104 protein-coding genes (1 of these 104 only partly in view) are annotated in these 113,468 nt (G+C 67.9%); 41 read left to right on the forward strand and 63 right to left on the reverse strand.

Annotated features, from left to right (window positions below; all coding sequences use genetic code 11):
* Nucleotides 1–190: 190 nt before the first annotated feature.
* Entirely contained in the window at nt 191–742 is a 552-nt protein-coding gene (gene ssb / locus MEU52_RS00545; RefSeq protein ID WP_238121909.1) for a single-stranded DNA-binding protein, read from the reverse strand.
* Between the two features lie 493 nt (nt 743–1,235).
* Between ssb and uvrA the strand changes: the two genes are divergently transcribed.
* From uvrA to MEU52_RS00565, 4 genes are all read left to right on the forward strand, one after another.
* A complete protein-coding gene (gene uvrA, locus MEU52_RS00550; protein WP_238121908.1) occupies nt 1,236–4,385 on the forward strand; it encodes an excinuclease ABC subunit UvrA in 3,150 nt (1,049 codons plus the stop codon).
* 1,055 nt (nt 4,386–5,440) lie between these two features.
* Nucleotides 5,441–5,605, forward strand: coding sequence for a DUF1127 domain-containing protein (locus tag MEU52_RS00555; RefSeq protein WP_238121907.1), 165 nt, complete (start codon nt 5,441–5,443; stop codon nt 5,603–5,605).
* A gap of 298 nt (nt 5,606–5,903) precedes the next feature.
* Complete coding sequence (gene trmFO, locus MEU52_RS00560; protein ID WP_238122035.1) at nt 5,904–7,334, forward strand: methylenetetrahydrofolate--tRNA-(uracil(54)-C(5))-methyltransferase (FADH(2)-oxidizing) TrmFO; 1,431 nt, start codon at nt 5,904–5,906, stop codon at nt 7,332–7,334.
* Between the two features lie 9 nt (nt 7,335–7,343).
* Nucleotides 7,344–8,447 carry a serine/threonine protein kinase gene (locus tag MEU52_RS00565; RefSeq protein ID WP_238121906.1) on the forward strand — a complete coding sequence of 368 codons (1,104 nt, stop codon included), beginning with the start codon at nt 7,344–7,346 and terminating at the stop codon, nt 8,445–8,447.
* An 89-nt stretch (nt 8,448–8,536) separates the two neighbouring features.
* On the opposite strand, the gene MEU52_RS00570 is transcribed toward MEU52_RS00565, so the two are convergent.
* From MEU52_RS00570 to MEU52_RS00600, 7 genes are all read right to left on the reverse strand, one after another.
* Nucleotides 8,537–9,451 (reverse strand): phytoene/squalene synthase family protein, encoded by a 915-nt coding sequence (locus MEU52_RS00570; RefSeq protein WP_238121905.1) that lies wholly within the window; start codon nt 9,449–9,451, stop codon nt 8,537–8,539.
* A 72-nt stretch (nt 9,452–9,523) separates the two neighbouring features.
* Nucleotides 9,524–9,904 (reverse strand): Mth938-like domain-containing protein, encoded by a 381-nt coding sequence (locus tag MEU52_RS00575; RefSeq protein ID WP_238121904.1) that lies wholly within the window; start codon nt 9,902–9,904, stop codon nt 9,524–9,526.
* Nucleotides 9,905–9,908: 4 nt separating this feature from the next.
* A complete protein-coding gene (secF, locus tag MEU52_RS00580; protein WP_238121903.1) occupies nt 9,909–11,006 on the reverse strand; it encodes a protein translocase subunit SecF in 1,098 nt (365 codons plus the stop codon).
* A gap of 13 nt (nt 11,007–11,019) precedes the next feature.
* Nucleotides 11,020–12,627, reverse strand: coding sequence for a protein translocase subunit SecD (secD, locus tag MEU52_RS00585; protein ID WP_238121902.1), 1,608 nt, complete (start codon nt 12,625–12,627; stop codon nt 11,020–11,022).
* A gap of 20 nt (nt 12,628–12,647) precedes the next feature.
* Nucleotides 12,648–12,995 carry a preprotein translocase subunit YajC gene (gene yajC / locus MEU52_RS00590; protein WP_238121901.1) on the reverse strand — a complete coding sequence of 116 codons (348 nt, stop codon included), beginning with the start codon at nt 12,993–12,995 and terminating at the stop codon, nt 12,648–12,650.
* Nucleotides 12,996–13,249: 254 nt separating this feature from the next.
* Nucleotides 13,250–14,521, reverse strand: coding sequence for an alpha/beta hydrolase (locus MEU52_RS00595; RefSeq protein WP_238121900.1), 1,272 nt, complete (start codon nt 14,519–14,521; stop codon nt 13,250–13,252).
* Between the two features lie 105 nt (nt 14,522–14,626).
* Nucleotides 14,627–15,286, reverse strand: coding sequence for a protein-L-isoaspartate(D-aspartate) O-methyltransferase (locus tag MEU52_RS00600; protein WP_238121899.1), 660 nt, complete (start codon nt 15,284–15,286; stop codon nt 14,627–14,629).
* Between the two features lie 121 nt (nt 15,287–15,407).
* Here MEU52_RS00600 and recG point away from each other — a divergent pair, with 121 nt between their 5' ends.
* Nucleotides 15,408–17,501 carry an ATP-dependent DNA helicase RecG gene (gene recG, locus MEU52_RS00605; protein WP_238121898.1) on the forward strand — a complete coding sequence of 698 codons (2,094 nt, stop codon included), beginning with the start codon at nt 15,408–15,410 and terminating at the stop codon, nt 17,499–17,501.
* Between the two features lie 17 nt (nt 17,502–17,518).
* The gene (locus MEU52_RS00610) at nt 17,519–17,980 is read left to right on the forward strand and encodes a YbaN family protein (protein ID WP_238121897.1); all 462 of its coding nucleotides are present in this window, start codon (nt 17,519–17,521) and stop codon (nt 17,978–17,980) included.
* Between the two features lie 170 nt (nt 17,981–18,150).
* Here the strand turns inward: MEU52_RS00610 and MEU52_RS00615 are convergent, their stop codons facing one another.
* Nucleotides 18,151–20,124: a protein meaA gene (locus tag MEU52_RS00615; RefSeq protein WP_238121896.1), complete on the reverse strand. Its 1,974-nt coding sequence runs from the start codon at nt 20,122–20,124 to the stop codon at nt 18,151–18,153.
* A 114-nt stretch (nt 20,125–20,238) separates the two neighbouring features.
* Nucleotides 20,239–20,475 carry a GlsB/YeaQ/YmgE family stress response membrane protein gene (locus MEU52_RS00620; protein WP_238121895.1) on the reverse strand — a complete coding sequence of 79 codons (237 nt, stop codon included), beginning with the start codon at nt 20,473–20,475 and terminating at the stop codon, nt 20,239–20,241.
* 387 nt (nt 20,476–20,862) lie between these two features.
* Here MEU52_RS00620 and ccrA point away from each other — a divergent pair, with 387 nt between their 5' ends.
* Both ccrA and MEU52_RS00630 read left to right on the forward strand, forming a co-directional pair.
* On the forward strand, nt 20,863–22,137 hold the full coding sequence (gene ccrA, locus MEU52_RS00625) for a crotonyl-CoA carboxylase/reductase (RefSeq protein WP_238121894.1): 1,275 nt from the start codon (nt 20,863–20,865) through the stop codon (nt 22,135–22,137).
* Between the two features lie 438 nt (nt 22,138–22,575).
* On the forward strand, nt 22,576–23,535 hold the full coding sequence (locus MEU52_RS00630; protein WP_238121893.1) for a DMT family transporter: 960 nt from the start codon (nt 22,576–22,578) through the stop codon (nt 23,533–23,535).
* 42 nt (nt 23,536–23,577) lie between these two features.
* On the opposite strand, the gene serA is transcribed toward MEU52_RS00630, so the two are convergent.
* From serA to MEU52_RS00645, 3 genes are all read right to left on the reverse strand, one after another.
* On the reverse strand, nt 23,578–25,164 hold the full coding sequence (gene serA, locus MEU52_RS00635; RefSeq protein ID WP_238121892.1) for a phosphoglycerate dehydrogenase: 1,587 nt from the start codon (nt 25,162–25,164) through the stop codon (nt 23,578–23,580).
* A gap of 210 nt (nt 25,165–25,374) precedes the next feature.
* Entirely contained in the window at nt 25,375–26,550 is a 1,176-nt protein-coding gene (locus tag MEU52_RS00640) for a phosphoserine transaminase (protein ID WP_238121891.1), read from the reverse strand.
* Nucleotides 26,551–26,694: 144 nt separating this feature from the next.
* A complete protein-coding gene (locus tag MEU52_RS00645; RefSeq protein WP_238121890.1) occupies nt 26,695–27,261 on the reverse strand; it encodes a MarR family winged helix-turn-helix transcriptional regulator in 567 nt (188 codons plus the stop codon).
* A 341-nt stretch (nt 27,262–27,602) separates the two neighbouring features.
* On the opposite strand from MEU52_RS00645, the gene MEU52_RS00650 reads away from it, so the two are divergent.
* From MEU52_RS00650 to MEU52_RS00660, 3 genes are all read left to right on the forward strand, one after another.
* Nucleotides 27,603–28,541: an ABC transporter substrate-binding protein gene (locus tag MEU52_RS00650; RefSeq protein WP_238121889.1), complete on the forward strand. Its 939-nt coding sequence runs from the start codon at nt 27,603–27,605 to the stop codon at nt 28,539–28,541.
* Nucleotides 28,542–28,549: 8 nt separating this feature from the next.
* Nucleotides 28,550–29,341: an ABC transporter ATP-binding protein gene (locus tag MEU52_RS00655; protein WP_238121888.1), complete on the forward strand. Its 792-nt coding sequence runs from the start codon at nt 28,550–28,552 to the stop codon at nt 29,339–29,341.
* 98 nt (nt 29,342–29,439) lie between these two features.
* Complete coding sequence (locus MEU52_RS00660; RefSeq protein ID WP_238121887.1) at nt 29,440–30,216, forward strand: ABC transporter permease; 777 nt, start codon at nt 29,440–29,442, stop codon at nt 30,214–30,216.
* A gap of 49 nt (nt 30,217–30,265) precedes the next feature.
* On the opposite strand, the gene MEU52_RS00665 is transcribed toward MEU52_RS00660, so the two are convergent.
* The 11 genes from MEU52_RS00665 to MEU52_RS00715 all read right to left on the reverse strand — a co-directional run bounded on the left by MEU52_RS00665 (nt 30,266) and on the right by MEU52_RS00715 (nt 44,635).
* Entirely contained in the window at nt 30,266–31,699 is a 1,434-nt protein-coding gene (locus MEU52_RS00665) for an amidase (protein WP_238121886.1), read from the reverse strand.
* Nucleotides 31,700–31,702: 3 nt separating this feature from the next.
* The gene (locus MEU52_RS00670) at nt 31,703–32,221 is read right to left on the reverse strand and encodes an aromatic-ring-hydroxylating dioxygenase subunit beta (RefSeq protein WP_238121885.1); all 519 of its coding nucleotides are present in this window, start codon (nt 32,219–32,221) and stop codon (nt 31,703–31,705) included.
* Nucleotides 32,222–32,231: 10 nt separating this feature from the next.
* Nucleotides 32,232–35,123 (reverse strand): FAD-dependent oxidoreductase, encoded by a 2,892-nt coding sequence (locus tag MEU52_RS00675; RefSeq protein WP_238121883.1) that lies wholly within the window; start codon nt 35,121–35,123, stop codon nt 32,232–32,234.
* 79 nt (nt 35,124–35,202) lie between these two features.
* Entirely contained in the window at nt 35,203–36,339 is a 1,137-nt protein-coding gene (locus MEU52_RS00680; protein ID WP_238121881.1) for a xanthine dehydrogenase family Fe-S subunit, read from the reverse strand.
* Nucleotides 36,336–37,151 carry an FAD binding domain-containing protein gene (locus MEU52_RS00685; protein WP_238121880.1) on the reverse strand — a complete coding sequence of 272 codons (816 nt, stop codon included), beginning with the start codon at nt 37,149–37,151 and terminating at the stop codon, nt 36,336–36,338. The genes MEU52_RS00680 and MEU52_RS00685 overlap by 4 nt, the downstream gene beginning before the upstream one ends.
* Nucleotides 37,148–39,535: a xanthine dehydrogenase family protein molybdopterin-binding subunit gene (locus MEU52_RS00690; protein WP_443266042.1), complete on the reverse strand. Its 2,388-nt coding sequence runs from the start codon at nt 39,533–39,535 to the stop codon at nt 37,148–37,150. The genes MEU52_RS00685 and MEU52_RS00690 overlap by 4 nt, the downstream gene beginning before the upstream one ends.
* 156 nt (nt 39,536–39,691) lie before the next feature.
* A complete protein-coding gene (locus MEU52_RS00695; RefSeq protein ID WP_238121879.1) occupies nt 39,692–40,780 on the reverse strand; it encodes a TRAP transporter substrate-binding protein in 1,089 nt (362 codons plus the stop codon).
* A 148-nt stretch (nt 40,781–40,928) separates the two neighbouring features.
* Nucleotides 40,929–42,833, reverse strand: a complete 1,905-nt coding sequence (locus MEU52_RS00700; protein WP_238121877.1) for a TRAP transporter large permease — start codon at nt 42,831–42,833, stop codon at nt 40,929–40,931.
* Between the two features lie 49 nt (nt 42,834–42,882).
* Nucleotides 42,883–43,491, reverse strand: a complete 609-nt coding sequence (locus MEU52_RS00705; protein WP_238124991.1) for a TRAP transporter small permease subunit — start codon at nt 43,489–43,491, stop codon at nt 42,883–42,885.
* A gap of 52 nt (nt 43,492–43,543) precedes the next feature.
* Nucleotides 43,544–44,182 (reverse strand): maleylacetoacetate isomerase, encoded by a 639-nt coding sequence (gene maiA / locus MEU52_RS00710; RefSeq protein ID WP_238121875.1) that lies wholly within the window; start codon nt 44,180–44,182, stop codon nt 43,544–43,546.
* An 81-nt stretch (nt 44,183–44,263) separates the two neighbouring features.
* Entirely contained in the window at nt 44,264–44,635 is a 372-nt protein-coding gene (locus MEU52_RS00715; RefSeq protein ID WP_238121874.1) for a hypothetical protein, read from the reverse strand.
* A gap of 249 nt (nt 44,636–44,884) precedes the next feature.
* Between MEU52_RS00715 and MEU52_RS00720 the strand changes: the two genes are divergently transcribed.
* A complete protein-coding gene (locus tag MEU52_RS00720; protein ID WP_238121873.1) occupies nt 44,885–46,261 on the forward strand; it encodes an amidase family protein in 1,377 nt (458 codons plus the stop codon).
* A 227-nt stretch (nt 46,262–46,488) separates the two neighbouring features.
* Here the strand turns inward: MEU52_RS00720 and ybaL are convergent, their stop codons facing one another.
* The 6 genes from ybaL to MEU52_RS00750 form a co-directional block, all read right to left on the reverse strand.
* Nucleotides 46,489–48,321 carry a YbaL family putative K(+) efflux transporter gene (gene ybaL, locus MEU52_RS00725; protein ID WP_238121872.1) on the reverse strand — a complete coding sequence of 611 codons (1,833 nt, stop codon included), beginning with the start codon at nt 48,319–48,321 and terminating at the stop codon, nt 46,489–46,491.
* 249 nt (nt 48,322–48,570) lie between these two features.
* Nucleotides 48,571–49,176: a 3-isopropylmalate dehydratase small subunit gene (leuD, locus tag MEU52_RS00730; RefSeq protein ID WP_238121871.1), complete on the reverse strand. Its 606-nt coding sequence runs from the start codon at nt 49,174–49,176 to the stop codon at nt 48,571–48,573.
* An 80-nt stretch (nt 49,177–49,256) separates the two neighbouring features.
* Nucleotides 49,257–49,811: a cytochrome b gene (locus tag MEU52_RS00735; protein WP_238121870.1), complete on the reverse strand. Its 555-nt coding sequence runs from the start codon at nt 49,809–49,811 to the stop codon at nt 49,257–49,259.
* A gap of 68 nt (nt 49,812–49,879) precedes the next feature.
* A complete protein-coding gene (locus tag MEU52_RS00740; protein ID WP_238121869.1) occupies nt 49,880–50,332 on the reverse strand; it encodes a metallopeptidase family protein in 453 nt (150 codons plus the stop codon).
* A gap of 488 nt (nt 50,333–50,820) precedes the next feature.
* Entirely contained in the window at nt 50,821–52,248 is a 1,428-nt protein-coding gene (leuC, locus tag MEU52_RS00745; protein WP_238121867.1) for a 3-isopropylmalate dehydratase large subunit, read from the reverse strand.
* 89 nt (nt 52,249–52,337) lie between these two features.
* Nucleotides 52,338–52,559 (reverse strand): hypothetical protein, encoded by a 222-nt coding sequence (locus MEU52_RS00750; RefSeq protein WP_238121866.1) that lies wholly within the window; start codon nt 52,557–52,559, stop codon nt 52,338–52,340.
* 95 nt (nt 52,560–52,654) lie between these two features.
* Between MEU52_RS00750 and MEU52_RS00755 the strand changes: the two genes are divergently transcribed.
* A complete protein-coding gene (locus MEU52_RS00755; protein ID WP_238121865.1) occupies nt 52,655–53,371 on the forward strand; it encodes an MgtC/SapB family protein in 717 nt (238 codons plus the stop codon).
* 44 nt (nt 53,372–53,415) lie between these two features.
* Here MEU52_RS00755 and MEU52_RS00760 read toward each other — a convergent pair whose 3' ends face one another.
* Nucleotides 53,416–54,237, reverse strand: a complete 822-nt coding sequence (locus tag MEU52_RS00760) for a TrmH family RNA methyltransferase (RefSeq protein WP_443265753.1) — start codon at nt 54,235–54,237, stop codon at nt 53,416–53,418.
* Nucleotides 54,238–54,567: 330 nt separating this feature from the next.
* Between MEU52_RS00760 and MEU52_RS00765 the strand changes: the two genes are divergently transcribed.
* The 3 genes from MEU52_RS00765 to MEU52_RS00775 all read left to right on the forward strand — a co-directional run bounded on the left by MEU52_RS00765 (nt 54,568) and on the right by MEU52_RS00775 (nt 57,680).
* Nucleotides 54,568–55,695 carry an OpgC family protein gene (locus MEU52_RS00765; RefSeq protein ID WP_238121864.1) on the forward strand — a complete coding sequence of 376 codons (1,128 nt, stop codon included), beginning with the start codon at nt 54,568–54,570 and terminating at the stop codon, nt 55,693–55,695.
* Entirely contained in the window at nt 55,695–56,390 is a 696-nt protein-coding gene (locus MEU52_RS00770) for an SGNH/GDSL hydrolase family protein (RefSeq protein WP_238121863.1), read from the forward strand. The genes MEU52_RS00765 and MEU52_RS00770 overlap by 1 nt, the downstream gene beginning before the upstream one ends.
* Nucleotides 56,391–56,468: 78 nt before the next feature.
* The gene (locus MEU52_RS00775) at nt 56,469–57,680 is read left to right on the forward strand and encodes a site-specific DNA-methyltransferase (RefSeq protein ID WP_443265754.1); all 1,212 of its coding nucleotides are present in this window, start codon (nt 56,469–56,471) and stop codon (nt 57,678–57,680) included.
* Nucleotides 57,681–57,695: 15 nt separating this feature from the next.
* Here MEU52_RS00775 and mutY read toward each other — a convergent pair whose 3' ends face one another.
* Nucleotides 57,696–58,808, reverse strand: coding sequence for an A/G-specific adenine glycosylase (gene mutY / locus MEU52_RS00780; protein WP_238121861.1), 1,113 nt, complete (start codon nt 58,806–58,808; stop codon nt 57,696–57,698).
* A 109-nt stretch (nt 58,809–58,917) separates the two neighbouring features.
* On the opposite strand from mutY, the gene MEU52_RS00785 reads away from it, so the two are divergent.
* The 4 genes from MEU52_RS00785 to MEU52_RS00800 all read left to right on the forward strand — a co-directional run bounded on the left by MEU52_RS00785 (nt 58,918) and on the right by MEU52_RS00800 (nt 62,354).
* On the forward strand, nt 58,918–59,424 hold the full coding sequence (locus tag MEU52_RS00785) for a DUF721 domain-containing protein (protein WP_238121860.1): 507 nt from the start codon (nt 58,918–58,920) through the stop codon (nt 59,422–59,424).
* A 214-nt stretch (nt 59,425–59,638) separates the two neighbouring features.
* The gene (locus MEU52_RS00790) at nt 59,639–60,298 is read left to right on the forward strand and encodes a DsbA family protein (RefSeq protein WP_238121859.1); all 660 of its coding nucleotides are present in this window, start codon (nt 59,639–59,641) and stop codon (nt 60,296–60,298) included.
* A 124-nt stretch (nt 60,299–60,422) separates the two neighbouring features.
* Nucleotides 60,423–60,917, forward strand: a complete 495-nt coding sequence (locus MEU52_RS00795; RefSeq protein ID WP_238121858.1) for a DUF6790 family protein — start codon at nt 60,423–60,425, stop codon at nt 60,915–60,917.
* 84 nt (nt 60,918–61,001) lie between these two features.
* Nucleotides 61,002–62,354 carry an ABC1 kinase family protein gene (locus MEU52_RS00800; RefSeq protein WP_238121856.1) on the forward strand — a complete coding sequence of 451 codons (1,353 nt, stop codon included), beginning with the start codon at nt 61,002–61,004 and terminating at the stop codon, nt 62,352–62,354.
* Nucleotides 62,355–62,366: 12 nt separating this feature from the next.
* Here MEU52_RS00800 and MEU52_RS00805 read toward each other — a convergent pair whose 3' ends face one another.
* On the reverse strand, nt 62,367–63,080 hold the full coding sequence (locus MEU52_RS00805) for a sulfate transporter family protein (RefSeq protein WP_238121855.1): 714 nt from the start codon (nt 63,078–63,080) through the stop codon (nt 62,367–62,369).
* A 204-nt stretch (nt 63,081–63,284) separates the two neighbouring features.
* On the opposite strand from MEU52_RS00805, the gene MEU52_RS00810 reads away from it, so the two are divergent.
* The 5 genes from MEU52_RS00810 (at nt 63,285) to MEU52_RS00830 (ending at nt 69,511) form a co-directional block, all read left to right on the forward strand.
* Entirely contained in the window at nt 63,285–63,962 is a 678-nt protein-coding gene (locus MEU52_RS00810; RefSeq protein ID WP_238121854.1) for a TetR/AcrR family transcriptional regulator, read from the forward strand.
* 110 nt (nt 63,963–64,072) lie between these two features.
* Nucleotides 64,073–65,281, forward strand: coding sequence for an efflux RND transporter periplasmic adaptor subunit (locus MEU52_RS00815; protein ID WP_238121853.1), 1,209 nt, complete (start codon nt 64,073–64,075; stop codon nt 65,279–65,281).
* Nucleotides 65,281–68,397 (forward strand): efflux RND transporter permease subunit, encoded by a 3,117-nt coding sequence (locus MEU52_RS00820; protein ID WP_238121852.1) that lies wholly within the window; start codon nt 65,281–65,283, stop codon nt 68,395–68,397. The genes MEU52_RS00815 and MEU52_RS00820 overlap by 1 nt, the downstream gene beginning before the upstream one ends.
* Nucleotides 68,398–68,486: 89 nt before the next feature.
* Nucleotides 68,487–68,954 (forward strand): nuclear transport factor 2 family protein, encoded by a 468-nt coding sequence (locus tag MEU52_RS00825; RefSeq protein WP_238121851.1) that lies wholly within the window; start codon nt 68,487–68,489, stop codon nt 68,952–68,954.
* Nucleotides 68,954–69,511 carry a TetR/AcrR family transcriptional regulator gene (locus MEU52_RS00830; protein WP_238121850.1) on the forward strand — a complete coding sequence of 186 codons (558 nt, stop codon included), beginning with the start codon at nt 68,954–68,956 and terminating at the stop codon, nt 69,509–69,511. The genes MEU52_RS00825 and MEU52_RS00830 overlap by 1 nt, the downstream gene beginning before the upstream one ends.
* A gap of 37 nt (nt 69,512–69,548) precedes the next feature.
* Here MEU52_RS00830 and panB read toward each other — a convergent pair whose 3' ends face one another.
* Both panB and MEU52_RS00840 read right to left on the reverse strand, forming a co-directional pair.
* Entirely contained in the window at nt 69,549–70,388 is an 840-nt protein-coding gene (gene panB, locus MEU52_RS00835) for a 3-methyl-2-oxobutanoate hydroxymethyltransferase (protein WP_238121849.1), read from the reverse strand.
* Nucleotides 70,389–70,462: 74 nt separating this feature from the next.
* Nucleotides 70,463–71,029: an NnrU family protein gene (locus MEU52_RS00840; RefSeq protein ID WP_238121848.1), complete on the reverse strand. Its 567-nt coding sequence runs from the start codon at nt 71,027–71,029 to the stop codon at nt 70,463–70,465.
* A 181-nt stretch (nt 71,030–71,210) separates the two neighbouring features.
* Here MEU52_RS00840 and MEU52_RS00845 point away from each other — a divergent pair, with 181 nt between their 5' ends.
* Together MEU52_RS00845 and guaB are read left to right on the forward strand one after the other, a co-directional pair.
* Complete coding sequence (locus tag MEU52_RS00845) at nt 71,211–71,720, forward strand: L,D-transpeptidase (protein WP_273546211.1); 510 nt, start codon at nt 71,211–71,213, stop codon at nt 71,718–71,720.
* Between the two features lie 251 nt (nt 71,721–71,971).
* Nucleotides 71,972–73,492: an IMP dehydrogenase gene (guaB, locus tag MEU52_RS00850; protein ID WP_238121847.1), complete on the forward strand. Its 1,521-nt coding sequence runs from the start codon at nt 71,972–71,974 to the stop codon at nt 73,490–73,492.
* Nucleotides 73,493–73,612: 120 nt separating this feature from the next.
* On the opposite strand, the gene MEU52_RS00855 is transcribed toward guaB, so the two are convergent.
* The 10 genes from MEU52_RS00855 to MEU52_RS00900 all read right to left on the reverse strand — a co-directional run bounded on the left by MEU52_RS00855 (nt 73,613) and on the right by MEU52_RS00900 (nt 82,342).
* Nucleotides 73,613–74,068, reverse strand: a complete 456-nt coding sequence (locus MEU52_RS00855) for a hypothetical protein (RefSeq protein WP_238124992.1) — start codon at nt 74,066–74,068, stop codon at nt 73,613–73,615.
* Between the two features lie 199 nt (nt 74,069–74,267).
* Nucleotides 74,268–74,567: a hypothetical protein gene (locus tag MEU52_RS00860; protein WP_238121845.1), complete on the reverse strand. Its 300-nt coding sequence runs from the start codon at nt 74,565–74,567 to the stop codon at nt 74,268–74,270.
* Nucleotides 74,568–74,640: 73 nt separating this feature from the next.
* Entirely contained in the window at nt 74,641–75,246 is a 606-nt protein-coding gene (gene gmk / locus MEU52_RS00865; RefSeq protein ID WP_238122031.1) for a guanylate kinase, read from the reverse strand.
* A 92-nt stretch (nt 75,247–75,338) separates the two neighbouring features.
* Entirely contained in the window at nt 75,339–76,214 is an 876-nt protein-coding gene (locus MEU52_RS00870; RefSeq protein WP_238122030.1) for a YicC/YloC family endoribonuclease, read from the reverse strand.
* A 121-nt stretch (nt 76,215–76,335) separates the two neighbouring features.
* Nucleotides 76,336–77,490 carry an endolytic transglycosylase MltG gene (gene mltG, locus MEU52_RS00875; protein ID WP_238121844.1) on the reverse strand — a complete coding sequence of 385 codons (1,155 nt, stop codon included), beginning with the start codon at nt 77,488–77,490 and terminating at the stop codon, nt 76,336–76,338.
* Nucleotides 77,491–77,575: 85 nt separating this feature from the next.
* On the reverse strand, nt 77,576–78,838 hold the full coding sequence (gene fabF, locus MEU52_RS00880) for a beta-ketoacyl-ACP synthase II (RefSeq protein ID WP_238121843.1): 1,263 nt from the start codon (nt 78,836–78,838) through the stop codon (nt 77,576–77,578).
* 178 nt (nt 78,839–79,016) lie between these two features.
* On the reverse strand, nt 79,017–79,253 hold the full coding sequence (locus MEU52_RS00885) for an acyl carrier protein (protein ID WP_238121842.1): 237 nt from the start codon (nt 79,251–79,253) through the stop codon (nt 79,017–79,019).
* Nucleotides 79,254–79,537: 284 nt separating this feature from the next.
* Nucleotides 79,538–80,281: a 3-oxoacyl-[acyl-carrier-protein] reductase gene (fabG, locus tag MEU52_RS00890; RefSeq protein ID WP_238121841.1), complete on the reverse strand. Its 744-nt coding sequence runs from the start codon at nt 80,279–80,281 to the stop codon at nt 79,538–79,540.
* Between the two features lie 281 nt (nt 80,282–80,562).
* The gene (gene fabD, locus MEU52_RS00895) at nt 80,563–81,546 is read right to left on the reverse strand and encodes an ACP S-malonyltransferase (protein WP_238121840.1); all 984 of its coding nucleotides are present in this window, start codon (nt 81,544–81,546) and stop codon (nt 80,563–80,565) included.
* Between the two features lie 85 nt (nt 81,547–81,631).
* Nucleotides 81,632–82,342 (reverse strand): HisA/HisF-related TIM barrel protein, encoded by a 711-nt coding sequence (locus tag MEU52_RS00900; protein ID WP_238121838.1) that lies wholly within the window; start codon nt 82,340–82,342, stop codon nt 81,632–81,634.
* A gap of 53 nt (nt 82,343–82,395) precedes the next feature.
* Between MEU52_RS00900 and MEU52_RS00905 the strand changes: the two genes are divergently transcribed.
* From MEU52_RS00905 to MEU52_RS00925, 5 genes are all read left to right on the forward strand, one after another.
* A complete protein-coding gene (locus MEU52_RS00905; RefSeq protein ID WP_238121837.1) occupies nt 82,396–83,361 on the forward strand; it encodes an ATP-grasp domain-containing protein in 966 nt (321 codons plus the stop codon).
* Nucleotides 83,362–83,524: 163 nt separating this feature from the next.
* Nucleotides 83,525–83,941: a dihydroneopterin aldolase gene (folB, locus tag MEU52_RS00910; protein ID WP_238121836.1), complete on the forward strand. Its 417-nt coding sequence runs from the start codon at nt 83,525–83,527 to the stop codon at nt 83,939–83,941.
* A 109-nt stretch (nt 83,942–84,050) separates the two neighbouring features.
* Nucleotides 84,051–85,040: a class 1 fructose-bisphosphatase gene (locus MEU52_RS00915; protein ID WP_238121835.1), complete on the forward strand. Its 990-nt coding sequence runs from the start codon at nt 84,051–84,053 to the stop codon at nt 85,038–85,040.
* 83 nt (nt 85,041–85,123) lie between these two features.
* The gene (rpe, locus tag MEU52_RS00920) at nt 85,124–85,804 is read left to right on the forward strand and encodes a ribulose-phosphate 3-epimerase (RefSeq protein ID WP_337927128.1); all 681 of its coding nucleotides are present in this window, start codon (nt 85,124–85,126) and stop codon (nt 85,802–85,804) included.
* A 179-nt stretch (nt 85,805–85,983) separates the two neighbouring features.
* The gene (locus tag MEU52_RS00925; protein ID WP_238121834.1) at nt 85,984–87,594 is read left to right on the forward strand and encodes an acyl-CoA synthetase; all 1,611 of its coding nucleotides are present in this window, start codon (nt 85,984–85,986) and stop codon (nt 87,592–87,594) included.
* A 54-nt stretch (nt 87,595–87,648) separates the two neighbouring features.
* Here the strand turns inward: MEU52_RS00925 and MEU52_RS00930 are convergent, their stop codons facing one another.
* From MEU52_RS00930 to MEU52_RS00960, 7 genes are all read right to left on the reverse strand, one after another.
* A complete protein-coding gene (locus tag MEU52_RS00930; protein ID WP_238121833.1) occupies nt 87,649–88,212 on the reverse strand; it encodes an invasion associated locus B family protein in 564 nt (187 codons plus the stop codon).
* 170 nt (nt 88,213–88,382) lie between these two features.
* Nucleotides 88,383–89,474: a polysaccharide biosynthesis/export family protein gene (locus MEU52_RS00935; RefSeq protein WP_238121832.1), complete on the reverse strand. Its 1,092-nt coding sequence runs from the start codon at nt 89,472–89,474 to the stop codon at nt 88,383–88,385.
* Nucleotides 89,475–90,245: 771 nt separating this feature from the next.
* Nucleotides 90,246–91,604 (reverse strand): acetyl-CoA carboxylase biotin carboxylase subunit, encoded by a 1,359-nt coding sequence (gene accC / locus MEU52_RS00940; protein ID WP_238121831.1) that lies wholly within the window; start codon nt 91,602–91,604, stop codon nt 90,246–90,248.
* Nucleotides 91,605–91,629: 25 nt separating this feature from the next.
* Nucleotides 91,630–92,094 (reverse strand): acetyl-CoA carboxylase biotin carboxyl carrier protein, encoded by a 465-nt coding sequence (gene accB / locus MEU52_RS00945; protein ID WP_443266044.1) that lies wholly within the window; start codon nt 92,092–92,094, stop codon nt 91,630–91,632.
* 63 nt (nt 92,095–92,157) lie between these two features.
* Nucleotides 92,158–92,595 (reverse strand): type II 3-dehydroquinate dehydratase, encoded by a 438-nt coding sequence (aroQ, locus tag MEU52_RS00950; protein WP_238121828.1) that lies wholly within the window; start codon nt 92,593–92,595, stop codon nt 92,158–92,160.
* A 176-nt stretch (nt 92,596–92,771) separates the two neighbouring features.
* Nucleotides 92,772–93,542: a DsbA family protein gene (locus tag MEU52_RS00955; protein ID WP_238121827.1), complete on the reverse strand. Its 771-nt coding sequence runs from the start codon at nt 93,540–93,542 to the stop codon at nt 92,772–92,774.
* A 25-nt stretch (nt 93,543–93,567) separates the two neighbouring features.
* Nucleotides 93,568–95,022: a M48 family metalloprotease gene (locus MEU52_RS00960; RefSeq protein ID WP_238121826.1), complete on the reverse strand. Its 1,455-nt coding sequence runs from the start codon at nt 95,020–95,022 to the stop codon at nt 93,568–93,570.
* Between the two features lie 355 nt (nt 95,023–95,377).
* Here MEU52_RS00960 and MEU52_RS00965 point away from each other — a divergent pair, with 355 nt between their 5' ends.
* Entirely contained in the window at nt 95,378–96,553 is a 1,176-nt protein-coding gene (locus tag MEU52_RS00965) for a pyridoxal phosphate-dependent aminotransferase (RefSeq protein WP_238121825.1), read from the forward strand.
* Between the two features lie 68 nt (nt 96,554–96,621).
* Nucleotides 96,622–97,299, forward strand: coding sequence for a leucyl/phenylalanyl-tRNA--protein transferase (gene aat, locus MEU52_RS00970; protein WP_238121824.1), 678 nt, complete (start codon nt 96,622–96,624; stop codon nt 97,297–97,299).
* Here aat and MEU52_RS21895 read toward each other — a convergent pair.
* From MEU52_RS21895 to speB, 4 genes are all read right to left on the reverse strand, one after another.
* The gene (locus MEU52_RS21895; RefSeq protein ID WP_337927127.1) at nt 97,230–97,865 is read right to left on the reverse strand and encodes a DUF2155 domain-containing protein; all 636 of its coding nucleotides are present in this window, start codon (nt 97,863–97,865) and stop codon (nt 97,230–97,232) included. The genes aat and MEU52_RS21895 overlap by 70 nt on opposite strands.
* A gap of 167 nt (nt 97,866–98,032) precedes the next feature.
* Nucleotides 98,033–98,443 carry an NADH:ubiquinone oxidoreductase subunit NDUFA12 gene (locus MEU52_RS00980; protein ID WP_238121823.1) on the reverse strand — a complete coding sequence of 137 codons (411 nt, stop codon included), beginning with the start codon at nt 98,441–98,443 and terminating at the stop codon, nt 98,033–98,035.
* 90 nt (nt 98,444–98,533) lie between these two features.
* Nucleotides 98,534–99,649, reverse strand: coding sequence for a calcium:proton antiporter (locus MEU52_RS00985; RefSeq protein ID WP_238121822.1), 1,116 nt, complete (start codon nt 99,647–99,649; stop codon nt 98,534–98,536).
* Between the two features lie 66 nt (nt 99,650–99,715).
* Nucleotides 99,716–100,696: an agmatinase gene (gene speB, locus MEU52_RS00990; RefSeq protein ID WP_238121821.1), complete on the reverse strand. Its 981-nt coding sequence runs from the start codon at nt 100,694–100,696 to the stop codon at nt 99,716–99,718.
* Nucleotides 100,697–100,908: 212 nt separating this feature from the next.
* Between speB and MEU52_RS00995 the strand changes: the two genes are divergently transcribed.
* Nucleotides 100,909–102,120: a GGDEF domain-containing protein gene (locus MEU52_RS00995; RefSeq protein ID WP_238121820.1), complete on the forward strand. Its 1,212-nt coding sequence runs from the start codon at nt 100,909–100,911 to the stop codon at nt 102,118–102,120.
* A gap of 140 nt (nt 102,121–102,260) precedes the next feature.
* Here the strand turns inward: MEU52_RS00995 and MEU52_RS01000 are convergent, their stop codons facing one another.
* The 3 genes from MEU52_RS01000 to MEU52_RS01010 all read right to left on the reverse strand — a co-directional run bounded on the left by MEU52_RS01000 (nt 102,261) and on the right by MEU52_RS01010 (nt 105,423).
* Nucleotides 102,261–104,336 carry a hypothetical protein gene (locus tag MEU52_RS01000; protein WP_238121819.1) on the reverse strand — a complete coding sequence of 692 codons (2,076 nt, stop codon included), beginning with the start codon at nt 104,334–104,336 and terminating at the stop codon, nt 102,261–102,263.
* The gene (locus MEU52_RS21900) at nt 104,333–104,872 is read right to left on the reverse strand and encodes a sigma factor-like helix-turn-helix DNA-binding protein (protein ID WP_238121818.1); all 540 of its coding nucleotides are present in this window, start codon (nt 104,870–104,872) and stop codon (nt 104,333–104,335) included. Before MEU52_RS21900 ends, MEU52_RS01000 begins: the two co-directional genes overlap by 4 nt.
* Before the next feature lie 155 nt (nt 104,873–105,027).
* Nucleotides 105,028–105,423, reverse strand: coding sequence for a flagellar export protein FliJ (locus MEU52_RS01010; protein WP_238121816.1), 396 nt, complete (start codon nt 105,421–105,423; stop codon nt 105,028–105,030).
* Nucleotides 105,424–105,875: 452 nt separating this feature from the next.
* Here MEU52_RS01010 and ctrA point away from each other — a divergent pair, with 452 nt between their 5' ends.
* Nucleotides 105,876–106,577, forward strand: a complete 702-nt coding sequence (ctrA, locus tag MEU52_RS01015; protein WP_238121815.1) for a response regulator transcription factor CtrA — start codon at nt 105,876–105,878, stop codon at nt 106,575–106,577.
* A gap of 119 nt (nt 106,578–106,696) precedes the next feature.
* Here ctrA and chpT read toward each other — a convergent pair whose 3' ends face one another.
* Nucleotides 106,697–107,389 (reverse strand): histidine phosphotransferase ChpT, encoded by a 693-nt coding sequence (gene chpT / locus MEU52_RS01020; RefSeq protein ID WP_238121813.1) that lies wholly within the window; start codon nt 107,387–107,389, stop codon nt 106,697–106,699.
* A 182-nt stretch (nt 107,390–107,571) separates the two neighbouring features.
* On the opposite strand from chpT, the gene cysQ reads away from it, so the two are divergent.
* From cysQ to MEU52_RS01035, 3 genes are all read left to right on the forward strand, one after another.
* Nucleotides 107,572–108,411 (forward strand): 3'(2'),5'-bisphosphate nucleotidase CysQ, encoded by an 840-nt coding sequence (gene cysQ, locus MEU52_RS01025; protein ID WP_238121812.1) that lies wholly within the window; start codon nt 107,572–107,574, stop codon nt 108,409–108,411.
* Nucleotides 108,412–108,591: 180 nt separating this feature from the next.
* Nucleotides 108,592–109,206 carry a DUF1134 domain-containing protein gene (locus MEU52_RS01030; protein WP_238121810.1) on the forward strand — a complete coding sequence of 205 codons (615 nt, stop codon included), beginning with the start codon at nt 108,592–108,594 and terminating at the stop codon, nt 109,204–109,206.
* A 128-nt stretch (nt 109,207–109,334) separates the two neighbouring features.
* Nucleotides 109,335–110,090: a hypothetical protein gene (locus MEU52_RS01035; protein WP_238121809.1), complete on the forward strand. Its 756-nt coding sequence runs from the start codon at nt 109,335–109,337 to the stop codon at nt 110,088–110,090.
* An 81-nt stretch (nt 110,091–110,171) separates the two neighbouring features.
* Here MEU52_RS01035 and MEU52_RS01040 read toward each other — a convergent pair whose 3' ends face one another.
* The 3 genes from MEU52_RS01040 to MEU52_RS01050 all read right to left on the reverse strand — a co-directional run bounded on the left by MEU52_RS01040 (nt 110,172) and on the right by MEU52_RS01050 (nt 112,017).
* Nucleotides 110,172–111,083, reverse strand: coding sequence for a DUF2865 domain-containing protein (locus MEU52_RS01040; protein ID WP_238121808.1), 912 nt, complete (start codon nt 111,081–111,083; stop codon nt 110,172–110,174).
* A gap of 249 nt (nt 111,084–111,332) precedes the next feature.
* Nucleotides 111,333–111,497, reverse strand: a complete 165-nt coding sequence (locus MEU52_RS01045; protein WP_238121807.1) for a hypothetical protein — start codon at nt 111,495–111,497, stop codon at nt 111,333–111,335.
* Nucleotides 111,498–111,711: 214 nt separating this feature from the next.
* Nucleotides 111,712–112,017 (reverse strand): hypothetical protein, encoded by a 306-nt coding sequence (locus MEU52_RS01050; protein ID WP_238121806.1) that lies wholly within the window; start codon nt 112,015–112,017, stop codon nt 111,712–111,714.
* 211 nt (nt 112,018–112,228) lie between these two features.
* On the opposite strand from MEU52_RS01050, the gene MEU52_RS01055 reads away from it, so the two are divergent.
* Nucleotides 112,229–113,158, forward strand: coding sequence for a LysR family transcriptional regulator (locus MEU52_RS01055; RefSeq protein ID WP_238121805.1), 930 nt, complete (start codon nt 112,229–112,231; stop codon nt 113,156–113,158).
* A gap of 263 nt (nt 113,159–113,421) precedes the next feature.
* Nucleotides 113,422–113,468, forward strand: partial view of a formate dehydrogenase subunit gamma gene (locus MEU52_RS01060; RefSeq protein ID WP_238121804.1) — the 5' portion only. The gene runs 448 nt beyond the window's last position; the window shows 47 of its 495 coding nt (coding positions 1–47); its start codon is at nt 113,422–113,424; its stop codon lies beyond the right edge, outside the window.

A 113,468-nucleotide genomic window follows, 5' to 3' on the forward strand; every position in this document is an offset into this window, starting at 1 on the left:
GCACCTGCCGCGCCAGTCGCTGCACCCGCGACCTCAACACTCGGAGCCCCGGCGTACCACCCTCGAAGGCACCCGCAGCCACCGTCGTTGCCCGCCAGCAGACGCACCCGCCGACCCGCGACACCCCCGCCCGGCGGACACGAATGTCCGCCGTCACTCAAACGGCCAGCGCGACGCGCCGGAGCCGTTCTCAGAAGGGGATTTCGTCGTCGAGATCATTGGAAGGACGCCCACCGCCGGACGAGCCCGCCGCGCCACCGCCGGACGGACCCGAACGCCGGCCACCACCCCCGCCGTAGCCGCCGCCACCGAACCCGCCACTGCCCCCACCCATGGGGCTCTGCGCGCCGAAATCGGAGCCGCCACTGTAGTCCTCGGAGCTCTCGCCGCCGGAGCGGCCATCGAGCAGGGTAAGCTCACCGCGGAACGGCCGCAGCACCACCTCGGTGGTGTAGACGTCCCGCCCATCCTTCTCATATTTGCGGGTCTCGAGCTGCCCCTCGATATAGACCTTGGAGCCCTTCTTCAGGAACCGCTCGGCCACATTGACCAGGTTCTCGCTGTAGATGGTCACCGCATGCCATTCGGTGCGATCCTTGCGCTCGCCGGTGGCCTTGTCGCGCCAGCTCTCGGAGGTGGCGATGCGCAGGTTGCAGACACGCCCACCGCTTTGGAACGTGCGCACTTCCGGATCACGGCCGAGATTGCCGATCAGGATCACCTTGTTGACGCTGCCGGCCATCGCCCGCCTCCTTCTCCATGCGCCCACCGGAGCGGCGCCCATTCGCCGCGCACCCTAGCCGGCCCGACGCCACATGCGAGCGCCCCGCCGCGTTGTCCACTGCAAAGAGGCACTCCACAGCTGCCGGACACCACCAAGCCCCGCCAGATGTTCTACATCCGTTCTATCTCCTCCCCATGACCGCGACAAGCGTGTTTTTCCCGGCGCGCCCGAATTTTTGACTCGCACGGCACCAAAGTTCTTATTATGTTCTCTACCGCATCGCACGCACGTCGCTACATTTGGAGCATGACCATGAGCGACCACGCAGTTTGGCCGTTTGCTGCCATCGTCACGCCGGGCGATGGGGTGAGCGGCGGCAGGAATGCCGGTGGTTCTGTTCGTCTTTTCGCTGTTCTCGTCACCGCTGCAGGCGCGTGCCCGGCACGTGCGGCGGCCTTCCCCCTGCCCTGATCATCTCGCGCTGGCTCCTGGCCGCGCGTGGCTGGAATTCATGTCGGATCGCGCCTCCTCCTCGCGGACCTTGCCCGCGCTCGCAACGCCCACCCCCGATGCACCGCGGCGGGACGCCCGGACCCTCTCCATTCGCGGCGCCCGCGAACACAATCTGAAGAATGTGGATCTCGAGGTGCCACGGGACGCGCTGGTGGTGTTCACCGGCCTGTCGGGCTCCGGCAAAAGCTCGCTCGCCTTCGACACCATCTATGCGGAAGGCCAGCGCCGCTACGTGGAGAGCCTCTCGGCCTATGCACGCCAGTTCCTGGAGATGATGCAGAAGCCGGACGTGGACCAGATCGACGGCCTCTCGCCGGCCATCTCCATCGAGCAGAAGACCACCTCCAAGAACCCGCGCTCCACCGTGGGCACGGTGACCGAGATCTACGATTACATGCGCCTGTTGTGGGCGCGCACGGGCGTGCCCTACTCACCGGCCACGGGCCTGCCCATCGAGAGCCAGACCGTCTCGCAGATGGTGGACCGCACCCTCGCGCTGCCCGAGGGCGCGCGGCTGTTCATCCTCGCCCCAGTGGTGCGCGGGCGGAAGGGCGAGTATCGCAAGGAACTCGCCGAGTGGATGAAGAAGGGCTTCCAGCGGGTAAAGGTCGACGGCACCTTCTACGAGATCGCCGACGCCCCCGCCCTCGACAAGAAATTCAAGCACGACATCGACGTGGTGGTGGACCGCATCGTCGTGCGGCCCGATCTCGCCCAGCGCCTGGCCGACAGCTTCGAGACCGCCTTGGGCCTGGCCGACGGCATCGCCATTGCTGAGTTCGCCGACGAGAAGGACGAGACCGGCGCGCCGCGCCGCATCCTGTTCTCGGAGAAATTCGCCTGCCCGGTCTCCGGCTTCACCATTCCCGAGATCGAGCCGCGGCTGTTCTCCTTCAACAATCCCGTGGGCGCCTGCCCGGCGTGTGACGGCCTGGGCGTCGAGCAGACCATCGACCCCGACCTGGTGGTGCCGGACAAGATGCGCTCCTTGAAGCAGGGCGCCATCGCCCCCTGGGCCAAGTCCACCTCGCCCTATTATGGTCAGACCCTCGATGCGCTGGCCAAGCACTATCACTTCGCTCTCTCGGTGCCGTGGTGCGACCTGCCTGAAAAGGCGCAGCAGGTGCTGCTCTATGGTTCGGAGGGTGAAAAGATCACCTTCGCCTACAATGACGGCATGCGCGCCTACGAGACCGAGAAGTCCTTTGAAGGGGTGGTGCGTAACCTCGACCGACGGTGGAAGGAGACCGACAGCGACTGGGCGCGGGAAGAGATCTCCAAATATTTCTCCACCGTGCCGTGCCAGGCCTGCGGCGGCTACCGCCTGAAGCCGGAGGCGCTGGCGGTGAAGGTGGCCGGCCGGCACATCGGCGAAGCCGCCGCATTGTCGGTGAAGGCGGCGGCGCAGTGGTTCGAGGCGCTGCCCGCCGAACTCACCGCCAAGCAGAATGAGATTGCCGGCCGTATCCTCAAGGAAATCCGCGAGCGCCTGCGGTTCCTGCTGGACGTGGGACTGGAATACCTCACCCTCGCCCGCTCCTCCGGCACCCTGTCCGGCGGCGAGAGCCAGCGCATCCGCCTCGCCTCGCAGATCGGCTCCGGCCTCACCGGCGTGCTCTACGTGCTGGACGAGCCTTCCATCGGCCTGCACCAGCGCGACAACACCCGCCTGCTGGAGACGCTGAAGCACCTGCGCGATCTCGGCAACACGGTGATCGTGGTGGAGCATGACGAGGATGCCATCCTCGCCGCCGATTACGTGGTGGACGTGGGCCCCGGCGCCGGCATCCACGGCGGGCGCATCGTCGCCCAGGGCACGCCGGCGGAAATTCTCGCCAACCCCGCTTCCCTCACTGGCAAATATCTCACCGGCGCGCTCTCGGTGGGCGTGCCGGCCCGGCGTGCACCCAACCCCAAGCGCATGCTGAAGCTGGTGGGCGCGCGCGGCAACAATCTGAAGAATGTCACCGCTGAGATCCCCCTCGGCCTGTTCACCGCCATCACCGGCGTGTCGGGCGGCGGCAAGTCGACCCTGCTGCTGGATACGCTCTACAAGGCGGTGGCGCGGCGCCTCAACGGCGCCACCGAGGCGCCCGCCCCCTATGACCGGCTGGAGGGGCTGGAGCACCTCGACAAGGTGATCGACATCGATCAGTCGCCCATCGGCCGCACCCCGCGGTCGAACCCGGCCACCTACACCGGTGCCTTCACCCCCATTCGCGAGTGGTTCGCCGGCCTGCCGGAGGCCAAGGCCCGCGGCTATGGCGCCGGGCGCTTCTCCTTCAACGTGAAGGGGGGACGCTGCGAGGCGTGCCAGGGCGACGGCGTCATCAAGATCGAGATGCACTTCCTGCCGGACGTGTATGTCACCTGCGACGTCTGCAAGGGCAAGCGCTACAATCGCGAGACCCTGGAAGTCACCTTCAAGAACAAGTCCATCGCCGATGTGCTCGACATGACGGTGGAGGAAGGGGCCCAGTTCTTCAAGGCCGTGCCCTCGGTGCGGGAGAAGCTGGAGACGCTGAAGCGGGTCGGCCTCGATTATATCAAGGTGGGCCAGCAGGCCACGACCCTCTCCGGCGGTGAGGCGCAGCGGGTGAAGCTCTCCAAGGAGCTCTCCAAGCGCGCCACCGGCCGCACCCTCTACATTCTCGACGAGCCCACCACCGGCCTGCACTTCCATGATGTGAAGAAGCTGCTGGAAGTGCTGCACGAATTGGTGGAGCAGGGCAATTCGGTGGTGGTCATCGAGCACAATCTCGATGTCATCAAGACCGCCGACTGGGTGATCGACCTCGGCCCCGAAGGGGGCGATGGCGGGGGAGAGATCGTCGCCACCGGCACCCCGGAAGAGGTGGCGCGGAACCCGCGCTCCCATACCGGTCATTATCTGGCGGAGGTGCTGGCGCGCCGCCCCAATCCCGCCCCGGCGCGGAACGCCCCGGCCAGCGGACAAGGCACCAAGGCGCGCGCCGCATCCAAGCCCACATCTACCCTTGCCTCGCCCCTTGCCTCGCCCCTTGCCTCCTCCCCTGCCCCCGGCGGCGGCGCCAACGCGGGCCGGGCCCCTGATGGACCCAAGGACGCGGAAGCGGAGACACCGCCGCAGAAGAACCGCACCGCCAGGCGCCGCATCCGCGGCACCTAAGCAGTCCCGGCAACAGCAACTCGAGATTACCTCGCCTGAACACGCATCACGTGACGGGACGTCGTGCATTGCCCGGCGCCTCAACCGGTGAGAGCGCCGTCAGAGCCCGCACCGGCCCGGCGATCGTCCCGCCAGCGCGGCACCGCTGGCGTCAGTGGGCGTGGCGCCCGACATAGCAGATGAAGGACAGGCGCCAGGCGCCGTCTCTTCCGCGACGGTCAGCGAAGGACAGCCCCATCCCCGGGGAGCGCTGAGCCTGGCCGGTCCGCGTCTGCGCCCTGCGTCGATCCCGCTGTTGTGGCGCCGGCGCGCGGCTCGCGAGCTGCGGCGATGCTCCGCTTGTGCCGGTACTGCGAACATTATGCAGTGGACAGCTCCAGACCTCACCGGCACTCAAGACCAACGGAGTGTGACACAGCGCACGCCATCCCGCGAGCGGGTGACAGCGGGCGCGGGACCATCCCGATACCGTAGCGGTTCGAGATTGAAGAGCTTCTGTTTTTTTTAGAGGCCCGGCCCTTCGCCACTCGGCCCGCGTCCCGGCGTTTGCCCGTCTCCTTCGCGCGCCCGACGGCAGACGTGGGGGGGCGGCATCCAGACCAACCCATGGGTCGTAGGGCGAGAGCCGGGCTCCATTCACGGCCAGTCGATCGCACCGAAGCGGCCACCCTCGCAGCGGATGGCCGCGCAGCAAGCCGACACCTGCAATATCCACTGCGACATCCAGGGCAAAACCCGCTGCAAAACCCGCTCAGACAGGTTCGCCGCCCCCTGCGCCCGCGAACCTCTCAGCCATGCAGGGCGCAGGGTACAGCGTGCCTCATATCCGGCCATCTTCCCGAAGCTGTATGACTAAATTTTAGGCCTGCATCGCCACAAACATTTGCAAATGAAAGATTCATAAAGAGGGTCAGTTTGCTCATTCTGTATGCGGATTACGCATTGCTGCGATGCGATACCCCCCATTGGCGGCGCAGCGGGAAAGCATATGTTGCAGCTCACGAACAGGGAGGCGCCGCAAGGTCAGCCTCTCGGACATCCGAAGGAGAAGACAGATGTTCCTTTTGGGCCTTCTGGGTCGCCAGCTTCGTCGCTGGCAGGTTTATAATCGCACCGTTTCCGAGCTCTCCGAGCTGGACGACCGCAGCCTCGCCGACATCAATGTGCGTCGCAGCGAGATCCGCAGCGTGGCGCGTGAGGCCTCTCTCCACGTGGCGTGAGCCACAACAAGATCCATGGCGTGAGCCAGCTGAGAGATATGCGGATAAAGGGCGCCGCGTCCCTTGCGGAAAGCCCCTTGCGAAAAATGGCCCCGATGGGGCCATTTTTATTTTCGGCCGTGGAGCGCCGGCCCTGCGGCATCCCTGCAGCAGGGCCTCTTGCGGCGGCATCGCACTTGAAGCGGCCTTCCCGCCTGTGGCACACAGCCCATCCTGCCACATGCGGCCGATGCGCACTGCGCGCGCCGCGGCGTCGGCCATCGCCCGGCCGCGCGTGGCACCAGGAGGAGAGATGCCGATGGACCCCACCCCCACGCTCCGCGCCTCCGGCGCGCCGGTTCATGTGGTGGGCGCCGGCCTCGCCGGCTCGGAAGCCGCATGGCAGCTGGCCCAGCGCGGTGTTCCCGTCATCCTGCACGAGATGCGCCCCTCGCGCTCCACCGAGGCCCACCAGACCGACGGCTGCGCCGAGCTCGTGTGCTCGAACTCCTTCCGCTCCGATGATGCCAATGGCAACGCGGTCGGCGTGCTGCACGCGGAACTGCGCCGCGCCGGCTCACTCATCCTTGCCTCCGCCGATGCCCACCAGGTGCCGGCCGGCGGGGCGCTGGCGGTGGATCGGGAAGGCTTTTCCCGCGCCGTCACCGCGGCCCTGGAGGGCCACCCGCTGATTACGCTGGTGCGCGAGGAGCTCACCGCGCTGCCGCCGGCGGACTGGGACCAGGTGATCCTGGCCACCGGCCCTCTCACCTCGCCAGCGCTGGCGGCGGCGGTGCTGGAGAAGACCGGCGAAAGCGCCCTCGCCTTCTTCGATGCCATCGCCCCCATCATCCATTTCGATTCGATCGACATGGAGAAGGCCTGGTTCCAGTCGCGCTACGACAAGGAGGGGCCGGGCGGCACCGGCGCCGATTACATCAACTGCCCGCTGAGCGAAGAGCAATACAACGCCTTTGTGGATGCCCTCATCGCCGGCGAAAAGGTACCGCTGCGCGAGTTCGAGCAGAAGACGCCTTATTTCGACGGCTGCCTGCCCATCGAGGTAATGGCGGAGCGCGGCCGGGAGACCCTGCGCTTCGGCCCCATGAAGCCGGTGGGACTCACCAATCCGCACACCCCGGGCGTGAAGCCCTATGCCGTGGTGCAGCTGCGGCAGGACAACAAGCTCGGCACCCTCTACAACATGGTGGGCTTCCAGACGAAGCTGCGCCATGCGGAGCAGGTACGCGTCTTCCGCACCATTCCCGGCCTTGAGGGGGCGGAATTCGCCCGGCTCGGCGGCCTGCATCGCAACACCTATCTCAACTCCCCGCGCCTGCTGGATTCCACCCTGCGGCTGAAGGCCGATCCCCGGCTGCGCTTCGCCGGGCAGATCACCGGTTGCGAAGGTTATGTGGAAAGTGCCGCCGTGGGCCTTCTGGCGGGCCGCTTTGCCGCGGCAGAGCGGGCCGGCACGCCCTTCATGCCGCCGCCGGGCACCACGGCGCTGGGCGCGCTGCTCGGACATATCACCGGTGGACATATCGAGGCCGAGGGCGAAGGCCCGCGCTCGTTCCAGCCCATGAACATCAATTTCGGCCTGTTCCCGCCCCTCACCGAGGCCCCCAAGGGAGAAGGCGGAAAGCGCCTGCGCGGAGCCGAGAAGACTGCCGCAAAAAAGCGCGCCCTGGCGGCGCGGGCCCTGGCCGATGTGGCGGCGTGGCTCGACTCCACGGCCCCAGCGGCTTAAGAGGCGCAGATGGCTCGCACCGTCAGCATCGTTCCGCCCATCGAATATGGCGCCGATCCGGCCCGCTTCACCGTGGATACGGTGCTGAAGCGCGACGTGTTCTCCACTGTCGAGCGCGGCACCTGGACCGACCGTGAGGGTCGCGCATGGCCCGCCGTGCGCCGGCGCTGGAACGAGGTCTCGCCTTGGCTCGCGCCGCTCGCGCGCCAGCTCGCCACCCATGAGGTGAAGGCGCTGGAGAAGGTGACCGATACCGGCGTCACCACGCCGCTGCTCGCCGTCGGCCACCGCTTTTTGGTGCGCGGCTGGGTGGAAGGGGTGCCGCTGCAGATCGCGCGGCCCAGCGGCGACAGCCATTTCTTCCACTCGGCCCGGCAGGCGCTGCACATTCTCCATCGCGCCGGCTATGTGCACAATGACCTCGCCAAGCAGCAGAACTGGCTGCGCGGGGCCGATGGCGAAGCCTGGCTGATGGATTTCCAGCTGGCGCTGCCCATCTCCCGCCGGTGGAAGCTCGGCCGGGTGCTCGCCTATGAGGACCTGCGCCACCTGCTCAAGCACAAGCGCACCTATTGTCCCGATGAGCTGACGCCCCGCGAGAAGGCCATGCTGGCCAAGAAGAGCGTGCCCACGCGCATCTGGATGGCCACCGGCAAGAAGGTCTATCGCTTCGTCACCCGTCGCCTGCTGTCCTATTCGGATACGGAGGGGCGCGGCCCCCGGGTCACGCAGGTGGGCCCGCTCATCATCGCCGCGCTGAAGACCCACCCGGCGGTGGCCGACGCCCATATGTCCGATTTCCAGACCCTCGGCGGCAAGGTGGGGCTTTACGCCTTCGTCGAGCCCCGCGCGGCGGTGACGGTGGACGATCTCCGTGCGCACCTCGCCCAGACCCTGCCGGACCGCCCCCATCTCGACCACCTGCAGCTGGTGCCGGCTCTGCCGCGCGCTGCGGATGGAACGGTGCGCGATGATCTGCTGCTGTTGATCGCCCGCAACCAGATCGAGATGCTGGATGCCCTCGCCGGTTCCGATGCCCTGCGGGCGCAGGTGGCCGACATCGCCCGGGCGCGGCTCAATCTCACCGATCGCATCACCCGCTCCGCCGCCTGAGGACAGCACCGGCCGGCGCCCTAACCGTCCGCATTCAGACGCGGCCCCTGACCGCGCGCCGAGAGCGTGCTTGCCGAGAAGGTGCTTGCCTAGAGGGTGCTTGCCTGGAGCCAGCTGCGTCCGGTCGCGGCCCGCCGTCCGGCGCGCCACACCCCGAGCGCCCGACGCCAGCCGGCCAGCCCGGCCACCTCGCGGAACGGATCGCGGATTTTCGCCAGGGCCCTTAGGTCGCCGGTCACCAGGGACAAGGTCAGATAGGGCGGCGCCATTGCGATCCGCTCGGCGGGCGCCAAGCCATGCAGGACCGCGGCCGCCTCTCTGAAATGGTCGGCGGCGATGTCGCGCAGATCGCCCAGCGCCGCCTGCAGCTGCGGCGTCACCACGCCGCTCACCGCCCCCTCCCGATCGAGCCCATGGCGAGCCAGAAGATCAAGGGGCAGATAGCACTGCCCACGCCCCGCATGGATGGGAAACGCCCGCATCAACCCCGTGAGCGCAATGGCGACGCCGCCATGGCCCGAGGCATCCGTTGCGCGCGCCGCCTCCGCCCCGCCCAGCACCAGGGCCGAGAGCTGCAGCAGCGCCCCCGCCGTCTCCCCCGCATAGCCTTCCAGATCGCCAAGAGTCGGCATGGGATCGTCGTAGAGATCGAAGATGCGGGCATCCACCAGATTGATCAGGCTCTGCGCCGGCAGCGCAAAGCGCGTCTTCGTGTCCATCAGGGCCAGGGCCACCGGGTGGGCCTCCACAGCGCCCCGGCCCTCACCCTCGATCACCTCGCGCCACCAGGCCAGGCGCACCTCGCCGGGCAGCGGCTCGCGCACCACCTCGCGCACACGGGCGACATCGTAATTGAAGGCGTAGAGCGCCATCAGGTGCTGGCGCAGCGCGGCGGGTGCGAACAGCGCCGCGAGAAAGCGATCGCGATCCTGGCGGCGCACCAGATCCATGCAATGGGCGTAGGCCGCATCAAGCAGGGCGGTGGAGCTGGGGGAGGCTGACATTTGCGATGGATACGCCGGAAATGGCACTGCCGCCAGCTGCGGCGGCGTGGGGGGAACGACCGGGGCGCGGTCTCAGAAGCTGATCAGCGCCGCGCCCACCGGCCGGCCTTCGCCCAGCAGCACATTGTAGGTGGAGGCGGCCGAGCCGGTCGGCATCAGCTCGAACCGCAGGCCCGCATCACGCAGAAGCTGCTGCAGCGGCGCCTTGAGATGGGCCGGATCCTGCCCGGTGCCGATCAGCAGCAGCTCAAAGCGGCCCGCCTCCGCGATGATGGGGGCAAAGGCCGCCGCATCGAGATCCGCCATGCGCAGTGGCGCCCAGGGGCGAATGCCGGACGGCAGCGCCAGAAGCGAGCCGCCATGGGACATGCCGGCGAAGTGAAAGAACTTCGCCGCATAGCCATCGAAGGGCACCTGCCGTGGCAGGAACGGAACGTCCGGCCGCGACACCATGAGGTCAGCCCTTCCGCTTGCCGCCTCGTCCGCCCTTGGGCGCGGACTTGCGGCCGCTCTTGGAGGAGGCGCCGGCCGGGGCACTCACGGGAGCCGGGGCAGAGCGCCCCTCAACCACTTCTTCCGCCTCGATGAACTCGGCGGCCTCGGCCACGTTCAGCACATCCTCCGGCCCTTCCGCCACCGGCTCCGCCTTGGGCTCCGCCACGCGCGCGCGCAGGCCCAGGTGGATGAGGATGGGCGCCGCCACGAAGATGGTCGAATAGGTACCGATGACCACGCCCACCGTCATAGCCAGCGAGAAGCCGCGCAGCACCTCGCCGCCGAAGAAATAGAGGGCGAGGGTGGCGAAGAAGGTGGTGGTGGAAACGATGATGGTTCGTGAGAAGGTGGCGTTCACCGCCACATCCAGCAGCTCCGGAAGCGGCATCTTCTTGTAGCGCCGCAGCATCTCCCGGATGCGGTCATACACCACCACCGTATCATTGAGCGAATAGCCCATGATGGTGAGGATGGCGGCGATGGACGTGAGGTCGAAGTCGATGCCGAACAGGGAGTAGATCATCAAGGTGACGAAGATGTCGTGCATCGTCGTCACGATGGCGCCCACGGCGAACTGCCACTCGAAACGGAACCACAGATAGGCCAGCACCGCGACGGCGCCCAGCACCATGGCCAGAATGGACTGGCGCACCAGTTCGCCGGACACGCTCGGCCCCACCGATTCCACCCGGCGGATGGAGTAGTCCGAACCCAGCGCGCCGCGCACCTTGGCGACGATGGCCTGCTGGGCCTCGTCGGAGGTGCCGACCTCGCCGAGGCGGATCAGCACATCGCGCGGTGAACCGAACTCCTGGATCTGCACGTCGCCGACATCGAGATCGGTGAGATGCTCACGCAGAGAGGCGAGATCCGCCGCCTGCTGGCTGGACTGCGCCTCGATCAGCGTACCGCCTCGGAAATCGATACCGAGGTTGAAGCCGACGGTGGCGAACAGCAGCACCGCCACCAGCGACATGATCGCCGAGAACGGGAAGCTGTAACGGCGCAGCTTCATGAACCCGATATGGGTGTGCGCCGGAATGTAGTCGATCAAAGGCATGAGCGGCGCACCTTCAGATGGGCAGCTTGGCCGGACGCTGCCACTTCACCCACCAGGCAATCATCAGGCGGGTGAGGGTGTAGGCCGTGAACATGGTGGTCAGAAGGCCGAGGATGTAGGTGACGGCAAAGCCGCGCACCGGTCCCGAGCCTCCCATGAGGAAGAGGATGAGCGCCGTCGCAAGCGACGTGACGTTGGCATCCACGATGGTGCCGAGCGCATTCACGAAACCCTTGTCGATGGCCGAAATGGCCGCCCGACCCTCGCGGGCCTCGTCGCGGATGCGCTCGAAGATCACCACGTTGGAGTCGACCGCCATGCCGATGGTGAGCACCACGCCGGCGATGCCCGGCAGGGTCAGCGTCGCGCCCAGAACCGACTGCAGCGCGAACATGAAGGTGACATGCACCGCCAGGGCGATGAGGGCGAACAGCCCGAACAGGCCGTAGACGGCGATCATGAACACCGCCACCAGGCCGGTGGCCACATAACCCGCCACCTTCCCTGCCTCGATGGAATCGGCGCCAAGGCTCGGGCCCACGGTGCGCTCTTCCACCACCTTCAGGGGGGCCGGCAGCGCGCCGGCCCGCAGAAGGATGGCCAGGTCGTTGGCCTGCTGCACGGTGAACGCACCGGAGATCTGCCCCGAGCCGCCGAGGATGGGCTCGCGGATTACCGGCGCCGAGATCACCTGATTGTCGAGCACGATGGCGAACGGCCGGCCCACCGCATCCTGGGTGGTGGCGGCGAACCGTCGGGCGCCATTGGAATTGAAGCGGAAGCTGACGATGGGCTCACGCGAGTTCTGATCGAAGCCCGGCTGGGCATCCACCAGATCCTCGCCAGAGACGCGAACCTGCTTCTCCACCAGATAGGGCTGGCCGTCCTGCCCCTGCAGCACTTCCGAATCGGGCGGCGGGCGCCCTTCCATCGCCTGCTGCGGCGACATGGACTGGTCCACCATGCGGAAGCTGAGCTTGGCGGTCTGGCCCAGCAGCGCCTTGAGACGCTGGGGATCCTGCAGGCCGGGGACCTGGACCAGGATACGGTCCACGCCCTGGCGCTGAATGTTGGGCTCCACCGTGCCCAACTGGTCGATACGGCGGCGGATGATCTCGATGGACTGATCCACCGCGGCACGCATGCGTGCGTTGAGCCCGGCCTCGGTCAGCTGCAGGGTGATGGCCCCTTCGCTGCCCGACGACACGGTGAGATCCATCTCGCCGGTGCCACCCCCGAACAGGGTATTGGTGACCGGCGCGGCGAGCTTGCGCAGCTCCGCCAGGGCCTTGTCCGTATCGGCTGCATCGCGCAGACGCAGCGTCACCGCCGTGTCGCGGATGGCGAGGTTGCTGTAGCCGATCTTCTGATCGCGCAGCACACGCCGCACTTCATCGCGCAGCTGCTCGGCGCGCTCCTTACGGAGCGCGGCCCCATCCACCTCGAGCAGGATGTGGGAACCGCCCTGCAGATCGAGGCCGAGGGTCACACGGCTCGATGCCAGCCACGAAGGCAGGTGCTGCAGCACGCTCTGCGGCAGCACATTGGGCAGCGCGAACAGAATGCCAAGGGCGACCGTGAACAGGATCGCCACTGTCTTAAGTCGGGAGAAATGCAGCATGTCGCGCGCAATCTATAGAATCAGGACGCCGCAGCCTCGTCCTTGGCAGGCTCGCCCTTGGAGCGGACGGTGGCGATCTGCGAGCGCATCTGGCGCACGCGCACGTTGTCAGCCACCTGCAGCTCGATCTCGTTCTCGTCCACCACGCGGGCCACCTTGCCCACGAGGCCGCCGGCGGTCACCACCACGTCGCCGCGACGCAGGGCGGTCACCATCTCCTGGTGGGCCTTCGCCCGCTTCTGCTGCGGCCGCAGGATGAGGAAGTACATCACCACGAAGATCAGCAGGAACGGGGCAAGCTGAATGAGCATGTCGGCCCCGCCGCCGGCAGCCGGAGCGCCCTGGGCGAAAGCAGGCGTGATGAACATTTGCGTCCTCGTTCGTCTGTTGAAGTGAGCTGTCGAGATTGCAGCAGCGGCCCGGAACGGCCGTTTCCGCAGCGATGCCGGAAAGGCGAAGCGGCCGGACTATACCCACCGGCCTGTCGAATGCAAACGCGACCTGACGGCAATGCCCGCGATCGGCCCGCGCTGGCGGCGGTGAGCACCTCGGCCGGACCCGAAACACCCCCGCCCGATACCTTACGTTACGTCAAATCCCAAACATCCCGCCCGAAGCGGCCTTAATGGCCGGCCTGCGGCGTCACCACGTCGCGGGTGGAATCGGCGGTGTCGGAGATGTTGTTGCCCAGTTCCCGCACATGCGCCGAATAATGCTCGCGGGTGTTGGGATCCACCACCGCGACGGGCGCGGCGATGACCAGGCCGGCCGCGGTGCCCACGGTGGAGGCCGCGTCCGTGGTCATCTGCACCAGATGCTCGCCAATGCCCACGCGGGAATCCGTCATGGTCTGGCCCTGGGCAAGGCGCGCGCCGATGGACTGCACCACTTCGGGACTGGCGGCGAACTTGCCATGGTTCAGCGGATCGTCGGTGCGCAGCTTGGTCAGGTCGATAACGGTGATGTTGTTCTTCTCGAACTCGGTCCGGTAGGGCTCCTGGGTCGGGTCCACCTGGCCGATGCGCGGCACGCCGCCCCACACCCGCTTTGAGACCGCCAGGGCCTTGTCGTCCTGCGAGACGAACACCGTGAAATTGGGCCGGGGGGTGCCGAGCTCGGTGAAGATGACGCGGAACACATCGCTATCCACGTCGGGGGCCGCCAGCATCACATTCTTGATCTTGGGCAGGATACGGCCGTTGCGAATGGCCATCTGCCGCAGCGCTTCGAGGGTGACGACATTGCCCATGGAGTGGGCGAGAATGGAAATCTCCCCCACATTCGGATCCTTGGCCATGAAGGTCAGCAGGCGCTCCAGGGCATCACGGGAATAAGAGGTACTCTCCCGGTCATAACCATAGGCGAGCAGGCTGCCGCGGGAGGGCCACGTGAACAGCACCGGCGTCACGTCCGCCCCGGAATCGTGGATGATCTGGGCGAAGCGGAACACCGCATCGTCGAACCGCTGATTGTAGCCATGCACAAACACCAGCGCCTGCCGGCCCGGCGTGCGCTTGATGCGGGCGTTGAACCACTTGACCGCCTGCTCCTGGGTCAGGTCCTCAAGCCGAGTGGTCACGAAATCGGTGGCGGGATTGCCGGGAATGGACTTCGGCCATTGCACATCGCCTGCCGCACGGGTGCTATCGGGCGGAATGGAGACGTCGATCTCCATGAAGCTGGGCTTGGCCCCCCGCTCACCGGTGAACACGTCGGGTCCATCGGTGCGCTGGCGCACCGTCGCCACCGCCATGTTCACGCGCGAGGTGCCCGGCACCGCATCGGGAACCGGAATCAGCGCCCCATCCGGGCGCCCGGCGCATCCGGCCACCAGGGCCAGCACCATCATGGACGCGAACACACCACGCAGCCGAAGCGCCGAAAGCAACCGCACTGTCCCCACCTTCCGCCACCGCAGAACCTGATTGTGGATATGGCACCCACGCCGGCGCGACAATGCGCCGGAAGCGGCATTTCCTGGCCGGATTGACGATTCTTATTAAAGTGTTGCCGCCGTGCCCGCCACCAAAGGTGGAAAGCGCACCGGCATCAGCTCGCGCCGCGGCGTGCCCGACTGCTCCTTCACAACCCGCACCAGGGTCTGCACCTCATCGGCCGGCCCCAGCGGCATGATCAGCACCCCGCCAAACCGCAGCTGCTCCATCAGCGCCGGCGGCACGTCCAGCGCTGAGGCCGTGACCATGATGCGATCGTAAGGCGCGCGGGTCGACAGGCCCAACCGGCCGTCACCCACATAAGCGGCGAGATTGCGCAGTCCCAGCACCTGGAAGCGCGCCTGCGCCTCGCCCACCAGCGTACGGTATCGATCCACCGTCACCACGCGTCCAGCCAGATGGGCGAGCACCGCGGCCTGGTAGCCGGAACCGGTGCCTACCTCCAGCACCGCATGCTCGGCGGTGACATTCAGCGCCTCCGTCATGGCCGCCACCAGGCTGGGCTGCGACATGGTCTGACCGCAGCCGATGGGCAGGGCCACGTCGTCATAGGCGTGGCGGCGCAATTGCGGATCGACGAACAGCGGCCGCGGCACCAGCTCCATGGCCCGCAGCACGGACACATCCCGGATCCCGCGCTGACGCAGCCCCAAGATGAAGGCCATCCGCTCGGCCTTCTCGCCCTCGCCGTCATCAACACTCATGCAGCGCATCCGCATTCTGGCCGGAGGCATTGAAATAACAGAAAATTAAGCCATACCTCAAGTTCACTCTTAACTTTAAGTTCTTGCGCCACTTTAAGAGATCCCCCTACCCTCCCCCGCCATGCGCCCGGTTTCGCTCCACCCGCTTTTCGCGTCGCTCGACACGCTCTCCGGCATCGGCCCCAAGCTCCTGCGGCCGTTTGCGCGCCTGTTCGCGCGCGAAAACCCGCGGGTGATCGATCTTCTGCTGCACATGCCGACGCAATTCGTGGACCGACGCGCCCGTCCGACCATTGCCGAGGCCATTCCCGACACCGAAGTCACCCTCGAAGTGCATGTGGATGGGCACCAGAGTCCGCCATCTGGTAGCCGAGCACCGCATCGCACCTATGTGTCCGATGCCACGGGCGATCTGGTGGTCGTGCATTTCAAGATGGAGCGCGCCCGGCTGGAGCACATGCTGCCAGAGGGTTCGACCCGCTGGCTGTGCGGCAAGATCAGCCTTTATGACGGCATGCGGCAGATGACCCATCCGGATCGGGTGCTGGATGCCGCCGGCCTCGCCCGCCTGCCGCCGGTGGAGCAGGTCTACCCCCTGGTCGAAGGCCTGCCGGCGGGCACGCTGCGCCGCGCGATGGCCGGCGCCCTGGAGCGGGTGCCTGAGCTGCCCGAGTGGATCCCCGACACGGTCGCTGCCGCCCCGGATTGGCCCGCCTTCCGCGATGCCCTCACCCGCCTGCACCGGCCGGCGACCCCAGCCGAGGCGGTGCCCACCGGTGCGCCCTGGCGCCGGCTCGCCTTCGACGAGCTGTTCGCCCATCAGCTCACCCTTGCTCTGGTGCGGGCGCGGGAGGAGAAGGCGGGCGGGCGCGCCACCATCGGCGACGGACGGATCGCCCAGCGCATCCTCGCCGCTTTGCCCTTCGCCTTGACCGGCGCCCAGCAGCAGGCCCTCGCCGCCATCCGCGCCGACCTTGCCGCCGAGACCCGCATGCTGCGCCTGCTGCAGGGCGATGTCGGTTCGGGCAAGACGGTTGTGGCCCTGCTCGCCGCCGCCACCGCCATGGAGGCGGGCCGGCAGGCGGCGCTCATGGCACCCACGGAGATCCTCGCCCGCCAGCATGTGGAGACCATCGCGCCGCTGGCGGAAGCGGCGGGCATCACGGTGGCGGTGCTCACCGGCCGGGAGAAGGGCAAGACCCGCGCCGCCCTTCTGGCCGACATCGCCGCCGGCAGGATCGACCTGGTGGTGGGCACCCATGCGCTGATCCAGGACGATGTGGCCTTCCACGATCTTGCTTTGGCGGTGGTGGACGAGCAGCACCGATTCGGGGTGGAGCAGCGCCTGGCCCTCGCCCGCAAGGGACCGGGGGTGGACATGCTGGTGATGACCGCCACCCCCATTCCCCGCACCCTGGTGCTGACCTTGTTCGGCGACATGGATTCGTCCGAGCTGCGGGAGAAGCCTCCCGGCCGGCAGGAGGTGGACACCCGCGCCCTGCCCATGGAGCGGCTCGACGACGTGGTGGCCGCGGTGGGCCGGGCCCTGGCCAAGGGCGCCCAAGCTTATTGGATCTGCCCCCTGGTGGAGGAAAGCGAGACCTCCGACCTCACCTCGGTCACTGAGCGCTTCGACAGCCTCAAGGCCCATTTCGGAACCAAGGTGGATGTGGTGCACGGGCGCATGTCCGGCAGCGCCAAGGATGCGGCCATGGCCCGCTTTGCCGCCGGCGAGACACGCCTGCTCGTCTCCACCACGGTGATCGAGGTGGGAGTGAACGTGCCCAACGCCACCTTGATGGTGATTGAGCATGCGGAGCGGTTCGGCCTCGCCCAGCTACACCAGTTGCGCGGCCGGGTGGGCCGCGGCGAGAAGGCTTCCACCTGCCTCCTGCTCTATCGCGGCCCGTTGAGCGAAACCGCCAAGTCGCGCCTCGCCATCCTGCGCGAGAGCCAGGACGGCTTCCGGCTGGCGGAGGAGGATCTGCGTCTGCGCGGCGAAGGCGATGTGCTCGGCACACGGCAGAGCGGCATGCCCGGCTTTCGCGTCGCCCGCATGGAGTTCCATGGCGCCGAGGCCGAGGCGGCGCGCACCGCGGCCGCCGCCATCATCCGCACCGATCCCGATCTCTCGGGTCCCGCGGCGGAGGCGCTCCATACCCTTTTGCACCTTTACGAGAAGGATGCTGCGGTGCGCTTGCTCTCCGCGGGCTGAGGCGGCATGGTCCCGCCATGAGCGCCGCGCCGGGCGAACGCCCCTCCCCATCCGCCGCCGAGGGTCGCCCCGAAGCGCCCTCCAGCCGCCGGCGCATGGATCCGCGCGCGCTGCGCGCCGCCTTCTATCGCCAGGCACTGTTCGCCGCTGGCGTGGTGTTCCTGGTGATCGGCGCCATCGGCATGGTGGTGCCCATGCTGCCGGGCACGGTGTTCCTGATCCTGGCCGCCTGGTGCTTCACCCGCTCCTCGCCCCGGTTCGAAGCCTGGCTATTGAACCACCGTTATCTGGGCCCCAGCGTCGCCCGCTGGCGCGAGACCGGCGCCATTCCGCCGGTGGCCAAGCTGTTCGCTCTGTCCAGCTTCGTGGGCACCTTCGGCGGCTCCTGGTATTTCGGCGCGCCGCAGGGGGTGCTGATCTTCCTCGGCCTGCTGTTCGCCGCCCTCGCCGCCTTCATCATCACCCGCCCCAACGGGTGAGATGCAAGACCGACTCGATGCTTGAGAAATAAGCGATAATTTACTGATTTTTAACCATAATTTTCCCGCACTTCATGTGCGGGGAAAACTGAGCGCATCACCATCTGGAGCCTCACCCGACCACTGGCGTCAGACGCGGCGCCGGGGCGCGGACGCCCCGGCGCGAAAGGTCAGGCCGCCTTCTGGCTCTCCCGATCCACGATGGAGACGACGTCGGCCATGATGCGGTTGAGCTCGAAATTCTTCGGCGTATAGACCGCCGCCACGCCGAAGCCCTTGAGCTGCGCCTCGTCTTCCGGCGGGATGATGCCGCCCACCACCACCGGCACGTCGGACAGCCCTTCCGCCCGCATGCGCTCCATCACGTCCCGCACCAGCGGCACGTGGGAACCGGAGAGGATGGAGAGGCCCACCACGTGCACGCCTTCTTCGAGCGCGGCGTTCACGATTTCGGCGGGGGTCAGGCGGATGCCCTCATAGACCACCTCCATGCCGCAATCGCGGGCGCGCACGGCGATCTGTTCGGCGCCGTTGGAATGGCCATCGAGCCCCGGCTTGCCCACCAGGAATTTCAGCCGGCGGCCGAGCTTCTCGGAAACGGCGTCCACCGCGGCGCGCACCTCCTCCAGGCCCTGGGTATCGGCGCGGGCGGCGCGGCCGACGCCGGTGGGTGCGCGATATTCGCCGAACACCTCGCGCAGGCAGGTGCCCCACTCACCGGTGGTCACCCCCGCCTTGGCGCAGGCGATAGACGGATCCATGATGTTGCGGCCTTCCTGGGCCGCGCTCTTGAGGTCGGCAAGGGCGGCGGCCACCGCCTTGGCATCGCGCGCCGCGCGCCAGGCCTGCAGGCGGGCGACCTGCTCGGCCTCCACGCCTTCCGGCACGGTGAGGATGGCGCCTTCGCCGGTGGTGAGGGGCGAGGGCTCGCTCTCGGTCCAGCGGTTGACGCCGACCACCACCTGGTCGCCGCTCTCGATGGCTTCGAGCCGGCGGGTGTTGGATTCCACCAGCGCCTGCTTCATGTAGGAATTCTCGATGGCCGCGACGGCACCGCCCATGGCCTCGATGCGGGCGAGCTCGGCGCGCGCCTCCTCTTTCAGCGCTTCCACCTTGCGGGCGATCTCCGTGGAGCCGTCGAAGATGTCGCCATATTCCAGGAGGTCGGTCTCATAGGCCACCACCTGCTGCATGCGCAGCGACCATTGCTGGTCGAACGAGCGCGGCAGGCCCAGCGCCTCGTTCCAGGCCGGCAGTTGCACGGCGCGGGCACGGGCCTTCTTGGACAAGGTCACCGCCAGCATTTCCAAGAGGATGCGGTAGACGTTGTTTTCCGGCTGCTGCTCGGTGAGGCCGAGGGAGTTCACCTGCACGCCGTAGCGGAACAGCTTCTGCTTGGCGTCGGTGATGCCGTAGCGATTGACGCAGATCTCGTCCCACAGATCCACGAATGCGCGCATCTTGCACATCTCGGTGATGAAGCGCATGCCCGCATTCACGAAGAAGGAGATGCGGCCCACCACCTCGCCGAAAACGGGGCCTTCCGCCTCACCGGACTTTTTCACGGTGTCGAGGATGGCGATGGCATTGGCCAGCGCGAACGCCAGCTCCTGCACCGGCGTCGCTCCCGCCTCCTGCAGGTGATAGGAACACACGTTCATCGGGTTCCACTTGGGCAGGTTGCCGGTGGTGAAGATGATGGTGTCCTTGGTGAGACGCATGGAGGGCGCCGGCGGGAACACATAGGTGCCGCGCGAGAGATATTCCTTGATGATGTCGTTCTGGGTGGTGCCTTGCAGCTTGGTGCGGTCCGCCCCCTGCTCGTCGGCGGTGGCGATATAGAGGGAGAGCAGCCACGCCGCACAGGCATTGATGGTCATGGACGTGTTCATGTTCGCGAGCGGAATGCCCTCGAACAAGGTGCGCATGTCGCCGAGGTGGGAGATGGGCACGCCCACCTTACCCACCTCACCACGGGCGAGTGGATGGTCGCTGTCGTAGCCGGTCTGGGTGGGCAGGTCGAAGGCAACGGACAGACCCGTCTGCCCCTTGGCCAGGTTCGAGCGGTAGAGCTTGTTGGACTCCGACGCCGTCGAATGCCCCGCATAGGTGCGGAAGAGCCAAGGCTTGTCGCGGACCACCATCCCAAATCCCCGTTGTTGGCTTCGCTCTGGAAGCGCGATTGTGCGTCGCAATGTGCGGCGCGTCGATGGGAAATTTTCCCCGTTTCTACCCTGGCCTGTATTTTCGCCGCGCCCTCACCGCTTCACCAGCGAGATAACGAACAGCAGAATCACCGCGCCAATGGTGGCGCTGATGATCTGGCCGACGAGCCCACCCACCACGAACACGTTGCCGAACAGGAAGCCGCCGATCACGGCGCCCAGGATGCCGACCGCCACATTGCCGACGAAGCCGAAGCCGTAGCCACGGAACAACTGCCCCGCCAGGAAGCCGGCGATAGCGCCGATGAGGATCATCCACAAGATGGCCATTCCATTCTCCTGCTGCCATTTGCATCAAGGCATTGATGCATTTTACACAAACAAACTTCGCCAATGAAGCCACATCGCCACGCCCTCTTCACCCTGGTCCTCGCGCTGAAAAGCGCCGGCAGAGGGCACCGATGGGATGTCGATCACCGAACGAAACCCTTGCACCACAAGGGATGAAACGCGCGCGCCGTCATCTTGTTCTCTTCCCGCCCCTCGCGGTTCCCGCGACGTTTTCGCGACGGACGCCGAAAACAGCGGGCCGCACCCAAAGGCGGGCTATCGACTTGGAATTCTTCTCTGCTACGTTGCATTGCGAGAACGACCTGGGCAATGCCCAATGGGCGGAGACCAACAGAGTCAGCGGAACACAAGAGAGGACGGGACGCTATGGGCCAGACGGCAGCTGCGGACGGTGCTGCGGTGAAGGATCTGTACGAGCTGGGTGAGATCCCCCCGCTCGGCCATGTGCCGGCGAAGATGTACGCCTGGGCCATCCGGCGGGATCGCCATGGGCCGCCAGAACAGTCCTTCCAGCTGGAGGTGGTGCCCACCTGGCAGCTCGGCGAGAACGACGTGCTGGTGTTCGTGATGGCCGCCGGCGTCAACTACAACGGCATCTGGGCGGGCCTTGGCGAACCCATCTCCGTGTTCGACGTGCACAAGGAGCCCTACCACATCGCCGGTTCCGATGCCTCGGGCATCGTCTGGGCGGTGGGCTCCAAGGTGAAGCGCTGGAAGGTGGGCGACGAAGTGGTCGTGCACTGTAACCAGGACGATGGCGACGACGAGGAGTGCAACGGCGGCGACCCGATGTTCTCCCCCTCGCAGCGCATCTGGGGCTATGAGACGCCGGACGGCTCCTTCGCCCAGTTCTGCCGGGTGCAGGCGCGCCAGCTCATGCGCCGCCCCAAGCACCTCACCTGGGAAGAGAGCGCCTGCTACACCCTCACCCTCGCCACCGCCTATCGCATGCTGTTCGGCCACCCGCCGCACACCGTGAAGCCCGGTGACTATGTGCTGGTGTGGGGCGCCTCGGGCGGCCTCGGCGTGTTCGGCGTCCAGCTCGCCGCCGCCTCCGGTGCCCATGTCATCGGCGTCATTTCCGATGAATCCAAGCGGGACTACGTGCTCGGCCTCGGCGCCAAGGGCGTGATCAACCGCAAGGAGTTCAAGTGCTGGGGCCAGCTGCCCAAGGTGAACTCGCCGGAATATAACGACTGGCTGAAGGAAGCCCGCAAGTTCGGCAAGGCCATCTGGGACATCACCGGCAAGCGCGACGTGGACATCGTGTTCGAGCACCCGGGGGAGACCACCTTCCCGGTCTCCACCCTGGTGGGCAAGCGCGGCGGCATGATCGTGTTCTGCGCCGGCACCACCGGCTTCAACATCACCTTCGACGCGCGCTATGTGTGGATGCGCCAGAAGCGCATCCAGGGCTCGCACTTCGCCCATCTCAAGCAGGCCTCCGCCGCCAATGAGTTCATCTGCGACCGGCGGGTCGATCCCTGCATGTCGGAAGTGTTCCCCTGGGATCGCATTCCCGAGGCGCACACCAAGATGTGGCAGAACAAGCATGCGCCGGGCAACATGGCCGTGCTGGTGAACTCGCCGCGGGTGGGCCTGCGCACTTTCGACGACGTCTTGGAAGCCTGCGGCAGCTGAGCCTTCCCCCAACGCACTTCAATCAAGACTGCCGCGCCTGGAGCGCGGCAGTCTTTTTTGTCCGGCCGCCGGCGTCCATGCCCGCCACCCGGTCATCACCACCGCTGATGAATTGTGTGTAAGAAACAATTTCACAGCAAGACCCGCAGCCGCTAAAGCAGAGGGGCATGGGGCATTCAGCCCTGCTCCGGGCCGGATCGGCACGGACCCCATTTGCGCCAATTCCATCGGCTGCACCGTGCCCTTGCGAAGGGCATGCGGGTCCGTGTCCCGGCACTCAACCGGCGCCGCACCTTCCGCTTTGGTCGCTCGACGCTCGCGCGCCGCGCACCCCTCGCGCGCATGGCCCTGCCCCAGCCTGTGCAGGACAGGCGCGAACATCTCGCGACATTGATCCGCGGCCCAGGCCACGGACCAAGGCCATGCCCAGGAGGACTCATGCTGGCCCGGCCGCCCCGATCGTTCCTTGCCCGGGTGACTGATGCACCCTATCTGCTGCTGGCGCTCGCCGCGCTGCTATGGGCCGGCAACATCGTGCTCGGGCGTTATGTGGCCGGGCACATTCCTCCGATAACGCTCTCCACCGTGCGCTGGATCGGCGCCACCCTCATCATCTTCCCCTTCGCGCTGCCGCAGATCCGGCGCGACCTGCCGCTGATCCGGCGCAGCCTGCCGGCGCTGACCCTGCTGGCGGGCACCGGCATCTCCACCTACAACGCCATGAGCTATTACGGCCTGCAATACACGCAGGCGGTCAATGGCCTGCTCATGCAGTCCACCGCCCCGCTGCTGGTGGGGGTGTGGAGCTTCGTGCTCTACCGCGACCGCCTCTCCATGGGCCAGGTGGCGGGCATCCTCATCTCCCTGTGCGGCGTGGTTCTCATCATCAGCCGCGGCGATATGGACACGCTGCTGCACTTCACGCCCAACATGGGCGACATCTGGATCATCGTCGCGCTGTTCGTCTACGCCTTCTACACCACCATGCTGCGCAACCGGCCGCAGCTGGGCCCGCTGTCGTTCCTCACCGTCATCATGGGCATCGGCTCCGTCCTGCTGATCCCCGCCACCCTCATCGAGCTCTCCCTCGGCAAGACGCTGGTGTTCAACCGCGAGACTCTGTCGGTGCTCGCCTATGTGATGATCGGCCCGTCCATTATCGCTTATCTCGCGTTCAACCGCGGCGTCGAACTGGTGGGCGCCAACCGCGCCGCCCCCTTCCTGCATCTGATGCCGGTGTTCGGCACCGCGCTGGCCATTCTGTTCCTGGGCGAGCAGGTGGCGTGGTTCCATTTCGGCGGCTACGCGCTGGTGATCGGCGGCATCACCCTCGCCACCCTTTCCGCCCGCAGCGGTCGCAAGAGCCCACCCACCGCAGACGAAAACGGCCCGCACTGAGGCGGGCCGTCCTGGATGGGGTGCGCGCTGAAGGCGCGCGCTTCAGAAGGTGAGCGCGCGCACCTGCACCACATGGGGCAGTTGCTGCAATTGCGGCAGCAATGCCGTCGGCACCGGCCCATCCACCGCCACCAGCGCGATGGCGTCGCCGCCCTCGCGGTCGCGGCCGAGGGCGAATGTGGCGATGTTCAGGCCCGCCGCCCCCAGCGCTCCGGCGAAACTGCCGATGAAGCCGGGCCGGTCGGAATTGGTCACATAGAGCATGGAGGGAGCGAATTCCGCTTCCATCTTGATGCCCTTGATGTCGACGATGCGCGGATGCCCGTCAGAAAAGACGGTGCCGGAAACGCCGCGTTCGTGGCGCTCGCTTGCCACCGCCAACGTGACCAGGCTTTCGTAATCGCCGCTGGCCGCCCGGGTGGTCTCCTCGATGACGATGCCCCGCTCCTTGGCCACCGCCAGCGCCGACACCGCATTCACCTCCGCCAGCACCGGCCGCAGCAGGCCGGCGACGGCGGCCGCGGTGAGCGCCTTCACCTTCTGCTCAGCGACCGCACCTTCATAGGTGATGCGCACGGTCTTGATGTCGGTATCGGTGAGCTGGCCGGCGAATGAGCCGAGCTTTTCCGCCAGGGCGATGAAGGGCTTGAGCTTGGGCGCCTCATCGGCGGTGATGGCCGGAAAGTTCACCGCGTTGGAGATGGCGCCGGTGTTGAGATAATCGCTCATCTGCTCGGCCACCTGGAGCGCCACATTCTCCTGCGCCTCGGTGGTGGCGGCGCCGAGGTGCGGCGTGCACACCACATTGTCGCGACCGAACAGCGGGCTTTCCAGCGCCGGCTCCTCCACGAACACATCGAGCGCCGCCCCCGCCACATGGCCGCTGTCGAGGGCGGCAGCGAGCGCCGCCTCATCAATGAGCCCACCACGGGCGCAATTGATGATGCGCACCCCCGGCCGGGTCCTGGCGAGGGCCTCGGCGGAGAGGATGTTGCGGGTCTTCTCCGTCAAAGGCGTGTGCAGGGTGATGAAATCGGCGCGGGCGAGCAACTCGTCCAGTTCCACCTTCTCCACCCCGAGGTCGAGGGCTCGTTCCACCGACAGGAACGGATCGAAGGCGATGGGCTTCATCTTCAGCCCCAACGCGCGATCGGCGACGATGGAGCCGATGTTGCCGCAGCCGACAATGCCTAGCGTCTTGCCGGTCAGCTCCACCCCCATGAAGCGGTTCTTTTCCCACTTTCCGGCCTGGGTGGAGGCATCCGCCGCCGGGATCTGGCGGGCGAGGGCGAACATCAGCGCCAGCGCGTGCTCGGCGGTGGTGATGGAATTGCCGAACGGCGTATTCATCACGATCACGCCTTTGGCGGTGGCCGCCGGCAGATCCACATTGTCGATGCCGATGCCGGCCCGGCCGATCACCTTCAGGCGCTGCGCCCTCGCGAGGATTTTCGGGGTGACCCGGGTGCCGGAGCGGATGGCAAGACCATCGTATTCCCCGATGATCTCGGCGAGCTTGTCTTTGTCCTTGCCGATCTCTGGCAGGTAATCGACGTCGATGCCGCGTGCCTTGAAGATCTCGATGGCGGCGGGCGACAGTTTATCGGAAATGAGAACACGGGGTGCCATGGACGGACTCCGGAAATTGCGCGGGGATATGCCGGTCCGCCCGCGCCGGCGCCGCAGGCCATGGCAGGTCCCGGCCGCTCGCAAGGAGCGGCCGTTCCCGCCTCAGGCACGGGGCCGAGCGGCGTGGCGCAGGTGCCCGGTGATCCGGACACGACCAGCATGGGACAGGAGAGGCGGCGCAGGGCCGCCTGCCCGGCAATGGGCCGGGGCTCACGCCGCCTGGGGCAGCGCAGCCTTGGCCTCGTTGAAGGCCCAGTCCAGCCAATGGGTCAGCGCTTCCACATCGGAACGCTCGACCGTGGCCCCGCACCAGATGCGCAGCCCGGGAGGGGCGTCGCGATAGGAGCCGATGTCATAGGCGATGCCGCCCTTGTCGAGACCCGAGGAGATGGCCTTGGCGAACGCCGCCTGGGCTTCCGCCGGCAGCGCCGTCACGTCGGGATCCACCACCTTGAGGCACACCGAGGTGTTGGAGCGCGTCACCGGATCGATGGCCAGGAAATCCACCCACGGGGTCACCGCAACCCATTGGGCAATGGCCTCGAAATTGCGGTTGGAGCGCTCCTGGATGGCGGGAAGGCCACCGATGTTGCGGGCCCATTTCAGGGCGTCGATATAGTCTTCCACGCACAGCATGGACGGCGTGTTGATGGTCTCGCCCACGAAGATGCCTTCGATGAGCTTGCCGCCCTTGGTGAGGCGGAAAATCTTCGGCAGCGGCCAGGCCGGCGTGTAGCTCTCGAGCCGCGCCACGGCGCGGGGCGAGAGGATGATCATGCCGTGGCCGCCTTCACCGCCCAGCACCTTCTGCCAGGAATAGGTGACCACATCGAGCTTGGCGAAGTCGAGCTTCTGGGCGAACGCAGCGGACGTGGCATCGCAGAAGGTGAGCCCTTCGCGATCGGCGGGGATCCATTCCCCGTCCGGCACCATCACGCCGGAGGTGGTGCCGTTCCACGTGAACACCACGTCGTGGCTGAAGTCCACCTGCGACAGGTCCGGCAGCGCGCCGTAATCGGCTTTGAGCACCCGCGCATTGTCGAGCTTGAGCTGCTTCACCACATCGGTGACCCAGCCTTCGCCGAAGCTCTCCCAGGCCAGCATGTCCACCGGGCGGGCGCCCAGCATGGACCACAGCGCCATCTCCACCGCGCCGGTGTCGGATGCCGGCACGATGCCGATGCGGTAGTCCGCCGGCACGTCCAGCACGTCGCGGGTGAGGTCGATGGCTTCCTTGAGCTTGACCTTGCCCACCTTGGCGCGGTGCGACCGGCCGAGGGGCGCGTCAGCAAGCGCTTCGAGCGTCCAGCCGGGACGCTTGGCGCAGGGGCCCGAGGAAAAGTTGGGGTTTTCCGGCCGCGTGACCGGAGCGGGGTTCGCCGTCATGTGATCCATCCTTACAGATGGGCGCCTCCCGTTGGGGGGAGGTGTCCCGCGGACGGCGATACGCCCGCGCACCGGAGCGCGTCAAGGGGCTGTCTCAGCGGCAGGCCTCAGGACGGCCCGCGGCACGCCGCGGCTGCGCGGCGGTCAATCGTCCTCGGCGGACTTGCGCCGCGCGCCCTTGCGCCCTTTGAAGTCGATCCTGAGCTCAGCGCGGCTGTATTTGTTGTTGCCCTCCACCAGCTGGGTGAGCATGGCCAGGAAGGCGGGGCGGAATTCCGGCGCCAGCGGCTCCAGCAGACGCTGCTGTGCGCGCGTCATGCTGGCGTACATCTGCTCCACCAGCTCGCGCCCCTCATCGGTGAGATAGGCGTTCATGGATCGGCGATCGGTCTCCGAGCGCTCGCGGCGCACCAGCCCGCGTTCCGCCAGGCGCTCCAGCACATCGGCCACGTTGGTGCGATCGATGCCGATCTCCACCCCAAGGGAGCGCTGGTCTGATCCGGAATGCTGCAGCAGGGTGCTCATCAGCCCGTATTGCACCGGGGTGATGTTGAACGCCTTGCACTCTTCCAGGAACAGCGCCGAGTGGATCTGGTGCAGTCGCCGCACCAGAAAGCCGGGCCGCCCCCAGAGGGGAACCCGCGCCTCCGCCTCGGCCGCCGCGATCTCCGCGGCATCATCACTCCCGGAGCCAGGTTCGATCGCCTTCAACGCTGTGCCTTCCTTATGCTCCGTCCGCGCGTGGCGGGCCCGCCGGCCGCATCCCACGCGACTGCCGGGCGGCAGCATAGCCCAAACCGGGTGGCCGCCGCGCTCTCGTTTCGCACCGCCTGGCTCCATCCCGGCGGAGAGCACGGGAAACGGGCCGAGAGAGGCACGATTCATGCAGTATACCGCACGATCCGCCTTCGGAAAGAAGTGGCGGCATTCAGCCTCACAGAAGTCTCTCTTTAAAACTGGAGATAAACGAGATGCGCGAAAAGTCTGCCCTTGCGCTCCTTGCCTTCGCAATAAGCTGTATGCTGACTATATTTCCGGCATCCGCCGCGGATTTGATCCGCCTTCGGCTGGATTGGACGCCGTGGGGCAATCAGGCGCCCTTCCATCTTGCCGCCCAGAAAGGCCTATTCGCCGCCAACGGCCTCGATGTGGAGATCGTGGACGGCAACGGCTCGGTGGCCACCGTGCAGATCGTCGGCAATGGTGAATATGACGTCGGCCACGCCTCTCTCGCCCCCATGGCCATCGCCCGCGCCAAGGGCCTGCCGGTGAAGGCCATCGCCGGCTTCGTGCGGCAGAATGACATCGGCCTCCTGGTGCCGAAGGACAGCGGCATCACCAAGCCCGCCGATCTCAAGGGCAAGAAGCTGGCGTTCACCGCCGGCTCGCTGGAAGCCCCCTTCCTCGACCGCTTCCTGGCCGCCGGCGGTCTCACCCGCGCCGACGTGGACCTGGTGGCGGTGGACGCCGCCGCCAAGGCCGGCACCTATATGATGGGCCGTGCCGATGGCGCCTTCTCCTCCATCCCCTTCCTGCTGGCGGTGGTGAACACGCAGCGCCCCTCCACCGCCATCCGGTTTGCCGATTACGGGCTGGAATTCCCCTCCTTCGGCCTGTTCGCCACCGAGAAGACCATCGCCGAGAAGGGCGATGCTCTGCGCCGCTTCGCCAGCGTGGTGGCCGGCACCTGGACCTATATCTTCAATGGCCATGAAGATGAGGCCATCGCGGCGATCATCGCCGCCCGCCCGCAGGCCAAGCTCAACCCCGCTGCGCTGCGCCTGCAGATCGACACGCTGAAGACCTTCGTGAGCACCCCGGCCACCGAGGGCAAGCCCATGGGCGTGATGGCGGAGAGCGATTGGGCGCAGGCGCTGAAGGTGCTGGCCGAAGGCGGCCTGGTGCCCGCCGGCCAGTCCGCCCCCGCCTATTTCACCAACGCCTTCATCGACCCCGCCCTGGTGGCCAAGGTCGCGGCTGGCGGCCAATGAGGCCGGCTGTGACCGCCGGCACGCCCGTGGCCGAACCCATCATCGTCGCGGCGGATGTGAGCAAGAGGTTCGGGGGCGCCAATGGCGTCCTCGCCCTCGACCGCATCGGCCTCAAGATCGGCGCGGGGGAATTCGTCAGCCTGCTGGGGCCCTCCGGCTGCGGCAAGAGCACCTTTCTGCGCTGCCTCGCCGGCCTCGAAACGCCCAGCACCGGCCGCCTGGAGTTCGAGGGCGAGGCCATCGCCGGCCCGCCCGCAGGGCTCGGCATCGCCTTCCAGCGCGATGCCCTTCTGGAATGGCGCACCATTCTGGAGAACGTGCTGCTGCCGGCGGATTTCGCCGGCCTGCGCAAGACCGACTTCAAGCCGAAAGCGCAGGAGCTGCTGCGCATGGTGGGGCTGGCGGATTTTGCCCAGGCCTACCCGAGCGCCCTTTCGGGCGGCATGCGCCAGCGGGCGGCCATCTGCCGCTCGCTGCTGCTCGACCCCGATCTCCTGCTCATGGACGAGCCCTTCGGCGCCCTCGATGCCCTCACCCGCGACCAGCTCAATGTGGATCTGCACCACATCTGGCAGGCCCGGCGCATGACCACCGTGTTCGTCACCCATTCCATTTCGGAGGCGGTGTTTCTCTCCACCCGCATCGTGGTGTTCTCTCCCCGCCCCGGCCGCATCGTCGAGGACGTGGTGCTGGATTTGCCGGCAGAACGGCGGCTCGCGGTGAAGGAGACACCGGAATTCCTCAGCTACACCCGGCATTTCCGGCACCTGTTCGAGACCATGGGCCTGATCCATGACTGAGCAGCCACACGCGAAGACGGGCCCGTGATTTCAATCGCTAACGGCATGGGCCGCGTTCTTTTTCGCGACGCATGCGTCTGCCTGGCAGAGGAGCTGTGATGCCCCCATCAGATCTTTTGAAAAGCGCGCTCACACCGCTCATCGGCGCCATTTCGGCGCTGGTGTTGTGGGAAGTGGTGGTGCGCGGCACCGGCGTTTCACCGATCATGGTGCCGCCCCCCTCATTGGTGCTGGCGGACATTGCCGCCGCGCCCCTGTGGTTCGCCCAGCAGACCGCCTTCACCGCCCTCATCACCCTTGCCGGCTTTGCCAGCGCGGCGGTGTTCGGCGTGCTGTTCGCGGTGCTGATCGTGGAATGGAAGCTGCTGGACCGACTGTTGTTTCCGCTGTTCGTGGCGTTCAATTCGGTGCCCAAGGTGGCGGTGGCGCCGCTGTTCATCATCTGGTTCGGCACCGGGGCACAGCCCAAGATCGCCATCTCGTTCCTGGTGGCGGTGTTTGCCATTGTCGTGGATACGGCGCTCGGCCTGCGCTCGGTGCCCCAGGACACGCTGGATCTCGCCCGGGCGCTGCGCGGATCGCGGCTCAAGGTGCTGTGGCGCATCAAGCTGCAATGCGCCCTGCCCCACATCTTCGCCGGGCTCAAGGTCACCATGTCGCTGGCGCTGGTGGGCGCCATCGTGGGCGAGTTCGTCTCCTCTCAGCAGGGGCTGGGCTATGTCATCCTCACCGCCCAGGGCATGTTCGACACCCCGCGCGTGTTCGCCGCCCTGCTGATCCTGGCGGTGTTGGGCGTCGCTTTGATCGCCGCCATCGACGTGGCCGAGCGCTTCGCTTTGCCCTGGCGCCACCGCCGGGCGGCCGACGGCCATTGAGAGGCCTCAGTGACAAAAAGGCCCGGCAATGCCGGGCCTTTTCTTTTGCCTATACGCCTGGGCAAGGGGGCGGGGGCAACGCCGTCTCGAAGGCGGCGGCTGCCGCCAGCAGCGTTGCATCGGCATTCCAGCGGCCGACCAGCTGGACCCCCAGCGGCCCGCCGTTGGCCGCCAGCCCCACCGGCAGCGCGATGGCGGGATGGCCGGTGAGATCGAACAAAGAGAGGGCCGCCGTCCACTCCGCGCGCAGTGGGCCGGCCTCCACCCCATCCACCACCAGTGGGGCGGAAAGATCGAAATCCGCGGCCACCAGCGGCGCCGAGACACAGGGCGTCAGAATGAAATCGAACCGCGTTTCCAGCAGCCCCTGCACGGCGCGAAACAGCTGTGCCCGGCCGATCTGGGCGCGGGCGAGATCGAGGGCGCTATAGGCCCGGGCCTCCCTGATGCCGGCGGCCAGGGCCGGCGAGAGCTGCGCCAGCTCGGCGTCGCCGGCGCTGGCGAAGCGAGAGGCCCAATTGGTCTGCTGCAGAGTCTTCCAGATGGGATCGGGATGGGCGAGGCCATAGGCCTCCTCCTCCACGCGTGCGCCCAGCGCCTCCAGCACCTCCGCCGCGCGCCGGGTGGTGGCCTCCACCTCGCCGGCCACCCGGCTGTTGCCGGTGCGCAGCCACAGCAGCACCCGCGCGCCCTCCAACGGGTTGTCGCCCATGGCGAAATTCGCCGGCTCAGGTGCGCCCCGCAGACTCCAGGGATCATTGGCCACCGGCCCGGACGCCACATCCAGCCCCAGTGCCAGATCCGCCACATGCCGGGCCATCAGGCCCAGGTGGATGAAGCTGCCGAAGGCATCGGGCACCCGCTCGTGCGGCACCCGGCTCAAGGTGGGCTTGAAGCCATAGACGCCGGTGGCCGCCGCCGGCAGGCGCGCCGAGCAGCCCGCATCGGTGGCAAGGGTCAGCGGCGTCACGCCGAGAGCGACACTCGCCCCCGCGCCGGCCGATGAGCCCCCACAGGTGAGCCCAGCCGCGAACGGATTGAGGGTGAGGCCCGTCAACGGCGAGAAGCCGAGCGGGGAATGGGCAAATTCCGTAGTGGTGGTCTTGCCGATGACCACCGCGCCCGCCGCCTTCAGCCGCGCCACGGCGGCGATATCGGCCTTGGCGGGGGCCGCATCGCGGAACGATGGCGCGCCCCAGCGGGTGGGCAGGCCGGCGCTGTCGAGAATGTCCTTCACCGCCACCGGCACGCCCAGCAGCGGCCCCTGCGGTGCACCGGCGGCGATGGCGGCGTCGAGCGCATCGGCGGCGGCCAGGGCGCCTTCGTCGTCGATGACCACGAAGCAGTTGCAGGCCGCCTGGGCGGCGTGGGCGCGGGCCAGGGCTTCGCTCACACTGTCGTGCACGCTGCGGGCACCGCGCGCATGGTCCTCGGCGAGGCGGGCGGCGGCTCCGGGCGTCACCGCGATATCAACGGGACGCATGGCTCACACCGGAATGCACAAAGCGTTGTCCACCAGCAGGCTGTCATAGATGCAGGTGCGCGACTTCAGCCGCAGCCCGCTCGGCGTGCGCACGAACACGTCGTCATAGCGCCCCACCTGGTGGATGGTGGCGGCAGGGCGATCGAACAGCACCTGGAACACCACATAGTCGGCGTTTGCGGTGAAGCTGCCATCGGCCGCCTCGCGCACCGAGAGATTGCTCACCATGTGCCGCAGATAGCGCGGCGCGAACATGGCCGTCTTCTCCAGAGCGAAGGCGCGATCGCGGATCATGCCGCCGTTTTCGCAATAGATGAGCCCCACCGGCAGCCCGCGATCATGGTTCTCGCGGGAAATGATGGTGTAGAACGCATCCTCGGTGAATAGCGCCGCCCAATCGGCGAGACGCTGGCTGTCCAGTGCCGCGCAATAGCGGGCGTTGAATGCGTCCACCTCGGCCTTCAGCAGCAGCGCATCGATCAGATCGTCGCGGGTTTGCGCCGGCTTTTCCATGGTCAACATCTGGCGCTCCTCACGCAATGCCCATCACATCGCGCCAATGCTTGTACATGGCGCGAATGGCGGCTTCGGAGATCAGGGTATCGGCGGTGCCCGCCTCGGTCTCGGGATCGAGCTTCACCAGGTGCTCGCCGTCCGTCACCCGCAGCATGCCATCCTGCACGAACTTGATGGCCTCGTTGTCCTCGAGGCCGAGGAAGCCGGCGGGACCCATGAGGTTGCCCTGGCGCAGGCGATGGCGGGTCATCTCCTCATCATCGCCCTCGAAGCCGAACATGGTCCACTTCATCACGAACTCATTGGGCCCGTTGGGGATAATGTGGCGGATGCCCAGCGTGTTCATCTCCCGCTGCACGATCAGGTTCGGCCAGATGGTGGCCATGGTGACCGACCAGGGGCTGTCGAACTCGTCAATGAAGTTCATGAAGCGCGGCTCTTCGAGGCTCATGCCTTCCTTGTAGGCGCGCATCTCCTTCTTCTTGTCCTCATCCACGTTGCCGGCCTCGGACTTGGCGGAGGCCATGACCCCGTGGCGGCCGCTGGGATCGGCCAGCATCAGCGACTTGTTGCCGGCCACCAGCAGGCCGAACGTCACCAGGAAGGTGTGCAGCAAGGTGGCGTGGTAGGGGTCCTTGAGGTTCTCGTGGTAGAGCTTCCAATTGCCCGGCAGCGAATGGCGGTAATGGCCGAGCAGCTTGGGCTTGCGGCCATCGAATGTGGTCTCGAATTCGTGCATCACCTCGGGGCCGAGGTAATCGGCCAGGGGCTCCATGTCTTCGGCATAGGAGGCGAAGACGACACCGCGATGGGTCTCCACCTTCAGCTGCCGCAGGCCGTGCTCCGCCGGCTTGAAGTCCTTCGGCATGCCGCCCTTGCCATCCACCCCCCGGCGGAACGGCACGCCCACCAGATTGCCCTTCAGATCATAGGACCACTGGTGATAGGGGCACACGAACTCCTTGGCGGTGCCGGACAATTCGCGGCAGAACTCGGCTGCGCGATGGGCGCAGCGGTTCTCGAACACGTGGATCGTGCCATCCTCGGCCCGCGACACCACCACCGGGGTGGGGCCGACGTTGGAGCGGATAAAATCGCCGGGATTCTCCACCTCGCATTCCAGCGCCACGAAATTCCAGGTGCGGCCATGGAAGATCCGTTCCACCTCGCGCTGGTAAATGGTCTCATCCGTGTAAACCCAATCGGGAATGATGGAGAGACCGTCCTTCGGCCATGCATACGTCTTGGCGAATTGGGCGGCAGGATCCGCGCTCATGTCGTCGTCCTCCGAAATCGCGTCTGAATTCTCGTCATCGCACGCGGCATCCAGGGTCACCGGCCGCGCGTCATGGGCGGCCCCATCGAAGGGGGCCTCGGCGTCCAGCTCCGCGCGGGCGGCGCGGATGGCGGCCGGATCGTCGACAGCGAGCACCGCCGTCACCCGCCCGCTCTGGGGGTCGAGAGTGCGATAGACCGCACCGGCGGCCGCATCTGGCCCGCTCACCACCACTGCATCGTCAGGTGCGGTGATGCCCAGCATCTGAATGTTGAAGCCGAACTGATCGCTCCAGAACCAGGGCGCCTTGGCCTCGGCCGCACCGGCCACACCGGCGATGGAGCGGCCCGCGGCCGCGCCCTGCTCTTCCGCATTCTGCCAACTCTCCAGCCGGCGCGCACGCCCCCGCAAGGGCGTGGCATGCAGGGCGCAGTCGCCGGCGGCCCAGATGCCTTCGACGCTGGTGCGCGCTTCGCCATCCACCACGATGCCGCCATCGACAGCGCAACCCGCCGCCTCGGCCAGCGCCGTCTCCGGCTCGAGGCCGACGCCGACCAGCACCACATCCGCCATCACCGGCCCGGCCGATGTGGCGATGGTGAGGTGTGCAGCCTCCTGGGTGATCCCGGTCACGGCCGTATCGCGACGGATGGAGACGCCCGCCCGCTCCGCCACCTGGCGAAACACCGCACCCAGAGGGGCCGGCAGCAAGCGGGCCATCAGCTCCGGCTCGCGCTCCAGCAGCACCACCTCCGCACCGCGCGCGACGGCGGCGGAGGCCAGTTCCAGGCCGATGAAGCCGCCGCCGATAACCGCCACCCGCCCGGCGCCCTTGAGCGCCATGGCGATCGCCTGCGCATCCTCCAGCGTCCGCAGATAATGCACCCCCGGCAGATCGCCGCCGGGCGCGGTGAGGCGCCGCGCCCGCCCGCCGGTGGCGAGCAGCAACGCGCCATAGGCGAGGGCCGCGCCATCGCTCAGCGTGACCGTACGGGCCACAGGATCGATCGCCGTGGCCCGCACCCCGAGATGCAACGTGACGCCCAGCGCCTGCGCATCGGCGGGCGACAGGCGCATGCAGCTGGCCGCATCGAACCCCTCCGCCAGGGCCGCCTTGGACAAAGGCGGCCGCTCATAAGGAGCGTGGCGCTCTTCGCCCACCAGATGGATGGGTGCCGCGAATCCCGCGGCGCGCGCCGCACGAATGGCAGCGGCAGCCGCCTGCCCCGCGCCGATAATCACCAGCGGCAGCGCTGCGGAGGCCCCCTCGGAATGCGCACCGGCGGCCGGGCATTCGGCCGCGCTATTAGGATGTATACCGCTTATTTCGAGATCCACATAGACATCCCCGCCCTCCACCTTCACGGCATAGGTTGCAAGGTCGCGGGTGAGCGGGGCGCACAGGGCCCGGCCGGTGCGGATGTCGAACACGCCCTGGTGCAGGGGGCATTCGATGGTGCCATCCTCCACCCAGCCATCCTTGAGGAACGCCAACGCATGGGTGCAGATGCCGTGGGTGGCGAACACCTCCGCGCCGAAGCGGTAGAGGGCGATCGGGGTCGCCTCCAGCTCCACACCCACCACGCCGCTGTCGCGCAATGATTCCAGGGCGGCAACCCTCTGCCAGGCCATCCCCATGCTCCAGAGTGATTTCGGATTTTACTCAGTATACTTTCTATTTGATCCAAAACAAGGCCGGCAACGGCCGACGTCAGCTTTTTCTGCCGGCAAACCAGCCTTTGAGCATCGCCTTCAGCATCTGCCACACGCTCAGGGACGCCGGCGCCTCGGCCATCGGCGCGCCGGAGAGCTGGGCGGAGAGGTTACCGGCGAAGACGCCAGCGAGGTGCCCCACCAGATTCTGCACCAGCGCCCCGCGGGAGAACTGGGCCAGCGGCCCGGCGATGCGATAGCGCAGGGTGACATCGAGAGCGCTGCCCTCCCCTTCCGGCGCCAGGGCAAAGGCAATCTCGCCCTTCACCTGCGAGCCGGACCCGCTGTCGCGGCCGGCGCCGGAGACCGTTCCGGTCTGCGCCGCATCATCGAAATCCACGGTGGCGTCACCACCGAAGGCGGCCTTGATGGGGCCGAACTTCACCACCATGCGGCCTTGCAGCGCCTTGCCATCGAAGGCGGTCACCTCGGCGCCAGGCAGGCAGCGGGCAAGCAGGTTCATGTCTTTCAACGCCGGCCACACCTGTGCGGGCGGGGCGGGAATGTGGACCCGCTGGCTCAGCGCGGTCCAGCCCTCCTTGCCGGCGGGCGCCGCCGCCCCTTCCGCCACCGAGCGGGCGAGTGCCAGCGACGGGGAGGCGGAAGCCGAAGGTGCTGGCGCCACCTCGGCCACCGCCTCCACGGGCGCCACGGCAACGGCACCCCCGCGGGCCGTCTTGCCGCAAGCGACGGAATGCACCGCATTCACGATGCCCACATAGCCGGTGCAGCGGCACAAATTGCCGCTCAACTCCTCGCGGATGGTGCGCTCGGAACAGGCCCCGAGGCGGGTGACGATATCCCGCGACGACATCAGCATGCCCGGGGTGCAGAAGCCGCACTGCAGAGCATGGTTGGCCGAGAACGCCTCGCGCAGCTCGCCCATCACCACATCGCCATCGAATCCCTCGATGGTGCGGATGTCGGCGCCGTCGCAGGCGGCGGCGGAAGCGATGCAGGAGCGCTGCGGCTTGCCATCGATGAGCACGGTGCAGGCGCCGCACACCCCCTGCTCGCAGCCCAGATGGGTGCCGGTGAGGTTGAGTTCCTCGCGCAGAAAATCGGCGAGCTGGGTGCGCGGTTCCACCTGCGCGCTCACGCGCCGGCCGTTCACCGTGAGGGTAATGGCGTTCATGCTCCCACCTCGTTCAATGCGCGCGCCACCGCCGCCCGATGCATGGCGCGGAAGCTCGCGGGATGGCCCGCCAGCGCCGCCTCCACCTCCTCATCCGCCACGCGTTCCACCGGCTCGCCCTTGAGCAGGGCGGCGGACGTTGCTTCCAGCACCACCGGCGGTGCCTCGATGGCCCCGCACACCACGCGCGCAAGGCCCGCCTCGCGATCCAGCACCACCGCGCCGATGGCCTGGGCGAATTCGCCGGTCTTGCGGCACACCTTGTGGTAGCCGGCGCGCGCGGTGGCGGAGAGCACCGGCACCTGCACCGCACTCAAAATCTCGTCGTCAGCCAGGCTGGTGGTGTAAGCGGCGATCATGAAATCGCCGAGGCGCGACAGGCGCGTTCCGCCCGCCCCAGTGATGACGAGCCGCGCATCCAGCACCGCCATGGTGGACACCCAGTCCGCCGCCGGGTCCGCATGGGCGAGGCTGCCGCCGATGGTGCCGCGGTTGCGCACCGCCCGATAGGCGATGCCATGGGCCACCCGGGCCATGAGGCCGGCGGTGACATCCGGCACCACTCCATCCTCGATCTCGCCATGGGTCCAGCCGGCGCCGATTTCCAGGTGGGTATCGCTGCGCTTCAGCGCGCGCAGCGCCTCCACCCGGCGCAGGTCCACCAGCAGGCTGGGGCGCGCCAGGCGCAGGTTGAGCATGGGGCCGAGGGAGCAGCCCCCCGACACCGCCTTCGCCCCCTCGTGCGCGCCGAGGGCGGCCACCGCATCGGGCAGGCTGGTGGCAAGGGTCAGGTCATAGGCGGCGGGCTTCATGCGGCGCTCCTGGCGGCAGCGATGGCGTCGAGCACGCGCTCGGGCGTGGCCGGGATCTCGTTCACGGTCGCCCCGAAGCCCTTCAGCGCGTCATTGATGGCGTTGACCAACGCCCCGGCCGGGGCAATGGCGCCGCCCTCCCCCACGCCCTTGATGCCGTGGGCCGAGAAGGGCGAAAGCGTCTCGGTATGGGAAATGCGCACCTTGGGCAGCTCGGTGGGGCCCGGCAGCAGATAGTCGATAAGGGTCGAGGCCAGCGGCTGGCCCTGCGCGTCGTATGTGCTTTCCTCGAACAGGGCGCTGCCGATGCCCTGGGCGACACCGCCATAGGCCTGGCCTTCGACGATCATGGGGTTCACCATGCGTCCGCAATCCTCCACCACCACATAGTCGAGGATCTCAGTGGCCCCCGTGGCCGGGTCCACCGCCACCACTGCCGCATGGGTGGCATAAGAGAACAGGCCGGTGTCGACGTCCGGCTTATAGCCTTCAGTGACCTCGAGGCCGCCGGTCTCCACCCCGTCGGGCAGCACTTCCGGCGTGAGATACCAGGCCCGCGCCACCTCCTCCAATGTCAGGGAAGCATTGCGGCCTTCCACCGCGCCATTCTCGAAGCGGATCTCTTCCGGCGCGCACTGCATGAGGTGGGCGGCGAGCAGACGCACCCGCTCCGCCAGCTTCTCCGCCGCCTTGGAGACGGCGCCGCCGGCCATGACGATGCCGCGCGAGGCATAGGCGCCGGTGGAGAAGGGCGTCGCCGCCGTATCCCCCAGCACCACCCGGATCTTCGAGACCGGCAGGGTTAGAATTTCGCTCGCCACCTGGGCGAGGGTGGTCTCCAGGCCCTGGCCGATGGTGTGGATGCCCGCCTTCACATCCGCACTGCCATCGGGATTGAGGCGGATGGTGGCCTGCTCGTAGCCCGGCACCAGGGGCGTGCCCCAGGAGGCGAATACCTTGGTGCCGTGGGCGGATTGCTCCGTATAGGTGGAAAAGCCCACGCCGATCAGGCGGCCATCGACTTCGCCCGTCTGCTGGCGGACGCGCACCGCATCGAGAGCGATCATCTCCCGGGCGGTGGCGAGGGAGGCCTGATAGTCGCCGCTGTCGTAGTATTTTTTGGTGATGTTGGTGTAGGGCATGGCGCTGGCGGGAACGAGGTTCTCCATGCGCACGTCCGCCGCCTCGCGCCCCACGGCGGCGGCGATGGCATCAATGGTGAGCTCCATGGCGAAGCACACGCCCGGCCGCGCCACGCCGCGATAGGGCGCGAAGGGCGGCTTGTTGGTGGCCACCGAATAGGTCTTGCAGCGATATTGCGGCCAAATATACGGCCCCGGCAGATTGCCGCCCGCCTGCGCCGCCTCCAGGCAGGCGCTGAACGGCCAGACCGAATAGGCCCCCACGTTCACGCACACCTCGGCATCGAGCGCGAGCAGCTTGCCCCGCTCGTCCGCATAAGCGGTGATCACATATTCATGCTCACGGGCATTGGCGCCGGCGGTGAGGTGCTCGCGCCGATCCTCGATCCAGCGGAACGGGCGCTTCAAAGTGAGAGCCAGCCACGCCACCAGCACTTCCTCGGGCTGCAGCAGGCATTTGTAGCCGAAGCCGCCGCCCACATCCGGCGGGGCGATGCGGATCTGCGCCTGCGGCAGGTTCAAGGTCTCGCTGAGGCCGGTGCGGATCATGTGCGGCACCTGGGTGGAGGTGTGCACCACCAGCTGGTTCGCCTGGAAATCCCAATAGGCCAGCACCCCCTTGCCTTCCATGGGGTGCATGCACTGGCGGGCGGTGCGAAAGCGCTTTTCGACACGGATGGGCGCTGTGCGCGCCACCTCGTCCACCCCGCCGCTGTCGAAGCTCGTCTGCAGAAAGAGATTGTCGCCCCAGGCCTCGTGCACCAGCGCGGCGCCGGCGGCGCGGCCGCTGTCGCAATCGACGATGGCGGGCAGTTCCTCGTAGTCGAACGCCACCGCTTCGCACAGATCCTCCGCCTCGGCGCGGGTGGGGGCATAGGCCATGGCGACGATCTCGCCCACGAACCGCACCTTGTCCTTCGCCAGCGGCGGGTAGGCGGACAGTTTGTAGGTGGGCAGCGTGGAGCGGGTGACGATGGCGCCGACGCCCGGCGCATCCTCCGCCGCGAACACCACGTCCTCATGCCCCTGCGGCTTCGCCACCGAGAGGATGCGGGCATGGGCCACAGGGCTGCGCAGGAAGGCGACGTCGGCGAGGCCCGGCATGCGGATATCGCCGACGAAACGGCCCCGCCCCATGAGATGGCGGGCATCCTCCTTGCGCCGGACCCGCGCGCCGATCCCTTCGCCCTTGGCGGCCGGGTGCGTGGGGTTGTCAGCGGACATCTGTGCGTCGCCGGACATCTGTGCGTCGCCGGACATGGGGCAGATCCTTTCCCGTCACATCGAGAACCGGGGCGGCGGACCGCCCCGGTTGAGCAGCTCAGGTTGCCGCAAGTCTCTCAGACTTTGCGCTCGCGGCCACTGGTCTCACGGCCACACCTTTCACGGCCACTGGCCTCACGGCCACTTGGGCGCGGAGAAGCGGAAGGTGTCGAGACGATAATCGGCGACACGCATCCAGGCGTTGGATTCGTTCAGGAAGGTCTTCCAGGGCTCGTAGATCTTCTTGAACTCGGGGTTGGAGGCCGCGATTTCGAGGAAGGTCTCGGTGGTGGCCTTGTAGACCGCCTCCATCACCGGCTGCGGAAACGCCCGCAGCTCCACGCCCGCCGCAAGAAGGCGACGCAAGGCGGCCGGGTTCTTGTTGTCGTAATCGGCGAGCATCATCTGGTTCTGCTCGGTGGCCGCCACCTCATAGGCCGCCTTGTAGGTGGGCGGCAGAGCGTCCCAGGCTTCCTTGTTCACCAGCGACGTGATCTGCGACGAACCTTCCCACCAGCCGGGGGTGTAATAGAATTTGGCCACCTTGTAGAGGCCGAGCTTTTCGTCGTCATGGGGGCCCACCCACTCCGCCGCATCGATGGTGCCGCGCTCCAGCGAGGGATAGATGTCGCCCGGCGCGATCTGCTGCGGCACCAGGCCGAGCTTGCTCATGATGCGGCCACCGAGGCCGGCGATGCGCATCTTGAGGCCCTTGAGGTCCTCGACGCTGGTGATCTCCTTGCGATACCAGCCGCCCATCTGCACGCCATTATTGCCGCAGGGGAAGGTGACCATGTTCTCCTTGCCGAACAACTCCTGGATGAGCGCCCGGCCACCGCCGAAGAAATACCAGGCGGTCTGCTGGCGGGCATTGGTGCCGAAGGCGAGGCCGCCGTCGAAGGCATAGGCGGGGTTCTTGCCGGTGAAGAAGGAGGTGAGGGTGTGGCTGCACTCCACCGTCTTGTTTTTGGTGGCATCGAACACCTGCAGCGCGCCGACGATCTCGCCGGCCGCGAACGGCGTGACCTCGAACTTGCCGCCGGTGAGCTCGCCGATGCGCTTGCACATGGCTTCGGCCGAGCCATACATGGTGTCGATGCTCTTCGGCCACGACGTGGCCATGCGCCACTTGATGCTGGGCTCGCTCTGGGCGATGGCGGGAGCCGCCACCACCGTGGCAGCGGAACCGGCGGCCACGGTGGTCAGGAATTGACGTCGCTTCATCTGAATCCCTCTCGATGGTCTTGTCGCGCGGCCGTTCAAGGCCTTGTTGTGGAAGGCAAGGTTTTATCTTTGGCGCCGTGCGTGCGGCGCCTGTTGTTGGCCGCCAAGGCGGCAGAAACTCTTGAGGTTCGGCGCGCGCCGTCCATGGTCAGAACCCCGCGCCCGGTTTCGGCAGCCCGCCGGCATCGGGCATGCCGAACGGATCATTCTTGGCTCCGCCGCCCAGGCTCGCCGGGCCGTCGAGAGCATCGAGCTGGCGCTGGGCGGCGGCCGGATCCACCGTCGAGGCCGCGCTCTTGTAGTGCATGACCAGCGATGGAAAGAGCACCACCACGCCCACCATCAGAAGCTGGACGATGACGAAGGGAATGGCGCCCCAATAGATCTGCGCGGAGGTCACCGGCTCCATGCGCCGGCGGGTGACCTTGTCGAGATACGGTACCTTCGGCGCCACCGAGCGCAGGTAGAACAGCGCGAAACCGAACGGCGGATGCATGTAGGACGTCTGCATGTTCACGCCCAGGATCACCCCCAGCCAGATCAGATCGATGCCCATCTTCTCGGCGGCCGGCGCGATCAGCGGAATGATGATGAAGGCGAGCTCAAAGAAATCCAGGAAGAAGGCCAGGAAGAAGATGAGCGTGTTGATGAACAGCAGGAAGCCGACCTGCCCACCCGGCAGGCTGGTGAGGAGATGCTCCACCCACAGATGGCCGTTGATGCCGTAGAAGGTGAGCGAGAACACCCGCGCGCCGAGCACGATGAAGATGGCGAAGGCGGAGAGCTTCGCCGTGGCCTGGGTCGCATGGGTCAGGATGGAAAGACTGAAGCGCTTCGGATTGTTCTCCAGCCGCCGCTTCAACGCCGCCAGCACGATGGCACCCACCGCGCCCATGGCGCCGCCCTCGGTCGGCGTCGCCACGCCGATGAAGATGGTGCCGAGCACCAGGAAGATCAGCAGCAGCGGGGGCACCATCACGAAGGTGATCTGCTCCGCCAGCCGCGACACCAGCCGCACCCCGGTGAAGCGCTCCACCACGCCCACCACGAACGCATAGACTGCGCCGGCCCCGACCACATCCGCCAGCACCTGCAGGGTGGCATGCCCGCTCTGGCCCGCCAGCACGTAAAGCCCCACCAGAACCGCCGTCAGCGCCGCCGAAAGCCCGATGCGCCGCGCCCCGAGGAAGCGGTTGAGCAACGCGCAGACCAGCGCCACCACGGTGCCCGCGCAGATGGAGAGGATGACGAAATCGGCACCCGCCTTCACCCCCGTCTGCTTCATGATGGCGACGGCCACCACGCCCGAGAACAGGGCCAGCAGCCCCACCTGCCAGGAACCCCGGGCCCCCGACGGCTCGCGATTGGTGATCGCTTCCGGCGGCAGGCCGGGCGCCATTTTCGGGAAGATCAGGGTCACCAGGAAGACGAACAGCGCATAGATGCCGGTGAGCACCAAGCCGGGCAGGAAGGCGCCCTCATACATGTCACCCACGGAGCGGCCCAGCTGGTCCGCCATCACGATCAGCACCAGCGAGGGTGGAATGATCTGCGCCAGCGTGCCCGAGGCGGCGATGACGCCGGAGGCCAGACGCCGGTCATAGCCATAACGCAGCATGATGGGCAGGGAGATGAGGCCCATGGAGATCACCGAGGCGGCCACCACGCCGGTGGTGGCGGCGAGCAACGCCCCCACGAAGATCACCGCATAGGCCAGGCCACCACGCACCGTGCCGAACAGCTGCCCCACCGTTTCCAGCAGGTCTTCCGCCATGCCAGAGCGCTCGAGGATGAGCCCCATGAAGGTGAAGAAGGGGATGGCCAGCAGCACTTCATTCGACATGGTGCCGAACATGCGATCCGGCAGCGCCTGCAGCAGCGGCCACGACAGCGTGATGCTGTCGGATGCATAGGGCGACAGCTCCACCGCGATGACGAAGAAGAGCAGGCCATTGGCCGCCAGCGCGAACGCGACCGGATACCCGAGCAGCATGAAGACGACGAGCGTCGCAAACATGATCGGCGCGAGATTTTGGGCAATGAACTCGATCATTGGGCGCGGGCCTGAACATCAAAAAGAGAAATGGGCAGCGAGGTCACACTCACGGGCGCAATCCTCCCTCGCTGACGCGCGGATCCACTTCCGCCAGCTCATGCAACAGGCGCTCGGCCTCGTTCTCGTGCACATCGGGCTGCCCCCCATCGGGCAGATCGCCGCGCATGATGGCGACGCGCTTGATGAGCTCGCTGATGCCCTGCAGCAGCATCAGCGCGAAGCCGAGAAGAATGATGAGCTTGGCCGGCCACAGGATGAGGCCGCCGGCATTGGGAGAATACTCACCGGATGCAAGGGAGTCTGTCACATAGGGCAGCGACAGCCATACCATCACGCCACAAAAAACGAGAAGAAAGAAGCTTATGCACAAGACCTCGACGATATTGGCGACCCGCCGACTGAACTTGCTTGCGACGATGTCGATGCGAATATGCTCGTTGAGCTGCAGGGTCCATGGCGCGCACAGCATGAAGACCACGCCGAACAGATACCATTGCAGCTCCAGCCAGGCGTTGGAGGAGACCCCGAACAGCTTCCGCACCACCGCATTCACCGAGGAGACGATGACGGCGACAAAGATCGCCCAGCACGCCACGCGCCCGACCCAGGCATTGGTCGCGTCAATCACCCGAGACGCTTTCAGCAACCCTTCCATCACGGACTCCCTTGAGGGCTCGGGATAAACAAATAATAATAATTATTCTAAACTAGAATGCGTCCGCCTGATACTTCGGCTGCGTACTCTCGAAGCACGGAAGCGCCATGCAATTCTCGAAAATCTCGCCAATTTTCTTGAAGCCAGAGACGTCGCAATGAAATCTATTGGCGTTGAACACCTGCGGCACCAGACAAACATCCGCGAGGGTCGGCGCGTCGCCGAACACGAACCGACCAGCCATGCCCCGCGCCGCCAAGGTGGCTTCAAGACCCTGAAAACCTTCCCCGATCCAGTGGCCATACCACTCGTTGCGCTCCGCCTCCGAGAGCCCCCAGCGATGACCGAGATACTTCAGCACCCGTACGTTATTCAGAGGATGAATATCGCAACAGATGATCTGGCTGACGGCGCGGACGTAAGCCCGCTCCCGCGCCCCCTGTGGCAGCAACGAGGGCTGCGGATAGGCCTCATCCAGGTATTCCATGGTCGCCATTGACTGGGTGAAGACCCCGTCGCCATCGACCAGCGCGGGCACAAGACCTTCCGGATTACGCTCCAGATATGCCGGCAACTTGTGCTCCATCTTCGGCAGGCTGACGAAATGGGGCACATAATCGAGCCCCTTGAACGCCAAAGCGATGCGCAACCGGTAGGACGCGGAAGACCGGAAAAAACCGTACAGTTCCATCAGCCAGCTCTAAAAGATCCAGGAAAGGGAAAAGGCATTGGGCCAGCGGCATGGGAGGGGAGCACACCCCTCCCGCCCCGCTCAGGCCTCGGCGGCCTTGTTCAGGATCTCTTCCGGCGTGGAGGACACGACCTGCGCATAGCGCGGAATGAACTTGCCCCCCACGATGTGCCGGATGAACGACGGCTTGATCTCCTCCGCCAGAACCTTGCGGATCCGCGCGTGTTCCTCGATGTCGGACCACTCGGCGATCAAATAGAAGCGCAGCGGATCTTCAGTATCCCGCAACAGAACACCGTCCTTCACCTGCGCCCATGATTTGTGCATGGGATTGCCTTCGGAATAGTCGAAGGCCTCGAATTCGCGAATGAATTCCTCTTCCACACCGGGCGCGATCCGGAAATCATAAATGTGGAAATAGTTGCCCTTCTTGGCGAGCGGCTCCTGCGCCATGCCCGTCCTCCTCATTGGCGTATGATGACACCGCCCCGCGGCGGAGATCATTTAATAGAGGTACACTGAACATTTTTCCTGTCAATGCGCCAAATCAAAAGTCTCAAAAATGCTAAAACAATGTGCAAAATGGCCAATCTATACGCATAGATGTGCCGCAGACTTAGCCTCCGGACCCGCATAATACACCGTACACTGATTAATTAGGGTGGCGCAGAAAGCCGCCGATGAGGCGCGCAGGAGAGGATCGTGTCGCACAGCAAAGAACACTTCCAACCCGTCGAAGACCCGGCGGGTGGCGATATCGCGGCGCTGCAGGCCGCCTTCCGCTCCGGCACCCTCGCCCCGAGCGCGCGTCTTGACCGATGTCTTACCGCCGCCCGCAGCACCCCGGCGAGCTTCATCACTTTGATGGAAGAGCGAGCCCGCGCGGAGGCCGCCGCCAGCGACGCCCGACATGCCGACGGCAAGCCGCGCGGGCCCCTGGATGGCATCGTCGTCAGCTATAAGGACATCATCGATTGCGCCGGCACGCGCACCACCGCGGGCTCCCCGCTTGGCGCCGAGAGCCAGCCGGCAGCGGCCGATGCCCCCATAGTGAGCGCGCTGACGGATGCCGGTGCCATCGCCATCGGCAAGACCAATCTCACCGAATTCGCCTTTTCGGTGCTGGGTGTGAACCCGCACTTCGGCACGCCGGACAATCCCCGGCACCCTGGCCATGTGCCCGGCGGCTCCTCCAGCGGGGCGGCGGTGGCCGTCGCCCGCGGCGCCTGCACCATCGCCGTCGGCTCCGACACCTCGGGCTCGATCCGCGTGCCGGCCGCCTTCTGTGGTCTGGCGGGCTTCAAGCCCTCCCCCGGCCGCTATCCCATGGCGGGGGTCTTTCCCCTCGCCCCGTCGCTGGACACCCTGGGCTTCCTGGCACGTCGTGCCCGCGACATCGCTCTGGTGGACGAAGTGCTGGCCGGCGATGCGGGACGGGCAACCTCCCGCGCGGCCGGCAGCGACCTGTCACGATGGCCCATCATCGTGCCCGAAGGCGTCCTCACCGAGGACCTGGAGGCCCCTGTCGCCGCGGCTTTCGAGATCGCCCTGCAGCGGATCGCGGCCGCGGGCGGCCGCATCGATCGGCGGCCGGTTCCCGCCATCGAAGCGGCGCAGATGACCTTGAGCCAGCACGGGGCGATGGTGGGATTCGAGGCGGTGAAGGTGCATGCCGCGCTGCTGGCCGCCCCCGCCCGCCTGGCCCGTATCGATCCCAACGTGCGCCAGCGGCTGCAACAGGCAGCACGACGCCCGGCCGAGGATTATGCGGCACTGGTGACGCAGCGCGCCCGGCTCGCCGCGGACCTCGCCGCCGATATCGGCGAGGCGATCCTCGTGTGCCCCACAGTGCCGCATCTGGCGCCGGAATGTGCGCCGCTGCTGTCGGATCCCGCGCGCTTCGCGGCCGTCAACCTGCGGACCCTGCGCAACACCATGCTCGGCAGCTACCTGCGCCTGCCCGGCCTGGCGCTGCCGGCCGGCCCGGCGAGCCTGCTGGCCAGCGCCGCCGAAGGTCATGATGAGCGGCTGCTGGCCATCGGGCCGGCGCTGGAAGCCGCGCTGGCGCCCCTTGAATGAGGGCTGATGAGTCTCGATCACTCAACGCGGGGAAACGGAGGGCATCCCAAGTCCGTCGAGATTCAAGAGAGATGGGTCGTCACGATACGGCCCATCGCCTCACCGCCTCCTGCCCCCGCCGGGGGGCGCCCTCCAAGCCGCAATGGGCGTGGCGCCATGCGGCCCCATGAGGAACACGCGGGCAACGCGGCACGAGCGGAGCGGCGGGCGCCGACGATCGAGGCGCCCTAGGCGTCCGCGGCCGTGTCGGAACGCTGTGCGTCGGGCGCCGCGCCGGTGGCCTCGGGCGCGGTTTCCGGGCCGGCTTCCGCCACGACGGATCCCGCCTCCGGCGGCGGAGTCGGGCCGGCGACCGTCGGGGAGGCCTCCTCCTCTTCCTTCAGCACATGGCCCAGCATGCCGCGCGCCACTTCCCGCTCGCCCATGATGATGAAATTGGCGCCGGTCTGCCGCAGGCGATCCACTTCCGCATCCGTGTGGGCACGGGCGATGATCTCGATCTGCGGATTGACCGCCCGCGCCTTCTTCAGCACCCCACTGGCCTCGAAGCCATCGGGAATGGCGAGGATGAGGCGCTTCGCCCCCTCCACATTGGCGGCGGTGATGGCCGCGGGTGAAGCGGCATTGGCGTCGATGACCTCGAAACCGCTGGCCCGCAGTTCCTCCACACGGTCCTCCTGATCCTCGATCACCAGCAACGGCAGGCCGGCGGCCTTGAGCCCATCGGCCACCAGCCTGCCGACACGCCCGTAACCGACGATCACCGTGTGGTCGCTCTTCTCGGTCACCGGCAGGGTGGGCACAGGCACGGGCTCCGCTGGCTGGTCCACAGCCTTGGCGGCCTTGGCCGCCACCTTGGTGCGAAAGCGGTCCAGGATGAGAAAAAAGAACGGATTGGCGACAATGGAGAAAATGGCCGCCGCCAGAATGAGGTCGCGCCCTTCCTTGGGCAGCAATTCGAGGCTCACCCCCAGGGCCACGAGGATGAACGAGAACTCGCCGATCTGCGCGAGCGACGCGGAGATGGTGAAAGCGGTGAGCTTGGAATAGCCGAACACCCGCACCAGCAGATAGGCCGCAAGCGACTTGCCCACCAGCACGATCGCCAGGGTGGCCAGCAGCGGCAAAGGATTGGTGAGGATGATGGTGGGATCCACCAACATGCCCACCGAGACGAAGAACAGCACCGCAAAGGCATCGCGCAGCGGCAGCGTCTCCTCGGCGGCGCGATGGGACAGTGGCGACTCGCTCAGCACCATGCCGGCGAAGAACGCCCCGAGCGCGAACGACACCCCGAACAGCTTGGCCGAGCCGAACGCCACCCCGAGCGCGATGGCCAGCACCGCCAGCCGGAACAGTTCGCGCGAGCCCACATGGGCCACCCAGTGCATGACCAGGGGAATCACCCTCCGCCCGATCACCAGCATGAAGATGACGAAGCCCGCGACCTTGCCCAGGGTGACGCCGAGGGTGGTCCACACATCCATGGGCCCGAACCACGCGCCGGCCGCGCCCACCTCCACCGACTTGCCGCCGAGCGCGCCAGACACCGCCGGCAGCAGCACCAGCGCGAGCACCATGGCGAGGTCCTCGACGATGAGCCAGCCCACCGCGATCCGGCCCTGCTCGCTCTCGATCATGCGCCGTTCCTGCAGCGCGCGCAGCAGCACCACCGTACTCGCCACCGACAGCGCGAGGCCGAACACGATGCCGCCGCCCAGGCTCCAGCCCATGGCATAGGCAAGGCCCATGCCCATCAAGGTGGCCACGCCGATCTGCAGCACGGCCCCGGGCACCGCGATGGCCTTCACCGAAAGCAGATCCCGCAGCGAGAAATGCAGGCCCACGCCGAACATGAGCAGGATGATGCCCACCTCCGCCAGCTCCACCGCGATGTGCTGGTCGGCAACGAAGCCGGGCGTGAAGGGACCGGCCATGACGCCAGCCAGAAGATAGCCCACCAGCGGCGACAGGCGCAGCCGCTGGGCCAGCGCGCCGAAGACGAAAGCCAGAACGAAAGCCCCGACGAGGGTCGCGATCAGCGGCGTATCGTGGGGCAAGCATCACCTCCGGCAGGAATGGATTGAATCAACACGGCACCACACGCACCCGTGCGCGGCGACGCCATCATGAATGGAATGATCAAAGATTAGGGAAATGAGAAGGCGGGTCCAGCATTTCCATGCGGGAGGGCGCTATGGTCGCAGGGGATTACCACCCATGCGACCAGGCCAGCATGCAAAAGGGGACGCCGCCGGCGTCCCCTGAAACACCGCACACATGTGCGGGCCCCCTTCAAACGGCATCCGTCACAGCCAGGGCTGCTCGACCGCCTTGGTGGTCTCGTAGCTGTCGATGGCCGGAGCCTTCTCCAGGGTGAGGCCGATGTCGTCCAGCCCCTCCAGCAGGCAGCGCTTGCGGAACGGATCGATCTCGAAATGGATCGTGCCGCCGTCGGGCCCGCGGATCTCCTGGGCGGCAAGGTCGACGGTCAAGGTGGCGTTGGCGCCGCGCTCGGCATCCTCGAACAGCTTCTCCAGCTCCTCCTTGGACACCACGATGGGCAGGATGCCGTTCTTGAAGCAGTTGTTGTAGAAAATGTCCGCGAACGAGGTGGAGATCACGCAGCGGATGCCGAAATCCATGAGCGCCCAGGGGGCATGCTCACGGGACGAGCCGCAGCCGAAATTGTCGCCCGCCACCAGAACCTTCGCCTTGCGATACGCGGGCTGGTTGAGAACGAAATCCGGGTTCTCCGAGCCATCTTCCTTGTAGCGCATTTCCGAGAACAGGCCGGTGCCCAGGCCGGTGCGCTTGATGGTCTTCAGATACTGCTTGGGGATGATCATGTCGGTATCGACATTGACCAGCTTCAGCGGCGCGGCCACGCCTTCCAGAACGGTGAACTTATCCATGACACGATGAGCTTTCGATGGTGTGAGCCATAAGGAGACCGGCCGGCAGCCGCCCGGCTCCGATGAAAAAATCCGTCCCTTCAGCCGCAGCGTTCGGGGAGCATGCGCTTCAGCACATCATCCTTGAACACCACATGATGCACCACCGCCGCCGCAGCATGCAGCAGCGCCAGCAGCACCAATGCGTTGGCCAGGGTTTCGTGCACCTCCTTCACGGTGCCCGCCAGGTCGCGGTTGACCGCAATCGGCGAGGGAATGGTGAACAGGGAAAAGAACGACACGGTGCCGCCCCGCAGGAAGGTCAGGTAGATGCCCACCAGCGGCGTGGCGATCAGCAGCAGATAAAGCAGCCCATGGGCGCTGGCCGAGGCGATCGCCACCGGCCGGCTGATCTGGTGCGAGGGACCGGGCACGCGCCCGAGCACGCGCACCGGGATGCGCACGGCCAGAAAGGCGATCAGCAGCAGCCCCACCGAGATATGGGTCCACCAGATCCACGCCCGTTCCGGCGTGCCGCGCGCGAAAAAGCCCTCCAGATAGGTCACGCCATAAACCACCACCACCGCCAGCACGGTGAGCCAGTGCAGGGCGCGCAGGGTGGGCGGGTAGCGGGTCAGCGTCGGATCGACAGACATCGGAAGCTCCATTTCTTTGGAGTTATTCTAATAATATGCCCCGCAGCGGACCAGGGCCTCCCGGCCGGTCAGTCGGCCTCCGCCTCCAGAGCTTCCATATCGGCGTCGGACAGGCCGAAATGGTGGCCGATCTCGTGCACCAGGACATGGCTCACCAGGTCACCCAGGGTCTCCTCATGCTCCGCCCAATAATCGAGAATGGGCCGGCGATAGAGGAACACCATGTTCGGCATCTGCCCGGTCTGGGCGAGCGCGCCACCCTGTGCTCGGCCGATCCCTTGGAACAGGCCCAGCAGATCGAACTCGCTGTCCAGCTGCATGGCGTCCAGCACCTCGTCGGTCGGGAAATCCTCTACCGCGATCACCACGTCGGCGCACAGCGCCCGAAAGCTCTCGGGCAACCGCGCGAAGGCCGCGGCGGCCAGCTCCTCCAGGTCCGCGAGCCCGGGCGCGACGCGATCCCGCCAGGGGTTGGCGGCGGGCGCCAGCGGTGTCACGCCTGACGGCGCCTGATCCGACATGAGCTGCTCCCGGCGGGTGGCCCCGCCTGTCTTGCGCCCGCAGATTCGGGGCTGGTGTGCGGATCCAGCGCCCGCCCCATTCGCCCGTCGCACCGCGCGCCTCACGACGGCGTGAGGCCGATGAACGGTTTCTGAACGGAGATCTTAAGAGGCGTTCAGCTGGACTTGGTTAAGGAACTCTTAATCGACTTCCGTCGTTGAACAGACAGAAAGCGACAAGGGAGAGTGACCATGCTTCGCAAGATTGCGGTCACCGGTGCGCTGGTGACCATCCTTGGAATCGCTGCGTTTTTCGCGCCCCACGAGGCCAACGCCACGATCATCTCGGGCGCTGGCGCGCTTCCCTTCTAAGGGCGCTGGATCGCGCGGGGCTTTTGCGCCCCGCATGATCACGCTGTTGTGAAGGCGCGGGCCACCACGAACGCTGGCGCGTCACCCACGTGCCACAGGCGGGCGCGGACGCCCGCCCGAGAGACGCCTGCCGAAGATCAGCCGGCCTTCGGGAACGACCGCACGTCCACGAAGTGACCGGCGATGGCCGCGGCAGCCGCCATGGCCGGCGACACCAGGTGGGTGCGCCCCTTGAAGCCCTGGCGCCCCTCGAAATTCCGGTTCGAGGTGGACGCGCAGCGCTCCTCCGGCTTCAGCCGGTCGGCATTCATGGCCAGGCACATGGAACAGCCGGGCTCGCGCCATTCAAAGCCGGCGGCGGTGAAGATCTTGTCGAGACCCTCGGCCTCCGCCTGTTCCTTCACCAGGCCCGAGCCGGGAACCACCATGGCCGACACCTTCGGATTGACCTGATGGCCGGCCACCACCGCCGCGGCCGCGCGCATGTCCTCGATGCGGCCGTTGGTGCAGGAGCCGATGAACACCCGATCGATGCCGATATCAGTGATCTTGGTGCCGGCGGTGAGCCCCATATAGGCCAGCGCCCGCTTCTTGGCGGCCCGCTTCACCTCGTCGGCGATCAGCTCCGGATCAGGCACCAGACCTTCCACGGAGATCACGTCCTCGGGGCTGGTGCCCCACGACACGATGGGCGGCAGGGCCGCGCCATCGAGACGGATCTCGCTGTCGAAATGGGCGCCCTCGTCGCTCTTCAAGGTCTGCCAATAGGCGACCGCCTTCTCCCAATCGGCGCCGGTCGGGGCTTTCGGGCGACCCATGAGATAGGCGAACGCCTTTTCATCCGGCGCCACCAGGCCGGCGCGAGCGCCGCCTTCGATGGTCATGTTGCAGACCGTCATGCGCCCTTCCATGGACAGGTCGCGGATGACGTCGCCGGCATATTCGATGACATAGCCGGTGCCACCGGCGGTGCCGATGGTGCCGATGATGGCAAGCACCACATCCTTCGCGCCCACGCCTTCGGGAAGCTTCCCGTCGACGGTGACACGCATGTTCTTCGCCTTCTTCTGGATCAGCGTCTGGGTGGCGAGCACATGCTCCACCTCCGAGGTGCCGATCCCGTGGGCGAGCGCGCCGAACGCGCCGTGGGTCGAGGTGTGGCTGTCACCGCACACAATGGTGGTGCCGGGCAGGGTGAAACCCTGCTCGGGGCCCACCACATGCACCACGCCCTGGCGCTTGTCGAAGCCGTCGTAATACTCGATGCCGAATTCCTTGGTGTTCTCGGCCAGCGCGGCGATCTGCGCGACACTCTCCGGATCGGGATTCGGCAGGGTGCGGTCGGTGGTGGGAACGTTGTGGTCGACCACGGCCAGGGTCTTGGCCGGCGCGCGCACCGGGCGACCGGCCATGCGCAGCCCCTCGAACGCCTGCGGGCTCGTCACTTCATGCACCAGATGGCGGTCGATATAGAGCAGGCAGGTGCCATCCTCCTGGCGCGCCACCACGTGGTCGTCGAAGATCTTGTCGTAGAGGGTGCGGGGGCTGCCGGCGGGTGCGGTCATGGATGTATCCTCAAAGGCTTGAGCCGAGTGGAAGGCCGGCGCGCGAAAGGGCGCCGGTCCGCATGCGAAGAACGGAGAAGGGACGCGCGTCAGCGCGCGAGCACGGCCGAGGCGGCGGTGGTGAAGCGGCCGAAGAACCGGCCCGGCAGGCGCACATGATCGGGCACCGCCGCGAATTCCATGGTGGTGCGCGCAAACGGCCCGGCGGCGCAGAAAGCGGCCCGGCTGACATTCGCGGATATGGCGCACACGTGGAGCATGGCGGGTTTGTAGCAGTTCCATGCTGTGTCGACAATCATGCGCTGCGACATGTTCCTGTCATGCTTTGCCGCGACACGGGAGCGTTGCCGGCGCATCCTCAACCGGATCAGACCGTCGGATTCGGGACCAGGCTGGGGACCAAACGGTGCAGTTCATCGCCAATTTCGACCTGCAGAACTTTCTCGACACCATCGTCAGCCTGGGCGCAGCCTTCATCTTTGGAACCCTGATCGGCGCCGAGCGGCAGTATCGCCAACGCACGGCGGGCCTGCGCACCAACGTGCTGGTGGCGGTGGGGGCGGCCGCATTCACCGATCTGGCCGCGCGCGTGGGATCCTCGCAGGATGCCATGCGGGTGGTCGCCAACGTGGTCACCGGCGTCGGCTTCCTCGGCGCCGGTGTGATCATGAAGGAAGGGCTCAACGTGCGTGGCCTGAACACGGCGGCGACCCTCTGGTGCTCGGCGGCGGTGGGCGCCTGCACCGGCGCCGACATGCTGGGCGAGGCCTTCCTCATCACCTTCATCGTCATCGCCGGCAACACCCTGCTGCGCCCCCTCGCCGCCGTCATCGACCGCATCCCCATCGACGAGCGCAGCTCGGAAGTGAGCTATGAGGTGCGCGTCTCCACCGATGCCGCCGCGGTCTCCTCCGTCCGCGATCAGCTCACCGAGGCGCTGGACGCCGCCAAATATCCCGCCGGCGACGTGGAAACCGAGACCCAGGCCGATGGCGGCGTCGACATCATCGCCAAGCTGGTCAGCACGGCCGTCGACCGGGCCGAGCTCGACGCGGTGGTGGAGGCGCTGGAGCGCCTGCCGCGGGTCACCCACGCCACGTGGGAAAGCTCCACCCAGGACTGAGCCGGAAGGCGCGCCGCAATCGCCCCCACCGGAGGCGCCGAACCTCACCCCTGCGTCAGATGGTGCAGCACGATGCCGGAGGTGGTGGCCACGTTGAGGCTGTCGAACCCCGGCGCCATGGGAATGGCCACCGTGCGCGCCCGCGCCAGCACGGTCTCCGGCAGGCCCGGCCCCTCGGTTCCGAACAGCGCTGCCACACGAGGCGGACGCACCAGCCGCGACAAGGGCTCACGCCCGGCCGGCGACAAGGCGACAACGTCGACATCCGCCGCCTCCAGTGCCGCCATCATGGCCGAGAGCGAGCCCATGCGCGCGAACGGCACGATCAGGCTCGCCCCCACCGAGACCCGGATCGCCTTGCGGTAGAGCGGATCACAACTGGCCGCATCGAGCAGCACCAGATCGGCGCCAAAGCCCGCCGCATTGCGGAAGATGCCGCCCATATTGTCGTGATTGGTGATGCCGGCCACCGCCACCACCAGGGCGCGCGGCCCCAGCGCCGCAAGCTCCTCTTCCGCGACCGGAGCCATCCGCGCGACCCCGAGGGCGAGAATGCCGCGATGGATGGGAAAGCCCACCACCCGGTCCATCACCGCCTGCGTCGCGACATAGACGGGCACCGACGCCGGGACGGCGGCGATGAGATCGGCAAGGCGCGCCGCCTGCGGTTCCGACAGCAACAGGGACGAGATGCGATGGCCGAGGGGCGTCGCCCCTTCCCGGTCGAGGCGCGGCACCAAAAGGCGCAGCACCACCTCGCCTTCCAGCATGAACCGCCCCTGCCGGCCCACCAGATCCCGCTCACGCACGGCGCGATAATCGGCGATCCGGGGGTCATCGGCATCGGTTACGGAAAACATCATCATCGCGCCGCAGGAGTTCGCAAAACTTGGAGCGCGTAGCATCCGGCGAGGCCTGCGGTCTACCCGCACCATGCAGGGCTCCGTGCCCTGCCCTCGCGCAGCTCCGGCAGCCTTCACGAAAAGCGGCCAAGACCGGCGCAATGAGAAGATCTGGCCTCATGGCAACGGCCGGAGCGCCCGGCGCGTGCACCGACGCCGCAAGGCGTGCACAAGCATGTCGACGCCACGCGGCGTTCACAATCTGGCCTCCAGAGGGGCCTAACCTCCGCGTCGGATGGAAAGGGACCGCCACCGCGCAGCGGGCGGTGCTCAGGCAGGGACGGAGAGCCGGGGATGGGCAGTGACGACAGGCGAATCGTCAGCGTCGATTTCTGGCGCGGCTTCGCCTTGCTGACGATCTTCATCAACCACGTGCCCGGCCACCTGCTGGGCCGCTACACCTTTCGAAACTTCGGGGTCTCCGACGCGGCCGAGTTGTTCGTCCTGCTGGCGGGCGTGTCCGCGGCGTTCGCCTATGTGCGTCCGTTCACGCCCGGTGCGCGGATGCGGGTGACCGCGCGCATCTGGACCCGCGCCTTCAACCTCTATGCCGCCCATCTGGCGCTGCTGCTGGTGGCGGTGGCGGTCATCGGCGGCTTCGTGGTGCAGACGGGGGATACGCGCGTCCTCACCTGGTACCATCTGGACCTCATCACCGAGGCACCGCTGGAATCGCTGGTGGGGATCGCGCTGCTCACTTTCCAGCCGGCCTATCTCAACATCCTGCCTCTTTATGTGAGCCTGCTGCTGTTGGCGCCGCTGCTGGTGGCTCTCACCCGCCGCAGTATCGCCCTCGGCCTTTCGGTGTCCCTCGCCCTGTATCTGGTGACGCAATTCGCCCACCTCGGACCACCGGTCTGGCCCGGTGCCGGCCGCTGGTCCTTCAATCCCCTGGCGTGGCAGCTTCTGTTCACCTGCGGCCTTGCCATCGGCGTGATGATCGACAGGGGCGGGGTGCGAATTGCCCATCGCGCCCTCGACGTCATTGCCCCGTCTTACCTCCTGGCGACGCTCGTCTGGGCGCAACTGTCGTTTCCCGCGTCGCTGGAAGTCTGGCCCCTGCCCGCCTTCGTCTGGGATTTCGACAAGACCAATCTCGCTCTGCCCCGTCTGCTGCACGTGCTGGCCCTTGCTTACTGCGTGGCGCGCCTGCCGGTGGAACGGTGGCTGCGCGCCAGCGCCGCGAGCGCGCCACTCACGATCATCGGCCGCCACGCGCTGCCGGTGTTCTGCCTGGGCACGGTCCTGAGCCTTGGGGCGCAAGTGTTGCGACCGCAATTCGATGGCGCCGTGTCATTCGACCTGTTAATCGTTTTCGTCGGCTTCTTTCTCCAGTGGCTGCTCGCATGGGTGCTCGAATGGCAGCAGGCCGGGCGCACGGTGGATACGTCAGCGGCGGCGCGGCTGGCACCGCGCGCCTGATGGGTCTCGTCTGCGCCATTCTTCTGGGCTTTGCCGGCCCTGGGCAGGCGGACATGTCCCGCGCCTGCCGGGTGCCGGAGATCCTGCTCACCTTCGACAGCGACCTGAAGCGCACCGAGCGCCTGGTGGACCGCTCCCAGCCGGTGCGGATCCTCCTGGTGGGCCCGCAGCCCGATCGCCTTGCCATGTCGCAGAAGAAGCGCAGCCGCCTGGAAGTGGAGTTGCGCCGGCGGCTGCCGGACATCGACTTCACCATCATCGAGGAAGGCCCTCAGGCGGGCCTCGCCAGCGAGGCGTTCCAGCGCATGCGCTCGGCCATCGAGCAGGTGGAGCCGGATCTCGTGATCTGGCAGGTGGGCACCGGCGATGCCCTGGCCGCCACCCAGCCGGAAGACTTCGCCCAGACCCTGGAGCAGGCCGCGGACTTCCTGAAAGGGCGCGACATCGACCTGGTGCTGATCGACCCGCCGTTCGTCCCCAACGTTCCGCACGAAAAGCTATACGGTCGCATCGTCGATCAGATCGACACCCTCTCCGATCAAGAGAAGATGAACGTGGTGCAGCAGTATGCGGCCACCAGCTATCTCCTCGCCCATCCCACCGCCGGCCAGCAGGAGCCGCCGCTGGATCAGAAGGGGCGCTTGTGCATGCCGGAACTGGTGGCGGAAGCCATCGTCCGCGCGGTGACGCGGTAAGGCCAGCCCCCTTCACCCCCCCTTAACCCGTTGCCGCCACACTGCCCTTCGTGAGTGAGCGTTGCGTAGGGTTGCGTCATGCGTAGTGTGATCAAGGGGGCGCCCGAACGGGCGGTGAGCCGGTCTGACGAGCGCGCCGAAAGGTTTGCGGCGTCCCCCTTGACCACAACGGATACCCCGCGCCTGCCGCTGAACCAGGTGCTGGTGGGCGACAGTATTCACGAGCTGTCGAAGCTGCCGGCCCATAGCGTCGATCTCGTCTTCGCCGATCCGCCCTACAATCTCCAGCTCGGCGGCGAGCTCAAGCGCCCGGACGAGAGCCGGGTGGATGCGGTGGACGACGCCTGGGACCAATTCGAGAGCTTCGCCGCCTATGATTCCTTCACCCGCGCCTGGCTGCTGGCGGCGCGGCGTGCGCTGAAGCCGGACGGCACCTTGTTCGTCATCGGCTCCTATCACAACATCTTCCGCGTCGGCGCGCTGATGCAGGATCTGGGCTTCTGGATCCTCAACGACATCATCTGGCGCAAGGCCAATCCCATGCCCAATTTCCGGGGCCGGCGCTTCACCAATGCCCATGAAACCCTGATCTGGGCGGCGCGCAGCCCCCAATCCAAATATACCTTCAATTACGAGGCCTTGAAGGGCGGCAACGAGGATGTGCAGGTGCGCTCCGACTGGCTGTTCCCCCTGTGTACCGGGCAGGAGCGGCTGAAGGACAAAAAGGGTCGCAAGCTGCATCCCACCCAGAAGCCGGAAGCGCTGCTGGCCCGTGTTCTGCTCTCCGCCACCAAGCCCGGCGACGTGGTGGTGGACCCCTTCTTCGGCTCCGGCACCACCGGCGCGGTGGCCAAGCGCCTGCGCCGCTCGTTCATCGGTATCGAGCGTGAAGAGGCCTATGCCGAGGCCGCCCGAGCCCGCATCGACGCGGTGGAGCCTCTGGCCGAGGAGGTGCTGATCGCACCGCCGAGCGCCCGCGAAGCGCCTCGGGTCGCCTTTTCCGCCCTGGTGGAGCGCGGCTTCGTCACACCCGGATCGGAGCTGACCGACGCCAAGGGCCGCTTCCGCGCCGTGGTGCGCGCCGATGGCACCATCGCCCTCGCCCTCGCCGGCGCCGAGCAGCCCCAGCCGGCCAAGGTCGGCTCCATCCACCGCATGGGCGCCCTCGCCCAGGGTGCCGAGGCCTGCAACGGCTGGACCTTCTGGCACGTGGAAGAGGCAGGCCGCCGCCATCCCATCGACGTGCTGCGCGCCCGGCTGCGGGCCGAGATGGGCATCGCCGCCGAATAGGTGCCCCTTTCCCACTCAGCCCGGCTTGCGCGGCGGGCGATCGGCGCGGCCGTGGGCCAGCACCTTGCGCATGAGCGAGGGCAGCGCCTCTGCCTCGAAATCCCGTGGCAAAACAAACCGCAAGCCCTTGGGCGCCACCGCGCCGGCGGGCAGGTCGGCCCGCCAGACGGTCATGTCCAGCGCGAAATGGGTGAAGACGTGCCGCACCACACCCGGCAACGCCCGCCACTGCGCGCTCACCGGAGCCGCGCCGGCCGGATCGGCGGGAATGGAGCCGCTGGAGGCCGACCAGGGCGTCGCGGGCACTTCCGTCATCTTGGCGAGCAGGCCTTTGTCCGGCCGGGTGCGCAGCAGCACCGCCCCATCCGCCCGCACCGCCAGGAAGGCGATGGCGGCACGCTCCGGCTTCGCCGCCTTCTTCGCCTTCACCGGAAACAACTGCATGGTGCCCTCGGCCCGGGCCACGCATGGATCGTGGTAGGGACACAATGCACAGGCCGGGCTCTTGGGGGTGCAGATGGTGGCGCCGAGATCCATCATCGCCTGGGCGTGGTCGCCGGGGCGGGCGGCGGGCACCAGATCGGCCGCCAGGGCCTTGATGCGCGGCTTGGCCTTGGGCAGGGCCTCCTCCACCGCATAGAGCCGCGACACCACCCGCTCGATATTGCCATCCACCGGGCTCGCCGGCAGATCGAAGGCGATGGCGGCGATGGCCGCCGCCGTATAGGGCCCGATGCCCGGCAGATCGAGCAGCGCCGCCTCCTCGGCGGGGAAGCGCCCGCCATGGCGGGCCACCACCACCTGCGCGCAGGCGTGCAGATTGCGGGCGCGGGCGTAGTAGCCGAGGCCCGCCCAGGCGGAGAGCACCTCCTCCAGCGGCGCGGCGGCGAGATGCGACACTGTGGGCCAGCGGGTGAGGAAGGCGCCGAAATAGGGCACCACGGCCTTCACCGTGGTCTGCTGCAGCATGATTTCGGACAGGAAGACGTGGTAGGGATCCGCCCGCCGGCCCTTCTCGGCCCGCCACGGCAGGCGGCGGCGATGGGTGTCGTACCAGGCGAGCAGGGCTTGCGGGTCGGGCACGCGGAGCGGCCTTGTCCCGGTGGCGGCGGCGGACGAAGATGTCATGGGCGCACAGTGGCGTTCGCCGCGCCCAAGAGCAAGGCGGTGCCACCCCTGTGCGCAACCGCCCTTGCGGCATGCTTGTTGTCCTGAATTCGAGACCCCAGACCTACCGATGACCGAGACACCCCGCCGTTCCTTCCGCCCCAAGGGGGCCCGTCCGCTGGCGGATTTCGTGGCGCCCACCATCGCCGACGTGTGCGGCAAGGCGGGCTTCTCGGTGGTGGAGGTGGTGACCCATTGGGATGAGATCGTCGGCCCGGACCTCGGCCCCCGCAGCCTGCCCCTGAAGCTGCAATGGGCCCGCGGCCACGAGACCGAGCCCGCCACCCTGGTGGTGCGGGTGGAAGGCGCCTACGCCATCGAGATGCAATATGCGGCAGCCACCGTCATGGAGCGCATCAACACCTATTTCGGCTGGCGCTGCGTCGGCCGAATCACCCTGCGCCAAGGCCCGGTGCCGCCCCGCCACAGCCGGCCGCCCGTGATGCCACCGCCGGAGCCGGACACCGTGCGCGCGGTGGAGCGGGAGATCGGCCCGTTCGAAAACGAGGCGCTCGGCGCCTCCCTGGCCAAGCTCGGCGCCCTGGTGCGCCGCGAGCGGCAAGGTTTCAAGCGTTAGGCTTCAAGCGTTGAGGGTTCGAGCGCTGGCGCTTCGTGCGCCGCGGTTGAAAAGCTGCGCCGTTGACCGAGCTGTGATCGGCCGGGGCTTTGCCGCCACACCCCGGACATGGTAGCGCGCTTGGGTCTGTGTCGGGCCCGGCTGCCAACGGGGCCGAGACACCCGCATTGTTCACGCCGGGACGGTCCTGTCCGGCGTTCCCATGGAGACGACCATGAGCCTCGATCGCCGCCGCGTCCTTGCCGGAGCCGGCGTTGCCGCCCTTCTCGCGGGCCTCGGCCTGCCGGCTTCCACCGGCGCCGCCCTCGCCCAGTCGGCCACCGAGGCCAAGGTGATGGCGCCGGCCGCCTCGCCCCTGCCCGCCAAGGTGCTGGGTAGCGATACAGCTCCGGTGACGGTGGTGGAATACGCCTCCATGACCTGCAGCCATTGCGCCGACTTCCACACCAAGACCTTCCCCGAGCTGAAGGCCAAATATGTGGACACTGGCAAGGTGCGCTTCGTTTTCCGTGAGTTCCCGTTCGATCCGGTGGCCACCGCCGCCTTCATGCTGGCCCGCTGCATGCCGGACGACAAATATTTCCCCATGGTCTCCTCTTTGTTCGAGACCCAGCGCAGCTGGGCCTACAGCAAGGATCCCGCCGCGGGCCTGCTGGCAGTGGCGCGTCAGGCCGGCATGAGCCAGGCGGACTTCGAGAAGTGCCTGTCCGACCAGGAACTGGCCAAGAAGGTGCAGGAGAGCGCCCGCTACGCCAATGCCGAGCTGGGCGTGAAGGCCACCCCCACCTTCTTCGTGAATGGCAAGGAAATGTCCGGCGCCATGAGCATCGCCGAATGGGAAAAGCAGCTGGAGCCGCTCCTCGCCGCCAAGTGAGAACCTGCCGCCTGTCATTTGGAAACGGCCCGGCGCCCCGCGCCCGGGCCGTTTTCTTTGCGGGCGCTGGCGAGCGCGCAACCGATCTGCCACCCTGCACGAGGTTTTCCGAAGGGGCGGCGTCATGGTCTTCTGGGTTCCCATCCTCGCCTGGCTGGCGGCACTGATCTGCGCCGGGCTCGCCTTTTCCCGCGCTCCGGGCCCGCGCGGCCCGGGCCTGCTAGCCGACCAGCTGCTGCGCTACATCAATCTGTTTCCGGTCGGCCTCATGGGGCTTTGGGCGGCGCTCGGCCATATCGTGTTCCCGGCGCAGAGCGCCCAGTCCATCGGCTGGGCGACGAGCCCGTTCCAGTTCGAGGTCGGGGTCGCCAACCTCGGCATCGGCCTTGCCGGCGTCATCGCCGCCTTTGCCCGGGATTGGGGCTTCCGGGCGGCTGTGGCGGTGATGACCTGCGGCTTCCTGGGTGGGGCCGCCATCGGCCATCTGGTGCAGATCTCGGAAACCGGAAACCTCGCCGCCGGCAATGCCGGCCCCATTCTTTACACCGACATTCTCACCCCCCTGGCGCTGGTGGTACTGCTGGCCCTGCGCTGGCGCGGCGGGCCGGCAAGGGCGTGAATACGCCGCAGCGCAGCACGCCGCCCGGCCGGGGTGCTATAAGGGCAGCGACGGCGCTCCGGCGCTGAGCGAGGCGCGACCGCGATGGCTGATGACGAGAGAAACCGCTTCACCGCCCGGGCCGCCCGCTATGCGCGGGTGGGCGCCAATGTGGGAGGCGTGGCCGCCCGCATCGCCGGCAGCCGGCTGATCGGCCGCGGCGATCGTGGCGATGATGCCGCGGCCATTGCCGCCGCCCTCGGCGGGCTCAAGGGCCCGCTGATGAAGGTGGCGCAGCTCATGGCCACCGTGCCGGACCTGCTGCCGCCGGAATATGCCGCGGAGCTGCGGCGCCTGCAGGCCGATGCGCCACCCATGGGCTGGTCGTTCGTGAAGCGCCGCATGAGCGCCGAGCTCGGCCGCGACTGGGAAAAGCGCTTCGCCCGCTTCGAGCACCAGCCCTCCGCCGCCGCCTCCCTCGGCCAGGTGCACAAGGCGGTGACCCTCGACGGCGAAACTGTGGCCTGCAAGCTCCAGTATCCCGACATGCAGGCGGCGGTGGAAGCCGACCTCAACCAACTGCAATTGCTGTTCTCCCTGCACCGGCGCATGGACAGCACCCTCGACACCCGGGAGATCGCCCGGGAGATCGGCGAACGGGTGCGCGAGGAGCTCGACTACCAGCGCGAAGCCCGCCATGCCGCTCTCTATGCGCTGATGCTGAAGGACGAGCCCCGTGTCCGCGTGCCCAGCGTGCGGGCCGACCTCTCCACCGGGCGGCTCCTCACCATGCAGTGGCTGGAGGGGCAGAAGATCCTGGACTTCACCCGCCACCCGCTGGACCAGCGCAACGCTTTGGCCGAAGCCCTGTTCACCGCATGGTGGCAGCCGTTCAGCCGGTTCGGGGTCATCCATGGCGACCCCCACCTGGGCAATTACACGGTCTTCACGGACGATCCCGGCCCGCCGCGCGGCATCAATCTGCTGGATTACGGCTGCATCCGCATCTTCCCGCCGCTGTTCGTCGCCGGCGTGGTGGATCTTTATCGCGGCCTCCAGACCGGCGATGAAGCGCGTGTGGTGCACGCTTATGAGACATGGGGCTTCAAGGGCCTCAATCGCGACCTGATCGCCGCCCTGAACATCTGGGCCCGCTTCATCTATGGCCCACTGTTGGACGACCGGGTCCGCACCATCGCCGATGGGGTGGCGCCGGGCCAATATGGCCGCAAGGAAGCCTTCAAGGTGCACCAGGAGCTGAAGCGCCTGGGGCCGGTGACCGTGCCGCGGGAGTTCGTGTTCATGGATCGGGCCGCGGTGGGGCTCGGCGCCGTGTTCCTGCACCTGCGGGCGCAGCTCAACTTCCATCGCCTGTTCGAGGCCGCCGTGGGCGATTTTGATGCCGGGCGGGTGGCGGTTCGGCAGATGGCGGCGCTGGCCGCCGTGGGCCTGCACTGAACGCGCGACGCCTCAGAGCGTCTTGCCCTCGATGACCAGATGGCCGTCGGCCCCGCGCTGGGCCGGCAGGGGGGCCAGCCGGCGGTGCAGATGCACCATGAAGGCGGTGCCGAACACCGGCATGATGAGGTTCAGCACCGGCACGAACAGGATCGGGGTGATCAGGAGCCCGGCGAGGAAGATGGTGGTGGCATTGGCCTGGCGCAGGGCGCGGGCCTCCTCCGCCGAGCGATAGCGCATGGCCGCCAGCTCGAAATATTCCCGGCTGATGAGATAGGCGTTGGCGATGAAGAAGATCACCACATTCACGCCGGGCACCAGCAACAGCAGCAATGCGGCAAGGTTCACCACCAGCACGATGCCGAAGAAGCGGGCCGAATAGATCAGCGCCGTCAGCACCGGCTGCGGCCGGCCGCGCGGATCGTTCGGATAGCTCTCCCCCTCCACCTTCTCGGCCACGTCGTCGAGAAACAGGCCGGCCACCAGCGAGGACACGGCCGGGACGAGATAGAAGATGCCGAACACCAACCCCAGCCCTGCCACCACCGCGAGCGTGGTCTCCACCCAGGGGTAGGACGGCACGTCGACGAAATGGGCGAGCACCGCCTCCAGGGCGATGGCCAGCACCACCAGCAGCGCCAGAGCGAGGCCGATGGACTTCAGAAGCACCCCGCGCAGCAGGGGGGAAAAGGTCTGGCGCAGGGCTTCGAGGAAGGCGGAGAGCATGGTGGCGGGCGGCTCCGAAAGGCGGCTCCCAATGACCTGTTACAGTTAGGGTGCGGCCCCCGCCACCTCAAGAGGGCGGGCCGGCGCGGGGGTGCGGCGCAGCATCGCGCGAATGAACGTTCACTCCGGCGGCAGGATCTGCTAGATCTGCCGCGAACGAACATTCGCTCCGGCCGCCCCGCAGGCGCTCAAGGATGCCGCCCCATGACCTCATCCCCCCTCGCGGACGGCGCGCCGCACCCGCCAACCGAGGCCGGCGCGCCGTCGCATGGCAGCGACGTGCCGGCGCGCCGCAGCGAGCAGCAGAAGCGCATTCTGGCCGCCGCCATGACCTGCTTCGCGCGGGAGGGCTTCCACGGCACCTCCATGCAGAAGATCTGCGCCGAAGCGGGCATGAGCCCCGGGGCGCTCTACCGTTATTTCCCCTCCAAGGAAGCGCTGATCGCGGCCATCGTCGCCGATGAGCGCAGCCAGCGGCTGCATATTCTCGACACGCTCGTGCGGGCCCCCAGCCTCATCGAGGCCCTGATGGGCTGCATGCGCGAGCTCTTGGAAGAGCCCACCCTGCCCACCGCGCAGCTCGGGCCGGAGATTATGGCCGAAGCCATCCGCAACGCCCCGCTGCGGGCCGCCATCGAGCCGTGCGAGGACGAAAGCCGCGCCCAATTGCGCGAGGCGCTGGTGAATGCCGCCGCCCGTGGGGAGATCGACCCCGCCATCGACACAGACGATCTCATGATCTTCCTGCAGATGCTGGCGGATGGCGCCATCCTGCATCACCAGTTGCACCCCGAATGGGGCGTGCCGGGCCGCCTGCCCGCTTTGACCCGGCTGCTGCAGCGCATGCTGACGCCGGTGGCGGAAGCGGAGGGGCGGCCATGAGCGCCTCACCCGGTTCCAATCCCGCGCCCGGGGATCGTTCCCCCTGTCACGGGACTGCCGTCATTTTCCCTCACCAAGCGTCAGGTTTCCCAGCCGAGGCCCCCCGCACCATGTCCGCCTTCCGCCGCTCTCTGGCCCCATCCGCCCGCGCCGCCCTGCTTGCCATGGCCGGCCTTTGGACGCCCGTTCTCGGTGTCACGGCCCCCCATGCCGAGGAAGCGGCCCCGGCGGCGCTCACCGTGTCCGTGGTCCAACCGCGCACGCAGAGCCTGGCGGAAACCCTGCTGGTGACCGGCTCGTTGCAGCCTCGCGAGGAGATCGAGGTGGGCCCGGAGGTGGAGGGCCTGCGGCTGGTCGAGATTCTGGTGGAAGCGGGAGACCGGGTGGAGAAGAACCAGGTGCTCGCGCGCCTCTCCCGCGAGGTTCTGGAGACCCAGCTGGCGCAGAACACGGCCACCGCGGCGAAAGCCCGGGCCGCAGTGGCGCAGCAGCGCGCCGCCCTCGACCAGGCCCTGGCGCAGGAGACGGAGGCGGCGGCGGCGGTGGAGCGCGCCCGCCAGTTGAGCAAGACCGGCACGGTCTCCCAGGAGACCCTGGATGTGCGCGAGCGCGCCATGAAGGTCACCACCGCCCAGGTCGCCGCCGCCCGCGAGACCCTCGCCGCGGCGGAGGCCGAAGCGGTGCTGGTGAAGGCGCAGCGGGACGAGATCGAGGTGAAGCTCAAGCGCACGGACATTCGCGCCCCGGCCGCCGGCGTCATCCTCTCGCGCGATGCGCGCCTCGGCGCCATCGCCCTTTCGGCGCGCACGGCGCCCTTATTCCGCATTTCCGAGGACGGCGCCATCGACCTCGATGCGGAAGTGCCGGAAGACGCCATGCCGCGCATGAAGACCGGGCTTGCGGCCGAAGTGACCCCGGCCGGCTTCGAGGCCCCCCTCTCCGGCACGGTGCGGCTGGTGTCGCCGGAGGTGGACAAGGCCTCGCGGCTGGGACGGATCAAGATCGCCTTGCCGGCGGATCCCCGCCTCAAGCCCGGTGCCTATGGGCGGGCGCTGGTGAACCTGGGCGCGCGCAGCGGGCTCATGGTGCCGCAATCGGCGGTGATGTTCGATGCCGACGGGGCCTTCGTGCTGCTGGTCAACGACGGCCTGATCTCGGCCCGGCGCATCACTCCTCTGCTCAAGACCCGGGGCCAGGTGCTGGTGTCCGAGGGGCTGACGGGGGCCGATCGGGTGGTGGCCCGGGCCGGCGGCTTCCTGCGGGAAGGTGACCGGGTGCGCGCCGTGGACATGCCCCTGTCGGTGGGTGAGGTGCGCTGATGGCCCTCAACATCTCCGCCTGGGCCATCCGCAAGCCCATTCCCACCCTGGTGATGTTCGTCATCCTCACCGTGCTCGGCATCGTGCATTTCCGCTCGCTGCCGGTGACGCAGATGCCCAACATCGACGTGCCCATCGTCATGGTCACCATCACCCAGACCGGCGCCGCGCCCTCGGAGCTGGAAACCCAGGTGTCGAAGAAGGTGGAGAATTCCATCGCCGGCGTCGCCGGGGTGAAGCACATCACCTCCTCCATTTCCGAGGGCACCTCGGTCACCACCATCGAATTCTATCTGGAGACCCAGGTGGATCGCGCGGTGAACGATACCCGCGACGCGGTCACCAAGATCCGCTCCGAGCTGCCGCGCTCCATCGACGAGCCGCTGATCCAGCGGGTGGACATCGAAGGCCTGCCCATCATCACCCTGGCGGTCTCCTCCCCCTCCATGAGCACCGAGGAAATCTCCTGGTTCGTGGATGACACGGTGGCCCGCGCCCTGCAGGGCGTGCGCGGCGTGGCGCAGGTGAAGCGGGAGGGGGGTGTCGACCGCGAGATCCGCGTCGCCCTCGATCCCGACCGGCTGATGGCCCTGGGCATCACCGCGGCGGAGGTGAGCCGGCAATTGCGGGCCACCAATCTCGACGTCTCCGGCGGCCGCGGCGAGGTGGGCACCCAGGAGCAATCCATCCGCACCCTGGCCGGAGCTGGCAGCGTCGATGCCCTGGGGGAGACCCGCATCGCCCTCACCAACGGGCGCTATGTGCGGCTGAAGGAGCTCGGCACCGTCACCGACGGCGCCGCCGAGCCCCGGGTGTTCGCGCGGCTCGACGGCAAGGGCGTGGTGGCCTTCGGCGTCTATCGCGCCAAGGGCTATTCGGACGTCACCGTCTATGACCTCGTGAACAGCGCGCTGGAGGAGCTGCGCGCCCAGCATCCCGACGTGACCATCACCGAGATCGACACCACGGTGCGCTACACCAAGGCGGATTACAGCTCCGCCATGCAGACCCTCATCGAGGGCGCCATCCTGGCGGTGATCGTGGTGTTCCTGTTCCTGCGGGATCTGCGCGCCACCATCATCACCACGCTGGCCATCCCGCTCTCCATCCTCCCCACCTTCTGGGTGATGGACATGCTGGGCTTCTCGTTGAACGGCGTCAGCCTGCTGGCCATCACTCTGGTGACCGGCATTCTGGTGGATGACGCCATCGTCGAGATCGAAAATATCGTCCGCCACATGCGACAGGGCATCTCGCCCTATCGCGCCGCCATCGAAGCGGCGGACGAGATCGGCCTCGCGGTGGTGGCCACCACCCTCACCATCGTCGCCGTGTTCGTGCCGGTGTCCTTCATGGGGGGCATCGCCGGCCAGTATTTCAAGCAGTTCGGCCTCACCGTTGCCATTGCCGTGCTGTTCTCGCTGGCGGTGGCGCGGCTGGTGACCCCCCTGCTCGCGGCCTATTTCCTGCGCGATACCGGCCATCGACAGTCCGGTGACGGCCGCATCATGCGCGCCTATGTGCGGCTTTTGCGCTGGTCGCTGCGGCGGCGCTTCCTCACCATTGCCGCCGGCATCGGCATCTTCATCGGCACGGTCTTTCTCTCCACCCTGCTGCCGTCGGGCTTCCTGCCCAATATCGACATCTCGCGCTCCATGCTCTCCATCGAGCTGCCGCCGGGCACCACTTTGGCGGAGACGGAACGGGTGTCCGACCAGATCACCCGGATGATGCTGGAACAGCCGGAGGTGGCGAGCGTCTACGCCACCGCCGGTGCCGGCGGCGCGGGTGCCGCCGCCATGATGGCGAGCGAGATCCGCAAGGGGCAGATCGTCATCAATCTGAAGCCACGGGCCGAGCGCAGCCAGGACCAGAAGAGCTTCGAGGCCTCCCTGCATGACCGCCTGACGGCGCTCCCCGACATGCGCTTCACCTGGAGCTCCAACGGCCAGGCGGCCCAGCGCGGCTTCCAGATGGTGCTCTCCGGCAATGACGGCGCGGCGGTGGAAAAGGCGGCCCTGGCGCTGGAAAAGGACATGCGCGACGCCGTGCCGGTGCTGACCAACGTGGTTTCCTCGGCCGCCCTCGACCGGCCGGAAATCCGCATCGTGCCCAAGCTGGACGAGGCGGCGGAGCTGGGCGTGTCGGTGGACACCATCGCCGAGACGGTGCGCATCGCCACCATCGGCGACATTTCCGCCAACCTCGCCAAATTTTCCGCCAAGGACCGGCAGATCGACATCCGGGTGCAGCTGGATGAGAAGGCCCGCACCAGCATCGCCACCTTCGATGCCCTGAAGGTGCCCACCGCCAGCGGCGGCGCGGTGCCGCTCTCGGCGGTGGCGGACATCCGGTTCGGCAAGGGCCCCACCGCCCTCGACCGCTACGACCGTGCCCGCCGGGTGGCGGTGGAGGCGGATCTGGTGGGCGACACTCCGCTCGGCACCGCCGTGGAGGCGGTGAAGGCGCTGCCCACCGCCCGCAACCTGCCCACCGGCGTCACCCTCAAGGAGGCGGGCGACGCCGAGATCATGGGCGAAGTGTTCTCCGGCTTCGCCCTGGCCATGGGCGCCGGGCTGATGCTGGTGCTGGCGGTGCTGGTGCTGCTGTTCCACGATGTGCTGCAGCCCATCACCATCCTCATTTCGCTGCCGCTGTCGGTGGGCGGGGCCTTCATCGCTCTGCTCATCACCGGCAATTCCATCTCCATGCCGGTGGTCATCGGCTTCCTGATGCTGATGGGCATCGTCACCAAGAACGCCATCCTGCTGGTGGATTTCGCCATCGAGGCCATGCGCGCCGGCACCGACCGCACGACGGCGCTGCTGGAAGCCGGGCGCAAGCGCGCCCAGCCCATCGTCATGACCACCATCGCCATGGTGGCCGGCATGGTGCCCTCGGCCCTGGCGCTCGGCGAAGGCGGCTCCTTCCGCGCGCCCATGGCCATTGCCGTCATCGGCGGCCTCATCACCTCCACGGTGCTGTCGCTGGTGTTCGTGCCGGCGGTGTTCACGGTGATGGACGATCTGAGCCACCTGCTCGGCCGGCTGTTCGGGCGCTTCGTCGGCAGCCGGGACGAGCCGGACGCGGCCGGGACCCAGCACCCCGCGCACTGAGCGACCCAAGGGGAGGTGACGAACCGCCCCTTGACTGGCGCGCGCGACTCTGTACCAATCAGTACACACAAAACTGATTGGTACAGATCATGACCTCACGTCCACCGCTGCCGCCCTTCAGCCTTGAGACCGCCACGCAGAAGGTGCGCATGGCGGAAGATGCCTGGAACACGCGGGATCCCGAGCGGGTCTCCCTCGCCTATACGCCCGACAGCCGCTGGCGGAACCGCTCCGACTTCCTGTCCGGACGCCCCGCCATCGTCGCCTTTCTCGATGCCAAGTGGCGGCGCGAGTTGGATTATCGGCTCATCAAGGAGCTCTGGGCGTTCCACGGCAACCGCATCGCCGTGCGCTTCCAATATGAGTGGCATGACGCCGAGGAGGCGTGGTTCCGCTCCTACGGCAACGAGCAATGGGAGTTCGACGAGAACGGCTTGATGCGCCGGCGCGAAGCCTCCATCAACGACGTGCCGATCCGGCTGGAGGACCGCCGCTTCCTGTGGCCGGCCGGCCCGCGTCCGGCGGATCACCCGGGCCTGACCGAGCTGGGGCTGTGATGGCGCGGATGGTGATGGAGCGGGCGGATGTCATTCCCCTCCTCGGGGAGGTGTTCCGCGCGCACGGTTTCGAGGGGGCGAGCCTTTCCGCCATCACGGCCGGCACCGGCCTCGGCAAGGGCAGCCTCTATCACTTCTTCCCGGGCGGGAAGGAGGAGATGGCGGCGGCGGTGCTTCAGGACATCGACGGCTGGTTCGAGCGCGCGGTCTTCGCGCCCTTGCGCGACGAGCCGGACGCGGCCGCGGCCATCCGGGCGAGTCTGGCGGCGGTGGAGCAGTATTTCCGCTCTGGCCGGCGGGTGTGCCTGGTCGGCGTCTTTGCTCTGGGCGAGGTGCGGGACCGGTTCGCCGATGAGGTGGAGGGCTATTTCGCCCGCTGGCGCGCCGCGCTGGCGGCGGCCCTTCAGCGGGCCGGGCGGCCGGAAGCGGAGGCCCGAGATACGGCGGAAGACGCGGTGCTGACCATCCAGGGGGCACTGGTGCTGGCCCGCGCCCTCGATGATCCGGCGGTGTTCACGCGGGCCCTGGCGCGCCTGGAGCACCGCCTCTTCGGCTGAGGACGGGACCGCGTCGCGGCCCCGTCCTCGTTCAGCCTCAGGAGGCCTTGGCCTTCTGCACCAGACGCGGGGCATAGACATGCTCCGGCCCGGGGAAGGCACGGGCCCGCACGTCCTCCGCATAGGAGGCTACCGCCTTCTCGATCTCCGGACCGAGATTGGCATACTTCTTCACGAACTTGGGCACCCGGTCGCCAAGGCCCAGCATGTCCTCCAGCACCAGCACCTGGCCATCACAGGCCGGCGAGCCGCCGATGCCGATGGTGGGCGGCGCCACCTCCTGGGTGATGCGACGGGCCAAAGGCTCAGCGATGGCTTCCAGCACCACGGCGAAGGCACCCGCCTCGGCCACCGCGCGGGCATCGTCGAGGATCACGCTCGCCTCGGCATCATCGCGGCCGCGGGCCTTGAACGAGCCGAGAGTGTTGATGGCCTGGGGCGTGAGACCCACATGGCCCATCACCGGAATGCCCCGATCCACCAGGAAGCGCACGGTCTCGGCCATGCGACGGCCGCCTTCCAGCTTCACCGCGCCGGCGCCGGTCTCCTTCAGCACCCGGGCAGCGGTGTGGAACGCCTCGGTGGGGCTCGCCTCGTAGCTGCCGAACGGCAGGTCCACGACGATCAGCGCCCGCTTGGTGCCGCGCACCACGGCGCGGCCGTGCACGATCATCATCTCCACCGTCACCGGCACGGTGGTTTCCAGGCCATGCATGACCATGCCGAGACTGTCGCCCACCAGGATCACATCCACGTGGCGGTCGAGCAGACGCGCGGTGTGAGCGTGGTAGGAGGTGAGGGAGACGATGGGATCGCCCCCCTTGCGGGCCTGGATCTCCGGCGCGGTGATGCGGCGGTTCTCTGCCTGGCTGGACATGACGTTCCTCTATGTTTTGCGACGGGCACCTTTGCCCTGTTCCCGCTACGGCCAGCGGCCGCGCCCCACCCGGATCAGATGACAGGAACACCGATCACATAAGGGTGGAACAGCAAAGCGAGAGCCGCATAGAGCACCAGCCCGCCCACGACCGCAAGAGCATCGCCGCTCCAGCCCGCCGGCGCCGCCGGCACCACCACCCCGCGCCGCTTCTGCGCGATCCGGTCATACACCGCCCAGGCCAGCACCGCGCCGAACAGCACCACCGAGGCCACGTCGCCATTGGCCAGGAGATGGGCGAAGGCCCAGGTCTTCACCGCCACCAGCAGCGGATGCTTCAGCCAACTGCGCAGATGGCTCGGCACATAAGCGGACACGGCGGCGATGCAGGCGATGAGCATCAGCAGCAGCGTGACATGCCGCAGCGCCAGCGGCGGATCCCAGAGCACGGCGGAACCGGCGGCCCGCCACAGGGCGAAGCCATAGGCCGTGAGCAGCAGCCCACTGACCGCCACCAGCGAGAAGAACGCCTTGTAGGTGCCCGCGCCCACATCGGCGATGAGCCGGGCGCGCAGGCCCCGGGCGCTCGCCACCAGATGGACACCAATGAACACCACCAGGCCCAGCAGCATCATGGCCATGAAACGCACTCCCAATGGCGCAAGCCCCGCGTCTCCAGAGCATGCCCGGCGCCGGGCGGCAAGAGCCCAGGTCGCCACAGGCCGAGACGGGGATGCGCCTCCTGGTCACGCAAGCCGCCATCACCCTCGCGGGTTGCATTATGGCTTTACCGTGGCAGTATGGCTGACGGAGGGGAAGACCATGCGCCACATGTGGACCCTGTCCCGCCACGGGATGCCGCCGCGCCACGCGCCCCACCCTGCCGTCAACCTCAGGGTGTGGATCCGCGCGCTGGCCGTCGGCCTCGTGCTGCTGGCCGGTGGCCTGTGGGGCGGCACCGCGCCCGCCCACGCCGGCGTCGTCGCCCGGATCGACCTCTCCAGCCAACGCATGGTGGTCTATGTGAACGGCGTGCCGCGCTATAACTGGCCGGTCTCCACCGCCCGGCGCGGCTATGTCACCCCCACCGGCACCTATCGCCCCCAGCGGCTCTACCGCAGCTATTATTCCCGCAAGTATGACAACTCGCCGATGCCCTACTCCATCTTCTTCCGGGGTGGCTATGCGATCCACGGCAGCTATGCGATCCGCCAGCTGGGGGCGCCGGCCTCCCATGGGTGCATCCGCCTGCACCCCAGCAACGCCGCGACTCTCTACAGCCTGGTGCAGAACTACGGCCCCCGCGACACGCTGATCCAGATCACCCGCTGACGACCGGCGGCACCTGGCGACGCGGCCGGACGCCGCCACTTACCCCTGCCCCGACAGGCATTTCGGCACGTATGTTGCACGCGCATGGCGCAAATGCGCGAAATCCTTGCCCGACGGGTCTTCTTTTCGTCGTGCACTCATGGTATCGGCCACTGCCAACTCGAAATGAGGGCTCACACTGGCGTTTGGCGCTGTGCCCCGTTCCGACATCAGACGCGATGCACTTTCGCAATCGCCATCAGGAGTTGGCCATGACTGCCCCACTCGCCCCCTCGTCCTCCCCCATCTCCGGTGGCGTTTTCCGTGAAGGGCTGACCTTCGACGACGTGCTGCTCCAGCCCGGCCCTTCCGAAGTGATGCCCGGCGAGGTGAACACGGTCACCCAGCTCACCAAGTCCATCACCCTCAACCTGCCCATCATCTCCGCCGCCATGGACACGGTGACCGAGGCCCGCCTCGCCATTGCCATGGCCCAGGCCGGCGGCCTCGGCGTCATCCATCGCAACCTCACCCCCGAGCTGCAGGCCGAGCAGGTGCGGCTGGTGAAGAAGTATGAGTCGGGCATGGTGGTGAACCCGGTCACCATCCATCCGGACGAGACCTTGTCGGACGCCCTGGCGCTCATGAAGCACTATGGCATCTCCGGCATTCCGGTGGTGGAGCGGTCCAGCGGCAACCTCCCCGGCCGGCTGGTGGGCATCCTCACCAACCGCGACGTGCGCTTCGCCCACAATCCGAACCAGCCGGTCTCCGAGCTGATGACCAAGGAACGCCTCATCACCGTGCGTGAGGGCGAGGTGAACCAGGACGCCGCCAAGCGGCTGCTGCACCAGTACCGCATCGAGAAGCTGCTGGTGGTGGATGCGGATGACCGCTGCGTCGGCCTCATCACCGTCAAGGACATCGAGAAGGCGGTGGCCTATCCCAACGCCGCCAAGGACGAGCAGGGCCGCCTGCGCGTCGCCGCCGCCACCACCGTGGGCGAGGACGGCTACGAGCGGACCGAGCGCCTGATCGACGCCGGCGTGGATCTGGTGGTGGTGGACACCGCCCACGGCCATTCCAAGAAGGTTCTGGACCAGGTCAGCCGCATCAAGCGCCTCTCCAACACCACGCAGATTCTGGCCGGCAACATCGCCACCCGCGAGGGCGCCAAGGCGCTGATCGACGCCGGCGCCGATGCGGTGAAGGTGGGCATCGGGCCCGGCTCCATCTGCACCACCCGCATCGTCGCGGGCGTCGGCGTGCCCCAGCTCACCGCGGTGATGGACGCGGTGGAAGCGGCGCTCGCCACCGGCACCCCGGTGGTGGCCGACGGCGGCATCAAGTATTCGGGCGATCTCGCCAAGGCGCTGGCCGCCGGCGCGTCTGCCGCCATGGTCGGCTCGCTGCTGGCCGGCACCGATGAGAGCCCGGGCGAGGTGTTCCTGTATCAGGGCCGCTCCTACAAGTCCTATCGCGGCATGGGCTCGGTGGGCGCCATGGCGCGCGGCTCCGCCGACCGCTATTTCCAGGCCGAGGTCCGCGACACCCTGAAGCTGGTGCCGGAAGGCATCGAGGGCCAGGTGGCCTACAAGGGCCCGGTGGGCGCGGTGCTGCACCAGCTCGCCGGCGGCCTGCGCGCCGCCATGGGCTATGTGGGCGGGCGCACCCTGCCGGAGTTCCGCGAGAAGGCGCGCTTCGTGCGCATCTCCTCGGCCGGCCTGCGGGAAAGCCACGTGCATGACGTGCTGATCACCCGCGAAAGCCCCAACTACCCGACCAGCGTGTGAGGCTTCAGCCCAGCACCAAACACAAAGGCCGGCGCACCCCGCCGGCCTTTTCTTTTCTCTTGTGAAGATCGGTTACTGCCGCGCTCGGTTACTGCCGCGCTCGGTTACTGCCGCGATCGGCTACTTGGGCGCCTCGGCGCGTTCCTGGGCCCGGAAGGCGGTGACGTATTCCACCAGGAAGGCTGTGGACCACGCCACCATCATCGGCCCGAGCAGCGACTCGAACCCGGCGATGCCGCGGAACAGCTTGCTGATGCTGAGACCATCCGGCCCCACCGTGGTGTACATGGTGAGCGAAAAATAGGTCGCGTTGCCCATATCGGAAAAGGCGCCAATGGACACGTAGCCAATGGCCCACAGGACGATCTCAAAGATGTGGATGCTGCACAGCGCCACCATGAGGCCGCTCACCACCACCGTGTCCCGCATCACGTGGTGGTTGAAGCTGCGCATTTTGAGCAGCCTGCGAATGCCAATTCGAACCACATAGAGCGCATACATGTGGACAAAGACCGTGACGACCGCCAGCACCAGGCTCACGGCGATCACGTACAGGTAATCCATAGCCACAGACATCCGTCCACGCCTCCCACGACGGTGAATCACCGGCGCAGGGTAGTGTGTTCCATGGACGAAAGGCGAATGGCGCCCCGACCCGAGGCGCCAAGGCTGGGGATGACGCGTCCCACCCACCGCTTACGGCCCGCTGCGGCGCACCGTTCTGCGATTGCCGGCGGGCGCTTTGCGCGCGGCTCCTCGCCGCTTGCTCCCCCGCTTACTTCCCCTTGGGGCGCCGCGGCGGCGTCACGTCGATCATCTCGGACTCCATGGAGGGGCGCACCTCCTGGCCCGTGCGCAGATCGAATACCTGCACGCCACCGAAGTTGGCGCGGCGCATAGAGACATTCCCGCGCCCGGTGATGAGCGCGTAGAGCCCACCGCCCAGCAGCAGGGCGGTGATGACCACACCGGCAACGATGATGAGGCCGCCAACCACGGTGAACAGGGCAAAGCCCACCAGGGCCGCCACGGCGAGGCCGGCGAAACCGCCGAACAGGGTGAGGAGCTGTCTCATGCTTCACACCCTAACGGCACATTCGGGCGGACTTGAGACCGCACGTTGAAGCCGGCGCCCACCGGCGTGCCGCTCAGAGCGCGTCGCGCAGCTGCTTCACGAAACTGGAAAGGCCGGTGAGCCGGCGACGCTTGAGCCGCTCGGCCTGCAGGATTGACCGCAGCTTCGCCAGGCTGTCCTCAACCTCGTGATTGATCAGGATGTAGTCATACTCGTCATAATGGCTGATCTCGTCGGAGGCCTTGGCCATGCGCTGGTGCACCACGTCATCGGTATCCTGCGCCCGTGACCGCAGGCGCTGCTCGAGATCGGCGGCGGTGGGCGGCAGCAGGAACACCTTCACCAGATCCTGCTGGGCGCTCTCGCCCAGTTGCTGGGTGCCCTGCCAATCGATGTCGAACAGCACGTCGCGGCCGGCGGACAGCGCCTCCTCCACCGCGCGGCGGGGCGTGCCATAGAGATTCTGGAACACGGTGGCGTGCTCCAGCAGCTCGCCCCGGTCCCGCATCTGCTCAAAGGTCGGCACGTCGACGAAGAAGTAATCCTTGCCGTCCACCTCGCCGGGGCGCGGATGCCGGGTGGTGACCGACACCGACATGGTGATGCGCGAATCCGCTTCCAGCAGGCGGCGGGACAAGGTGGTCTTGCCGGCACCCGAGGGAGAGGACAACACCAGCATCAGCCCGCGGCGGGCAAGGCCGCTGGTGGCGCCGGGCTTCCAGCCCGGCAGCGTGAAATGGGGCGAGAGGGAGGACGAGCTGGTCACGGGCGTCATTCCAGATTCTGGATCTGCTCGCGGAACTGATCCACCAGCAGCTTGAGGTCAAGGCCGATCTGCGTCAGCGTCACCGCATTGGCCTTCGAGCACAGGGTGTTCGCTTCCCGATTGAACTCCTGCGCCAGGAAATCGAGCTGGCGCCCCACCGGGCCGCCCTGGGCCAGAAGCTGCCGCGCCGCGGCCACGTGGGCGTTAAGCCGGTCCAGCTCCTCGCGCACGTCCGCCTTGGTGGCCAGCAGCACCGCCTCCTGATGCAGCCGCTCCGCATCGAGCTGGTGGGCGGAGGCATCGAGGAGCACCCGCACCTGCTCGGCAAGGCGGGTGCGGATGGCTTCCACCGTCCGCTCCGGCAGTGCCTCCGCCGTCGCCACCAAAGCGGCAATGGAGTCGAGCCGGGCAGACAGCACCGCCTCCAGCGCCTGTCCCTCGCGGGCCCGCATGGCACACAGCTCGGTCAAGGCATGATCGAACGCGGCGAGGACGGCAGCGCCGCGGGCGCGCCGTTCCGCCGCTGTCTCCTCCACCTCAGCCACCTCGACGATGCCCTTGATGCCCAGGAGCGCGTCGAGGGTGGGGGCCGGGGTGCCGAGCCGCTCGGCACTGCCACGCAGTGTCTCCAGCAAGCCTTCGAGGGCCGGCTGGTTGAGGCGGATGGACACGCTCTCTCCCTCGCGCACGGCGGTCAGATTGATCGCCACCGATCCGCGCGCCAGGACGGCGCCGGCGCGGGCCCGGATCTGCACTTCCAGATCCTCATGGCCCGGCGGCAGGCGCAGGCGCAGGTCCAGCCCCTTGCCGTTGACCGAGCGCAGTTCCCAGGAGAAACGCCACGGCCCGTCGCTGCCCGCGACCCGGGCGAAGGCCGTCATGCTGGCCAGCGGCTTGGTGCCCGCCGGGGGCTTGCGACCCGCCGGGGGCTTGGTCGCCGCGGCGGGCGGGGTGGATGAGCTCATGTGCATTCGCGCGCCAGGTGGACCGCCGCGCGCCTTCTCAATTGGCCGGGCTGGGCGTCGCGGGCGCGGCGCCATCCGGCTTGGCGGAATTGGAGCGCGTGGCCTCGATGGCGCGCCACTTGGCAACGTTCTTGTTGTGGTCGTTCAGGGTCTCGGCAAAGGCGTGGCCGCCGGTGCCGTCGGCCACGAAATAGAGATCCTTGGTGGCGGCAGGGTTGGCGACCGCCTCCAGCGCCTCGCGGCCGGGATTGGAGATGGGGCCCGGCGGCAGGCCGTCGATGGCGTAGGTATTATAGGCCGTCGGCGTGGTGATGTCGGTGCGGCTGATGGGACGGCCCAGCGTGCCCTTGCCGCCGGCGATGCCATAGATGATGGTCGGATCCGACTGCAGGCGCATGCGCTTGTTCAGGCGGTTGATGAACACCGCCGCCACCTGCGGCCGCTCCTGCGGCTCGCCGGTCTCCTTCTCCACGATGGAGGCCAGGATGATCAGCTCCTGCACATTCTTCAGCGGCAGGTTCGGCGCGCGTTTCTCCCACACCGCCTTCACCACCTTCTGCTGGGCATCCGCCATCAGCTTCAGCACCTCGTCGCGGGACATGCCGCGGTGGATGCGGTAGGTCTCCGGCAGCAGCGTGCCTTCCAGCGGCACCACCGGGGTTCCGGTCAGAAACTCATTGGCCATCAGCCGGTCCACCACCTGCTGGCTGGTGAGACCTTCGGGAATCGTCACCTGGTGCAGCACCACCTTGCCGGAGGCGATGGTGTCCACCACGCTGGCCATGGACTGGCCCGGCTTGAACAGGTATTCGCCCGCCTTCATCTTAGCGTCGCTGCGGGTGATCTTCTGGCCGAGGATGAACACCAGCCAATTGTCGATCACCCCCTCGCGCTCCAGGGATTCCGCCATGTCGCGCACGCCGGCGCCACGGGGGATGAGCACGGTCTTCTCGGCGGTGAGCGGCCCCGGGCCCTCGAACTCGTGCGCCCCATACCAGGCGGCGAGGCCGCCGCCGATGAGCACGAACAGCAGAAAGGTGAAGATGCCGCTGCCAATGGTCACCGCCGGATGACGCGCGGTGCGGGAAGGGCGTTTCGCTGCGCTCGCCTTCCGGTCCCGCCGCCGCACATGGTGAGCCGGCGCCACGCTGCGCTCGGGGCTTTCCGGCGGCGGGTTCTCAGACGTTTCCATGACAGGGCCTCCCTGGAGCCGGGTGATCGTCTCGGCCCCGGCGGGCGCGGCCGCCCGCCTTGTCGGGAACCACTGCCGTGCCGGATCAGGCCGCGTAGCGCCGGAAGATCAGCGACGCATTGGTGCCACCGAAACCAAAGGAATTGGACAGCACCGTGTCGATCTTGCGCGACTGGGCCTTCTGCGGCACCAGATCGATCGGCGTTTCCACCGAAGGATTCTCAAGATTCAGCGTCGCCGGCGCCATCTGGTCGCGGATGGCGAGCACCGAGAAGATGGCCTCGACCGCCCCGGCCGCACCCAGCAGGTGGCCGATGGACGACTTGGTGGACGACATGGCCGTCTTGCCGGCCGCATTGCCCAGCACCCGCTCCACGGCGCGCAGCTCGATCTCATCGGCCATGGTGGAAGTGCCATGGGCGTTGATGTAATCGACCTCGTCAGCGGACAGACCCGCCCGCTTCAGCGCCGCCGACATGCAGCGATAGGCGCCGTCGCCGTCCGATGACGGGGCGGTGATGTGATAGGCATCGCCCGACAGGCCATAGCCCACCAGCTCCGCATAGATGCGGGCGCCGCGAGCCTTCGCGTGCTCCAGCTCCTCCAGCACCACGACACCGGCGCCTTCGCCCATCACGAAGCCATCACGGTCCCTGTCATAGGGACGCGAGGCGCGGGTGGGCTCGTCGTTGAAGGCCGTGCAGAGCGCCTTGCAGGCGGCGAAGCCGGCGAGGGCCAGACGGTTGATGGGCGATTCGGTCCCGCCCGCCACCATCACGTCGGCATCGCCCAGGGCGATCAGCCGGCCGGCGTCGCCGATGGCGTGGGCGCCGGTGGAGCAGGCCGTGACCACCGCATGATTCGGCCCCTTGAGGCCGTGGGCGATGGAGACATAGCCGCCGGCGAGATTGATCAGCCGGCCGGGAATGAAGAAGGGAGAGATGCGGCGCGGGCCGCGCTCCTTCAGAATCAGCGACGCTTCCGCGATGCCCTCGATGCCACCGATTCCCGAACCGATGAGCACGCCCGAGGTGATCTGATCCTCATAGGTGGAGGGATGCCAGCCGGCATCATCCAGCGCCTGCTGGGCCGCAGCCATGGCGAAGACGATGAATTCGTCGACCTTGCGCTGCTCCTTGGCCTCCATCCACTGATCGGGATTATAGGTGCCGTCGGAACCGTCGCCGCGCGGGATATTCGCGGCGATCTTGCACGCGAGATCCGACACGTCGAAGTGCGTCACAGCCTTCACGCCGCTTTCGCCGGCGAGAAGGCGCTGCCACGTGGGTTCCACGCCGCAGCCCAGGGGCGTCACCATGCCGAGACCGGTGACGACGACACGTCTCATGGGAAAAACTCCGGCAGACGCTCGAAAAGCGTTCATTCAGCGTGAACCTGGAGGCGCCATGCGCACCCGGGCGACCGCCCTACCCCCGGCGCGACGGCCGCCGCAGCCGCGCACCCCGTTACGACAACGGCCGCGGGCGCCCGGCGCCGCGCGACCGCCACGTTTTTCAACGCCGGCCTCAGGCCGCGTTCTTTTCCAGGAACTTGATGGCGTCGCCCACCGTCAGGATGGTCTCGGCGGCATCGTCCGGGATCTCGCAGTTGAAGGCCTCCTCGAAGGCCATCACGAGCTCGACGGTGTCGAGGCTGTCGGCGCCGAGATCGTCGATGAAAGAGGCAGCGTCCGTCACCTTTTCAGGTTCCACGCCCAGATGTTCAGCGACAATCTTCTTCACCCGCTCGGCGATGTCACTCATCGATGCAACCCTCGTTGTTCAGATAATCCCGTTGCCGTTCGGCGGCTGGAGGTGGGCATAATGCCTTTTTTCCGCCGTGCCCAGCCCCCTCGCCCGCGTCCGGTGCATGGGCGTCGCGCCATCCACGCGGAAACTCCGCGGGAGGAGGCGCCGCGCCGCAGCTTCCTGGCGCTGCGTGGCGGATCGGCAGTGCCCACGGGCACTACGAATCCGGACCGGCTGAGCGGCTCGTATCATACTCGCGGCGCCCTGACCAGCGAGGCCGAGGCGCCGCGCGGCGCAATTCAGATCATCGCCATGCCGCCGTTGACGTGCAGCGTCTGCCCCGTGACGTAGCCCGCCTCGCTGGAGGCGAGATAGACGCAGGCGGCGGCGATGTCCTCCGGCGTGCCCAGCTTGGCCGCGGGCACCGCCTTCAGGATGCTCTCACGCTGCTTGTCATTGAGCGCATCGGTCATCGGCGTGGCGATGAAGCCCGGGGCGATGCAGTTCACGGTGATGCCGCGGGAAGCCACTTCCTGCGCCAGCGACTTCGACATGCCGATCATGCCCGCCTTGGCCGCGGCATAATTGCCCTGCCCGGCATTGCCGGTGACGCCGACGATGGAGGTGATGGAGATGATGCGGCCGGAGCGGCGGCGCATCATGGTGCGCACGGCGGCGCGGGTGAGCCGGAACACCGCCGTCAGGTTCACCGCCAGCACCTGGTCCCACGCCTCATCCGAAAGGCGCATGAAGATGTTGTCGCGGGTGATGCCGGCATTGTTGACCAGGATGTCGATATGGCCCCCCAGCGCCTCCTCAGCGCTCGGCACCAGCTTTTCCACCTCGTCCGTGTCGCCGAGATTGCAGGGCAGCACCACCACCCGCTCACCGCCCAGCTCCGCGGCCAGGGCATCGAGCGCCTCGCGGCGGGTGCCGGAAATGGCCACGGTGGCGCCCTGGGCGTGCAGGCCCTTGGCGATGGCGCCGCCAATGCCACCGGTCGCGCCGGTGACAAGGGCGGTCTTGCCGGTCAGATCGAACATGAGACCCCAGTCCTTTGGTTGGTTCCGGCGTCGTGGCCGGTTTCATATGGCTGCGCGCCCAGAGCGATGGCGCGCCCCGGATGGCCCGCGGTTCGAGCCGGCGCGATGACAGGCCAGGCCCGTCCTTGCCGGACTTGTGCCTCGTCTGCTGGCGCCGCCGCAAGCGACGATGGGGCACCTAGCCGAAATTTCGTCACCCACGGCGCCTGGGCACGGCGCGCCCGCCGCCGACGACACAGGGCCCGCGACGCGCTATCCGGACGCGCCACGGGCCGAAGCACTCAGGCCGCGGAGGCGGCGCGGACGGCGGCGATGAAGGCGGCCACGTCCTCGGGGGTGCCCACATTGCTGCTGGCGATCGAGCGATCGATGCGCTTCACCAGGCCGCACAGCACCTTGCCCGCGCCCACTTCCACCATGCGGTTGACGCCGGCGCCGGCCATGTAGATGACGCTTTCACGCCAGCGCACGGTGCCGGTCACCTGCTCCACCAGCAGCCGCACGATCTCGGCCGGGTCGGTCACCGGCGAGGCGCGCACGTTGCTCACCACCGGCACCCGGGGTGTCATCACGGTGGAGCCGGACAGCGCCACTTCCATGGCTTCCGCCGCCGGGCCCATGAGCCGGCAATGGAACGGCGCGGACACCGGCAGCAGCATCGCCTTGAGCGCGCCCTTCTCCTTGGCGATGACGATGGCGCGATCCACCGCCGCCTTGGTGCCGGACACCACCACCTGGCCGGGGGCGTTGTCGTTGGCCGCCTCGCAGACGTCGTCGCCGGCCGCTTCCGCGGCAACCGCGACGGCCTGCTCGTAATCGAGGCCAAGCAGCGCCGCCATGGCGCCCTCGCCCACCGGCACCGCCTCCTGCATGGCGCGACCGCGAATCCGCAGCAGACGCGCGGCTTCCGTCACCGTCAGCGCGCCGGCGGCGGCCAGGGCCGAATATTCGCCCAGCGAATGACCGGCCACGAAGGCGGCGTCGCGGGCGAGGTCCAGCCCGGCTTCCGTCTCCAGCACCCGCAGCGCCGCCAGCGAGACCGCCATCAACGCCGGCTGCGCGTTGGCGGTCAGGGTGAGGGTCTCCAGCGGGCCGTCCCACATCACCCGCGTCAGGCTCTCGTTGAGCGCCGCGTCGACCTCATCGAACACCGCCTTGGCGGCCGGGAAATTCTCGGCAAGGGCCTTGCCCATGCCCACCGCCTGGCTGCCCTGGCCGGGGAAGATGAAGGCAGTGTGTGACCCAGTGTGTGGCCCGTCGCTCATAGGCGGCCCTCCGCTTGGAAATTTGGGGAGCGCAGAGACACCCGGATTGTGGGCGAGTCAAGGCAGCGCCGCCGGCGCCTCCCACTCAGCCCGGCTCGGCGGGCAGCCAGCGCCGCGCCTCCGCCGGTCCGATGCGCCCATCATGCAGCGCCGATGCCACCAGCACGCCGGCGACGCCCACTTCGGCCAAAGCGTCCAGATCCGCCGCCCCGCGCACGCCCCCGGCGGCGAAGATCGCCCCGCCCGGATGACGCGCACGCACCCGGGCGAGGGCTTCGAGGTCAGGCCCCTCGCCGGAGCCGACCCGGGCCAGGGTCATCACGATCACCCGTGGCGGCCACAGGGCCGCGTCCTCATGCAGGTCGCGCGGGCCGAGCGGACCCTCCCCATTGGAATCCAAGGACAAAACCGTCGTACCTGCGGCCAGCGTCGCCCGCGCGGTGGCGACGTCGGAGAGGGTCTCGGTGCCCACCACGCTCACCCCCAATCCGGCCGCCGCGCGGGCGCGCACCGCCTCGGCCGTGGCATCGCCCGCATCCACCCACAGCTCGATGGTGGGGAAGGCGCGCCGCAGGCGGGCGATGACGGCGGCGTTGTCCCCCATTCTGGTGATGGCATCGAGATCGGCGATGTAGAGGGTGCGGAACTGAGCGAGCGAGAGAAGGCCCGCCACCACGGCCTCGGCCTCGCAAGAGGGCGCCAAGGGTGTGGACAGCGGCGCGTAGGCGGCCCGCATGCCACGGCGCGCGTGCACCACCACGCCTCCCTTGAGGTCGATAACAGGGATAAGCTGCATGCTGCCCTCTCTCACTCGCTCTCGATCCATCCCCGGCGCCGGGAAGGAGCCCCATGCGCGTTTTTATCTGCGAGTACGTGACATCCGGCGGGCTGCGCGACAAGCGCCTGCCCGAGCTGCTGCTGCCCGGCGCCAGCTTGATCCGCGACGCCCTGATCGCCGACGTGGAGGAACTGCCGGGGATCGAGATCGTCGTCGCCCATGATGATCGCCTGCCGCCCGCCGCCACCGGCAGCGTGCCGGTGGCGGCGGGACAAGATCCCTTCGCCGTCTGGTCCGAGCTCGCCCGGCACGTGGATGCGGTCTGGCCGGTGGGGCCGGAGAGCGACGGCATCCTGCAACGGATGGCGGCAACCTTCTCGCCCCTCACCCGCCGCTGCATCGCCTCTGCGCCGGACACGCTCGCCATTACCACCAGCAAGGGCGCGACGGCGCGTCACCTCGCCACGGCGGGCATCCCCTGCGTCCCCGCTTTCCCCATGGCCGCGCTGCCGACGGACCTTGCCGGGCCGCTGATTTCCAAGCCGGATCAGGGTTCCGGCTGCGCACAGGTGCACCTGTGGCCGGACCGCGCCAGCCTGCCCGCAGGCACACACCTGGTGGTGCAGCCGTTCGTGCCCGGCCCAGTGCTCGAACTGAGCGTTCTGGTGCATCCCGATGGCGCCCGGCTGCTCACCGCCAATCCCCTGGAGATCCACCATCTGGTCGGCGTGCTGGCGGTCACCGGCGCCACCGTCGGCGCCGAGCCGGACCGCAACGGCACCTTCGCCGCCCTGGCGCGGCAGGTGGTGGATGCGCTTCCGGGCCTGTCCGGCATCATCGGCATCGACGTGATCCTCACGTCGGATGGCCCCAAAGTGCTGGAGATCAATGCCCGCCCTACCCCCACCTATGCGGCGCTGCATGCCGCGCTGGGGGTGAACCCGGCCACCTTCCTACCGCAGCTGATGCGCTCGGGACGGCCGCCGGCCCTGCCCGCGTTGCCGCCGGCCCGGCCGGTGGTGCTGAAGATGCGTTGAAAGGTGTCGTGGAACACAATAGGAAGACAGAAGATTGCGCAGATGCGTGCGGCACCCGGCGGGGCCGGACTATCGCCTCACGGTGGTGGCCGGGTTCCTGGCTATGACCGCGAGCCGGCACCTGCTGTCGCGCGAGGCGTGAATGACACCTGATGATCCAGATATGCTGACCGAGAGCGCGGTCATGGCCGATCCCTCCGGGGCCCCCCGCCCACCGCGCTCCGACCGCCTGTTCCTCCGCAACCTGCCCTTCTACGCGCACCACGGCGTGCACCAGGCGGAGCAGGAGCTGGGCCAGCGATTCGTGGTGGATGTGGACTGGTGGCTGGATACCCGGCCCGCGGCCTGGGCCGACGATGAGGCCCTCACCGTCTCCTATCAGCAGGTCTTCGAGCATGTGCGCACGGTGGTCACCGATGCGCCGGTGCACCTCATCGAGACCCTGGCGGAGCGCATTGCCAGCCGGCTTCTGGACCATTTCGAGCAGATCGAGCAGGTGCGGGTGGTGGTGCACAAGCCGGGAGCGCCAGTGACCGGCGTGTTCGGCGATGTGGGCATCGAGGTCTTCCGCAGCCGCTGATGGCTGCCCTTCTAAGAGCTTGAACCGGCAAAGCCTTTGCCGTTTGCCTCCCGCCGGGTCATAACGGCGGCGGGCGGGGCGGCCGCCGGAGCTGCACGGAGAGATTGTGGTGAGTGAGATCGTGACCCTTCAGGCGTTCCTGAATCACTGGGCGGGCGCCGATGCCGGCCGGCAGGCGGTGGCGGAAGCCGTGCGCACCATCGCCACCACCGGGGTGGGCATCGCCGATCTGGTGGCCCGCGGGCCGCTCGAGGAAAGCCTCGGCAAGATCCACGGCACCGATCCCAACGGCGGTGGCGACACCCAGAAAGAGCTCGACGTCATCGCCGAAGAGCGCATCGTCGCCGCGCTGAAGGGCACCGAAGTGGCCTTCCTGGCCTCGGAGGAGAGCGAGGACCTCGTTCCCATCAATGCCACGGGACGCCTCGTGGTGGCGGTGGACCCCCTGGACGGCTCCTCCAACATCGACACCAACGTGTCGGTGGGCACCATCTATTCCATCCTACCGTATGATACCGCCACCCACGCCAATCCGGTGGATGCGGTGATGCGGCCGGGCCGCGAGCAGCTGGCGGCCGGCTTCCTGGCCTATGGGCCGGCGACCATCCTGGTGGCGACCTTCGGCGCCGGCACCCAGGTGTTCGTCTACGACCGGGACAAGCGCGAGTTCTTCCTCGCCCGGGCGGCGGTGGAGATTCCGGCGGAGACCAAGGAATACGGCGTCAACCAGTCCAACGTGCGCCAGTGGCAGGCGCCCATGAAGGCCTATCTCGCCGATTGCCTGGCCGGCAAGGAGGGCCCGCGCGGCAAGGATTTCAACATGCGCTGGGTGGGCTCCATGGTGGCCGATGCCTTCCGCATCTTCACCCGCGGCGGCGTCTATATCTATCCGGCCGACCAGCGCAAGGGCTATGAGAACGGCCGGCTGCGGCTGATCTATGAGGCCAACCCGGTGGCCTTCCTTACCGAGCAGGCCAAGGGCGGCGCCACCGACGGCAAGACCCGCATCCTGGACATCCAGCCCCACCACATCCACCAGCGCATTCCGCTGGTGTTCGGCTCCAAGGCCGAGGTGGAGAAGATCGCCTCCTATTATTGAGCGGTGCCGCGCCACGGCGCGGCCCTTTCGGGCGGGACCAACACCCGCCCACCCCTTCCTTATCGCCTGCCAGGAGCCCCGCCGTGAACCAGCCGCTGATCGCCCCGTCCATGCTCGCCTCCGATTTCTCGCGGCTCGGCGAAGAGGTGCGCAACGTGGTGAGTGCGGGGGCGGACTATATCCATCTCGATGTGATGGACGGCCATTTCGTGCCGAACCTCACCTTCGGCCCGGACATCATCAAGGCCCTGCGCCCGCACACCGACAAGGTGTTCGACGTGCATCTGATGATCTCGCCGGTGGAGCCCTATCTGGAGGCCTTCGCCGCCGCCGGCGCGGACATCATCACCGTCCACCCGGAGGCCACCGCCCATCTCGACCGCTGCCTGCAGGTGATCCGCGGCCTCGGCAAGAAGGCTGGCGTCGCGCTCAATCCGGCGACCCCTGAGAGCACGCTCGACTATGTGCTCGACAAGGTGGACCTGGTGCTGGTGATGAGCGTGAACCCGGGCTTCGGCGGCCAGGCCTTCATTCCCGCCGTCCTGCCCAAGATCACCCGCATCCGCGACATGATCCGCGGCCGCGACATCCGCCTGGAAGTGGACGGCGGCGTCAATCCGCTCACCGGCGCCCAGTGCGCCCAGGCCGGTGCGGATGTGCTGGTGGCCGGCTCCGCCGTGTTCAAGGGCGGCATCGAGGGCTACCGCACCAACATCGCCGCCATCCGCGCCGCCGCCGCCGATGCCATGGGGCTGATGGCCTGAGCTTTCGAGCCGCCCCCGCAACACCCGTTCACCTGCCCCCGTTCACCTGCCCCCGTTCGCGCCCCCTTCGGTGGCGCGGATGACGCAGCGTGCCCTCTTGACCATCTCAGGAAAAAAACGTTCGATCGTTTCCTAATCGCCACGAAGGTGCCCCCAAGAGGCGCCGGCGGAGGAAACCCATGGCTGATCCCAGCACCTACGACGCCCTGCGCCGCGCGTTCTCCTGGCGCCTTCCCGCCCGTTACAACATGGGCGTCGCCTGTGCCGATGCCCATGCCGATGGCTCCGGCAAGCCGGCCCTGATGTTCGTGGAGGAAAGCGGCGCCACCCGCACCTATTCGTTCGACGACCTCAAGGCCCTCTCCAACCGATTCGCCAACGCTTTGGTGGCCGGTGGGCTCCAGCGGGGCGATCGGGTGGCGGTGTTCCTGCCCCAGGCCCCAGAAACCGCCATCGCCCATATCGCCGCCTTCAAGGCCGGCATGATCTCGGTGCCGCTGTTCACCCTCTTCGGCGATGAAGCGCTGGAATATCGCCTTGCCGCCTCCGGCGCCCGCGCCCTCATCACCGACCTTGCCGGCCTCGCCAAGCTGGAGCGGGTGCGCGAGCGCCTGCCGGAACTCGTCCATGTCTTCGTCATCGGCGAGGATGCCGGCGCGGCCTTCGCCCGGAGCTTCGACACGGCGCTGGAGACGGCTTCTGATCGTTTCACGCCAGTGGACACCGGCCCCGATGATCCCGGCATCATCATCTTCACCTCCGGCACCACGGGGAACCCCAAGGGCGCCCTGCATGGTCACCGGGTGCTGCTGGGCCACCTGCCCTGCCTGCAGGTGATCCACCAGGACATGCCGCAGCCCGGCGACCTGCACTGGACCCCGGCCGACTGGGCCTGGATCGGCGGGCTGTTCGACGTGCTGTTCCCCACCCTGCACCTCGGCGTGCCGGTGCTGGCCCATCGGGCCCGCAAGTTCGATCCCGAGGCGGCGATGGCGCTGATGGCCACCCACGCCGTGCGCAACGTGTTCCTGCCGCCCACCGCCCTGAAGCTGCTGCGACAGGCGGATGTGCGCCATGACGGACTGAAGCTGCGGTCCCTGCTCACCGGTGGCGAGACCCTCGGGGCGGAGCTGGGCGCCTTCGTGGCCGAGCGGCTGGGGGTGGAAGCGCGGGAGATCTATGGCCAGACCGAATGCAATCTGGTGGTGGGCTCCAATTCCAATTTCTTCCCCATCCGCCCCGGCGCCATGGGCAAGCCCATGCCCGGCCATGACGTGCGCATCGTCGACGATGACGGCACCGAGCTGCCGGTGGGCGCGGAAGGCCATATCGCCATCCGCCGCGGCGACCCGGTGATGATGCTGGAATATTGGAAGAATCCGGACGCCACCGCGCAGAAATATGCGGGTGACTTCCTGCTCACCGGCGATCGCGGCAAGGCCGATGCGGACGGCTATCTGTGGTACCTCGGCCGCGCCGATGACGTGATCACCTCCGCCGGCTACCGCATCGGCCCCGGTGAGATCGAGGATTGCCTCTTGAAGCATCCGGCGGTGGCGCTGGCGGCGGTGGTCGGCGTGCCGGACCCGGTACGCACCGAGGCGGTGAAGGCCTGGCTGGTGCTCAAGCCCGGCTTCACCGGCGACGATGCCTTGGCCCGCGAGATCCAGGATCACGTCAAGGAGCGGCTGTCCGCCCACGAATATCCGCGCCAGGTGGCCTTCACCGACACTTTGCCCATGACCGCCACGGGCAAGATCCTGCGCCGCGAGCTGCGGGCCCGCGGCTGAGGGGTCTTCCGGGCGCGGGAAACAAAAACGGGGCCTTGCGGCCCCGTTCTGTCATCACTTGTTGAGGGCCGCCGCCATCGCCTCGCCGAGCCCCTTGAAGGAGATCGGCAGGATGACCGGATTGCGCGAGCCATTCTCGAACAGCAGTTCCCCCTTGCCCGCGCTGGCCTTCAGCGCCGCCACCTGCGCCGGCTCCAGCTTGAGCGAGGCAATGCAGCTCTGGCCGCAGCGCTTGTAGGTGAGCACCAGATCCGGCACGCCGCCGACCTTGAAGGTCACATTGGCCGGCAGCCAAACGCCCGGCGGCACCTGGACGATCAGATAGACCGGCCCGTCCTTGATGGCGCGCACGGCCATGTGCGCCAGAATGTTCTTGAGGTCCTCGGTCTGCAGGGTCTGCACCGCCTCGCAGGAGCGGCCTTTCGCCTCCGGCTTGCAGCGCACGGTCCAGTCGTCATGCGTCGAGGACGTTTCCGTTGGCGCAGGAGTGGCCGTCGGCGTTTCTGCGCGCGCGGGAGCACCCGCGAGAAGCGCGCCCGCCAGCGCGGCAATGGCGGCAATCCGCTTGCCCATCTGCGCCCCCTGCGGCTGAGAAGCCTGCTGCGACATGGTCTTCATCCACCCATTCCCAGTCAGCGGCCGTGCCGGCCACGTTACAGGCCCGGCATATCCGATCTGCGCGGCGTCGGGCAACACCCATTGGCCGCCTTGAGCGGCTGGCCGCGCGGACGCACGCCAGCCGCGCGAGAAGGCGCCCCTCGCCCGCGGGGGCGAGGGTTCGCACAAGATCAGTTGAAATCGTTGGCGACGGTGGCGCCGCTGATCACCGGGCCGGCGGCGACACGGAACAGCTCCAGAAGCTTCTGCAGTTCCACCGAGGAGGCATTCGACAGATAGATGATGTCGCGCTCACGCACCACGAAGCTATCGGCCAGGAAGAAGCCGGAAGCCTCCGACAGATCCAGCTGGAAGACCACCGGCACATAGGCGCTTTCCACCGGCTGCTCCGGCGTCAGCATCTCCACCACGCGCTTCGGCTCGTAGCGCAGCACGAAGATGCCCTTCACGTCGGCGCGGGTATCGATGGGCCCACCGGCGCGGGCCAGAGCCGAGGCCAGCGAGAGCTTCGTCACCGGCAGCGTCGCCTCCGTGGTCCGGCCCGCGGCGCCCATGATGAGATAGGTGCGGGGCTTGTCGGCGATATTGATGAAATCGCCGCCCTTGAGACGCACATCGGCGGTGGGCTGATTGATCAGGGCCTGCAGACGCACCGATTTGGTGGTGCCGTTGCGGGTGAGCTCCACCATGGCATTGCCGGGCGAGATCGCCGGCCCACCGGCGCGGGTCACCAGCTGCAGCAAGGTCTCGCCGGCGGCGGTGATGTTGAACTCGCCGGGCGTGCGCACGGCACCGGCAATGATCACCTTGTTGGAGAAGTTGCCCACCAGGCGCACGATGACCTGCGGCTGGATGATCCGGCTCTTGAGCTCTTCTTCCAGCATCTGACCGACCTGGCGGGTGGTCTTGCCAGAGACGTTCAAGGCACCGACCAGCGGGAACGTGATGATGCCCTGGCTGTCGATGGGCATCTCCGGCAGCGTCACCAGGGCTGCCGACTGGCCACCCGCGGTGACCGAGCTGATCCCCGAGAACACGCCACCCGAAGCCGGCTCCATCACGGTGATGGAGAGCACGTCACCCGGACCGAGCACCGGCCCGGACCCGGCGTGACCGCCCCGATCAGGACGGAAGAAGCCGCTGGTGGACATGCTGTTGTCCGGCACCTGCAGCAGCACCCGGCTCACGGCCACGTCGACCGGCACGAGACGGAAGGGAAAATCGCCGGGACTCTGGCTTTCCATCTGGATCTGGGTCGCCATCGGCCCCGATCGCGGCAGCGCGTCGCAGCCGGCGAGGCCAAAGCCTGCCGTTAGCGCCAGCACCAGGAGCGCAGGTGCGGTCCTCGAGGCATTGCCCCATGCGAGCCGGCACTTGCGGAACCAATTCAACACCATTCCCCCGGCCTTCTCGCTGACTTCAACGATCACCCAAACCCGCGCCAGAACCCAATCTCTCACGGCCCCATCCGCCACGACTCACGCCGCAGCGCACCGCGGCATCGGCCGGAGAGGACAGCCTTTAGCACGCCCCACCCGCTCGGCAAACGGCAAGGTAGCAATCGAAATCAGCGCCTTGTGGCACCTCGATCGCCTCTCACCGCACCCTCTGCCTCGATTCCGCATTATGCCGCCTGAGGATGAAGAAGCACCTACGATCTGGCGACCCCGGTACCCAAGTGGCGGCATCACGGCAATCAATCGGGTGGTGTGTCCTTGACGCAACAACGTCGCGGCACTGTATCCAACCCCTCCGCGAGCGGCGGGCGCCCGGCTCTCACAGAGCAGGTGAAGTTGTCGATGAAGTGTTAAGATTTTTCTTCACGCCGAGACCCATCAACATCTGCACGCGGTGAGAGGACGCAAGGTCAACACAACCACGACAGCGGGGCCGGGCGGCGCAGACACCGGCGGGCGGCGAAGACGACCGCCCCCCGCTCTCGCCCGCAAGAGGGGACCAGGGCACTGTGGCCGTCAGATGGGACCAGCAGGTGTGCCCGGCGCGCCAGGGCGCGTCGGGCTCACTCGACAGCTTCAGCCGATGCCTTCGCCGGCCCGATCGGCCAGGAAATGCTCGAGCCAATGGATGTCGTATTGGGCCGCGGCGATGTCCGGCGTCCGCACCAGGGTGCGGAACAGGGGCAGCGTGGTGTCGATGCCGTCCACCACGAACTCGTCCAGTGCCCGGCGCAGGCGGCGCAGGCACTCGTCCCGGGTCTTGCCGTAGACGATCAGCTTGCCCACCAGGCTGTCATAGGTGGGGGGGATCACATAGCCCTGGTAGGCGTTGGAATCCACCCGCACGCCCAGGCCACCCGGCACGTGGTAGTGAGTGATCCTGCCCGGCGAGGGCCGGAAGGTGGTGGGGTGCTCGGCATTCACCCGGCATTCGATGGCATGGCCGTCGATCGCCACATCAGCCTGGGTGAGGCCCATGGGCTCGCCTGCCGCCACGCGGATCTGCTCGTTGATGAGGTCGATGCCGGTGACCATCTCCGTCACCGGATGCTCCACCTGGATGCGGGTGTTCATCTCGATGAAATAGAAGCGGCCGTTCTCATACAGGAACTCGATGGTGCCGACGCCGAGATACTTCAGCTGCCGCATGGCGTTGGCGCAGGTCTCGCCGATCTCCGCCCGCTGCTCGGGGGTGATCACCGGCGAGGGCGCCTCCTCCCACACCTTCTGGTGGCGCCGCTGCAGGGAACAGTCGCGCTCGCCCAGATGAATGGCGTTGCCGCGGCCGTCGCCCAGCACCTGCACCTCGATATGGCGCGGGGTGGAGAGATACTTCTCCAGATAGACGGCATCGTCGCCGAACGCCGCCTTGGCCTCGATGCGGGCGGTGGAGAGGGCCTGGGACAGATCCTCCTTGCTGAGCGCCACCTTCATGCCGCGCCCGCCGCCACCGGCGGCCGCCTTCACCAGCACCGGATAGCCGATCTCTTCCGCCACCCGATGGGCCTCGGCATCGTCGCGGATGCCGCCCTCGGAACCGGGCACCACCGGAATGCCCAAGGCCTGGGCGGTCTTCTTGGCCTCGATCTTGTCGCCCATGATGCGGATGTGCTCCGCCTTGGGGCCGATGAAGCCGATATTGTGGTCGGCCAGGATCTCGGCGAAGCGGGCATTCTCGGCCAGGAAGCCATAACCCGGGTGCACCGCATCGGCGCCGGTGATCTCACAGGCGGCGAGAATGGACGGGATGTTGAGATAGCTGTCCCGCGCCGCCGGCGGGCCGATGCACACGCTCTCGTCGGCGAGCCGCACATGCATGGCGTCGGCGTCGGCGGTGGAGTGCACCGCCACGGTGGCGATGTCGAGCTCCTTGCACGCGCGCAGGATGCGCAACGCGATCTCGCCCCGGTTGGCGATGAGGATTTTCTTGAACATCAGGCCTGCCCTCGGGAAAACGCGCTCACTCGATGATCATCAGCGGCTCGCCGTATTCCACCGGCTGCGCATTGCCCACGAGGATCCGCGTCACCGTGCCCGAACGGGGCGCGGGAATGGCGTTCATGGTCTTCATGGCCTCGACGATCAGCACCGTCTGGCCTTCCCGCACGCTGGTGCCCACTTCGACGAAGTTGGCGGCGCCGGGCTCGGGCGCGAGATAGGCGGTGCCCACCATGGGCGAGGCCACGGCGCCCGGATGCTTGGAGAGGTCGGCCGGCGCCTCGGCGACGGGCGCCGCGGCCACCGGCGCGGCGGCCACGACCGGCGCCGCCGGGGCGGCGGCCACGGTGACCGGAGCCGGCGCGCGCGCGACGCGGATGCGCAGGCCTTCGTGCTCCACCTCGATCTCGGTCAGATCGCTGTCGGACAGCAGCTTGGCGATATCCTTGACGAGGTCGGTGTCGATCTGGGGTTTGGTAGGCTTCATCATGTTCCTGCTCTGCCGGCCATGGGGCCGCACGAGGGCTCTTGAGGGTTCGACAAGCCGCCGTCAGGGCGGCGGAAGATCGGCCAGGGCCGCGATGGCGAGTGCGTAGCTCTGCGGGCCGAAGCCGCAGATCACCCCACGCACCACCGGCGACAGATAGGAGTGGTGGCGGAAGGGCTCGCGGCTGAACACGTTGGACAGATGCACCTCGATGGTGGGCACGCCCACCGCCGCCACCGCATCGCGCACGGCGACAGAGGTATGGGTGTAGGCCGCCGCGTTCAGCACGATGCCTCGGGCGCCCCGCGCCGCCTGGATGAGATCCACCAGGGCGCCTTCGGAATTGGTCTGGGCGAACACCATGTCGAAGCCCAGCCGCTCGGCCGCGGCACGACACAGCGCCTCCACGTCGGCGAGGGTCGCCGCACCGTAGATGCCGGGCTCCCGGGTGCCGAGAAGATTGAGATTGGGCCCGTTCAGGACGTGGATGAGAGGGAGCATCCGCAAAACATCTGCCGCCGGCGCCACATGGCCGGGTCGGCGTCGTTATAGGGTCACGCGCCACGCAAGGAAAGGGGAGCGCGGCGCGGGCCCGTCATGGCTGGTAAACCAAGGCTGACCAGCGGGCCGGCCGATGCGCCCCGCTCGCCCGCTCCGACCGTCTCACTGGCGGCACATCACTTGGCGCCGGCCGCACCCTTGGCGTTGGCGCGGGTGGCGGCCACCGCGGCTTTGAGCTTGTCGAAGCCCACAGCGCCCACCACCACCTCGTCGCCCACCACGTAGGAGGGCGTGCCGTTGAGCGACAGCGCCTCGGCGATCTTCATGCTCTCGTCGAGGGTCGCGTTGAGCTCCGGCGAGGTGGCCTGCTTCTGCAGCAGGGCGGGATCGATGCCCACCTGCTTGGCCGCCGCCAACGCCTTGGCCCGATCCGCCTGGCCACGACCGTTCAGCAGCGCCTGATGGAAGTCCATATACTTCTCGGGCGCCACCATGCGCACCGCCACAGCCACCTGGGCGGCTTCCACCGAGCCCGGGCCAAGCACCGGGAATTCGCGCAGCACCACCTTGAGGTTCGGGTCTTCCTTGATCAGCTCCTGCAGGTCGGAGAGGGCCCGCTTGCAGTAGCCGCAATTGTAGTCGAAGAACTCCACCAGGGTGACGTCACCCTTGGGATTGCCCACCACCACGCCGCGCGGGCTCTCCAGCAACGGCTTGATCTGGCTCAGGGCCTGGTTGCGGGACTTGGCCTCGGCCTCGTTGTGGCGCGCTTCCAGCACCGCGATGGCCTCCTGCAGCACCTCGGGATTCTGCAGCAGATACTCTCGGATGACAGGCCCGAGCTCCTTCTTCTCCTCGTCGGTGAAGGCGGACGCCGGGGTGGCGGACACCAGCGCGGCCAGGGCCAGCGGGATCAGACCGGCGCGAAGGCCGAGGCGCGAGAACATGAGACTCTCCATGGAATGAATGGGTTCAGCGGTCATCGGAGCGCCCGCCCTGGGCGCTCTGCGGCGGCTTGAAGTTCACGAGGTCGTCGGCCCGGAGCCAACCGGGCGAGCCGGTGGGAAAGCGCTTGCGGGCCCGCGCCGCCAACTCACGCCCGAACTTGGCGTCGCCACTGGCGATGGCCGCGTTGGCGGCCGCCAGATCGGCATTTGCCAGATCGCCCTTGCGGCCATAGGCGATGGACAGGGAGCGCCAGGCGCCCGCTGAATTGGGATCGCGCTGAGTGGCCTGGATCAGTTCCGGAATGGCATCCTCCGGCTTGCCGCCGCTGCCGGTCTGCACCAGCGCCTGCCCCAGCATGGCCCGGATGAGCGGCGCGCCATTGGACAGGTCCACCGCCTTGCGCAGCACCGGAACCGCCTGGCCGGCGCGCCCGGCCTCCAGCAGCGCCTGGCCCTTCAACTCGTAGAAATAGGGATTGTTGGGCTGGCGGGCGATCAAGGCGTCGATCTGCGCCACCGCGCCGTTCACATTGCCGAAGCGATAGGCGGAAATGGCCCGCGCGTATTGCGCCGCCAGGGAAGCGTCGGAATAAGGATATTGGCGCGCCACCGCTTCCGGCCGCTCGGTGAAGGCGATCAGCTTGGCGCGCATCAAGTCATGCCGCTCCTGCAGCGCCGGCGGATCCTTGACGTTGTAATAGGGGCTGCTCTTGGCCAATTGCTCCAGCGCGGCGATGCGCTCGCGCGCCATGGGGTGGCTCAGCAGATAGGGGTCGATGCGCTGGCTGATGAACAGCTGGTCGTTCTGAAAGCGCTCGAACGTCTCCAGCATGCCTTTGGACGACTGCTTTGTGGCATCGAGATACCGCACCGCGGAGCGGTCTGCCGCCTGCTCCTCGCTGCGCTGGTAGGAGAGCAGCGAGCGGCGGATCATCTCCTGCGGCGCGCTCATGCCAGCGGCGGCGACATTGCCGAGATTGCGACCGTCCATGCCACTGGCCGCGCCCGCCGCCACGCCGGCGCCGGCCAGCAGCATGGCTACCACCGCCATGGTCTGGGCGCCGGCCAATTGCTGGCGCATGCGGGCCAGATGCCCGCCGGCGATGTGGCCGCTTTCGTGGGCCAGCACGCCGATGATCTGATTGGGCGTCTTCGAATCGATGAGCGCCCCGGTGTTCACGAAGATGCGGCGGCCATCGGCCACGAAGGCGTTGAAGGAGCGATCGTTGATCAGCACCACTTCCACATTCTGCTGCGCCAGCCCCGCCGCTTTCAGGATGGGCCGGGTGTAGTCGCGCAGCAAATTCTCGATTTCCGTGTCGCGGATGGTGGAAACCCGGCCCTGCCCGCCGGCTGGCTGGGCCTGCGCCGCGTGCCAGGGCAGCGCCGCCACGGCCAGTGCGGCGAGGGCCTGGCAGGCCCGTCGCCCGACAAGACGCAGGGCGTCGCCTGCAGATCGGGAGGAGATTGACACCGCCATTGTTGCCGACGCTTCGCCTCGCTGGTTCGTGGCCCCGACCCGCTCCGCGCGAGCCGGCGCCTGCCCTGATCCTCAACCGCCGCAGCCGCCGGCCACGCTCCTCGTCCCTCGTCCCACATCCCTCGTCCAGCCGCCGAAGAGCCGGGTGCACCGGGCCGCAACGCCCTGAACCCACGCGCCCCCTTGGCGAGCGGCCCCGCCCGAGCTACGAAGCGGCCGGACACTGGCGCCTTGCGGCCGCTGGGTCAACGGGCGGCCCTTCACATTGGGGCGACACCTCTTCCAAGGACCGCGAGATTACGGCGGCAGCACGGCGGCGCGCCCCGCGCGCAGTTCGACCCGAAGGATTTCCATCATGACCTCTTCTCCCGCCGGCGTTACGCCCTCACGCCGCAGCGCCGTCGCCCCCTTCATCGTCATGGACGTGATGGAGCATGCGGCGCGGTTGGAGGCGGCCGGCGCCACGGTGATGCATCTGGAGGTCGGGCAACCGGCGGCGCCGGCGCCGCTGACTGCCCGCCAGGCCGCCGCCGCCGCGCTCGAGGCCGGACAGGTGGGCTATACGGCCGCCCTCGGCATGCCGGCGCTGCGGACGCGAATCGCCGAACACTACCAATATGCCCACGGGCTCACCCTCGACCCCGAGCGGGTGGTGGTGACCAATGGGTCGTCCGGCGGCTTCATTCTCGCCTTCCTGGCCCTGTTCGAGGCGGGCGACCGGGTGGCCATTGCCGCCCCCGGCTACCCGCCCTATCGCCATGTGCTGTCCGCCCTGGGCTGCGAGCCGGTGCTGATCGAGACCCGGGCCGAGGATCGCTTCGCGCTCACCCCGGCCCAGCTCATCGAAGCCCATCGCGCCGCGCCACTGAAGGGTGTGCTGGTGGCGAGCCCCGGCAATCCCACCGGCACCATGATGGACCGGGCGGCGCTGACCGCGCTCCACGCCTGCGCCCGCGATCTCGGCATCGCCTTCGTGTCGGACGAAATCTATCACGGCCTCGATTATGCCTTCCCGGCGGTGAGCGCGGCGGAGATCGGCGAGGACGTCACCGTCATCAATTCCTTCTCCAAATATTTCTGCATGACCGGCTGGCGGGTGGGCTGGATGGTGGTGCCCCCCACCCTGGTGCGCACCATGGAGCGGCTGCAGCAGAACCTGTCCATCTCCGTGCCCACCCTGTCGCAGATCGCCGCGGCGGCAGCCTTCGACGGGCGGGCGGAGATGGACCGGGTGAAGGCGGGCTATCTGGAAAACCGGCGCATTCTCACCGAAGGCCTGCCGCAGGTCGGCCTGCGCCATTTCCTGCCCGCCGACGGCGCCTTCTACCTTTATGCCGACGTCTCCGCCTTCACCGGCGATTCCGCCGCTTTCGCCACCCGCATGCTCGATGCCGTGCACGTGGCCACCACCCCCGGCGTGGATTTCGATCCCTTCCGGGGCAAACAGTTCCTGCGCCTGTCCTATGCCGGCTCCGCCGCCGACATGCGCGAGGCGGTGGCGCGCATCGGCGCCTTCCTGCAACGCGAATAGGTTTTTCGCGGGCGATGGGCGACACAGCGCCATAGAGTTGCGCCAATTGTCGGTGAGGATCCCGTCGCATGAGCCGCCCCAACGACCAGATCGTCGAGATCACCCCGGAAGTGCTGCTGAAGGCCTACGCCTGCGGCATCTTCCCCATGGCCGAGAATGCCGACGACCCGGGGCTCTACTGGATCGAGCCCGAGCGGCGCGGCATCATCCCCCTGGATGCCTTCCGCATTTCGTCGCGGCTGGCGCGGACCGTGCGCTCGGACAAGTTCGAGGTGCGGGTCGACAGCGACTTCGAGGGCGTGATCGCCGGCTGCGCCGAACCGCAGGATGGCCGCGAGAAGACCTGGATCAACACCCGCATCCGCCGGCTTTATGGGGAATTGTTCGCGCGCGGGCGCTGCCACACGGTGGAAGCCTGGCGCGACGGCCAGCTGGTGGGCGGGCTTTATGGGGTCCGGCTCGGCGCCGCCTTCTTCGGCGAAAGCATGTTTCACCGCGAGCGGGACGCCTCCAAGGTGGCGCTGGTGCATCTGGTGGGCCGCCTCATCGCCGGCGGCTTCCGCCTGCTGGACACCCAGTTCGTGACCAGCCACCTCTCCACGTTCGGGGCCATCGAGGTGTCGCGCCGCCAGTATCACCGGCTGCTCGACCACGCCCTGGCGGCGGAGGGGGATTTCTACTGCTGGCCCGCGGGCGCCGCGGTGACCGGTTCCGGCGCCTTGCAGCCGATCAGCCACACGTCATAGATCGGGTGCTCCACCGCGTGCAGGCCGGGACTGGAGGCGAACATCCAGCCGGTGAAGATGCGCTTGGCCTCACCCTTCAGGGTCACCTCGTTCACCTCGGTGAAGGAGGTGACGTTGCGGGTCTCGTCCTCCGGGCGGGTGTAGCAGACCCGCGGGGTCACCTGCAGCGCACCGAACTGGGCGGTTTCGCCGATGGCCACATCGAACGTGGTGGTACGGCCCGTGATCTTGTCGAGGCCGGCATAGACCGCATAGCGATTGTGGATGCGCACCGACGGCGGACGCACCACCACCACATCCCCTTCCACACCCCCTGGTGCAGTGGGCACCGCCGCCGTGGCGGCCGCCGGCTGCGGCACCCGGTTGGGCAGGCGACGGGGATCGGGCGCGGTGGGCATACCGCTGCTGGGCGGCGGCGGCAGAGGCGACTGCTCGATGCCCGAACGCTGCAGCTGCGCCGCGGCCGGCGCCGCGCCCGTCACGATAGCCAGCAGGGCCAGCACTGGCAGGCCGAAAGTGCGGGCACCGTCAAAACGGGAGCGAGGAGAACGAGAGCCTTGGGACATCCGCTTCATGCTTCAGGCGCACCGCGCTGACAAAAGAATCACGGGCGCACCCGCGGCGTCATCCGGACCGGTCCGATCCCGATGACCGTTGCGACTAGCACCGACAATGCGGCCTGAACAGGGCATGGCATCCCCCTGCCCCCTGCGCCACATGCCCGGGCCCGGCCTCACTCGCCGGGCGTCCAGGCCTTGTAGTCGCCGGTCACCTTGGGCCGATGGCCGCCGGTGAGCACGGAGCCCTTGGGATGGTAGGCGGCCGGGGTGCCGGTCATGTTCGCGCGGTGGGGCTTCTGCCACGGGAACGGGGTGTAGCTCTCATCCACCGGCGGCGTGTCCACCCGATGGTGGAGCCAGCCCCACCAGCCGGGCGGCACCGAGGAGGCTTCCGCATAGCCCGGATAGATCACCCAGCGCCGCTCGAAGCCGAGAGTGGGATCGATGGCGCCACCCTTGGTGCGAAAATAGCGGTTGCCGAGCTCGTCCTGCCCCACGAACTCACCATAGCGCTTGGTCCACCACCAAGTGCCGATGGTCTGCTTGTTCCACCAGGTGAAGATGTAGGTCAGGAGAGTCTTCACGGCCCGCGCCTCGTTCCGAAATCGGGCGGAACATGCCACCTGCCCCCGCCCATGTCCACCAAAGACCACCACCAAAGACCGCCGCCCGCCTCACGGCACGAACAGCAGCAGCACATAGACCCCGAACAGAATGAGATGCACCACGCCGTTGAGGGCGTTGGTGCGCCCGGTGCCGAACGACAGGATGCACATGACGAAGGTCAGCACCATCATGGTGCGGTCCTCGTTCTCCAGGCCCAGCACCATGGGCAGCCCCAGCATCACGCTCAGCGCCGCCATGGCCGGAATGGTCAAGGCGATGGTGGCGAGCACCGAGCCGAGCGCGATGTTGAGGCTGTGCTGCAGATGATTGGCCGCCGCCGCCCGCACCGCCGTGATGCCCTCCGGCATCAACAAGAGGATGGCCACCAGCGCCCCGGTCACCGCATCGGGATCGGCCAGGGGGAACAGGGCCAGGAAATCCTCGAACGCCACCGCCACATGGTGCGACAGCGACACCACCGCCGCCAGCGACAGCAGCAGCATCACCGTCGCGATCCAGAAACGCCGCAGCGAGGGGCGTTGCTCCCCGTGCTCCGGCGGCTGGCTGGCGAAATGCTCGCGGTAGCGCACGGTCTGCATGTAGAGAAACGTGCCGTAGAGCCCCACCGCCACGAACGCCATGGTGACCAGCTGCACCGGGGAAAACTCGCCGGTGGCACCGTCATGGGTCTCACTGGGCAGCACCAGCAGCAGCACCCCCAGCGCAATGATCACCGAGAGGAAGCCGGACACCCCCTGCTGCTGGATCGCCTGCTCGCGGTGCTTGAGGCTGCCCAGCAGCAGGCACAGGCCGACAATGCCGGTGGTGACGATCATGATGACCGAGAACACCGACTCGCGCGCCAGGGTGGGGTTGGCGGCGTTGTGCAGCATCATGGAGGCGATCACCGAGACCTCGATGAGCGTCACTGAAAGGGTCAGCACCAAAGTGCCGTAGGGCTGGCCAAGTCGCTCGGCCACCACGTCGGAATGGGTCACCGCCGAAAAGGCGGCGCCGCACAACAGCAGCACCGACACCACGCCGATGACGGCTTCGAGAACGCCGCTGTGCGCCGCCGCGGCCGCTTCCGGCGTCCAGGCGGCAAAGCTGGCCAGCAGGGCGGCGAACACCAGCCCCGCCAGCGGCAGCGCATACGGCGCAACGCCGGATCGGTCTCTCCCCATGTCGCCCCCCTCAGCACAGATCCGCCGGGCGTGTCCCATATGGCCGCGCAAGCTGCAAGGGCTGCCTCACAGGGCGATCCGGTGCCCCGCGGCCTTCCGCTGCGCCAGCAGGCACAGGTAGAGCGACGGCAGGGTGGCGCCGGCCAGCGCGGTGAGTTCGGCATGGTCATAGGGCGGCGACACCTCCACCACGTCGAAACCCTTGAAGTCGAGCCCGCCCAGCTGCCGCAGGCAGGCAATGACCTCGCGGCTGGTGAGGCCGCCGCAGACCGGCGTGCCGGTGCCCGGGGCGAACGCCGGATCCAGCGCGTCGATGTCGAAGGACAGATAGACCGGCGCCGACCCCACCCGCGCGGCAATCCGCGCGGCCAGGGCGGCCGGGCCGATCTCCCCCGCCGTCAGCGCGTCGATGATCTCGATGCCATAGGTTTCCGGCGCATGGGTGCGGATGCCCACCTGCACCGACCGATCGGTGCGGATCAGCCCGTCCTTCACCGCCCGGGTAATCATGGTGCCGTGATCCACCCGGTCACCGCCGTCACCCCAGGTATCCTGGTGCGCATCGAACTGGATCAAGGCGACCGGCTCGCCGAGCCGCGCCACCAGCGCCTGCAACACCGGATAGGTGAGGAAGTGGTCACCGCCGAGGGTGATGAGGTGGCTGCCGCGGGCATAATGGGCCGCCGCCTGGCTGGCGATGGCCTGGGGAATGCCGGCGGGCAGGCCGTAATCGAACACGCAGTCGCCGCCATCGGCGACATCGAGGGTGGCGAAGGGATCGAGGCCGAAGGGATAGAAGGGGTCACCATCGAGGATGGTGGAGGCGGCGCGGATGGCCCGCGGCCCAAACCGCGTGCCGGGGCGGTTCGACACTGCCACATCCAGCGGCACGCCCCACACCACCACCTCGGCGCCGCCGCCATCGCGCGCGTAGCGCCGGCGCAGGAACGAGGTGACGCCGGAATAATTGGGCTCGGTGGACTGGCCATGGCGGAAGCTCGGATCCAGGGCCCGATCCACGGGACGCGGCAGAGATGATTCGGTCATGCGGCACCTCTCGGCTCCTTCGGCCGGCGCGGGCATGATAGCGACCCGCCCCTCCAACGCCAGCGCCTTGAATCCGCGACCAGATCCACCTTGCGCCGGCCTCAGCGGATTTGAGGGTACACGCTCAACACACGGCCAGCTTGTGCCCCCTGGGATTTCATGCATGACTAGTTGTTAGCCTCAGCCCTCCAGCCGAACCGTGGTTTTTCGGCATGATCCTCCATGTCCCGACGCTTCTGATGACCGCGGCCGTGGTGTGTTGTCTGATTGCCGGCGTCCAGATGGTGTTGAAATACCGGACAAACGTGTCCGCGCTGGGCTATTGGGGAATTGCGAACGTCACCGGCGCAGCTGGCGCCTTGGTGCTGGCGCTGCGCGCCGACCTGCCCCTGGCCTTCGTGGTGGTGGTCGGCAACGGCCTGATCTATGTCTGGCTGGGCCTGCTGCTCACCGGCATCCGCGCGTTCGACGGCCAGCGCCCCCTGCTCGCCCTCTCCCTCGCGGCGGCCCTCGCCAGCACCGGCCTTCTGCTCATCTCCTACCTGATGGGCGACAATCTGGGGCAGCGCATCGTCATCGGCTCGCTGCTCATCGCCGTCTGGTGCGGCGTGGGCACGTGGATCATGCTCCAACGCCGGCCGGGCGAGATGCGCTCGCGGGCGCGGCTCACCTTCGCCCTGCTCCTGGTGCTGCTCAGCCTGTTCTATGTGGCGCGGGCGCTGGGCGTCGCCGTGGGCTGGATCATGCCCATGAATGCGTTGTCCGGGTCCGCCCAGGGCCTGGTGCTGCTCGCCTCCCTGGCCCTGGTGACGGGCTGGAACTTCGCCTCGCTCTATCTGGTGCTGGACCGGCTGGCCTCCCGCGACGACCTCACCGGCCTGCTCAATCGGCGCACCACCCTGTTGCAGGGGCGCCTGCTGCTGGAAGAGGCGCGCGCCCAGCGCCACCCCCTCTCAGTGCTGATGCTCGACCTCGACCACTTCAAGACGGTCAACGACCGCTTTGGCCACCAGGTGGGGGATGCGGTGCTGCGCCGGTTCGCCGAGGTCGCCCGCCAGAGCGTGCGGGCGCAGGATCTCATCGGCCGCATTGGCGGTGAGGAATTCTGCGTGGTGCTGCCGGGAGCCGACGGCAAGGCCGCACTGGAGATCGGCGAACGGCTGCGCACCACCGCCGAATCCGAGCTCTGGGAAGTGGATCAATGCGCCATCCGCGCGACGGTGACCGTCGGCGTTTCCACACTGGCAGCGGTGGCGCCCGATGATGCGCCATCCATCAGCGGCCTCATCAAGGAGGCGGACGACGCGCTCTATTATGCCAAGGCGGCGGGCCGGAACCGCGTGCTCAGCGCCGCCCGCCTGGCCGCCGGCCTCACCGCGTCCCTGAGCCTGTCCACGGTCGAGCGCCAGGCCGCCCGCGCCTGACGCCGCTCACCGAAGCGCGTCGAAGCCGGATGGACAGGCCGTCGCCAGCAGCCGGTTCGCCCAAGGTCCGGCTTCCCTAAGCTTGCCAAGGGGCCGCCGGTCTTGCAGGCGTCGAAGCGACACGGCCGCCATGCGGGCCCTCACGGTTCGCGTCGCTGAAACGACAGCTCTCCCCGATAGACCTCTTCGCCCTCGGCCTCGAGGACGCCATCGGCGCCGACCGGCACCGTGATCACCGACAGGTGCGCGCCCTCCATCGCCGGGACGCCCAGGGCGTGGACCAGATCGCTCTCCGCCGCCAGGCGGGCATTGAAGGTCCCCAGCAGATGGCGGCCGGCATCGCGGGTGCGCAGTTCCAGCCGGTAGACCTGCCCTGCCATGGCGGGAACGGCGCTGGCCTGCACCTCGAGCAGGCCCGCAGCCGGCTCCAGCCACACCCGCACCTCCGGCGCCCCGGACGGCGCCAGCACCGGCCGGAGGATCACCATGCGCGGCGCCGGATCGCCGCTCCAGCCCCCCTGGTGCATCATCACATCGAGAGTGATCACCACCATCACCACGGCGGCGGCCGCCGCCAGCCCGCGCAGCGCCAGCCGCCGCGACGGCCCATCGCCGCCCCTGGCGGGACGGCCCCGCAGGGCCCGCCGAGCCTGGTCGAAAGCGACCGCCGCCCGGGCGCCCAAGGCCGCTCCCACGCCCGATTTGGTCACAGCCTCGGCGGCACTTTTGGCAGCACCATCGTCCTCAATCTTGGTTGCGGCGCCGGCTACCGCGTCGACCTCCGCCTTCGCCGCCCCCTGCTCCGCCGCGGGCGCGGCGTCGCCCGGCATCGGCCCCGAGGGCGCGTCCGTGCCCTCACCATGCCAAGGGGAGAGCGACGACGCAGCGCTGACCGAGACGGTCGCCGCGCCGCCCTCCGTCCCGGTGGCCGGGGCCACGCCATCGGCCACACGCACCGCCCCCCCGCCTTCAGACACGGGCGCGATCTCCGGCCCGACGGCGGCCGGCGGCGACACGGGCGCTCCATCGCCAGGGAGAGCGGCAGTTGCGGCGGCAGTTACGGCCGCACTTGCGGCGGAGGTGCCGCCTCCATGGTGCGGCAGCGGGGGCGCAGGCGCAGAAAGGCCCTGGCCTGGAACCGGCGCATGCAGGGGCGGCGACGGATCATCGACCGCCGCCCCCTCTGCCGCCGCCCCGGCTCCGTCCGGCCCCACGGGCGCCTCGGGACGCGGCGCCTCCGGACGCTCGGCGGCAGAGCCTGCGTCCACCAGCGACGGCCGGGTGGGGCCCAAGGCGCCGGGAGGCGCGCCCTCCGGCGCCGGCGTCTCCGGACTCCCTTCAACCACAGGGCCCGGCGCGGCGGCTTCAACGGCCTCGCCTGCAACAGGCTGTTCCCGTGCGCCCCCCTCAGCGCCACCCGAGCGTTCAGGAGCGGCAAGAACCGCCGTCTGTTGTAAGCCCTGCTCTCGCCGCGCCTCCCCTTGCCCGCTCGCCTCTTGCGCGACGCTCTCTTGCATCTCCGAACCGCCGGGCGTCGTGCCAGCGTCCGCAGGCGTCTCAAGGGGGACATCCTCGGCCGGCGACAGGTCGGGGGCATCCTCAGGCCATGGCTCGGAAGCGGACGGTGTTTCGGCGCCCTCCAGGGGTGGCGGAGAATGGGGGATGCGATCGTCTGGCGGCGCATCCGCCGCCAACGCAGCGGCCAGCCGCCGGCGCAGCGCCCGGGGTGGCTCCACGCGGGCCGCTTCCCGCGGCAGCGCGCTGGCCGGAACCTTCTGCGCGCCCCCCAGCCGCGCCCGCAGCATGCGCGTGAGGCCCCGCGCGCCGGCGGGCGGTGGCGCGGCCGGCGGCGACGCCGGAACGGCCGGTCGCCCGGCCAGCCCGCGCCGCGAGACCGTGCCGGAGCGCGCGCCCGTCTCCGCCCCCGTCTCCACCCCGATGCCGCCGCCTGTCGCCGGAGGCGGCGCGGAGGCGGGCGCGGCGCCTCGGCCGGCCTGCTGCGCCCGGGCCAGATCCTGGGCGATGGCGTTCCAGATGGCCGGCGGCGGCGCGATGGGGGAGATCAATTCATGCAGGGGCGCCAGATCCCGCTCCCAGCGCCGCACCAGGCGCGCGAAGTCGGGATCGCGCTGCAGGCGGGCCCGCGCCTGGGCCCGTTCCGGTGCCTCCAGCGTCCCGATCACCAGTTCGGCGGCCAGAAGATCGTCGGCGGTCATGTGGGACGTCGCAGATGCGCGGCGATTTCCTGCGCGCTGCGCGCCAGCCAAGCCCTCACGCCCGTATCGGGAATATCGAAATAGACGCCGAGCGCATCGCGGGTCCAGCCGTCATAATAAGCGAGCAGCACCATGCGCCGACGCTCCTCCGACAGGAGCCCCAGGGCCGCCAGCACCCGCATGAGCGCCGGGCTGCGACCGGACAGGGCCAGAGGATCGGCCGCCGCGCGCCCCACCTGGAACGGCTCCCACGCATCCGGGCCACCGCGCGCCCGCACCGCATCGAGCGAGGCCGCCCGAGCCATCGCGGTCATGGCGCCGAGGGGCGCCTTCTCCCGCGACAGGCGCGCCGCTTCCACGAAGATCTGCCCATAGGCGCGCCGCAACACCTCTGAGGCGAGCCCCGGCTGGCGCACCAGGCGCAGCACCAGCCCGTACAGCTTCGGGCTGGACAGCTCATAAAGGCGTTCGCATGCGCTCAGATCACCCGCGGCAATGGCCGCCAGGAGGCCGCGCAACTCGCGATGCGGCGTCACCCGTTTGATCCCTCCCCTCCCGGACACGCCGGATCCCCGCGCCATTCAAACGCAGGCTGCGGGCGGGAGACCACAAAAAAACATGCTGCAGCGCACCGCGCTGCAGCATGCTACCTCAGAACCTCTGAATTTCGCGCGCGCAGCCCGCTCGGCGCTCAATGGCGCGGCATATCCAGCGGCCGCCAGGCGCCACGGGTGGCGCCCAATTCCGGCTTCGCGGTGCGATCGAGGCTGTCGGCGGCTTCCGCCAGCACGAGCTCCGCCTCGGCCTCGGCCAGGGTCTTGGCGGCGGCATCGCGCTGGGCGACGAGGTCATCCACCGAGCGTCGCAGGTTGTCGCGCCGCCCGCGCGAGGCCAGGGCCAGCGGGGAATAGGCGAAGTGATTGGGGTCGTTGACGCCGGTGCGTCCTTCCTCGGCGGCGATATCGCGATCGAGTTCCACGGCCATCCGCTCGAAATCGGCGATCATCGTGTCGATCTGCGCCACCCGCCGGCGCATGTCGTCGATCTGAAACTTCTTGGCGCGGATCAAGGGCTCTCGCGACTTCATCGCCATCAACTCCGGTACGCAAAGGGCAATGTCGGCCGAGCACCCCCGGCCACTCAACGCCGCCACAATGGCGTCTCACGGTTGCCCCTTTCTTACCGCCGCGCAGGAAGCTGGAGAAAAATACAACGAACCTGAAGCTCAGAAACCAATCGTTTACCGCCTTCGTTAATCATGAGGCTACGGTTCGAGCGACGCGCAAAAAGTGCCCGCTCGAAGGTCGACGAAAGGTATCGAGAAACGGGTGAACGCGGCGCGCGCCGGCGGAAAAACAGTTAAGTGCTTGGTGGAGATTCAGTCTTCCGAACCGTGCACAAATGTTTTCCCACAAGGGCTTGTCCGAGAGAATCAGGGTCTGCTACTGATTCTTCACACGTAGCGCGAATCACCCCGTCGGCCGAGCAACGAAAGTCGGCAGCGCCGCCTTTCGGGTAGTTGCGAGGAAAGGGATTGCCATGCGCGTCTTGCTCATCGAAGACGATAGTGCAACGGCCAAGGGCATCGAATTGATGCTTAAGACCGAAAACTTCAACGTCTATACGACGAGTTTCGGTGAAGAAGGCGTCGATCTCGGCAAGGTTTACGAGTACGACATCATCCTTCTCGACCTGAACTTGCCGGATATGTCCGGGTTCGAGGTGCTGCGCTCGCTGCGCGTCGCCAAGGTCAAGACCCCCATCCTGATCCTCTCGGGCCTCGCCAACACCGAGGACAAGGTGAAGGGCTTCGGCTTCGGCGCCGATGACTACCTCACCAAGCCCTTCCACAAGGACGAGATGGTGGCGCGCATCCATGCCATCGTCCGCCGATCCAAGGGCCATGCCCAGTCGGTGATCCAGACCGGCGACCTGGTGGTCAACCTCGACACCAAGACGGTGGAGGTGGAAGGCAACCGGGTGCACCTCACCGGCAAGGAATACCAGATGCTGGAGCTGCTTTCGCTCCGCAAGGGCACCACCCTCACCAAGGAGATGTTCCTCAATCATCTCTATGGGGGCATGGACGAGCCGGAACTGAAGATCATCGACGTGTTCATCTGCAAGCTGCGCAAGAAGCTGGCGAACGCATCGGCCGGCAAGAACTACATCGAGACCGTCTGGGGCCGCGGCTATGTGCTGCGCGAGCCCGTGCTGGGCGCCGAGCGGATGGCCGTCTAGGCCACCCCTTCGCCCGCGACCGCCGATCCCACGCCTCGCAGTGAGGATGCCCCGCCGTTCGGTGGGGCATTTTGCTTTGGGGCCGCCATCGGCTCGCCCCATCGCCGGTTGAAGCGCGTTCAGGCCGGCCGGGCGGTGAGGGTCACGAGATCCCCATCCTGGGCGAAGCTCACCGTGACGCCGCAGGCGCGCGCCAGCAGGCCGGCATAGAACGGCTGCACCACATGGGCATCGAGCCCGCCGGCCGGCGCCACGCCGGCGATCAGCGCCTCGACGCCGGCGGGGATGCGGGCGCTGGTGCCCCGCGCCGCGAGCTCGAACCCCATGGCCTCGCCACTGCCCAGCGGCGACACCGTCATGAGCCCGCCGCGCGGAATGGTGGTGGTGGAGATCAGCACCAGGTTCAGGAGCAGCTTGACCTTGTTCTTGGCCTGGAACTCGCGGGGCAGGCGCCAGTCGATCTTGGTGCGATCGTCCTCGATCATGCCGCGGACCACCTGCTCGGCATCGCCGAGATCGAGCTGCGCCCCGGCCGACCCGGCGGCGCCGAACGCCAGCCGGGTGAACTGGAGCCGCGCCGAGGCCTGGCGGGAACTCTTGGCGATGAGATCGAGCGCCACCTCGCGCATGTCGGCGGCGCCTTCGTCCTCCAGCACCTCGATGCCGTTGACCACCGCGCCCACCGGGCTGATGACATCGTGGCACACCCGCGAGCACAGCAAGGCCGCGAGATCGAGGGCGGAAATGACGGCGGCGTCGGCGGCCGGGGAGAGGATCGGGGCGAGCGCGTCGAATTTGGGCGCGTCGGACATGGGTCGGGCTTCCGGGCGTGCTGTGATCCCGCCATCGCGGCCGCCGCGCCGCCACCGTGGGCCGGCCCGTGGCTGCGGGGGAGACCGCATGGTGCAGGGTCGGCTCTGATACACCCGGGGACGGCCCCCTCACAAGCGTCGCCGCCATCGACAGGCCCGGCGCGAGCGGATATGACCCGGCCATGACCAGCACGTTCCCGCGCGCGCCCGCGCCCACCGACGCGCCCCTCCTCGCCGGCCTCGCCGCCGCCGCGCTGGCGGCGGGCGTCGCCATCCGCCGCATCGAAGCTCAGGGCATTGAGGCCCATGCCAAGGCGGATCTGAGCCCCGTCACCGCCGCCGACGAAGCCGCCGAGCTCATCATCTGCGCCGCCCTGGCGGAGCTGCTGCCCGGCGTGCCGGTGGTGGCCGAGGAGGCCATGTCCGCCGGCGCCCATGTGGACTGCGGCAACCGCTTCCTGCTGGTGGACCCGCTGGATGGCACCCGCGAGTTCATCTCCGGCAATGGCGAGTACACCGTCAATATCGCGCTCGTGGAAGACGGCACGCCGGTGCTCGGTGTGGTCTATGCGCCGGCCCGGGCGACCCTGTTCGCGGGCCGCCCGGGCGCGGCCTTCCGCGCCATCCGTGCGCCGGGCGCGGCGGTGAATGCGCAGGACTGGGAGTCCATCTCCTGCCGCCCCCTGCCCTCGGGCCCCATGGTGATCGCCGCCAGCCGCTCCCATGGCGACCCGGCCACCGATGCGCTCATCGCCCGCTATGACGTGGCCGAGCGCATCTCGGCCGGCTCGGCGCTGAAGTTCGGCCTGCTGGCGGAAGGCTTGGTTGATCTCTACCCCCGCCTGGGCACGGTGATGGAATGGGATTGCGCCGCCGGGCATGCGGTGATCAACGCCGCAGGCGGCCGCGTCACCCGGCCGGACGGCAGCCCCCTCACCTATGGGCATGCGAATGCCGGCTTCAAGGTGCATGGCTTCCTCGCCTGGGGCGCCGGTCAGCCTCCAGCGCCGAAGGCGGGGTGATCGCAGAGCGGAGACCGCACACCGGTCGTCGCCACCGGTTAACCCGACACTAAGCCCCGGTGCGGAAGCTCGGGCGCAGACCGGCTGCCGGCCGCGCCTTTCCCAGGTCACACTGCTGGCCATAATCGAAGGCGCGATTCGCGGCCTTTGCCGTTTCCGAAGCCCATTGCGAGATCCCCCATGCGCTTCTCATCGAGCTTCTTTTCAAGGGTTAGCCGCCGCGCCCTCCTCCGGCATCTGGCGGCCGCCGCCGTGCTGGCGACACCGCTCGCGGCCGCCGCGCCCGCCCTCGCCCAGCAGCAGCAGGCGCCGCAGAACTATTCCACCGGTGAGCTGGTGAGTCGGGGCCACTCCTTTTTCGGCAGCGTCTCGCGCGGGCTCGCCCTCAGCATCGAGAAGGCGGTCTCCCAGTGGGGCCAGCCCAATGGCTACATTCTCGGCCAGGAAGGCTCCGGCGCGTTCGTGGGTGGCCTGCGCTATGGCGAGGGCGTGCTCTATACCCGCAACGCCGGCGACCTGAAGGTCTATTGGCAGGGCCCATCGGTGGGCTGGGACTTCGGCGGCGATGGCGCCCGCACCATGATCCTGGTCTACAACCTGCGCAGCGTGCAGGACGTGTTCCGGCGCTTCGGTGGCATTTCCGGTTCGGCCTATGTGGTGGCCGGCTTCGGCATGACCGCCCTGGGCGCCGACGGCATCGTGGTGGTGCCCATCCGCTCGGGCGTGGGCGTGCGCATCGGCGCCAACCTCGGCTATCTCAAATTCACCGCGCAGCCCACCTGGAACCCCTTCTGATCCCCGCGCGCCGGCCGCCCGCGACTGATGGCAGCTGGTGCCCTGGCGCCACTCGTGCCATGAATGTGGTGCCATGAATGGCGCACCATGAATGACGGACTGCTTCGAGGCTGGAGGACCGGGCCAACATGATCGAACAGATCATGTATTTCGCGTTGGGCGCGCTGGTGGCGACGTTCGTTGCGCTGCTGGTGCTGCCGGCGGTCTGGCACCGCGCTGTGCGCCTCACCACCCGCCGGGTGGAAGCGGCGGTGCCCGTCTCCATCTTCGAGATTCAGGCGGACAAGGACCAGCAGCGGGCCTTCTTTGCCCTCAACCAGCGCCGCCTTGAACTGCAGGCCGATGCCATGCGCGAGACCATCGCCGGGCACGCCGCCACCATCGAGCACCAGCGCCAGCGCGTCGCCCAGTTGGAAGCCGCCCTGTCGGATCTGCAGCGGCAGCGCCAGCAGCTCGAAGGCACGCTGGCGGAACAGAGCGTGTTGCTGGGCGAGGTGCAGGACCAACTGGCCGACGCCCAGAGTGCCCAGATCCCTGAAACTCCGCCCCTGGCGCCGCGCCCCGGCGAGGAGCGCGAGCTGCAGGAGGCGGCCATCGCCCTTTCCATCGCCCCACTGCGGGCCGAGCAGGAGCGCCTGCAGGCGGCGGTGCTCGCCGCCGCGCCTGCGAAGACCCCTCCCGCCCATCTCAAGACCGAGCTGAAGGACGTGGCGGCGCGACTCACCGCCATGGTGGCCCGCATGGAAGGCGTCGCCTCGCCCATTCCCGCGCTGGTCGCCGACGCGCAGAGCGATGACCACGAAAGCCTGGCGGCCCGCATCCGCGACCAGCTGACCCCCGAGGCCGAAACCGAGCCGGCGGCACCGCTGGCCGCCTCCGCGTGATCGCCTCACCCCACGCCCCCGATCGCCGACCAGAGCCGCCGCGCGCACAGGCGCGCCAGGAGGCAGCAAAGACCGGTGCGATCAGCGCGCGGTCGCCACCTCCAGCTCCTCGATGCGCCGGCGCAACTGCGCCGGCAGGCCGGGGAAGCGATCGGGCGCCACGAAATCGGCGGTGACGAAAGGTGGCCCCTGGCGCTTGCCTGCGAACACCCGCGCGCCGTCCACCGTCATCACCACATCCCCCTTCTCCAGGGTGGGGTCATCGGTGATGGCCATGGTCTGCAGCCCGCCAACCTGATCGGCGGTGCAGGTGCAGCCGTCCACCAGCCGGCTGCGATAGACGAAGGCATTGGGGATCTCGGAATAGCTGCGGCCGACGTTGTCCACCGCATTGTCGATGCTGCTGGCGGCGCTGGCGGTGGTGAACACCTCCATGTGGGCTGCCGGGCACAGGGCGGCACAATAGGCCGCAGCCCCCCGGCTGCCGGGATCACGCACCCGGGCGCCGAGCGGAAAATAGCGGCCATCACAGCTGCGCACACAATAGGCGAAGGTGCCGCCGCGCGGCGTTTCCACATAGCCACCGTCATCGCCAACGGGATACTGCGGCGGCAGGCGGTCGGCGTCCGGAGTCCGGCGCTGCGGCGCGACGCCAAACAGCGCGGCGAAGAAATCAAAGGGCGATGCCGGCGGCCGATACGCGGGGGCCGCGCGGGTGGTGGCCCGCGGGCCTCCCCATTGCACCAGCCGTGGGGTGGTCCCTGCCTCCCCGCGCCCGGCGCGATGTGTGTGATCCTTGCTCTGCTGCAGGATGAAGAGGCGGCTCGCGTCCACATTCTGGGCCCGCGCCGGCCCCATCAGCAGCGCGGCCATCAAGGCCAGACATGCGCCGACAAGGCCCCCCACCCTGATCTTGGAGCGACCAAGATAAACGACACGATACACAACACGATGCCACAGGGGAGACGCATCACCCAGGGTCGATCCGGTCATGAGGCTTCCCCCCAGCGGTATGAACGCCTTCGTCCTGAAGGTCGTCGTTGGCTGAACGTCATCGACGCCAGAACCAGCTCGACCATCATGGCCGGGCGCAACCGCGCGATGACGCCCCCACCCCCGGCCTTACGCCCGCCGGCAGGGCCGGCTTCGCGCGCACGCCAGCGCCGCACTCTCTACACCGGACAACCACCGATCGTCCACGAGGCATGACCATAGGGGATGGCGCCGGGACCGCACCCGGGCTCACACGAGGGCTGACACACCGACGATGGTGCGCGAGGCGGGCGCCGCGGCGGGCGCGTCACGGGGCAGGGTCATCAAGGCCAGGGGCGGGGTCGCCACCAACAGCGCGGCGAACAGGATGGTGACCAGAGAAATCAACACTGAGCCTTGAAGCTGGCCGGTCATGGCGGGTCTCCTCTGCTACCCCTTGCCTTCGTCCTCGGCTCTCTGCCCGGCCCGCCGCGCCGTCCGCAGAGATGTTGCCAAAAGGTTGAAGACGGGGCGGCTGTTCCCGCACCAGGCCTCACGTTTTCGCGAGTACCCCGCCGGACCGATGCGATCCGACGCGGTGCTCGTCACCCTAAAAATCAGGGGATGAAGAGGGACGCCACGAGGCCCCTCAGCGCCGGCACACCTCCACCCAGCGCCAGCCACGCGGGGTGCGCACCTGTTCCCAGCGGCACCAGGGATGGCGCGGCCGACCCCAGCCGCGGGCGTAGGGCGGGACCGGGCCGCGGAACCGCGGATCCCAGACACAGCGATTGCGGTTGCAGACCCAACCCACGTTTTCGGCGGCGACATCAACGCCCCCCTGCGCCGCCGCAGCGGTCGCCGGGGTCAGCGGTGCGGCGCTCGCGCCATCCACCATCACCGCGCCGAGGCCGATGGCCGCGGCAACCCCGAGGGCGAGAATCCCAAGTCGCATGACAACTCCCCTTTGCAAGTCTCGGAACGCACCGCGCTCCCACTCGCGGGATGCAGATGACACCGGCATTCCGGCTGAATTGGGCGTCGATTGCGGCGAGACCTGAACGGTATTTTGATAATCACGTGTAGGGTTAACAAAGCGTTATCCCGCTGCATTGCAGCAACGACGACCGGTTGCGTCCGCTGCGGCGAGGCCCTGATATGGCGCCATGATCGACAAGCTCGAATATCTGATCGCCCTCGCCAGGGAACGCCACTTCGGCCGCGCCGCCGAGGCTTGCGGCGTCACCCAGCCCACCCTGTCGGCCGGCATCAAGCAGCTGGAGGACACCTTGGGCGTGCTGCTGGTGCAGCGCGGATCCCGCTTCCTCGGGTTCACTCCGGAAGGCGAGCGCACGCTGGAGTGGGCGCGGCGCATCGTCTCCGACACCCGCGCCATGCGCCAGGATATCGACGCCTTGAAGCGCGGCCTCTCCGGGCCACTGCGCATCGCCGCCATTCCCACCGCTTTGCCCATGGTGGCGGCGCTGACCACCCCGTTCCGCGCCCGCCATCCCGACGTGCGCTTCACGGTGATCTCGCGCACGTCCCTGGAGATTTTGAGCGACCTCGAAAATCTGGAGATCGACGCGGGCCTGACCTATCTCGACAACGAGCCCCTGGGCCGGGTGAACACGGTGCCGCTCTATCGCGAGCGCTACCGGCTCGTCACCTCGCCCGAGGCCCGGTTCGGCGATCGGGCGAGCGTGACCTGGGCGGAGGTGGCCGAGCTGCCTTTGGCCCTGCTCACCCCGGACATGCAGAACCGGCGCATCGTCGACGGCCTTCTGGCCACGGTCGGCGCCCGCACCCAGCCCACCCTCGAATCCAATTCCATGACGGTGCTGTTCACCCATGTGCGCACCGGCCTGTGGGCCAGCGTGATGCCGGCCATGCTGGCCGATTCCCTGGGGCTGACAGCGGTGGTGCGGGCCATTCCCATCGTCGAGCCGGACATCTCCCATTCCATCGGCCTGGTGGTGCCCCATCGCGAGCCCACCACCCCGATCATCTCCGCCCTGGTGGCGGAGGCCCGACGCATCGCCCCCAAGCTCGACCAGCAGGTGCTGGCCGACCCCGCCCTCGCTGCGATGCAATAACGCCATTCCGGAGCGCACGCCGGTACACATAGAAAAGTCCGATCGCTGGCGGCGCGCCCGCCCCTTAACGTCCATTTTGCCGCAGCTTGGAGGCTGATGGATCGGGGGGTAGCCAATGCCTCGCGCGCCGCTCCATAGAAATGTTCTATCGCAACATCCTACAGCTGCATTGATCAGCTCCGCAATTGTGACAGTCTGTTTGAAATCATCACAAGGAAGGGCCGTGTGCATACGGCTCCGGTGACGTGGGAAGGCAGACGCCCATGGCGGTCTATGAGGATTGGAGCACCGAGCGCGCGGCGCAGGTGAT

It is taken from the genome of Xanthobacter sp. NM-25 (assembly GCF_022138605.1).
Lineage (GTDB): Bacteria > Pseudomonadota > Alphaproteobacteria > Rhizobiales > Xanthobacteraceae > Xanthobacter.

Excerpts from the sequence above, each read along its gene's own strand:
- MEU52_RS00750 (WP_238121866.1), bottom strand. The coding sequence starts at position 52,559 with ATGTCGCAGCGCATGATTGTCGACACAGCATGGAACTGCTACAAACCC.
- MEU52_RS00815 (WP_238121853.1), top strand. The coding sequence starts at position 64,073 with ATGTCCGCCTTCCGCCGCTCTCTGGCCCCATCCGCCCGCGCCGCCCTG.
- MEU52_RS00565 (WP_238121906.1), top strand. The coding sequence starts at position 7,344 with ATGGCTCGCACCGTCAGCATCGTTCCGCCCATCGAATATGGCGCCGAT.
- secD (WP_238121902.1), bottom strand. The coding sequence starts at position 12,627 with ATGCTGCATTTCTCCCGACTTAAGACAGTGGCGATCCTGTTCACGGTC.
- MEU52_RS00930 (WP_238121833.1), bottom strand. The coding sequence starts at position 88,212 with ATGAAGACCATGTCGCAGCAGGCTTCTCAGCCGCAGGGGGCGCAGATG.
- MEU52_RS00885 (WP_238121842.1), bottom strand. The coding sequence starts at position 79,253 with ATGAGTGACATCGCCGAGCGGGTGAAGAAGATTGTCGCTGAACATCTG.
- MEU52_RS00905 (WP_238121837.1), top strand. The coding sequence starts at position 82,396 with ATGCGCGTTTTTATCTGCGAGTACGTGACATCCGGCGGGCTGCGCGAC.
- MEU52_RS21895 (WP_337927127.1), bottom strand. The coding sequence starts at position 97,865 with ATGTCCCAAGGCTCTCGTTCTCCTCGCTCCCGTTTTGACGGTGCCCGC.
- MEU52_RS00705 (WP_238124991.1), bottom strand. The coding sequence starts at position 43,491 with ATGGAAGGGTTGCTGAAAGCGTCTCGGGTGATTGACGCGACCAATGCC.
- mltG (WP_238121844.1), bottom strand. The coding sequence starts at position 77,490 with ATGGAAACGTCTGAGAACCCGCCGCCGGAAAGCCCCGAGCGCAGCGTG.
- panB (WP_238121849.1), bottom strand. The coding sequence starts at position 70,388 with ATGTCCAGCCAGGCAGAGAACCGCCGCATCACCGCGCCGGAGATCCAG.
- MEU52_RS01055 (WP_238121805.1), top strand. The coding sequence starts at position 112,229 with ATGATCGACAAGCTCGAATATCTGATCGCCCTCGCCAGGGAACGCCAC.
- ctrA (WP_238121815.1), top strand. The coding sequence starts at position 105,876 with ATGCGCGTCTTGCTCATCGAAGACGATAGTGCAACGGCCAAGGGCATC.
- ssb (WP_238121909.1), bottom strand. The coding sequence starts at position 742 with ATGGCCGGCAGCGTCAACAAGGTGATCCTGATCGGCAATCTCGGCCGT.
- MEU52_RS00800 (WP_238121856.1), top strand. The coding sequence starts at position 61,002 with ATGGCTGATGACGAGAGAAACCGCTTCACCGCCCGGGCCGCCCGCTAT.
- MEU52_RS00790 (WP_238121859.1), top strand. The coding sequence starts at position 59,639 with ATGAGCCTCGATCGCCGCCGCGTCCTTGCCGGAGCCGGCGTTGCCGCC.
- MEU52_RS01040 (WP_238121808.1), bottom strand. The coding sequence starts at position 111,083 with ATGACCGGATCGACCCTGGGTGATGCGTCTCCCCTGTGGCATCGTGTT.
- yajC (WP_238121901.1), bottom strand. The coding sequence starts at position 12,995 with ATGTTCATCACGCCTGCTTTCGCCCAGGGCGCTCCGGCTGCCGGCGGC.
- MEU52_RS00695 (WP_238121879.1), bottom strand. The coding sequence starts at position 40,780 with ATGAAGCGACGTCAATTCCTGACCACCGTGGCCGCCGGTTCCGCTGCC.
- MEU52_RS00670 (WP_238121885.1), bottom strand. The coding sequence starts at position 32,221 with ATGTTGACCATGGAAAAGCCGGCGCAAACCCGCGACGATCTGATCGAT.
- MEU52_RS00765 (WP_238121864.1), top strand. The coding sequence starts at position 54,568 with ATGGGCAGTGACGACAGGCGAATCGTCAGCGTCGATTTCTGGCGCGGC.
- MEU52_RS00810 (WP_238121854.1), top strand. The coding sequence starts at position 63,285 with ATGACCTCATCCCCCCTCGCGGACGGCGCGCCGCACCCGCCAACCGAG.
- speB (WP_238121821.1), bottom strand. The coding sequence starts at position 100,696 with ATGACCGAATCATCTCTGCCGCGTCCCGTGGATCGGGCCCTGGATCCG.
- uvrA (WP_238121908.1), top strand. The coding sequence starts at position 1,236 with ATGTCGGATCGCGCCTCCTCCTCGCGGACCTTGCCCGCGCTCGCAACG.
- MEU52_RS00630 (WP_238121893.1), top strand. The coding sequence starts at position 22,576 with ATGCTGGCCCGGCCGCCCCGATCGTTCCTTGCCCGGGTGACTGATGCA.
- fabG (WP_238121841.1), bottom strand. The coding sequence starts at position 80,281 with ATGTTCGATCTGACCGGCAAGACCGCCCTTGTCACCGGCGCGACCGGT.
- MEU52_RS00855 (WP_238124992.1), bottom strand. The coding sequence starts at position 74,068 with ATGTCTGTGGCTATGGATTACCTGTACGTGATCGCCGTGAGCCTGGTG.
- MEU52_RS00985 (WP_238121822.1), bottom strand. The coding sequence starts at position 99,649 with ATGGGGAGAGACCGATCCGGCGTTGCGCCGTATGCGCTGCCGCTGGCG.
- aroQ (WP_238121828.1), bottom strand. The coding sequence starts at position 92,595 with ATGCTCCCTCTCATCCACGTCCTGAACGGGCCCAATCTCAATCTTCTC.
- MEU52_RS00660 (WP_238121887.1), top strand. The coding sequence starts at position 29,440 with ATGCCCCCATCAGATCTTTTGAAAAGCGCGCTCACACCGCTCATCGGC.
- MEU52_RS01045 (WP_238121807.1), bottom strand. The coding sequence starts at position 111,497 with ATGACCGGCCAGCTTCAAGGCTCAGTGTTGATTTCTCTGGTCACCATC.
- MEU52_RS00600 (WP_238121899.1), bottom strand. The coding sequence starts at position 15,286 with ATGAGTGTTGATGACGGCGAGGGCGAGAAGGCCGAGCGGATGGCCTTC.
- MEU52_RS00640 (WP_238121891.1), bottom strand. The coding sequence starts at position 26,550 with ATGACGGCGAACCCCGCTCCGGTCACGCGGCCGGAAAACCCCAACTTT.
- MEU52_RS00830 (WP_238121850.1), top strand. The coding sequence starts at position 68,954 with ATGGCGCGGATGGTGATGGAGCGGGCGGATGTCATTCCCCTCCTCGGG.
- leuC (WP_238121867.1), bottom strand. The coding sequence starts at position 52,248 with ATGACCGCACCCGCCGGCAGCCCCCGCACCCTCTACGACAAGATCTTC.
- MEU52_RS01035 (WP_238121809.1), top strand. The coding sequence starts at position 109,335 with ATGATCGAACAGATCATGTATTTCGCGTTGGGCGCGCTGGTGGCGACG.
- MEU52_RS00615 (WP_238121896.1), bottom strand. The coding sequence starts at position 20,124 with ATGGTGGTCCGCGACAAGCCTTGGCTCTTCCGCACCTATGCGGGGCAT.
- MEU52_RS00685 (WP_238121880.1), bottom strand. The coding sequence starts at position 37,151 with ATGAAGCCCGCCGCCTATGACCTGACCCTTGCCACCAGCCTGCCCGAT.
- MEU52_RS00860 (WP_238121845.1), bottom strand. The coding sequence starts at position 74,567 with ATGAGACAGCTCCTCACCCTGTTCGGCGGTTTCGCCGGCCTCGCCGTG.
- MEU52_RS00610 (WP_238121897.1), top strand. The coding sequence starts at position 17,519 with ATGAGCGCCGCGCCGGGCGAACGCCCCTCCCCATCCGCCGCCGAGGGT.
- MEU52_RS00690 (WP_443266042.1), bottom strand. The coding sequence starts at position 39,535 with ATGTCCGGCGACGCACAGATGTCCGCTGACAACCCCACGCACCCGGCC.
- MEU52_RS00845 (WP_273546211.1), top strand. The coding sequence starts at position 71,211 with ATGCGCCACATGTGGACCCTGTCCCGCCACGGGATGCCGCCGCGCCAC.
- MEU52_RS00935 (WP_238121832.1), bottom strand. The coding sequence starts at position 89,474 with ATGGCGACCCAGATCCAGATGGAAAGCCAGAGTCCCGGCGATTTTCCC.
- MEU52_RS00735 (WP_238121870.1), bottom strand. The coding sequence starts at position 49,811 with ATGTCTGTCGATCCGACGCTGACCCGCTACCCGCCCACCCTGCGCGCC.
- fabF (WP_238121843.1), bottom strand. The coding sequence starts at position 78,838 with ATGAGACGTGTCGTCGTCACCGGTCTCGGCATGGTGACGCCCCTGGGC.
- MEU52_RS00805 (WP_238121855.1), bottom strand. The coding sequence starts at position 63,080 with ATGCTCTCCGCCTTCCTCGAAGCCCTGCGCCAGACCTTTTCCCCCCTG.
- MEU52_RS00965 (WP_238121825.1), top strand. The coding sequence starts at position 95,378 with ATGACCTCTTCTCCCGCCGGCGTTACGCCCTCACGCCGCAGCGCCGTC.
- MEU52_RS00785 (WP_238121860.1), top strand. The coding sequence starts at position 58,918 with ATGACCGAGACACCCCGCCGTTCCTTCCGCCCCAAGGGGGCCCGTCCG.
- MEU52_RS00575 (WP_238121904.1), bottom strand. The coding sequence starts at position 9,904 with ATGGTGTCGCGGCCGGACGTTCCGTTCCTGCCACGGCAGGTGCCCTTC.
- MEU52_RS00715 (WP_238121874.1), bottom strand. The coding sequence starts at position 44,635 with ATGGCGCAGGAGCCGCTCGCCAAGAAGGGCAACTATTTCCACATTTAT.
- recG (WP_238121898.1), top strand. The coding sequence starts at position 15,408 with ATGCGCCCGGTTTCGCTCCACCCGCTTTTCGCGTCGCTCGACACGCTC.
- MEU52_RS00925 (WP_238121834.1), top strand. The coding sequence starts at position 85,984 with ATGGCTGATCCCAGCACCTACGACGCCCTGCGCCGCGCGTTCTCCTGG.
- accB (WP_443266044.1), bottom strand. The coding sequence starts at position 92,094 with ATGAAGCCTACCAAACCCCAGATCGACACCGACCTCGTCAAGGATATC.
- MEU52_RS00680 (WP_238121881.1), bottom strand. The coding sequence starts at position 36,339 with ATGAACGCCATTACCCTCACGGTGAACGGCCGGCGCGTGAGCGCGCAG.
- MEU52_RS00770 (WP_238121863.1), top strand. The coding sequence starts at position 55,695 with ATGGGTCTCGTCTGCGCCATTCTTCTGGGCTTTGCCGGCCCTGGGCAG.
- guaB (WP_238121847.1), top strand. The coding sequence starts at position 71,972 with ATGACTGCCCCACTCGCCCCCTCGTCCTCCCCCATCTCCGGTGGCGTT.
- folB (WP_238121836.1), top strand. The coding sequence starts at position 83,525 with ATGCTGACCGAGAGCGCGGTCATGGCCGATCCCTCCGGGGCCCCCCGC.
- chpT (WP_238121813.1), bottom strand. The coding sequence starts at position 107,389 with ATGTCCGACGCGCCCAAATTCGACGCGCTCGCCCCGATCCTCTCCCCG.
- serA (WP_238121892.1), bottom strand. The coding sequence starts at position 25,164 with ATGGCACCCCGTGTTCTCATTTCCGATAAACTGTCGCCCGCCGCCATC.
- mutY (WP_238121861.1), bottom strand. The coding sequence starts at position 58,808 with ATGACATCTTCGTCCGCCGCCGCCACCGGGACAAGGCCGCTCCGCGTG.
- MEU52_RS00955 (WP_238121827.1), bottom strand. The coding sequence starts at position 93,542 with ATGTTCTCGCGCCTCGGCCTTCGCGCCGGTCTGATCCCGCTGGCCCTG.
- MEU52_RS00840 (WP_238121848.1), bottom strand. The coding sequence starts at position 71,029 with ATGGCCATGATGCTGCTGGGCCTGGTGGTGTTCATTGGTGTCCATCTG.
- MEU52_RS01010 (WP_238121816.1), bottom strand. The coding sequence starts at position 105,423 with ATGAAGTCGCGAGAGCCCTTGATCCGCGCCAAGAAGTTTCAGATCGAC.
- MEU52_RS00675 (WP_238121883.1), bottom strand. The coding sequence starts at position 35,123 with ATGGCCTGGCAGAGGGTTGCCGCCCTGGAATCATTGCGCGACAGCGGC.
- MEU52_RS01000 (WP_238121819.1), bottom strand. The coding sequence starts at position 104,336 with ATGACCGCCGACGATCTTCTGGCCGCCGAACTGGTGATCGGGACGCTG.
- MEU52_RS00740 (WP_238121869.1), bottom strand. The coding sequence starts at position 50,332 with ATGTCGGATCAGGCGCCGTCAGGCGTGACACCGCTGGCGCCCGCCGCC.
- fabD (WP_238121840.1), bottom strand. The coding sequence starts at position 81,546 with ATGAGCGACGGGCCACACACTGGGTCACACACTGCCTTCATCTTCCCC.
- MEU52_RS00820 (WP_238121852.1), top strand. The coding sequence starts at position 65,281 with ATGGCCCTCAACATCTCCGCCTGGGCCATCCGCAAGCCCATTCCCACC.
- MEU52_RS01030 (WP_238121810.1), top strand. The coding sequence starts at position 108,592 with ATGCGCTTCTCATCGAGCTTCTTTTCAAGGGTTAGCCGCCGCGCCCTC.
- secF (WP_238121903.1), bottom strand. The coding sequence starts at position 11,006 with ATGCCTTTGATCGACTACATTCCGGCGCACACCCATATCGGGTTCATG.
- accC (WP_238121831.1), bottom strand. The coding sequence starts at position 91,604 with ATGTTCAAGAAAATCCTCATCGCCAACCGGGGCGAGATCGCGTTGCGC.
- MEU52_RS00570 (WP_238121905.1), bottom strand. The coding sequence starts at position 9,451 with ATGTCAGCCTCCCCCAGCTCCACCGCCCTGCTTGATGCGGCCTACGCC.
- trmFO (WP_238122035.1), top strand. The coding sequence starts at position 5,904 with ATGGACCCCACCCCCACGCTCCGCGCCTCCGGCGCGCCGGTTCATGTG.
- MEU52_RS00795 (WP_238121858.1), top strand. The coding sequence starts at position 60,423 with ATGGTCTTCTGGGTTCCCATCCTCGCCTGGCTGGCGGCACTGATCTGC.
- MEU52_RS00775 (WP_443265754.1), top strand. The coding sequence starts at position 56,469 with ATGCGTAGTGTGATCAAGGGGGCGCCCGAACGGGCGGTGAGCCGGTCT.
- MEU52_RS00900 (WP_238121838.1), bottom strand. The coding sequence starts at position 82,342 with ATGCAGCTTATCCCTGTTATCGACCTCAAGGGAGGCGTGGTGGTGCAC.
- MEU52_RS00960 (WP_238121826.1), bottom strand. The coding sequence starts at position 95,022 with ATGGCGGTGTCAATCTCCTCCCGATCTGCAGGCGACGCCCTGCGTCTT.
- MEU52_RS00995 (WP_238121820.1), top strand. The coding sequence starts at position 100,909 with ATGATCCTCCATGTCCCGACGCTTCTGATGACCGCGGCCGTGGTGTGT.
- MEU52_RS00870 (WP_238122030.1), bottom strand. The coding sequence starts at position 76,214 with ATGACGGCCTTCGCCCGGGTCGCGGGCAGCGACGGGCCGTGGCGTTTC.
- MEU52_RS00665 (WP_238121886.1), bottom strand. The coding sequence starts at position 31,699 with ATGCGTCCCGTTGATATCGCGGTGACGCCCGGAGCCGCCGCCCGCCTC.
- MEU52_RS01050 (WP_238121806.1), bottom strand. The coding sequence starts at position 112,017 with ATGCGACTTGGGATTCTCGCCCTCGGGGTTGCCGCGGCCATCGGCCTC.
- MEU52_RS00620 (WP_238121895.1), bottom strand. The coding sequence starts at position 20,475 with ATGGCCATCTTGTGGATGATCCTCATCGGCGCTATCGCCGGCTTCCTG.
- MEU52_RS00760 (WP_443265753.1), bottom strand. The coding sequence starts at position 54,237 with ATGATGATGTTTTCCGTAACCGATGCCGATGACCCCCGGATCGCCGAT.
- MEU52_RS00555 (WP_238121907.1), top strand. The coding sequence starts at position 5,441 with ATGTTCCTTTTGGGCCTTCTGGGTCGCCAGCTTCGTCGCTGGCAGGTT.
- MEU52_RS00700 (WP_238121877.1), bottom strand. The coding sequence starts at position 42,833 with ATGATCGAGTTCATTGCCCAAAATCTCGCGCCGATCATGTTTGCGACG.
- gmk (WP_238122031.1), bottom strand. The coding sequence starts at position 75,246 with ATGCTGGTGTTGTCCTCTCCCTCGGGTGCCGGCAAGACCACCTTGTCC.
- cysQ (WP_238121812.1), top strand. The coding sequence starts at position 107,572 with ATGACCAGCACGTTCCCGCGCGCGCCCGCGCCCACCGACGCGCCCCTC.
- MEU52_RS00825 (WP_238121851.1), top strand. The coding sequence starts at position 68,487 with ATGACCTCACGTCCACCGCTGCCGCCCTTCAGCCTTGAGACCGCCACG.
- ccrA (WP_238121894.1), top strand. The coding sequence starts at position 20,863 with ATGGGCCAGACGGCAGCTGCGGACGGTGCTGCGGTGAAGGATCTGTAC.
- leuD (WP_238121871.1), bottom strand. The coding sequence starts at position 49,176 with ATGGATAAGTTCACCGTTCTGGAAGGCGTGGCCGCGCCGCTGAAGCTG.
- maiA (WP_238121875.1), bottom strand. The coding sequence starts at position 44,182 with ATGGAACTGTACGGTTTTTTCCGGTCTTCCGCGTCCTACCGGTTGCGC.
- aat (WP_238121824.1), top strand. The coding sequence starts at position 96,622 with ATGAGCCGCCCCAACGACCAGATCGTCGAGATCACCCCGGAAGTGCTG.